This is a genomic window from Gangjinia marincola, assembly GCF_039523415.1.
Lineage (GTDB): Bacteria > Bacteroidota > Bacteroidia > Flavobacteriales > Flavobacteriaceae > Gangjinia > Gangjinia marincola.
In genome coordinates this window covers 207790-321747 of sequence record NZ_BAAAFG010000001.1, presented here as the reverse complement: position 1 = coordinate 321747, position 113958 = coordinate 207790, and the positions used below count along the sequence as shown (strand labels likewise).

At 37.8% G+C, this 113958-nt stretch carries 104 protein-coding genes and 2 pseudogenes (1 of these 106 only partly in view); 62 read left to right on the top strand and 44 right to left on the bottom strand.

Translation table 11 applies throughout. The features are described 5' to 3' along the window. Positions 1-11 precede the first annotated feature (11 nt). From ABD000_RS01515 to ABD000_RS01485, 7 genes are all read left to right on the top strand, one after another. On the top strand, positions 12-6350 hold the full coding sequence (locus ABD000_RS01515) for an HYR domain-containing protein (RefSeq protein WP_343762902.1): 6339 nt from the start codon (positions 12-14) through the stop codon (positions 6348-6350). Continuing rightward, on the top strand, positions 6350-7309 hold the full coding sequence (locus ABD000_RS01510) for a PorP/SprF family type IX secretion system membrane protein (RefSeq protein WP_343762900.1): 960 nt from the start codon (positions 6350-6352) through the stop codon (positions 7307-7309). The genes ABD000_RS01515 and ABD000_RS01510 overlap by 1 nt, the downstream gene beginning before the upstream one ends. A gap of 180 nt (positions 7310-7489) precedes the next feature. After that, on the top strand, positions 7490-8602 hold the full coding sequence (locus tag ABD000_RS01505; protein ID WP_343762898.1) for a helix-turn-helix domain-containing protein: 1113 nt from the start codon (positions 7490-7492) through the stop codon (positions 8600-8602). A gap of 80 nt (positions 8603-8682) precedes the next feature. Further along, positions 8683-9123, top strand: a complete 441-nt coding sequence (locus tag ABD000_RS01500; protein ID WP_343762896.1) for a BLUF domain-containing protein — start codon at positions 8683-8685, stop codon at positions 9121-9123. Positions 9124-9279: 156 nt separating this feature from the next. Beyond that, complete coding sequence (locus tag ABD000_RS01495; RefSeq protein ID WP_343762894.1) at positions 9280-9519, top strand: hypothetical protein; 240 nt, start codon at positions 9280-9282, stop codon at positions 9517-9519. Positions 9520-9561: 42 nt separating this feature from the next. Continuing rightward, positions 9562-10575, top strand: coding sequence for a UDP-glucose 4-epimerase GalE (galE, locus tag ABD000_RS01490; protein ID WP_343762892.1), 1014 nt, complete (start codon positions 9562-9564; stop codon positions 10573-10575). Between the two features lie 83 nt (positions 10576-10658). Then, on the top strand, positions 10659-12158 hold the full coding sequence (locus ABD000_RS01485) for a carboxypeptidase-like regulatory domain-containing protein (RefSeq protein WP_343762889.1): 1500 nt from the start codon (positions 10659-10661) through the stop codon (positions 12156-12158). A 158-nt stretch (positions 12159-12316) separates the two neighbouring features. Here the strand turns inward: ABD000_RS01485 and ABD000_RS01480 are convergent, their stop codons facing one another. Further along, on the bottom strand, positions 12317-12937 hold the full coding sequence (locus tag ABD000_RS01480) for a M15 family metallopeptidase (protein ID WP_425545340.1): 621 nt from the start codon (positions 12935-12937) through the stop codon (positions 12317-12319). Between the two features lie 61 nt (positions 12938-12998). Between ABD000_RS01480 and ABD000_RS01475 the strand changes: the two genes are divergently transcribed. The 3 genes from ABD000_RS01475 to ABD000_RS01465 all read left to right on the top strand — a co-directional run bounded on the left by ABD000_RS01475 (position 12999) and on the right by ABD000_RS01465 (position 15992). Then, positions 12999-13475 carry a DUF1572 domain-containing protein gene (locus ABD000_RS01475; RefSeq protein WP_343762882.1) on the top strand — a complete coding sequence of 159 codons (477 nt, stop codon included), beginning with the start codon at positions 12999-13001 and terminating at the stop codon, positions 13473-13475. Between the two features lie 135 nt (positions 13476-13610). Further along, positions 13611-14396, top strand: coding sequence for a DUF1206 domain-containing protein (locus ABD000_RS01470; protein ID WP_343762879.1), 786 nt, complete (start codon positions 13611-13613; stop codon positions 14394-14396). Between the two features lie 90 nt (positions 14397-14486). Next, positions 14487-15992 carry a DEAD/DEAH box helicase gene (locus ABD000_RS01465; RefSeq protein ID WP_343762877.1) on the top strand — a complete coding sequence of 502 codons (1506 nt, stop codon included), beginning with the start codon at positions 14487-14489 and terminating at the stop codon, positions 15990-15992. Here the strand turns inward: ABD000_RS01465 and ABD000_RS01460 are convergent. The 3 genes from ABD000_RS01460 to ABD000_RS01450 all read right to left on the bottom strand — a co-directional run bounded on the left by ABD000_RS01460 (position 15989) and on the right by ABD000_RS01450 (position 20018). Beyond that, positions 15989-18274 (bottom strand): transglycosylase domain-containing protein, encoded by a 2286-nt coding sequence (locus ABD000_RS01460; RefSeq protein ID WP_343762875.1) that lies wholly within the window; start codon positions 18272-18274, stop codon positions 15989-15991. The two genes, ABD000_RS01465 and ABD000_RS01460, sit on opposite strands and share 4 nt — an antisense overlap. Before the next feature lie 60 nt (positions 18275-18334). Continuing rightward, a complete protein-coding gene (locus tag ABD000_RS01455; protein WP_343762873.1) occupies positions 18335-18958 on the bottom strand; it encodes a short-chain dehydrogenase in 624 nt (207 codons plus the stop codon). Positions 18959-19127: 169 nt separating this feature from the next. Then, complete coding sequence (locus tag ABD000_RS01450; protein ID WP_343762871.1) at positions 19128-20018, bottom strand: T9SS type A sorting domain-containing protein; 891 nt, start codon at positions 20016-20018, stop codon at positions 19128-19130. A 176-nt stretch (positions 20019-20194) separates the two neighbouring features. Between ABD000_RS01450 and ABD000_RS01445 the strand changes: the two genes are divergently transcribed. Continuing rightward, entirely contained in the window at positions 20195-22672 is a 2478-nt protein-coding gene (locus tag ABD000_RS01445; protein WP_343762868.1) for a zinc-dependent metalloprotease, read from the top strand. A 62-nt stretch (positions 22673-22734) separates the two neighbouring features. Here the strand turns inward: ABD000_RS01445 and ABD000_RS01440 are convergent, their stop codons facing one another. Beyond that, positions 22735-24783, bottom strand: a complete 2049-nt coding sequence (locus ABD000_RS01440) for a T9SS type A sorting domain-containing protein (protein ID WP_343762866.1) — start codon at positions 24781-24783, stop codon at positions 22735-22737. 75 nt (positions 24784-24858) lie between these two features. Further along, positions 24859-25263, bottom strand: a complete 405-nt coding sequence (locus tag ABD000_RS01435; protein WP_343762864.1) for a DUF2452 domain-containing protein — start codon at positions 25261-25263, stop codon at positions 24859-24861. Between the two features lie 107 nt (positions 25264-25370). Here ABD000_RS01435 and ABD000_RS01430 point away from each other — a divergent pair, with 107 nt between their 5' ends. Next, the gene (locus ABD000_RS01430) at positions 25371-26564 is read left to right on the top strand and encodes a class I SAM-dependent rRNA methyltransferase (protein WP_343762861.1); all 1194 of its coding nucleotides are present in this window, start codon (positions 25371-25373) and stop codon (positions 26562-26564) included. Here ABD000_RS01430 and ABD000_RS01425 read toward each other — a convergent pair. From ABD000_RS01425 to ABD000_RS01400, 6 genes are all read right to left on the bottom strand, one after another. Further along, positions 26549-26989: a hypothetical protein gene (locus ABD000_RS01425; protein WP_343762857.1), complete on the bottom strand. Its 441-nt coding sequence runs from the start codon at positions 26987-26989 to the stop codon at positions 26549-26551. The genes ABD000_RS01430 and ABD000_RS01425 overlap by 16 nt on opposite strands. A 34-nt stretch (positions 26990-27023) precedes the next feature. Continuing rightward, a complete protein-coding gene (locus tag ABD000_RS01420) occupies positions 27024-27386 on the bottom strand; it encodes a hypothetical protein (RefSeq protein ID WP_343762854.1) in 363 nt (120 codons plus the stop codon). Between the two features lie 218 nt (positions 27387-27604). Next, positions 27605-28027 (bottom strand): hypothetical protein, encoded by a 423-nt coding sequence (locus ABD000_RS01415; protein WP_343762852.1) that lies wholly within the window; start codon positions 28025-28027, stop codon positions 27605-27607. Continuing rightward, positions 28005-28406: a DoxX family protein gene (locus ABD000_RS01410; protein WP_343762850.1), complete on the bottom strand. Its 402-nt coding sequence runs from the start codon at positions 28404-28406 to the stop codon at positions 28005-28007. Before ABD000_RS01410 ends, ABD000_RS01415 begins: the two co-directional genes overlap by 23 nt. After that, on the bottom strand, positions 28396-28785 hold the full coding sequence (locus ABD000_RS01405) for an alkyl hydroperoxide reductase (RefSeq protein ID WP_343762848.1): 390 nt from the start codon (positions 28783-28785) through the stop codon (positions 28396-28398). Before ABD000_RS01405 ends, ABD000_RS01410 begins: the two co-directional genes overlap by 11 nt. A gap of 120 nt (positions 28786-28905) precedes the next feature. Continuing rightward, positions 28906-30189, bottom strand: a complete 1284-nt coding sequence (locus tag ABD000_RS01400) for a carboxypeptidase-like regulatory domain-containing protein (protein ID WP_343762846.1) — start codon at positions 30187-30189, stop codon at positions 28906-28908. A 108-nt stretch (positions 30190-30297) separates the two neighbouring features. Between ABD000_RS01400 and ABD000_RS01395 the strand changes: the two genes are divergently transcribed. The 8 genes from ABD000_RS01395 (at position 30298) to ABD000_RS01360 (ending at position 37420) form a co-directional block, all read left to right on the top strand. After that, the gene (locus ABD000_RS01395) at positions 30298-32322 is read left to right on the top strand and encodes an ATP-binding protein (RefSeq protein ID WP_343762843.1); all 2025 of its coding nucleotides are present in this window, start codon (positions 30298-30300) and stop codon (positions 32320-32322) included. After that, positions 32319-32960: a response regulator transcription factor gene (locus ABD000_RS01390; protein WP_343762839.1), complete on the top strand. Its 642-nt coding sequence runs from the start codon at positions 32319-32321 to the stop codon at positions 32958-32960. The genes ABD000_RS01395 and ABD000_RS01390 overlap by 4 nt, the downstream gene beginning before the upstream one ends. A gap of 70 nt (positions 32961-33030) precedes the next feature. Continuing rightward, positions 33031-34014 (top strand): DUF3829 domain-containing protein, encoded by a 984-nt coding sequence (locus ABD000_RS01385; protein WP_343762835.1) that lies wholly within the window; start codon positions 33031-33033, stop codon positions 34012-34014. Between the two features lie 141 nt (positions 34015-34155). Continuing rightward, on the top strand, positions 34156-34572 hold the full coding sequence (locus ABD000_RS01380) for a hypothetical protein (protein ID WP_343762833.1): 417 nt from the start codon (positions 34156-34158) through the stop codon (positions 34570-34572). Between the two features lie 28 nt (positions 34573-34600). Next, a complete protein-coding gene (locus ABD000_RS01375; RefSeq protein ID WP_343762830.1) occupies positions 34601-34780 on the top strand; it encodes a hypothetical protein in 180 nt (59 codons plus the stop codon). Positions 34781-34851: 71 nt separating this feature from the next. Then, positions 34852-35478 (top strand): SIMPL domain-containing protein, encoded by a 627-nt coding sequence (locus ABD000_RS01370; protein ID WP_343762828.1) that lies wholly within the window; start codon positions 34852-34854, stop codon positions 35476-35478. Positions 35479-35504: 26 nt separating this feature from the next. Beyond that, positions 35505-36143, top strand: a complete 639-nt coding sequence (locus tag ABD000_RS01365) for an SIMPL domain-containing protein (protein WP_343762826.1) — start codon at positions 35505-35507, stop codon at positions 36141-36143. 824 nt (positions 36144-36967) lie between these two features. After that, entirely contained in the window at positions 36968-37420 is a 453-nt protein-coding gene (locus ABD000_RS01360) for a hypothetical protein (protein WP_343762824.1), read from the top strand. Here ABD000_RS01360 and ABD000_RS01355 read toward each other — a convergent pair. Next, entirely contained in the window at positions 37392-38003 is a 612-nt protein-coding gene (locus ABD000_RS01355; protein WP_343762821.1) for a pseudouridine synthase, read from the bottom strand. The genes ABD000_RS01360 and ABD000_RS01355 overlap by 29 nt on opposite strands. A gap of 159 nt (positions 38004-38162) precedes the next feature. Between ABD000_RS01355 and ABD000_RS01350 the strand changes: the two genes are divergently transcribed. Both ABD000_RS01350 and ABD000_RS01345 read left to right on the top strand, forming a co-directional pair. Beyond that, positions 38163-38312 carry a YqaE/Pmp3 family membrane protein gene (locus ABD000_RS01350; protein WP_343762819.1) on the top strand — a complete coding sequence of 50 codons (150 nt, stop codon included), beginning with the start codon at positions 38163-38165 and terminating at the stop codon, positions 38310-38312. Positions 38313-38355: 43 nt separating this feature from the next. Beyond that, positions 38356-38946: a hypothetical protein gene (locus tag ABD000_RS01345; protein WP_343762817.1), complete on the top strand. Its 591-nt coding sequence runs from the start codon at positions 38356-38358 to the stop codon at positions 38944-38946. Between the two features lie 88 nt (positions 38947-39034). On the opposite strand, the gene ABD000_RS01340 is transcribed toward ABD000_RS01345, so the two are convergent. After that, a complete protein-coding gene (locus ABD000_RS01340; protein WP_343762815.1) occupies positions 39035-39322 on the bottom strand; it encodes a hypothetical protein in 288 nt (95 codons plus the stop codon). A 166-nt stretch (positions 39323-39488) separates the two neighbouring features. On the opposite strand from ABD000_RS01340, the gene ABD000_RS01335 reads away from it, so the two are divergent. Next, positions 39489-40604, top strand: a complete 1116-nt coding sequence (locus ABD000_RS01335; RefSeq protein ID WP_343762813.1) for a DEAD/DEAH box helicase — start codon at positions 39489-39491, stop codon at positions 40602-40604. 145 nt (positions 40605-40749) lie between these two features. On the opposite strand, the gene ABD000_RS01330 is transcribed toward ABD000_RS01335, so the two are convergent. Further along, the gene (locus ABD000_RS01330; RefSeq protein ID WP_343762811.1) at positions 40750-41490 is read right to left on the bottom strand and encodes an SDR family oxidoreductase; all 741 of its coding nucleotides are present in this window, start codon (positions 41488-41490) and stop codon (positions 40750-40752) included. A gap of 189 nt (positions 41491-41679) precedes the next feature. On the opposite strand from ABD000_RS01330, the gene ABD000_RS01325 reads away from it, so the two are divergent. From ABD000_RS01325 to ABD000_RS01285, 9 genes and pseudogenes are all read left to right on the top strand, one after another. Continuing rightward, positions 41680-42948, top strand: coding sequence for a cation:proton antiporter (locus ABD000_RS01325; protein ID WP_343762809.1), 1269 nt, complete (start codon positions 41680-41682; stop codon positions 42946-42948). Positions 42949-43019: 71 nt separating this feature from the next. Then, positions 43020-43691 carry a ferredoxin reductase domain-containing protein gene (locus tag ABD000_RS01320; protein WP_343762807.1) on the top strand — a complete coding sequence of 224 codons (672 nt, stop codon included), beginning with the start codon at positions 43020-43022 and terminating at the stop codon, positions 43689-43691. Between the two features lie 363 nt (positions 43692-44054). Then, a pseudogene (locus tag ABD000_RS01315) lies at positions 44055-44237 on the top strand (helix-turn-helix domain-containing protein); the annotation flags it as partial. 39 nt (positions 44238-44276) lie between these two features. Next, the gene (locus tag ABD000_RS01310; protein WP_343762912.1) at positions 44277-44654 is read left to right on the top strand and encodes a LexA family protein; all 378 of its coding nucleotides are present in this window, start codon (positions 44277-44279) and stop codon (positions 44652-44654) included. Positions 44655-44667: 13 nt separating this feature from the next. Continuing rightward, positions 44668-45411, top strand: a complete 744-nt coding sequence (locus tag ABD000_RS01305) for a hypothetical protein (protein WP_343762805.1) — start codon at positions 44668-44670, stop codon at positions 45409-45411. Between the two features lie 118 nt (positions 45412-45529). Beyond that, positions 45530-47194, top strand: a complete 1665-nt coding sequence (locus tag ABD000_RS01300) for a hypothetical protein (protein WP_343762803.1) — start codon at positions 45530-45532, stop codon at positions 47192-47194. Between the two features lie 298 nt (positions 47195-47492). After that, positions 47493-47900, top strand: coding sequence for a type VI secretion system tube protein TssD (gene tssD / locus ABD000_RS01295; RefSeq protein ID WP_343762800.1), 408 nt, complete (start codon positions 47493-47495; stop codon positions 47898-47900). A 67-nt stretch (positions 47901-47967) separates the two neighbouring features. Continuing rightward, positions 47968-49122 carry a hypothetical protein gene (locus ABD000_RS01290; protein WP_343762796.1) on the top strand — a complete coding sequence of 385 codons (1155 nt, stop codon included), beginning with the start codon at positions 47968-47970 and terminating at the stop codon, positions 49120-49122. A 2-nt stretch (positions 49123-49124) separates the two neighbouring features. After that, entirely contained in the window at positions 49125-49481 is a 357-nt protein-coding gene (locus ABD000_RS01285) for a hypothetical protein (RefSeq protein WP_343762790.1), read from the top strand. Positions 49482-49719: 238 nt separating this feature from the next. Here the strand turns inward: ABD000_RS01285 and ABD000_RS01280 are convergent, their stop codons facing one another. Further along, a complete protein-coding gene (locus ABD000_RS01280) occupies positions 49720-50073 on the bottom strand; it encodes a DUF779 domain-containing protein (RefSeq protein ID WP_343762785.1) in 354 nt (117 codons plus the stop codon). After that, positions 50073-51596: an aldehyde dehydrogenase family protein gene (locus ABD000_RS01275; protein WP_343762781.1), complete on the bottom strand. Its 1524-nt coding sequence runs from the start codon at positions 51594-51596 to the stop codon at positions 50073-50075. The genes ABD000_RS01280 and ABD000_RS01275 overlap by 1 nt, the downstream gene beginning before the upstream one ends. Before the next feature lie 199 nt (positions 51597-51795). Here ABD000_RS01275 and ABD000_RS01270 point away from each other — a divergent pair, with 199 nt between their 5' ends. Then, on the top strand, positions 51796-52701 hold the full coding sequence (locus ABD000_RS01270; protein WP_343762777.1) for a helix-turn-helix transcriptional regulator: 906 nt from the start codon (positions 51796-51798) through the stop codon (positions 52699-52701). A gap of 379 nt (positions 52702-53080) precedes the next feature. Here the strand turns inward: ABD000_RS01270 and ABD000_RS01265 are convergent, their stop codons facing one another. Beyond that, on the bottom strand, positions 53081-54919 hold the full coding sequence (locus ABD000_RS01265) for a transthyretin-like family protein (RefSeq protein ID WP_343762774.1): 1839 nt from the start codon (positions 54917-54919) through the stop codon (positions 53081-53083). 423 nt (positions 54920-55342) lie between these two features. Further along, the gene (locus ABD000_RS01260) at positions 55343-56020 is read right to left on the bottom strand and encodes a type 1 glutamine amidotransferase domain-containing protein (protein WP_343762772.1); all 678 of its coding nucleotides are present in this window, start codon (positions 56018-56020) and stop codon (positions 55343-55345) included. Between the two features lie 348 nt (positions 56021-56368). Here ABD000_RS01260 and ABD000_RS01255 point away from each other — a divergent pair, with 348 nt between their 5' ends. The 7 genes from ABD000_RS01255 to ABD000_RS01225 all read left to right on the top strand — a co-directional run bounded on the left by ABD000_RS01255 (position 56369) and on the right by ABD000_RS01225 (position 67098). After that, on the top strand, positions 56369-56911 hold the full coding sequence (locus ABD000_RS01255; protein ID WP_343762768.1) for a DUF427 domain-containing protein: 543 nt from the start codon (positions 56369-56371) through the stop codon (positions 56909-56911). Positions 56912-56977: 66 nt separating this feature from the next. Next, a complete protein-coding gene (locus tag ABD000_RS01250) occupies positions 56978-57415 on the top strand; it encodes a very short patch repair endonuclease (RefSeq protein WP_343762764.1) in 438 nt (145 codons plus the stop codon). A gap of 52 nt (positions 57416-57467) precedes the next feature. Further along, positions 57468-58517, top strand: a complete 1050-nt coding sequence (gene dcm, locus ABD000_RS01245; protein WP_343762761.1) for a DNA (cytosine-5-)-methyltransferase — start codon at positions 57468-57470, stop codon at positions 58515-58517. A 6-nt stretch (positions 58518-58523) separates the two neighbouring features. Then, positions 58524-61133 (top strand): ATP-binding protein, encoded by a 2610-nt coding sequence (locus ABD000_RS01240; protein WP_343762759.1) that lies wholly within the window; start codon positions 58524-58526, stop codon positions 61131-61133. Between the two features lie 3 nt (positions 61134-61136). Then, a complete protein-coding gene (locus tag ABD000_RS01235) occupies positions 61137-62531 on the top strand; it encodes a hypothetical protein (protein WP_343762757.1) in 1395 nt (464 codons plus the stop codon). 603 nt (positions 62532-63134) lie between these two features. Further along, positions 63135-64799, top strand: coding sequence for a hypothetical protein (locus tag ABD000_RS01230; protein WP_343762755.1), 1665 nt, complete (start codon positions 63135-63137; stop codon positions 64797-64799). A gap of 817 nt (positions 64800-65616) precedes the next feature. Further along, positions 65617-67098 (top strand): T9SS type A sorting domain-containing protein, encoded by a 1482-nt coding sequence (locus ABD000_RS01225; RefSeq protein ID WP_343762753.1) that lies wholly within the window; start codon positions 65617-65619, stop codon positions 67096-67098. A gap of 59 nt (positions 67099-67157) precedes the next feature. Here the strand turns inward: ABD000_RS01225 and ABD000_RS01220 are convergent, their stop codons facing one another. Beyond that, positions 67158-67604, bottom strand: a complete 447-nt coding sequence (locus ABD000_RS01220) for an RES family NAD+ phosphorylase (protein ID WP_343762751.1) — start codon at positions 67602-67604, stop codon at positions 67158-67160. Then, positions 67604-68023 carry an antitoxin Xre/MbcA/ParS toxin-binding domain-containing protein gene (locus tag ABD000_RS01215; RefSeq protein ID WP_343762749.1) on the bottom strand — a complete coding sequence of 140 codons (420 nt, stop codon included), beginning with the start codon at positions 68021-68023 and terminating at the stop codon, positions 67604-67606. Before ABD000_RS01215 ends, ABD000_RS01220 begins: the two co-directional genes overlap by 1 nt. Before the next feature lie 280 nt (positions 68024-68303). On the opposite strand from ABD000_RS01215, the gene ABD000_RS01210 reads away from it, so the two are divergent. Continuing rightward, a complete protein-coding gene (locus ABD000_RS01210) occupies positions 68304-70637 on the top strand; it encodes a tetratricopeptide repeat protein (RefSeq protein ID WP_343762747.1) in 2334 nt (777 codons plus the stop codon). Between the two features lie 11 nt (positions 70638-70648). Here ABD000_RS01210 and ABD000_RS01205 read toward each other — a convergent pair whose 3' ends face one another. Then, positions 70649-71443, bottom strand: a complete 795-nt coding sequence (locus ABD000_RS01205) for a class I SAM-dependent methyltransferase (RefSeq protein ID WP_343762744.1) — start codon at positions 71441-71443, stop codon at positions 70649-70651. A gap of 402 nt (positions 71444-71845) precedes the next feature. Next, positions 71846-72196, bottom strand: a complete 351-nt coding sequence (locus ABD000_RS01200) for a toxin-antitoxin system YwqK family antitoxin (protein WP_343762742.1) — start codon at positions 72194-72196, stop codon at positions 71846-71848. 98 nt (positions 72197-72294) lie between these two features. On the opposite strand from ABD000_RS01200, the gene ABD000_RS01195 reads away from it, so the two are divergent. The 3 genes from ABD000_RS01195 (at position 72295) to ABD000_RS01185 (ending at position 75890) form a co-directional block, all read left to right on the top strand. Continuing rightward, positions 72295-73269: a sterol desaturase family protein gene (locus tag ABD000_RS01195; protein ID WP_343762740.1), complete on the top strand. Its 975-nt coding sequence runs from the start codon at positions 72295-72297 to the stop codon at positions 73267-73269. Between the two features lie 84 nt (positions 73270-73353). Then, the gene (locus ABD000_RS01190; RefSeq protein ID WP_343762738.1) at positions 73354-75048 is read left to right on the top strand and encodes a CotH kinase family protein; all 1695 of its coding nucleotides are present in this window, start codon (positions 73354-73356) and stop codon (positions 75046-75048) included. An 11-nt stretch (positions 75049-75059) separates the two neighbouring features. Then, positions 75060-75890: a type 1 glutamine amidotransferase domain-containing protein gene (locus ABD000_RS01185; RefSeq protein ID WP_343762736.1), complete on the top strand. Its 831-nt coding sequence runs from the start codon at positions 75060-75062 to the stop codon at positions 75888-75890. Here ABD000_RS01185 and ABD000_RS01180 read toward each other — a convergent pair. Next, the gene (locus ABD000_RS01180) at positions 75887-76327 is read right to left on the bottom strand and encodes a 3-oxoacyl-ACP synthase (RefSeq protein WP_343762734.1); all 441 of its coding nucleotides are present in this window, start codon (positions 76325-76327) and stop codon (positions 75887-75889) included. The two genes, ABD000_RS01185 and ABD000_RS01180, sit on opposite strands and share 4 nt — an antisense overlap. 85 nt (positions 76328-76412) lie before the next feature. Here ABD000_RS01180 and ABD000_RS01175 point away from each other — a divergent pair, with 85 nt between their 5' ends. Next, the gene (locus tag ABD000_RS01175; protein WP_343762732.1) at positions 76413-77486 is read left to right on the top strand and encodes an endonuclease/exonuclease/phosphatase family protein; all 1074 of its coding nucleotides are present in this window, start codon (positions 76413-76415) and stop codon (positions 77484-77486) included. A gap of 28 nt (positions 77487-77514) precedes the next feature. On the opposite strand, the gene ABD000_RS01170 is transcribed toward ABD000_RS01175, so the two are convergent. Then, positions 77515-78057, bottom strand: coding sequence for a DUF421 domain-containing protein (locus tag ABD000_RS01170; protein ID WP_343762730.1), 543 nt, complete (start codon positions 78055-78057; stop codon positions 77515-77517). Between the two features lie 83 nt (positions 78058-78140). Further along, a complete protein-coding gene (locus ABD000_RS01165) occupies positions 78141-78392 on the bottom strand; it encodes a hypothetical protein (protein ID WP_343762728.1) in 252 nt (83 codons plus the stop codon). 178 nt (positions 78393-78570) lie between these two features. Here ABD000_RS01165 and ABD000_RS01160 point away from each other — a divergent pair, with 178 nt between their 5' ends. The 3 genes from ABD000_RS01160 to ABD000_RS01150 all read left to right on the top strand — a co-directional run bounded on the left by ABD000_RS01160 (position 78571) and on the right by ABD000_RS01150 (position 81401). Further along, entirely contained in the window at positions 78571-79869 is a 1299-nt protein-coding gene (locus tag ABD000_RS01160; RefSeq protein WP_343762725.1) for a mechanosensitive ion channel family protein, read from the top strand. 95 nt (positions 79870-79964) lie between these two features. Then, the gene (locus ABD000_RS01155; RefSeq protein WP_343762723.1) at positions 79965-80558 is read left to right on the top strand and encodes a hypothetical protein; all 594 of its coding nucleotides are present in this window, start codon (positions 79965-79967) and stop codon (positions 80556-80558) included. A gap of 75 nt (positions 80559-80633) precedes the next feature. Further along, on the top strand, positions 80634-81401 hold the full coding sequence (locus ABD000_RS01150) for a M48 family metallopeptidase (protein ID WP_343762721.1): 768 nt from the start codon (positions 80634-80636) through the stop codon (positions 81399-81401). A 73-nt stretch (positions 81402-81474) separates the two neighbouring features. Here ABD000_RS01150 and ABD000_RS01145 read toward each other — a convergent pair whose 3' ends face one another. The 4 genes from ABD000_RS01145 to ABD000_RS01130 form a co-directional block, all read right to left on the bottom strand. Beyond that, a complete protein-coding gene (locus tag ABD000_RS01145) occupies positions 81475-81831 on the bottom strand; it encodes a hypothetical protein (RefSeq protein WP_343762719.1) in 357 nt (118 codons plus the stop codon). Next, positions 81828-82094, bottom strand: a complete 267-nt coding sequence (locus ABD000_RS01140) for a DUF1456 family protein (RefSeq protein WP_343762717.1) — start codon at positions 82092-82094, stop codon at positions 81828-81830. Before ABD000_RS01140 ends, ABD000_RS01145 begins: the two co-directional genes overlap by 4 nt. Before the next feature lie 254 nt (positions 82095-82348). Further along, positions 82349-82879 carry a 1-acyl-sn-glycerol-3-phosphate acyltransferase gene (locus ABD000_RS01135; protein ID WP_343762715.1) on the bottom strand — a complete coding sequence of 177 codons (531 nt, stop codon included), beginning with the start codon at positions 82877-82879 and terminating at the stop codon, positions 82349-82351. Then, a complete protein-coding gene (locus tag ABD000_RS01130; RefSeq protein ID WP_343762713.1) occupies positions 82876-84060 on the bottom strand; it encodes a proline dehydrogenase family protein in 1185 nt (394 codons plus the stop codon). The genes ABD000_RS01135 and ABD000_RS01130 overlap by 4 nt, the downstream gene beginning before the upstream one ends. An 87-nt stretch (positions 84061-84147) precedes the next feature. On the opposite strand from ABD000_RS01130, the gene aroB reads away from it, so the two are divergent. After that, positions 84148-85215, top strand: a complete 1068-nt coding sequence (gene aroB, locus ABD000_RS01125) for a 3-dehydroquinate synthase (RefSeq protein WP_343762711.1) — start codon at positions 84148-84150, stop codon at positions 85213-85215. On the opposite strand, the gene bcp is transcribed toward aroB, so the two are convergent. Beyond that, positions 85212-85664, bottom strand: coding sequence for a thioredoxin-dependent thiol peroxidase (bcp, locus tag ABD000_RS01120; protein ID WP_343762709.1), 453 nt, complete (start codon positions 85662-85664; stop codon positions 85212-85214). The two genes, aroB and bcp, sit on opposite strands and share 4 nt — an antisense overlap. A 40-nt stretch (positions 85665-85704) precedes the next feature. Here bcp and ABD000_RS01115 point away from each other — a divergent pair, with 40 nt between their 5' ends. Further along, on the top strand, positions 85705-86400 hold the full coding sequence (locus ABD000_RS01115; protein WP_343762707.1) for an endonuclease III domain-containing protein: 696 nt from the start codon (positions 85705-85707) through the stop codon (positions 86398-86400). 424 nt (positions 86401-86824) lie between these two features. On the opposite strand, the gene ABD000_RS01110 is transcribed toward ABD000_RS01115, so the two are convergent. Then, positions 86825-87415, bottom strand: coding sequence for an RNA polymerase sigma factor (locus tag ABD000_RS01110; RefSeq protein ID WP_343762704.1), 591 nt, complete (start codon positions 87413-87415; stop codon positions 86825-86827). 221 nt (positions 87416-87636) lie between these two features. On the opposite strand from ABD000_RS01110, the gene uvrA reads away from it, so the two are divergent. The 3 genes from uvrA to ABD000_RS01095 all read left to right on the top strand — a co-directional run bounded on the left by uvrA (position 87637) and on the right by ABD000_RS01095 (position 94183). Then, positions 87637-90423, top strand: a complete 2787-nt coding sequence (gene uvrA / locus ABD000_RS01105) for an excinuclease ABC subunit UvrA (RefSeq protein ID WP_343762702.1) — start codon at positions 87637-87639, stop codon at positions 90421-90423. A 441-nt stretch (positions 90424-90864) separates the two neighbouring features. Further along, positions 90865-92838, top strand: a complete 1974-nt coding sequence (locus ABD000_RS01100; protein ID WP_425545336.1) for an endonuclease — start codon at positions 90865-90867, stop codon at positions 92836-92838. A 199-nt stretch (positions 92839-93037) separates the two neighbouring features. After that, positions 93038-94183: a hypothetical protein gene (locus ABD000_RS01095; RefSeq protein WP_343762697.1), complete on the top strand. Its 1146-nt coding sequence runs from the start codon at positions 93038-93040 to the stop codon at positions 94181-94183. 63 nt (positions 94184-94246) lie between these two features. On the opposite strand, the gene ABD000_RS01090 is transcribed toward ABD000_RS01095, so the two are convergent. The 4 genes from ABD000_RS01090 to ABD000_RS01075 all read right to left on the bottom strand — a co-directional run bounded on the left by ABD000_RS01090 (position 94247) and on the right by ABD000_RS01075 (position 99780). Continuing rightward, positions 94247-95704: a lipopolysaccharide biosynthesis protein gene (locus ABD000_RS01090; protein ID WP_343762695.1), complete on the bottom strand. Its 1458-nt coding sequence runs from the start codon at positions 95702-95704 to the stop codon at positions 94247-94249. Between the two features lie 6 nt (positions 95705-95710). After that, positions 95711-97003, bottom strand: a complete 1293-nt coding sequence (locus tag ABD000_RS01085; protein WP_343762693.1) for a glycosyltransferase family protein — start codon at positions 97001-97003, stop codon at positions 95711-95713. A gap of 10 nt (positions 97004-97013) precedes the next feature. Continuing rightward, positions 97014-99446, bottom strand: coding sequence for a YfhO family protein (locus ABD000_RS01080; RefSeq protein WP_343762691.1), 2433 nt, complete (start codon positions 99444-99446; stop codon positions 97014-97016). A 64-nt stretch (positions 99447-99510) separates the two neighbouring features. Next, positions 99511-99780: a DUF4834 family protein gene (locus tag ABD000_RS01075; RefSeq protein WP_343762689.1), complete on the bottom strand. Its 270-nt coding sequence runs from the start codon at positions 99778-99780 to the stop codon at positions 99511-99513. A 149-nt stretch (positions 99781-99929) separates the two neighbouring features. Between ABD000_RS01075 and ABD000_RS01070 the strand changes: the two genes are divergently transcribed. The 4 genes from ABD000_RS01070 to ABD000_RS01055 all read left to right on the top strand — a co-directional run bounded on the left by ABD000_RS01070 (position 99930) and on the right by ABD000_RS01055 (position 103128). After that, positions 99930-100913 carry a transporter gene (locus tag ABD000_RS01070; RefSeq protein WP_343762687.1) on the top strand — a complete coding sequence of 328 codons (984 nt, stop codon included), beginning with the start codon at positions 99930-99932 and terminating at the stop codon, positions 100911-100913. 71 nt (positions 100914-100984) lie between these two features. Then, positions 100985-102184, top strand: coding sequence for an alanine dehydrogenase (locus ABD000_RS01065; protein ID WP_343762685.1), 1200 nt, complete (start codon positions 100985-100987; stop codon positions 102182-102184). Between the two features lies 1 nt (position 102185). After that, positions 102186-102563: a hypothetical protein gene (locus tag ABD000_RS01060; protein WP_343762683.1), complete on the top strand. Its 378-nt coding sequence runs from the start codon at positions 102186-102188 to the stop codon at positions 102561-102563. Positions 102564-102846: 283 nt separating this feature from the next. After that, positions 102847-103128, top strand: coding sequence for a hypothetical protein (locus ABD000_RS01055; protein WP_343762681.1), 282 nt, complete (start codon positions 102847-102849; stop codon positions 103126-103128). A gap of 3 nt (positions 103129-103131) precedes the next feature. On the opposite strand, the gene ABD000_RS01050 is transcribed toward ABD000_RS01055, so the two are convergent. The 3 genes from ABD000_RS01050 to ABD000_RS01040 form a co-directional block, all read right to left on the bottom strand. Beyond that, on the bottom strand, positions 103132-103650 hold the full coding sequence (locus ABD000_RS01050; RefSeq protein WP_343762679.1) for a DinB family protein: 519 nt from the start codon (positions 103648-103650) through the stop codon (positions 103132-103134). 103 nt (positions 103651-103753) lie between these two features. Next, entirely contained in the window at positions 103754-104233 is a 480-nt protein-coding gene (locus ABD000_RS01045) for an Lrp/AsnC family transcriptional regulator (RefSeq protein ID WP_343762677.1), read from the bottom strand. 75 nt (positions 104234-104308) lie between these two features. Beyond that, the gene (locus ABD000_RS01040) at positions 104309-105466 is read right to left on the bottom strand and encodes a M14 family zinc carboxypeptidase (RefSeq protein ID WP_343762675.1); all 1158 of its coding nucleotides are present in this window, start codon (positions 105464-105466) and stop codon (positions 104309-104311) included. Positions 105467-105747: 281 nt separating this feature from the next. Between ABD000_RS01040 and ABD000_RS01035 the strand changes: the two genes are divergently transcribed. The 5 genes and pseudogenes from ABD000_RS01035 to ABD000_RS01015 all read left to right on the top strand — a co-directional run bounded on the left by ABD000_RS01035 (position 105748) and on the right by ABD000_RS01015 (position 108908). Further along, complete coding sequence (locus ABD000_RS01035; protein ID WP_343762673.1) at positions 105748-106197, top strand: helix-turn-helix domain-containing protein; 450 nt, start codon at positions 105748-105750, stop codon at positions 106195-106197. A 77-nt stretch (positions 106198-106274) separates the two neighbouring features. After that, the gene (locus tag ABD000_RS01030; protein WP_343762671.1) at positions 106275-106610 is read left to right on the top strand and encodes a DNA topoisomerase IV; all 336 of its coding nucleotides are present in this window, start codon (positions 106275-106277) and stop codon (positions 106608-106610) included. Between the two features lie 103 nt (positions 106611-106713). Next, positions 106714-107478, top strand: coding sequence for a sugar-binding protein (locus tag ABD000_RS01025; RefSeq protein WP_343762669.1), 765 nt, complete (start codon positions 106714-106716; stop codon positions 107476-107478). Between the two features lie 69 nt (positions 107479-107547). Then, positions 107548-108581, top strand: a pseudogene (locus ABD000_RS01020) (glycosyl hydrolase 53 family protein); the annotation flags it as partial. Positions 108582-108584: 3 nt separating this feature from the next. Continuing rightward, entirely contained in the window at positions 108585-108908 is a 324-nt protein-coding gene (locus ABD000_RS01015; protein ID WP_425545339.1) for a T9SS type A sorting domain-containing protein, read from the top strand. Positions 108909-108917: 9 nt separating this feature from the next. On the opposite strand, the gene ABD000_RS01010 is transcribed toward ABD000_RS01015, so the two are convergent. From ABD000_RS01010 to ABD000_RS00990, 5 genes are all read right to left on the bottom strand, one after another. Beyond that, on the bottom strand, positions 108918-109577 hold the full coding sequence (locus tag ABD000_RS01010; RefSeq protein WP_343762663.1) for a DUF2461 domain-containing protein: 660 nt from the start codon (positions 109575-109577) through the stop codon (positions 108918-108920). A 147-nt stretch (positions 109578-109724) separates the two neighbouring features. Next, a complete protein-coding gene (locus ABD000_RS01005) occupies positions 109725-111536 on the bottom strand; it encodes a hypothetical protein (protein ID WP_343762661.1) in 1812 nt (603 codons plus the stop codon). A 325-nt stretch (positions 111537-111861) separates the two neighbouring features. Beyond that, on the bottom strand, positions 111862-112956 hold the full coding sequence (locus ABD000_RS01000) for a hypothetical protein (protein ID WP_343762659.1): 1095 nt from the start codon (positions 112954-112956) through the stop codon (positions 111862-111864). Positions 112957-113059: 103 nt separating this feature from the next. Continuing rightward, on the bottom strand, positions 113060-113398 hold the full coding sequence (locus ABD000_RS00995) for a hypothetical protein (protein ID WP_343762657.1): 339 nt from the start codon (positions 113396-113398) through the stop codon (positions 113060-113062). Between the two features lie 88 nt (positions 113399-113486). Next, on the bottom strand, positions 113487-113958 hold the 3' portion of the coding sequence (locus ABD000_RS00990) for a hypothetical protein (protein WP_343762655.1). Its footprint extends 98 nt past the window's final position; 472 of the gene's 570 nt are visible here — the last part of the coding sequence; the start codon falls outside the window, past its right edge; it ends in the stop codon at positions 113487-113489.

Here is a 113958-nt window from a genome sequence, read left to right as displayed (position 1 = left end):
GTGATGATTTGTTGGATTGTTATGATCTGGATAGTGATAATGATGGTTGTAGTGATGCCAATGAGGCCTATAGTGATCCCACTGCAGATGGTGGCGATGGCGGTGAGTACGGTACCGGAGTCCCTCCTGCAACAAATCCTGATGGGAGTGTCGTAGCAGCAAGTTATCCCGGTACGAATGCGATGGTGATAGATGCAAGTGTGTCAGGAACTTGTAATCCTGTATTTATTGATTTTGATACTGATCTTGTGCAGAACAGCGACGATATTGATGATGACAATGATGGGATATTCGATCTGGTAGAATGTGGAGATTCCAGGCGATGGAACACAGGAGGATCAACGAGTGGTACTGGTAATCAAACCGCTAATTTAAATTCTATCGTGAATAGTTCTACGATCATTGTTTCCACCTCTGGAGGTCAATTTGTCAATACAGGTAACGCAACGCTGATAGCATTCTCAGAAGGTACTGCAGGCAATGGATCTTATACGATCACCTTTGATAGTCCTGTGACAGATCCTAAAATATATATAAGAGATTTAGGACGCAGTGGTAATTCTAATTCGCGCTTAGGAAATTTTACGGTCGTATTAGAAAACGGAACAGTATTATCCAATGTAAATTTCAACATCTTGTCGAATACTGAGGACTACCCCGGGATAGGAGGAGACAATCCAGAGTTTATTGAGAAATTTAATTTAGGTGGAATTTATTACGTACAGGATCCTACAGATAATGGTAATGGTAGTGAAGCATTTGGACTTTTAGCTTTTCCTCAGTTGACTAACATAACTGATTTTAGCCTTGCTGTCCAGTCTATCACGTTTGACTACGAAGGAGTAGGATTAAATACAGCCTTTATAGGTTTTAAAGGGATTGTTGCTATCGATACCGATGGTGATGATTTATTAGATTGTTACGATCTGGATAGTGATGGGGATGGTTGTAGTGATGCCAATGAAGCTTATGATGATCCTACTGCTGATGGTGGAGATAATGGGTTCTACGGTACAGGTAATCCACCGGCGACAGAGGCAGATGGAAGTGTGACGGCTGCAATTCCTTATCCTACTCCCGCCGATGGAGATGGTAATGGTACGTTTGATTTTATTGAAGTAGGTATAGGTCCTACTATTGTAACTCAGCCTAGTAATGTAGTGATATGTTTAGGAGATACGGGGACCATATCAGTGGGTGCAAGTGGGAGTAATTTAAATTACCAATGGCAAGAAAGTACAGACGGCGGAGCTACATTTACCGATCTTTCCAATGGCGGATTTTACAATGGGGTTACTACAGCGATATTATCCCTATCTAATGTTGATCTTTCCATTACCGGTAATCAATATCAAGTTATTGTAAGCAATACAGCCTTTACCTGTGGAGATATCACTTCAACCGCTGTGCTACTCACTATTCCTGATGTTGAAGGAGTTTTTACAGGTACTAATCCAGTCACGTGCGGCGGTACCGAGGGATTCATCACTATCGCAGATTTACTACCTCTTGAAACTTATCAACTAAGTTACTTGGATGATGGCGTGCCTACAGGGCCTCTAAATGCCATTACAGATGGTAGCGGTATATATGTCATTCAAAATCTCGATGCAGGAGTATATAGTGATATAACCTTATCCTTAACAGGCTGTAGCAGTGTGCCACAAACGATCACGCTTACTGATCCTGCACCACCTAATGCTCCTGTAAGCGGTGGCGACCAGTCAGAGTGCGAACAAAATCCTATACAGACCCTTACAGCAACAGCTACTGCGCCCGCAGGAATCAATGTCGTTTGGTATGATGCGCCAACAGCCGGAAATGTGGTGACGAATCCTATATTGAATACAGTTGGGAATATCACATATTTTGCAGAGAGCTTTGACACAACCACACTTTGTGTAAGCACAGCGAGAACGGCAGTTACGTTAGAGATTATTGATCCAGGGGTACCTGTGATCTCGAGTTGTCCTACAAATATTACTCAATCTAATGATCCAGACGTATGTGAGGCTGCTGTAAACTGGACACCCCCTACCGCAACATCAAACTGTGGAGCAATTACAACCACCAGCACACACAATCCCGGAGATACTTTTGCAGTGGGCGTTACTACGATTATATACACCTTTACAGCGTTAGATGGATCAAGTGATACATGTAGTTTTGATGTAACGGTACTTGATGATGAAGATCCTACCATTACAGGTCCCGGGGATCAAACGCTTAGTAATGATGCCGGGGTGTGTAGTGCAGTGTTTACTTACACCATTACTACAGCAGATAACTGTGCAGGTGAAACTGTTGTGCAGACCGGCGGACTGGCTTCTGGCGCAGCATTTCCTGTCGGTACTACCACAAATACCTTTGAGGTTACTGATGCAGCAGGAAACAGTACTACTTACAGTTTTGATATAACGGTAACTGATAATGAAAACCCTACCGTTACTGGTCCCGGGGATCAAACTCTTAGTAATGATGCCGGAGTGTGTAGTGCAGTGTTTACCTACACCATCACTTCAGCAGATAACTGTACCGGTGAAACTGTAGTGCAGACGGGCGGACTAGCTTCTGGCGCTGCATTTCCTGTTGGTACTACCACAAACACCTTTGAGGTTACCGATACAGCAGGAAACACTTCTACCTACAGTTTTGATGTAACGGTAACAGATGATGAAGACACTACCATTACAGGTCCCGGGGATCAAACTCTTAGTAATGATGCCGGGGTGTGTAGTGCAGTGTTTACTTACACTATTACTACAGCAGATAACTGTGCAGGTGAAACTGTTGTGCAGACAGGTGGGCTAGCTTCTGGCGCAGCATTTCCTGTTGGTACTACCACAAATACCTTTGAGGTTACCGATACAGCAGGAAACACTTCTACCTACAGTTTTGATGTAACGGTAACAGATGATGAAGACCCTACCATTACAGGTCCCGGGGATCAAACTCTTAGTAATGATGCCGGGGTGTGTAGTGCAGTGTTTACTTACACCATAACTACAGCAGATAACTGTGCAGGCGAAACTGTTGTGCAGACCGGCGGACTAGCTTCTGGCGCAGCATTTCCTGTCGGTACTACCACAAATACCTTTGAGGTTACTGATGCAGCAGGAAACAGTGCTACTTACAGTTTTGATATAACGGTAACTGATGATGAAGCACCAAACCCAGATACAGTTAATTTGCCCGATGTAATAGGAGAATGCGATGTTACAGTGACAGCACCTTCGGCTACAGATAATTGTAATGGCACTATTACTGGTACTACGTCTGATCCTACTTTTTATACTGATCAAGGAGTTTATCAAATAACCTGGAGCTATAGTGATGGGAATGGCAATATCTCAACTCAAACACAAACCGTAATAGTAGATGATACCACCGCTCCCGTAGCAGATGTATCCACATTGCCTACAATTACAGAAGAATGTAACGCCACAGCAACCGCACCAACGGCAACTGATGCCTGTGAAGGAACCATTGTTGGAACAACATCTGATCCCACGACCTATGATGTTCAGGGAGTATATACAATTACTTGGTTTTATGATGACGGTAATGGTAATACCAGTAGTCAAAATCAAACGATAATTATCGATGATGGAATACCTGCGGTTTTTGACGAACCGGTATTACCTACAATTACTGTTGAGTGTAATGCCACGGTACCTTTTCCAACAGCTACGGATAATTGCGTTGGAGTAATAACGGGAACAACCAATGATCCCATTGTATATACAGATCAGGGGACATACACCATCACGTGGAGTTATGATGATGGAAATGGTAATATTCCAACGCAAACACAAACCATTATCGTTAATGATATCACGGCTCCTGTTCCTGATGTTCAAAATTTACCTGTCATCATCGGTACCTGTAATGTTCAAGTCACTACAATACCTACCGCTACAGATAACTGTACGGGAAGTATTACTGCAACCACAACAGATCCCCTGTTTTACGATCAAGTTGGAACTTATGTAATTACTTGGATGTATAACGACGGTAATGGTAATGATACCACGCAGCAGCAAACAGTAGAAGTGGAGGAGACTAACGTTATTACACCAACGGTTTTAAATCTCCCTGACTTAACAGGAGAGTGTTCGGTTTCTGTAACTCAATTACCAACGGCTCTGATTGGTTGTGAAGGAAATGAAATCATAGCAACAACCACAAACCCTACAAGCTACGATCAGCAAGGTACGTATACGATTGTTTGGACCTACAGTGATGGCGCAGGTAATAGCGTGAATCAAACCCAACAGGTATTTGTTGATGATGTAACCGCCCCACTACCTAACATTACCAATTTGCCTGAGGTGACAGCAGCTTGTTCGATAGAAATTACGGACTTCCCAACAGCTACCGATAATTGTGAGGGTCCAATTACCGCCACAACTACAGATCCAACGATGTACACCGCTATAGGAACGTACACTATTACCTGGGTTTATGATGATGGTAATGGTAACATAAGCAATCAAATCCAAACCGTTACAATCATTGATTCAACTGATATAATTCCATCTATAGATCCTTTGCCGGATATTTCTGGGGAATGTGACGTCTCGATTACTGACATTCCGACGGCCGTGGTAGGTTGTAGTGGTACAATAATTAATGCTACAACGACCGATCCTCTCAATTATGACATAATTGGTACCTATCTAATCACATGGGTTTATATTGATGGATCAGGCAATAATATTACTCAAACTCAAACTATTATTGTAGAGGATACTACAAGTCCAGTTCCAGATTTAACAACACTACCAACTGTCACGGCTGAATGCCAGGTTACCTTGAATCCGCCTACAGCAACAGATAACTGTGCGGGTGTCATTGTTGCAACAACTAGTGATCCAACTGTATATGATGAACAAGGCGAATATTTTGTTAATTGGATTTATACAGATAATGTTGGAAATACCAGCACTCAGACTCAAACTGTTATTGTAGATGATACACTCTCTCCTGTGGCAGATATCCCGGCACTTCCCACCATTGTAGGTGAGTGTAGTGTTACCATCACTCAATTCCCTACAGCAACAGATAATTGTGCGGGTAGTATTACAGCTACCACTCAAGATGCCGTAGCGTACGATCTTCCCGGCAGCTATGTCATTACCTGGGACTATGATGATGGTAATGGGAATGTATCTTCTCAAACTCAAAACGTTATCATTGAAGATACTATGGCTCCTGTACCGGATCTAGCGGTATTACCTGATGTAATTGTGGAATGTGTGGCTGTTTTGACAGAACCTACTGCTACTGATAATTGTGAAGGAGTTATTTTTGGATATACCTCAACACCACTCACCATTGATGTACAAGGTAATTATACCATAACATGGTTTTACGAAGACAGTAGTGGAAACATTAGTTTTCAAGAGCAACAAGTCATTGTAGAAGATACAGAACCTCCTGTTATTAGCTGTCCGGACGATATTGTTCTAGGCAGTATAGATGGCCAGCCTGTCGCAGTAGAAAATATCGATGTCACTGCAAATGATAATTGTGAAATCACACAAATTATATATGATCTCAGTGGAGCAACGACTGCTCAGAGTCCAGCTACAGGTATTAACTCTGCATCAGGAGAATTATTCAACATAGGAATTACTACAGTAATCTATCAGGTTATAGATATTGGAGGTAACGTAAGTACGTGTAGTTTTGATGTTGAAATATTTGCAGAGCCGGTAGATTTGGTATTTACGAAGACCGTAGATAATAATAATCCAGAGCGAGAAGAAATTATCACGTATACAATCACCGTTGAAAATAGTTCAGGGGGATTAGCTACAGGTATAGCGATCAACGATAATTTACCCTCAGGCTTATTATTTATATCGGCTGAAGCTAGTGTGGGTACTTACAGTAATCCTATCTGGAGTATAGATCAATTGTTCCCTGGAGAGTCTGCCAGTCTGGATATTCTTGTACAGGTTGATCCAGAATTTGAAGGGAGTGAAATCTTAAATCTTATTGACTACATTTTTAATGAACCAGATGCGAACAGCGATGGAGATGATCTAGAGGAGTTAGTCATTATAAGAGATCCGTTCTCAGAGTTGATTGCTAATACAATGACGCCTAATGGCGACGGTGCTAATGATACGTTCTATATAGAGGGAATTGAACAATATCCTGATAATAAACTAATGATCTTCAATAGATGGGGAAATAAAGTGTTTGAAACCAGAGGATATGCGAATGAATGGGGAGGTACTCACGACGGTAAACTTTTACCGGTAGCGACATACTACTATATCCTCGAATTAAATGATTTAAAAGATCGAACCTTTAGAGGTTCAATAACAATTATACGATAATGAGAAGAGCGTTTATTTTTTACGTAGTATTGATCGCTGTCGGAATTTGTTATGGACAGCAAAACCCTCAGTATACGCAATATCTGCAAAATCCCTTTGTGATTAACCCTGCTTTGACGGGATTAGAAGATTATATGGATATAAACGCGGGTTTTAGAAATCAATGGACCGGATTTGAAGGGGCTCCACGTAGTTATACCATAAGTGTGAATACACCGCTAATGTTATTACAAGGTCAACTCCCCGGGCGGTATGACCGGCATCGAACAGGATTGGGATTATTCGCCTATACGGACGAGACCGGACCAATAAGTCGAAGCGGTTTTTACGGGAGTTTTGGCTATCACCTGCGTATGAGTGATGACTGGCGGGTATCATTTGGAACTTTTATTGGAGCCACGCAGTTCAGGTTTGATGAATCGCAAGCCTTTTTAGTTCAAAACCCTAATGATGTATTAGTCAGGAACTTTAGTAACTTTCAATTCGACACGAGTATTGGAGTCTATTTTTACTCAGATTATTTATTTGGAGGTTTATCAGTTAATCAACTACTGGATAGAGAAATACCATTTGATATTACAAACAATATTTTAGAGCCTACGGGTAAAATTAACCGCAACTTTAACTTTTTGGCAGGAACTAGATTTAAAATTAATAAGGACTCAGAAATAGTCCCAAGTGTATTGATTAAATACGTGGATCCTGCACCATTACAGTGGGAGATCGGGGGCAAATATGTTTATGATAATCGTTTCTGGGCGGGAGCTTCTTATCGTAACGAAGAGTCGATTTACGCCTTAGTTGGATTTAGGTTTTGGGAAAAAGTATTGCTGAGTTACTCGTATGACTATATACTCAACGAATTACAAGCGGGGCAGTCTGGTAGTCACGAACTCATTTTAGGATATCGCTTGGATTTTGGTAACAAACCATGTCGATGTCCCAGATATAGTTTTTAATAAAAAAGGTTACATCAATTATTTTTCTTTCTTTAAATAGATTGATGTTCTAGCACAGAAAAAAAAAGATTTTAAGAAAATCTTTACATTTATAAATCAAGGATATCTAGTGAAAACAAAACTATTTCTCACATTCATAATTTCAATATATTAGGCAATTATTAAATTGAATTTTTTCGTTTGAATATAATTATCGGCTTAGGCATCTTTCAAGGGTTTGTTTTTTGTGTTTTATTGCTTTCCTATAAATCCAATCGGAATTTTATAGGATATTTTATCGCTGCACTAGTATTTTTTATTGCCATCGCTAATTTGCAGCCTTTTTTATTATCTATTGGAGTACTAAATGCTTATCCAAATTTAATCTACGCATTTTTACCATGGGAACTACTTTTTGCTCCTGTGCTGTTACTCTTTTACAAAGCTCATTTTATAGGGCAACAATTAAAGAGATATCAAATTTGGCTTTTGATTTCTCCTTTTGTTGGTTTGTCATTATTAAAGGTTTTAAGGATTATCTTTGGATGGAAGCCACAAAAGTTTCTGGACTGGTATGGCGGGTATTCATTTGATCATCTATCTACAGTAATGTTGTTTTCTTCAGTATTCACACAGAGTATATTACTTTATTTGTTAATCAACTCGTACAAGCGAGATAAAAATCTTAGCATAAATTACTTATCTAAAGAATACTTTAAGAGCCTAAAGGTAATTCTTCTTTTCCTGTTCTTTACAGGATTCTTTTGGATTGCGGCGCCTATTTTTGATTTTTTATATACCACTAGGATGGATCACTACATCCCGTTTTGGGTACTTTTATCTATATTCACTTATATACTGGCGTATTTAGGTTTGGGTCACCTCAAGCTTTCAGGACAGCGAAAAAATTTAAGGGGTGCACTACAACCGATGTCAAATACCGGTGTTGTACGCATTTCTGATTCTGATATCACGATCAAATTTAATCAATTGCTTACTGATCAGAAACTCTTTCTGGATCCTAAACTTTCATTGGAAAAACTCGCCTCAATGTTAACCATATCGCCGTCGTACTTATCAACTATGTTAAATAAAGATGGTAGTCTCAGTTTTAATGATGCGGTAAATTCATATCGAATTAGCTACGCAAAAGATATTTTGCTTGATTCTGAATTTGATCAATATACCGTTATTGCCATAGGTCTGGAGTCAGGCTTCAACAGTAAGTCTGCTTTCTACGCAGCATTTAAAAAATTCACAGGGATGTCTCCCAGCGAGTATCGTCGCAATAGCCTGCGTAAAAAAGCAGGATAGTTCTCCTATTTATTACAAAATCAAATATTCAGGACAGGCTTCCAGTCCGATAGATAGATATTTGACTATAAATTTTAGTCATGGGAGAACAGTATAGAATGATTAGCTATGTAAGTACACTTACCGGTGAAGTATCTATTGATGAAGTTAAAAATTTACTTTGCCAAACAGAATGTACCAACAACTCAATTGGTATAAAGGGAATGTTACTTTTTCATGAGGGACATTTTTTTCAGTACCTGTCTGGCGAAAAATCCACAGTATCAGACATATTTAATAAGATTACATGTGATCATAGACATCATGCTATCCAGATCATTACAGACAAAAGTTTGCTAAGAAATAAGAGGGAGGTAATTTATGGTGAAAATGAATATAAAGGTTTTATAAGTGGGGTACCTAATCGCTTCTGTGATCACGAATTAGAACGATATACTAAGCACTTAAAACGTGTTGATTTAAAAGCCTATCGTCTTTTGAGTTACATGATATATCAGTTTTACAGAAAAATAGCTGTCTAAATGAGATTAATATTTCTTGATTTCATCACTAAACAAGTAGCATGTAGTTTTACTATTTTTTCTGCGTATCTTAGAGTTTAATTTCACGAGTGAATAGGACAATACTTTCCTATGTTGTCAAGTTTAGCTAAGTCTATGTATAATTAAAATCTTCACATGTTGAATACTTCTCATAAACGCAATTGGTTAATCAAAGGAGGTTTGGGAACAGTTCTTTTAGGTTTCGGGATCTGTGCAATTGTTGAAATAGGTATTCTCAAATATAATGGTATGGAAACACTACAATGGGTAACATTAGGGACCTTAAGTTTAGTTGTTTTTATGGTAGGATTGTTCCTGCTGTTCGGATCTTTTCAGGAAAAAATCAGCTATTTAAAAAAGCAAGGCAAATTGTAACTCCTATATTTGTTTAAAATTATAACGCTTTCGCGGAAGGATATGAAGATACTAGTAACAGGAGGGTTAGGTTTTATAGGCTCCCATACAGCTGTTGCCCTGCAGCAAAAAGGATATGAAGTGGTAATTGTTGATGATTTATCTAATTCATCCATTGAAGTTTTAGATGGTATTACACAGATTACCGGTATTAAACCTGCATTTGAACAGCTTGATTTACGCAATGAGTCTTCTGTCAAAAATCTTTTTAACAGCCATAAGGATATTACGGGTGTAATCCATTTTGCAGCTTCAAAAGCAGTGGGTGAAAGTGTTGAGAATCCGCTGTTGTATTATGAAAATAACATCAATAGTTTAGTGTATCTCCTTAAAGAACTCACTAAGCATAATTGTAAACTCATTTTTAGTTCCTCTTGTACGGTTTATGGTCAGGCAGATGAGATGCCAATTTCAGAGGCTGCCCCTATAAAAAAAGCTGAATCTCCATATGGAAATACCAAGCAGATAGGGGAAGAGATCATAACTGATGTTTGCAAGGCTTATCCTGACTTTAAAGCTACGTTATTACGGTATTTTAATCCAATTGGAGCTCATGAAAGTGGTCTAATTGGAGAACTTCCAATTGGAGTTCCTCAAAACCTGGTCCCTTTTATTACGCAAACTGCAATCGGCAAACGAGAACAACTTTCGATTTTTGGGGGTGACTATCCTACTCAGGATGGCACTTGCATTCGTGATTACATTCATGTGGTTGATTTGGCTGAAGCCCACGTAGTAGCACTGGAGCAATTGTTTGATACCTCATATACGACTTCGCTTTCTATTTATAATCTTGGAACCGGCGCAGGAAATTCTGTTCTTGAGGTCGTTAAAACATTTGAAGAGGTAAGTGGTGTAGATCTTCCCTATGCCATTGTAGAAAGACGAACAGGGGATGTTATTCAGGCTTATGCAGATACTACTAAGGCCAGTAAGCAGCTGGGATGGAAGTCACGCTTTACGTTGGCTCAGGCCTTAGAAAGTGCCTGGAAATGGGAGCAAAAGCTGGCTGACTAAGATTTTATGAAAAAATCGTATGGTTGAGGCAACCTTTATGAAAAGAATTGCGTCTATATTGAAAAGAGATAATAAGACAACTCATGAAACGATTACTACTATTCTTCTTTATTGGTTCAATTTCTTTTATTGCATTTGGGCAAGATTCAATTGTAAGTGCTAAAGTCAGAGATTTAAAAACGAAAAAGCCCATTGCTTACGCGACCATCCAATTTGGAAAAAATAGCGGGACCATTACAAATAATGAAGGCTTATTTACCGTTGATACGTCCCGTATGAGTAATACTGATTCTATTGCAATTAGTAGTATTGGTTATGAAAATTATGTTTTCGCAAAAAATAAAGAGGTAGACTCCATTATTTTTCTGGTTCCTAAAGTAGAAGAATTAGATCAGGTGTTTTTGACCTCAAAAGAGCTTGATGTTGATGAGATCATTGACTTAGTTGAAGAAAATCTGGAAAAGAATTTTCCATCCGTCATAGCGAAAAGAAAAATGTTCATGCGCTCCTCTTCAACCAATCACGTGCAGGAGGTTACGTTTGATCTTCAAAATTCTACCATTCCTGAATTTACTAAACCATTTTTTGATAGTCTCTCTGGTATGGGAGAAGGATATTACTATAAATATGAAGATATCTTGGGAGAAGCTTTATTAAAAGGCGAACGTGCTAAGATAGACCCCATTAAAGCGACCTCTATTACAGATGAGAATGCTACAGATATATCAGAAGATCTAATTGAAGAGCTCAAAGAAATCATAAAAAAACGCACTAAGAAAGACAGCTACTATAAAATTAAGATGGGACTCATAGGATTTACCGTTGATAATGATGACTTCAAGTCTGATGATAGTTCAACCGGAGATTCATCACAAGGGGTTAAAATATCTATCAATGAGGAAGGTAGTGATATCTATATTAAAGATAGAGCTATAGATTTGAAAAATGCACTTAAGAGTAATTTTGCTTACGCTGAAAGTTTATTAAATGTAATTGAAGACAATAACAAGTACAAGTTTATAAAAGACGGAATTGTATCAGACGGAGAAATGATCCTTTATCGTATAAAGTTTGATTCAAAACGAAGATCAGGGTTTAAAGGAGAATTGTACGTCAATGTAGAGGACTTTGGAGTTGCCAGAATTGTATTTAAAAACAAAAGGAAACTGGAAGGTTTAAGCTTATTTGGTTTTGGCTACAAGAAATTTTTATACGCAGGAGAATGGGTTTATGAGAGATCAGCAACAGGTTATATTCCAAGTTTTATACGATTTGAGGAGGGAATGACGGCCTTTGTTGATCGAAATTTTAAGATAATAGAGAAGAATGACAATGTATCTGGAAGAAAACGTCAAAATAAAACTTCAGTAGATTTAACTGTGACTACATCAAGTACTGATGTTCATGAGATTCTATTTTACGATAATAAGACCATAACCGCCGAAGCCTTTGATGCGTTTAAAGTACAAGAAGTATATAAGCCTATCGTTCTTGATGCTTATGACGCTCAAATATGGTCTGGGTACTCCATAATTGAGCCTAATAGGGCATTTAAATCGTTTAGAGCGAATTCGGGGGAGTGATTTTTAATTGTAGTTTTCGTATTCAATCACAGTCTCCGGTATGCAATGGTAGTCTTTTTTAAATTCGATAATGAATTTAAGATTAACGATGAAGGATTTTTGATTTATGAGTGTATCGTACTTAAATAACAAACGAGAAATGACCAATAGCTAGGAAATCAATCGCAAAGCGGATCATCCATGACAGGATAGCGATAATTCTTCCGGTAGCTGTAATGCCACCATTCTGTTCTAATGGGTTGAAAACCGAATTTCTGCATTCCTTCGCGGAGTATCTTGCGGTTCTCTAAGACTTCTTTAGGTAAGCTCATATTATCCTGATGTGCTTCTCTTCCGAAGAAATCATAGTCTGTCCCCATATCAAGCATCTTTCCTGTTTCAAGATCCTCCAGGGTTAAATCGACCGCAGCGCCGCGATTATGCACAGATTTTTTAGTATATGGATTCGCCACATAGGTAGGATTGGGGTAAATTTTCCACATTTTTTTTTGAACAGACAATGGTCGATAACAGTCAAATAAACGAATTCGATAGCCCATCTCACAGAAATAAGTATTTGCTAAATCCAGTGATTTTGCTACTTCATCTTGGAGAAGACAGCGCTCACACTCATATACTGCCGTTTTTAAAAAATTATTGGTCGTAGCATACCGCACTTCGTAAGTAAAAGAAACAGATACATCCTTAAGATCCACTAATCCATCCTGATTAATTGTTTGATCAAGATTCTTTATGCTAATAAGCGTAAGAACCGGTAGGAGAAAGAATAATTTCCTCATCATGTTTCAAAGGTAATTGATATCTTGGTAATATAATTATCTTAACGGCTTCATAAAGTGTATGGAAACTTCAGCACAACTTGCACATCATTTAAAAACGGTCTTCTTTGGTGGTAATTGGACATCAGTTAACGTAAAAGATGTATTGTATCGTATTGATTATAAGGTGGCTACGTCAACACTTAACGGTATTCATTCCATTGCCACTTTGGTATATCATATCGGGTATTATGTAACGGCTATTCGCGGAGTTTTAGAGCGAAATGAATTAAACGCAAAAGATGAATTAAGCTTTGACTGTCCATTAATCGATAGTGAAAAGAGCTGGGAGGATTTGAAAAACAGTACGTTACTTCAAGTTGAGAAGTTATCAATTTTAATGGCTCAGTTCCCTTCTCATCGTCTATCAGAAGATTTTATCGATTCAAAATACGGTTCATACTACCGCAATTTCTTGGGTCTTATTGAGCATACTCATTACCATTTAGGACAAATTGTGTTGATAAAAAAATTGGTACAGCAAGTTGGTGAAGAATAGCATTATCATCTGATATTAGCATTTCTTAATTTTTTTAAACTTTAAATACGATCAGGTTAAAATTGAATTAAATGAAATAAACTTATGAAACTATAGCAGTTGTTGGATTATTTTTAGAAAAAACTAACAACAACCATGAAAGATTCTATTAAAAAAACAGCACGCGTAGGTTACGCAGCTAAAGGAACCGTATATGCTGTAACAGGTGTATTGGCATTACTTACTGCCCTGGATATGGGTGGTGATAAAGCCGGCAAGCTTAAAGTTATCGAATTTATTGAAAAACAGGAATTTGGATCTGTACTAATTGCTATTTTAGGTTTGGGACTAATTTGTTATGCTGTTTGGAGATTTATACAAAGCATTAGTGATCCTGAAAATATTGGAAGTGACGGTAAGGCTTATGCCAAGCGGTTTGGATTCTTTTTGAGCGGAGTATTTTATTTAGGCTTAGGCGGTTTAGCTGTTTATAAAGCGTTTTCAAGTACTTCTGGCGGAAGCGGCAGTGGAGGTTCCTCATTCGCTAACTCAGATTGGTTTGAATATGTGCTCATTGCAGCGGCGATTGGATTAGCGATTAAAAGTATTTTTCAATTCAAAAAGGCGTATACTCAGGATTTCTTAAAGAAATTTGATTATGAATCTATTTCTGAAGCGAAACGCCGAAAAGTTGTAAAAAATTCTGGGATCATGGGACACATCGCACGTGGTGTTGTTACCGGGATAATTGCCTTTTTCTTATACAAGGCATATTCAAATTCTGTTAATAGCACAGAAAAAATTGGTGGAACAGCCGAAGCATTCTCATTTATTCAAGAGCAGTCATACGGTAGCATCTTACTTGGTCTTACCGCAGCAGGCTTAATTTGCTATGGTATTTATATGTTTACACTCACAAAATACCGTCAATTTAGCGATTAAAATTTTTTCAAAAGAATTGTATGATTTCTATGGTAAACTCAAGTTAGGACGTATTTTTGCATTTTTAAAATCCTTTCGTAAACGACGTGCATGGCAGAACTCAAGGAGAAAAAGGTACTTTACGATTACCAACAACGTGATCTTGAAGCTATCTTTTCTAAAATCGAAGAAAAACAAACTGATTTCAATTTGCTTTACCAGTTACCAACAGGTGGAGGGAAAACAGTTGTTTTTTCTGAGATGGTTAGACGATACATCAAAGAGTACAATAAAAAAGTTGTCGTTCTTACTCATCGTATTGAGCTATGCAAGCAAACCTCTGCCGTATTAAATAATTTTAGAGTTAAAAATAAGATCATCAACAGTACGGTTAAAGAACTTGATGAACAAGATCAGGACGATTACGACTGTTTTGTTGCCATGGTTGAAACACTAAATAACCGTCTTAATGATGAGCAGGTAGAGTTGGACAATGTGGGATTAGTTATCATAGATGAAGCACATTATAATTCGTTTAATAAACTGTTTAAATATTTTGAGCACGCCTTTATTTTAGGAGTAACGGCGACTCCCTTAAGCTCTAATTTGGATCAACCTATGCGTCGTAATTACGACGATTTAATCGTGGGAGAATCTATTTCTTCACTGATTGAGAAAGGTTATTTAGCCAGAGCCAAAACCTTTAATTACGATGTAGGTTTGGGAACACTTAAAGTTGGACCTAACGGTGATTATACGGTAAGCTCATCAGATGACCTGTATACCAGCATGTCTATGCAAGAAAAATTGGTCAATGCCTATGAAGATCATTGTAAGGGAGCAAAAACGTTAATTTTTAATAATGGTATTGCAGCTTCATGGCACGTATTTGAATTATTCAAAGAAGCTGGCTATCCTATTCGCCATCTGGACAATACCCACAGCAAAGAACAGCGTAAGGAAATCTTATCCTGGTTCAAGCATACACCTGATGCGATATTAACTTCAGTAAGTATACTCACTACAGGCTTTGATGAACCTACAGTACGCAGCATTATTCTAAACCGTGCGACTCGTTCATTAACGCTTTATCACCAAATGATTGGCAGAGGATCAAGAAAACTTCCTAATAAGGATGAATTTACAGTCGTTGACTTGGGGAATAATATTGCACGTTTTGGACCATGGGAATCACCAATGAACTGGCCGTATATCTTTGCCTATCCTGACCAGTTCCTGGATAACATGATCACCGATGAGGATATTGAGCGTAATTTTATTTATAAAATGCCACCAGAACTCAGAGCTCAGTTTTCTAATACTGAAAACGTGGAATTTGACATGAAACGGGTGTACAAAAAAGTGATTGCCGAAGGCAAAAAAGCTAAAGCCGCACTCGACATATCTATAGCTCAGCATGCAAAAATGTGCGCTGAAAATAGTGAAGATGTTTTTGATGCCAGAATCTTAGCTAAAGAGCTTAAAGATGACATTGCAGAACGCGTTAGAAAGTATTCATATTGCATTATCAACAATACAAAAAACTATAAAACCTGGTTGTTTGAAGACTATAATCGTAAATTAAGACAGCGTATCAATGAGCTGTTTATGGATTAATCTTCTTCAGATTTCTTACCAAACAGCCCTAAGAAGCCTTTTTTCTTTTTCTTATATTTTTTAGTCTTTTCTGGATTTGTGAATAAACGCTTAAGTAGTCCATCACGCTTATCATCTGGACAGTCCACTAATTCCTGTTCTTTTTCAGTTAATTGCTCAAAGGGTACTTTAGTTAAGGAGCGATACTCTTTGCGTTGTGTAAGCTCTTTATAGGTTTCTCCAAATACGGGTAATGCCGCATAAGCTCCCTGACCAATAGCTGTTGAACTAAATCCAATCTCATAATTATCTAGGCCCACCCATGTTATTGCTACCAATTTTGGAGTAATTCCAACAAACCAGGCATCTTTGTTATTTTGCGTAGTACCTGTTTTTCCTGCAAGTGCATTGGTCAAATTGTAGGTTGTTCTCAATCGCTTTGCGGTTCCCTTGTTTACTGTTTCTTGTAACATGTCAATGATGACTTTTCGGGTTGTTTGAGAGATTACTTCTTCTTTAGTGGTCTTCGGTTTAAAATCTGCTAAGACAGTTCCATCACTTGTTTCTATTCGCACTATAAAATATGGTGTAGCAGGTTTTCCTTTGTTGATGTAAGTGCTGTAAGCTTTACTTAATTCCAGTATACCCAATTCTGCCGTTCCTAATGCCAGTGAAGAAACATTTGGCAGTGTACTTTCAATGCCCATAGCGTATGCCAGCTCTTGAACATTCTCAAGGCCTGTTTCTTTAAATACTTGAACAGCAACTGTATTCACCGATCTACTCAGCGCTTTTTTCATGGATATGTTGAGATAAGGATCTTTAGTCTCACTACTATTAGAAGGTACCCAGCCTTCTTCATACTCATATTTGCGTACAGGAAAATAACTACAGGGATCTATACCAGATTCTAATGCCGCAGTATAAACAATTGGTTTAAAGACTGATCCTACTTGACGCTTGCTTTGGGCAACATGATCATATTGAAAGGTTTCAAAGTTGACACCACCAATCCAGGTACGTACCGCTCCAAATTGATCTGTAATTAGCGTGCCACTGTGGAGTAATTTTGCCTGATCTACTATGCTATCAATAATGCTTGCTTCTTTCACCAAATCACCTTGATGAGAAAAAAGATTCATCAATCTTTTTTGCTGTAATGAATCCATGATTTCTGTATCATTCCATCCAGCATTCTTTAAGTTCTTATAAACTGCTGAGCGCTTAAGGATTTTCATTCTAAGCGCTTTATCTACAATCCAGGGAGCATTATTCCCATAGGCTTGTTCAAATTCTCCTTGAAGTTTTGCTAAATGATTCTTGGTAACATCTTCAGCAATACCTTGCATTGTTTTGTCTAGAGTGGTGTAAATCTTAAGACCGTCATGGTAAAGATTATATTCTTGATCTGTACTTTTTTCAATAGAGTCCAGAATTTTTATCGCTTTTAACCTGACCTGTTCTCTAAAGTACGCCGCGCTGGCTTGTTCATCTGTTAGGTGTTGGTAATCTAAGACTAAGGGCTGAAGCGAAGCTATTTTAGCGCGATCGGGGCTCAACGTACCATACGAGACCATTTGTTTCAAAACCGTGTTTCTACGTGCTTTGCTTTGAGCTGGGAAAAGCCTAGGGTTGTAATAGTAGTTTGCCTTAAGCGATCCGATAAGTGTAGCAGCTTCAGTCAAGTTTAAGTCTGAAACCTTTTTATTGAAAAATTTTCGGGAAGCACTGCCTATTCCGTACGTATTATCAGGGAAGGGAACTGTATTTAAGTATTTGGTTAAAATGTCTTCCTTAGAATACACCTCTTCCATGCGACGGGCAATAAATATTTCCCTAATCTTATTGACCACAATCCCAAAACGTCCAAAATCTTTTCGGCCATAAGCATTCTTAGCAAGTTGTTGAGTAATCGTGCTTCCGCCACCGGCCGATTTTTGTTGTAAAAGAATAGTTTTAAAAATAACCCGTAGTAAACTTTTCTCATCAACACCGTTATGCTCATAATAACGGGTGTCTTCTGTACTTACAAGCGCTTCAATGAGGTGTTTAGGCAGTTGATCATAGGTGATTGGTTCACGGTCAAAAACATATACTTTTCCTAGGACTTCCTTATTGCGATCAAAAATAATTGAAGCCTTACTTTGAGTGAGCGTAGCTAGTTGTTCTTTTGAGGGAAGTTTTCCCCATAATCCTACATAAATACTCCCTACGAATAAAAACAGGAGAAGAATTACACTTAAGAATAACTTTAAAAATAATTTAAACCAAGAGAAAGAGGCTGCCTTTTTCTTTTTTCGCATGTGTATACTTTAGCATTCAAACGAACTAAAACGACATATATTGAATAATCAAAGAAACTCCTACAATTGTGAAACAACTTTAAAAATAGCGATGGCATAGATATAATAGCGCACAAATCGAAGCAATCCAATGATCAGTAATTGTTTAAAACTAAACTTAATTAAACCTGCCGCTATACAAGAGATAGAAAAGGGAAGTGGCAATAGCGCACCTACAGCGATGAGAATAGCACCCCATTTTTTCATTTGGAGTATGTGCTTACGCATTCTTATTTCTAAATAATTATGAACACTGGGAATGCGATACAGACTGCGTCCTCCCCAGTATGAAATGATGCCTCCTATATAACTACTTAATGCCAATAAGCTTAGAAATAGTAAAGGACTTGAGGTATCTCTGGACCAGGCAATGAAGATTTCTGGCGGGATGAGACCCAAAAATGTCTCTGAGATAAAAGAAAATACCAAAACATCAATAGTTGACATTTCAGCATTGAGATAAGCTAAAATTTCTTTGACATCAATCACCCAGATATGTACCGCAGCTATAGCCCCAATAAATAAAAGAATGGGAAGTATAGATTTTTTTAAGCTGATAAACAAAAACTGGTAAAAGCCGGTATAGGTATAGTACTGATGTATTAATTTCCAGCGGGCTTTTTTTCGTTGTGCGGTTTGAGGCATATACTTAGAGAATTTGAGGGAGTACAAATATAGCGTGTATCAAGGCTTTACGCAATTTTAAAGGCGTTAATTAAACGTTATACCAGCTTGAAATCGTTTAAGTGAAAATAAAAAAGGTCAAGACGAAATCGCCTTGACCCTTAGGTCGCTAATGTATAGTTAGTTAGAATTAGCGCTTAATCAATTTTATGGTAGAAACTGCTCCTTGAGATTCAATTCTAGCAAGGTAAACTCCGCTGGTTAATCCATTGGCGTTAATCGATGTAGAAGTTGACGTAAGAACACGTTTTCCTAATAGGTTAAAAAGCTCAATTTTAGTAATCACCTCACCATTGCGTGGTTCAATATTCCACTGATCTGAAGATGGATTTGGAAATACTGAAAAAGTTACTTCTTCAAATCTTCCATTAGATAGAGCGGCTTGGTTAAAACTATAAGCACCAGTAACAATATTGAACTCAATATCATACGTTCCCGCTGGCACTTGGATATTAGCTCCATCTTGAGTAGCTGTACCACTAGGAAAATCTGATGCTCCCCAATTCACAGTCCAATCATAGTTTTGTCTAAATTTAGCTTCACCCCCAACAGATTCATAGGCTGTAAGTGTATAGTTCTCCCCATCAGCAGAACTCATTTCAACATCAATTTGTGGATCATCGTCATTAGGCCACCCATCTGCTGCTGTACCTACCATTCCAATAGTTACCGTTGGAGCTGTAAACGCATATTCCCCGGTATCAATATTGAAAGTAACGTCGTAGATACCTTCTGGCACCTGGATGTTTGCTCCGTCTTGAGTACCTGTACCAGTTGGAAAATCTGCAGAACCCCAGTTAACTGACCATGCGAAATCTTGTCTAAACTTTAATTCACCACCAGGTGAAACGAGTGAGTAGTAGGTGAAATTTACATTATCAACTGTCCCCATAACAATATCAGTCTGGTTGTTGTCATCTGGCCAACCGGCCGCTGCAGTACCCACCATCCCAATGGATTGAGCCTGTGTAGAAAAAATCCCGGCAGTAAGTGCCAAAACAATAAGTAATACTTTTTTCATAATGATTTATTTAAATTTTCGTCAATATAATTACCATTATTTAAACTTTTCTTAACGTATTATCACGAAAACGTTTGCGTGTTGATAAGTTTATACATCAAGTGTTTTAAGACAGCAAATAGCGTCCTGATTTAAGTTCTTAGGAAATATGTATTTTTAGCTAAAATATACGTTTTATGAATTTACGCTTATCACTACTACTAGCACTTTTAATGCTGTTAGTTCCAACGCAGGATTACGCACAGCGCAAGAAGAAAAATAAACGAAAGAATAATCAAACTTCAACCACCTCTAATGGTTTGAAACCCTACAGTGCGGTCATTACTGCCTCTGCCGAAACAGATGAGGGGCTTTTTAAAACGCATAAAGTCAAGGAGGCATATTATTTTGAATTACCAGACAGCTTACTCAATCGTGAAATGTTACTGGTGTCCAGAATTGCCAAGATCCCGGCAAACCTGGGCGGTGGCTATGTTAATGCAGGCTCAAAAACCAATGAACAGGTAGTTCATTGGGAGCGTTTTGACACCAAGATTTTACTGAGAGTAAAATCATATGCAGCTGTGGCAGATTCTACTTTAGCGATAAGTAAGTCTGTTGCAGTCAATAACTACGAACCTATTTTATATTCATTTGATATAAAGTCCATTTCACCGGGTGGAGATGGGTTAGTCATTGATGTCTCTAAGTTTTTCACCAGTGATGTCCCTGCAATCAGCGGACTCAATGCCGGACTACGAAAACGCTATAAAGTAAAACGACTTGATGCCAATAGAACCTTTATCAACTCAGTGAAGAGTTTTCCTCTAAACATAGAAGTAAAGCAAGAAGTAACTTTTGAAGCGGCAGAGCCACCATCTCAATCCAGAGCGGGAACGATTAGTCTTCAAATGAATCACTCCATGATCTTACTCCCTAAAAAGGCTATGCAACCCAGAATATTTGACCCTCGTGTTGGATTTTTCACTATTAGTCAAACAGATTACGGCAGTATGGCGCTTAAGTCTGATCAAAAAACGTACATCAGACGTTGGAATTTGATTCCCAAGGATGTTGAAGCTTATCAACGCGGTGAGTTAGTAGAGCCGGTTAAACCTATTGTCTATTATTTGGATGAAGGAACGCCAGAGTATTTAAGACCTTATATCAAACAAGGGATTGAAGATTGGCAAAAGGCCTTTGAAACTGCGGGGTTCAAAAATGCGATCATCGCTAAAGACCCCCCGACCAAAGAAGAGGATCCAGAGTTTAGTCCAGAGGACGTACGATATTCTGTGGTGCGTTATGTGGCTAGTACAACGCGAAATGCCGTTGGTCCCAGTGTGAGTGACCCGCGTAGTGGTGAAATAATCGAAAGTGATATAATTTGGTACCACAATCATTTAAGAAGTTATCGCAACCGCTATTTATTAGAAACCGGTGCTGCAAACCCTTCAGCGAGAACATTAAATACCAGTGAAGCCGAGATAGGGGAGATGATGCGAATGGTAATCGCGCATGAAGTAGGTCACGCACTTGGCTTTCCGCATAATATGGCGGCAAGCAATGCATATGACGTAGAATCCTATCGGGATAGTTCCTTTACGCAACAAAATGGTATCGCAGCCAGCATCATGGATTATGCACGTTACAATTATATAGCTCAGCCGGGTGATGAGAATATTCGGTTTATACGGCAATTAGGGCCGTACGATCATTATGCAGTGAACTGGGGATATCGTTATTTGCCTGAATTCGCTTCCGCGGAAGCAGAACAACAAACCTTAAACTCCTGGATTAAAGACAAAGAAGGCGATCCTAAGTATGTCTTTGGGAGGCAATCCAGCCGATTTGATCCTGCCTCCAAAACCGAAGATATCAGTAATAATTCTATCCAGGCAAGTACCTACGGGCTTAAGAACCTTAAACTAGTAGCAAAAAACCTTCCTGAATGGACCTCAGCCAAGACAAATGATTATCAAGACTTAGAAGAACTTTATGGTGAATTGTTGGGCGTATGGAGCAGGTATGTAGGTCACGTAGCGGCAAATATTGGAGGGGTACATGAAAACATTAAAATGCCTGATCAACCGGGAAAGGTCTATGAACATGTGGATGAAGCCACCCAAAAAGCATCCATGCAGTGGTTGGCTAAGAATGCGTTTAATACACCAGACTGGTTAGTAGACCCTCAAATCCTTCAAAACATCGATCATGCGGGGTATTTTGAACGGCTTAGACGAGTCCAGGCGCGTCATTTAAATAGTCTGTTAAGTTTTGATCGTATTGGCCGGCTTATTGATGCAGAAACGTTTAATGAAAATTACTATTCTGCCAGTGAGATGTTTCGGGACCTGAGATCAGCACTCTTTTTCGAACTAAAAAACAGAAGCAGCTCCAATATCTATCGACGTAATTTACAAAAGAGTTACGTAGAGCGCATGGAATATCTACTTACTGAACTTCCTTCAAATCGATCCTATAGCCGACCGGGATTTGAATCTGGTATTCAATATAATGTTAACACCAGTGATTTGAGATCGTTAGTTCGTGGAGAGCTAAAGAATTTACGCAATGACTTACAACTTGCGCGTGCTGTCGCAAGAAATACGGTGACGCGCTATCATTATGATGATTTAGCAGATCGAATCAAACAGATGCTTAATCCTAAGTAAGTGTAAAGCAAAAAAAATGCTGAATCGCAATATTCAGCATTTTTTTATTTGCTATCGTCCTATTATTCTACAACTAACTTGCGAGTAAATTGTTGTCCATTATGTGATAATCGTAATAAATAAACACCGCTAGAAAGTTGGCTTACTTGTATCGAAGCACCATCTACTAATGTTTTTACCACCTTTTTACCTAGTAAGTCAAAGATTTCAACCAAGATTGCTCCTGATTGATTGGTTTGAATTGTAAGTTCCTCTCGTTGTGAATCAATAGGATTAGGATATATAGAAAAAATGTTTTGATTAATGTCCAATATGTATAAGTTAGGTGAAAGACTTAAGCAAACTAAATCATCCTCGTTAAAATCAAAATTTCCCGGGACACTATCAGTGTCAAAAAATGGTGATGACATTATTTCAGCACAAGTTCCATAAGTTCCTGTCGTATTTACAGAGGTGGTAATCTCTATAGTGCTGGTTGCTCCAACACTAAAACCGGGTAATGTCCATATACCTGTTACGGGATCATAATCATTAGTACTACTATCAATAAAAGTTAGTCCGTTTGGTAGTTCATTGGCAACGGTAACTCCTGGTGAGAGATTATTGGGACCATTGTTTATAACACTAATTGTAAAAACGATATTTTCATTTGCTAAAGGAGTTTCATTGTCTACTTCAAAATTGAGTTCAAGATCAGCTACAGGAGTTACGTTGAAAGTGAAACAGACATCATCATCTTCATCACCATTTGAATCTCCGTTACCTGGGGTGCTGTCAAAATCAAATTGATCTGAGGCAATAACTTCGCCACAAATTTCATAATTTCCTGTCGCTGTAATTTCAACATCGTACTCCAAAACCAAAGATTCGCCAGATGCTATGGTCAAATCAGTCCAAGTAATTTCATTCGCTGTTAATATACCACCATTTGATATATTACTTATATTAGTATAACCATCTTCAAAAGTGCTAACAATATTTACCCCAGTAGCAGTATTAGGTCCGTTATTGACTATTGTAACCAATTTTGTGTTGAAATCCCCCGCTGATGTACTATTGCTTCCATCATTATCAATACTACCAGTGCTATTAATTGCAATTGCCAAATCAGCAACAGCTTCGATTACCGGATCTGTACAGTCATAATCATCTTCTGTATTATCCCCGTTGCCCGGTGTGCTATCAGGATCAAACTGACTTGAATTTATAATTTCTGCACAAATGCCATACTCATCACCAACCACAACACTAACGGAAAATTGAACTTGAATTTCTTCGGCATTTGATAAAGTGATGTTCGACCAAGTAATTGTGCTACCATTGAGTACTCCACCATCATTTACTGTATTTACTACATATCCATCTGGAATGACAGATTCTATGATTACATCGTTCACGCTATCAGGACCATCATTTGAAAGGGTGATGACAACTAAAACTTCATCATTGGCAGAAATACTTCCGCTTCCATCAATATCGTTAAATGTTTCATTTTCGATGCTAAGACTCAAATCAGCGGCATCAAAGAAAACAAAACTATTTACACTACCTGGTGTACCAAAGTCACCATCTCCATAGGTGTCTATAGCACTAGACCAGTATTGACCTTCATCATTAAGCGTAGCATCAATAATATTACTAGCTAGTTCAAGGCTCTTTCCGTTTTCATTGGGGAAATTCGAGGTATCATAAACAACCTGATCAATGATTACTCCATTAAATTCCAGATTAACACCATCACTAGAATTAGCAAAGGCTAGTGTATCATATTCATAATCCACAACAGTGATTCCACCGTTGGTGGCATTATCATCATTTGCTGCGAGTACAGCATAGGACTGCGGCTGAATGATTAGCGGTTGATTGATAATATGTCCGCCATTTTGTTGATCGCTATCGATCAATAAAAACCCTTGAAGATCAATTGGGCTGTTGGTTGTATTGAACAATTCCAGCCATTCGCCGTCGTTATCACTCACCTGCTGGGGTTTTTTCATGATTTCGGTAATGACCACATCACCGGGTTGAACTTGTGCGGTAAGGCAGGCGGTAAATAATCCTAATAAAAGGATAATACCTTTCTTTACCTGTGAAAAGTAGTTGTGTTTCATCGTATATGTAGATTTGTTGGAAGTTAAAAGTACAAAAAAATACGACAAACTAATACTTACGTTATTAAATTAAGGTTATGAAACCTTAGACCAGAGCTTTTCAGTAGTAAGGATAAATGAGCCCCGATGGGTAAAAGTGCACTCCTGTGGTAGTATAGGGGAAAGAAAAATGCTCCCGTCTTTTGCATCATACAAATGATAGGTTTCACCTACAATAGGCTCAAAAGAGAAATTAGCCTGATAAATTAATTGATTGTATTCAAACTCCTCCTGCATTTTCTCAAACTCGGCCTTAAGCTCAGTATATTTTGTATTAAAGTGATGATTCACTTTACTTACATTATTATTTTTCCAAAAACTAATGTCTGGAACAGTGATCTTTGGAGCCGAAACAGAGGAAGCGTAGGGGAGTAGACTGGCGTTGTATTTATCCTCCTTGTCGTCGTACACGACTGCATCTGGCTTTTTCTTTTTCGTCATAGCGCATCAAAAATAATTAAAACATCTTGCAGACACAGATCAGTTAACAAGGCTTTTTGATTTGATGAGGATATAAAGATTGTATTTTTGAATTAAATTAAATTCTTATGCAACAACAAATCGCGGTGCGACTCACTTCTAAAGCCGAACGTAGCGTCAAAAATGGGTATCCTTGGGTTTTTGAAGACGGAATTCAAAAAATAGCGTCTCATGCTGTTGCCGGAGATCTTGCGATTATATTTAGTCAAAAAAAAGATAAATTAATTGCTATTGGTCTAATGGATCCTGATTCGCCCATTAGAATTAAATTAATTCATGTGGGTACGGCAGTGAAAATAGATTCTGCATTTTTAACATCGCGAATTGAACAGGCCTATGCCTTGCGTTTACCACTGTTGAAGACGCCAACCAATGCGTATAGATTAATTTTTGGAGAACACGATTATTTTCCGGGTTTGATTGTAGATATTTACGATAAGGTTATGGTTGTCAAGCTTTATGCTGAAATATGGAAACCCTATCTGGCTCAATTATTTAACATTTTAGCTTCTTTATTTTCTCCACAGGCTATCGTGCTTCGGTTTAGCCGAAACCTTCATAAAAAGGGAGCTTATACGTCATATGTTGAAGGTCAAGTGGTTTATGGAACGCTCAAACATCCGATAGTTCTCTTTGAAGAACACGGCGTAAGATTTTCTGCTCATGTCATCAAAGGCCACAAAACCGGTTATTTTTTAGATCACAGGCACAACCGAAAAACTGTTGGAGAAATGGCTAAAGACAAAAGTGTTTTAGATGTGTTTAGTTACGCTGGCGGATTTTCGGTTCATGCATTAGCCGGTGGTGCGAAAAAGGTCACCAGCGTTGATATTAGCGCACAGGCATTAACATTAGCTAAAGAAAATGCCGAACTTAATTCGTATAATGGCAAGCATCTTATCTTGGCGGGAGATGCGTTTTCTATTTTGGAGGATTTAATTGCGCAAAAAAGAACGTACGATATTGTAATCATTGATCCGCCTACCTTTGCCAATAAACAATCTCACATTAGAAAAGCTTTATCAAGTTATATTAAGTTGGTTGAATTAGGTGTTAATTTGGTGAGCAAAAAAGGTATATTTATTATGGCTTCATGTTCTGCACGAGTTGAAGCTAAACTATTTTTTGACACGGTAGAAAGCACACTAGCTCAAACCGGTAGAACCTTTAGACATATCAAGAAAACCTATCACGATGTGGATCATCCTGTGGTTTTCAAAGATGGGGCATATCTAAAAACCGGCTATTATCGATTAGAATAAGATATTTTCTTAGTGGATTTTTTCTTCTTCTCTTTGACCCATTCAATAGCCGAAGTTAGATTATCAAAATGTTTGACTTTTCCGGCCATGAAAATTTTTTCTAATAAAAAGTTTTTGACGCTAATGCCATTGTACGAAATAATAGCTGTACACAAGACACCTTCACCATGTTCTTTATAGAATTTTAGCCAGTCTCTTGGAACTACGTTATACGAATTGATACGATTAGATATATAACCCACCCTAACGCTACCACCATAAAATTCATATACGTGATATAACAATTCTTCACCTGCAGCCCAGTCAAATTGTACACCCTCATGAACTTCAGAAACAATGAAATTTTTAAAGAAGTAATAGTCACCTGTTTTTAAACGAACATGGTGTAAAATCTTTTTTTTATAATGTGTATCACTTATTTTCAATGAGCTTTGGCAAATTTTACACGTCTAACGTACGCTAGGCATTAGTAGGATTTTCGACATTAAGTTTTTTATGTTGATATACGGTCCATTCTACTGCTTCCATAAGATGTGTGAAATGCCCCACTTTACCGCGAATAAAAATTTTTTCAACCAGGTAGTTTTTAATGCCAAGCCCAGAATAATTAACAAAGGCAGTAGAAACAACATTTTTACTAAATTCTCTAAATAGATTAAGCCAATCCCTGGGAATTGTAGAATATGAGTTAATGCGGTTGGTTATATATGAGATTTTGATATCAGAGCCGTAAAATTCACTGGCCTCATAGATCACTTTTTCGGCAAGTTCCCAAGAAAAAATCACACCCTCATAAACTTCGGCAACGATATATTTATCCATGAAGTAAAAGTTACCTTCAGGCATTGACAGCTTGTGTAATATATCATTTTTTAAAGTTGAATCTTCAACACGCATTGAATAAGTAGGATAGTACAGTCTAATATCGAATTTAGGTAGGGTATATACCAAGCACAATCGAACATTTTCGACGAAACAACTCTTTTTAACGACACTGGTGAGTTCTACAGAGTGAAAACGATACACATTATTGTATTCATTTAGTAAAGTCTATGGACCTGAATTAAGTGAAGGATAAATAATACGTTCCATAAAATCGTTCTGGACCAATTTATTGTAACCAACTTATTAGCAAAGGGTAATCCATGGGTTGAATGTTGAATTTTAGTATGTAGTGGAACAGCTTGTAAAAAGGTATTTAACCATACTAAGATAATTAATCCAGTATAGCTCAATGTAAAAGAATCTAAACTTTGGGATAAGAAATAGACCGCCATCGCTGCTTGACCCACCATGAGGGGTAACACTATATAGGTAATCCTTGGGGTATATACTTTATGCCAGCGGGCTAGATTTTCTTTGGCGTAAAATGTAAAGCCCGGATAGATGATAAGCTGCACTATCCAAATTAAAACAACTAGCCCAAAATCGAGTAACAAACTATACTGATGTACGTGGTACATGCCTTGTATTTGTTTTGAAGCCTAGTCGATACGCCCACCATATCAATAGGGGATGAATTAGTAATAAACGCACCCAACCAACCCATACCGGGATGCAATATGTATTAAAACATGGCTCTTTTCGAATAAACCAAATATGAGCAGGAATATATGCCAGTAATAATACTATAGCAAGTACTGCGGCGAATTTTCGGGTTTGTCTTGGCAAGATTAAAATAGAGATGATAATCTCTAAAAAACCACTGATAGAATTAATAATTGTTTTTGATGGGAAATAATCTGGTATCATGTCCATATACACTAAAGGAGCAAAAAAGTGGGTTATTCCGGCCACAAAGAAGAACAGAAAAAATAAGATTTTAGAGTAATTAAGCTTCATATAATTTCCAATTTGAGGTTGTATGTACGCGTTTAAGTATGATAAAGAAAGGGATCCACCAGATAAAATCGTTTGTAATCAAGGTATAGATAAATTCAAAAGGTACATCACCATTCAAATAGTTCATGATAAATCCCAGTGGGCCAAAAATCTTACCTAAAAAACCAACGGCTACAATCGGCCAATGCCTTATAGGATCATAAGACGCCCACCAGTATCCTAAGCCATAAACACCAATGACCATTCCCATACCTTGCCAAACCATAGGATGGTTGAGTGGCTCCATACCAACTAATTCAAAGAAATGATTGGGAAAGAGCACAACCCAAGCTCCCCATACAAGATTATAAATTGCTGCTGCACGTAATGTTACTTTCATACAGGATGCAAAATACTACGATCCAAACTAAGGTTTTCACAAATAGCTCTTAAATAAATAAAGCCAAAACACTCTAAATTAACAGAATGTTTTGGCTAGTAATTACTAGTAAAAAGTTGTTTAACTCCCAGTGCGTTTAAGTTGACGCCGAATTTTTTTAATGGCCGACTCAATCGATTTTTCGGGCTCAATAACATTGTATTCTCCCCAAAATTGTGGGTCGTTGAATCCTGAAGCAGCATCAGCTAAGATGGTACGTGACTTGAATTTTTTGTTTTTATTAAAGTCTGTGATATTTGCGATTGACTCAATATTTGTGATAACCATCTCACTACTCAAATAGTATTTACTATTAAAAAGTTTTCCTTTTTCCTTGATGGTTAGTCCCAAATCAACATTACTATAACTATAATACCATTTGCCATTTTCTTCTCTGTAATCCACTTGATAATTTGCCACAGTTGGAATCACAGTGAGCTTCCCTGGTTTTTTACGCACAAATAAATTACTAGCTTTCGTTTCATCTTCTAAATTGAGGCTATAAGACGCATTTGTTAAGGCTAAGGTATTTGGATTGATAAATAATTGACCGTAATAAAGGGGGAAATCTACCTCAGACTTTTGTTTAAAATCAACCACAACAACCTGAATGCCGTTAACCTCTGTAGTCTCTACTATTGAGAAATCGTAATTGTCGATTCCATCAGCACCCAGAAAATATTCAGGGTATTTCATCAAATCGATATAAAGTGCATTAAACGGTCCGCCTTGTAATTTTACTGCTACGGTATCAAGACGGGTATAATCTGTGCTTTTTCTGGACTTATAAAGTGATACAATATCTTTTCGGTTTGTTTCATAAGGTTCTTTTTTGATATTTACCACCGCTTCCGCCAGGGATACATTTCGGTTTCTCTTTTTAATCGACTCCCTGTAAAAAGCAGTCATTAGAGCCTGATCACCCAAATAATTTTCAGATTTATTATTAAAAACCTGTTCTACCAAACCACGGGCATCTTTGTATTGCGTCAAACTCACTGCATTAAGCTGTGTTGTGACCGGTGTGAGGAATAATGTATTTTCCTCAGGTTTTAGAGAGCTCAATTCAATCACCTTTGTGGCATATCCAAGATAAGATAGTTCAACCATTGTGGCAGCTATATTATCGGGGACTTTGAGTAAAAATTCGCCCTCGTTATTAGTAACTGTTGATAATTGAGTATTTACAATGGTTAGCGTGGCAGACACCAATGGTTTTTTCGTGTTCTGATCTAATAATTCACCTTTAAAAGAAGTGAAATTGTCACTGTTTTCCTGCTGCTGAAACGCGTGCAGCAATGCGGGCATACTTATCAAAAAAAGAAGTAGGAATCCCGTTTTGAGTGTTTGTAATTTAACTTGCATGATGTTATATATTATATTTTAAAAGTACGAATTTATCAGCTAAGTCTTTAAAATTTAACAGGCTATGCGTAAGTTTGATGTAGTAATGTATACATTAGGTCTCATAGAATGAAAAAATACCGCGTCATACTTCTTTTGTTTATTCTTGTAGTAGGGTGTACACCTGTTCTAGGTCAAAAAACCATATTCTCTAATTTCGCTGAGAGTCCGGCGAAAATTGATCAGGGTCTCTACCGGGCATTAAAGGATACTAAAGCTCCTTCACAACGTATTATTCTATTGGACTCAGTAGCGGAAATTTATGCAACCTACAGTAATCCAGATTCACTTAGAACTTATGCGCAAGAGATCATAAAAACCGCTCCTTTAACTTCAAAAACCACTTATTATTCGTCGATTGGAGCTTATTACTTGGGTAAGGCAAATCTCATTCATGGTCTACTTGATGAGGCAATTGGTCAACACATTACCGGTATTGAAATGCTTCAAGGTAACGCGAACGAAGAATTATTGACATTACATCAAATCGAAATAGCGACTATTTACATTGATCAAAAGAAATTAGGTAAAGCTAAAAAAATACTCCTGGCGATTAATAACAAGACCAAGTCATCAAGCGTAAAAAATCTTCTTGAAGTAACTAAAGGTGATCTGGCTTTCGCCGAAGGAGATCTCCCACGGGCAAAAAGTCATTATACGAGTGCATTAGAGTTAAGTTCACCAGATAAAAAGGTAAACTGGCACGCTAAGTTTGGACTGGTTAGAGTAATTAAGGATGAAATTAGCCTCGATGATCAGTTCAATAAATTGGCGCTCATTAAAGACGAGGTCTTAAAAAGGAACTATTTTGATCTTTATACAAGCGTAGTGCTTTCTATGGCAGATATTACAGAAGCTATGGATAGTCCAGAGGTGACCGCAATGATTTACAGTACCGCTTACAGCAATGCAATTTCATGGAATAGGTTACAAGTACAAAAAGAAATTATAGATGCCACCCGAAGATTCTACGAACGACAGGGAGATTTTGAAAATGCCTACGCTTTGATGACACATCTTAAAAGTGTTAGTAATCAAATTTTAACTCAGCAGAATTCAGCCCTGTTGAAAGATGTAGAGGTAAAGTATGAAACTAAGCAAAAGGAACAGGAAATTAGACAATTATTAGTTCAACAAGAAAATACATCTCTTGAACTAAAACAAAAGGCACAAGAAAATATACGTCTTGGCTTACAAAAAGAACTTGAAAATGAGCGTTCCAGAAATACAATTCTTGCGTTAGAAAATAATCAACGAAGAAAAGAGAACGAGATCTTAGCTTTACAAGAAAAAGAACTTAAACAAAAATCAGAAATTGAGCGACAAAAGACCACAAAGTTTTTTTTGTTAATCGGTGCATTGGTGGTTTTAATTCCATTCATCGCTCTTTTGATCGTATACTATCAAAAGCTTAATACGCAAATTGCTCTAAATAAGTCTCAGGAAGAAGTAAATGAACAAAAACTAAATAATGTCTTGCAAGACCAGGAACTTAAAACGATAAAAGCCTCTGTAGCAGGACAAAGAAAGGAACGAGAACGTATTGCGCAAGAATTACACGATAGTATTGGAGGGAATTTGGCTACGATTAAGTTACAACTGACTGGTGATGGGTATGAGACAAAAGATCTTTTATCGCAAATTGATCAAACTTACCATCAGGTAAGAGATATGTCTCATTCGCTGATCCCAAAGAATTTTGACGAAAATTCATTCATAAGTTTAATAGAGAACTATCTGGATCAATATCGCAAAAATACAAGCAAGGCGATTAACTTTAGTCCTCATCCTAAAGTTGGAATTGAACAAATATCTAAAGCTAAAAAAGTTGAGTTATTCAAGATTTTACAAGAGCTAATGACGAATGCGTTAAAACACTCTAAAGCATCACAAATTGATATTTATCTTAATAAATATAAGGATAGCGTAAACTTACTGTTTGAAGATAATGGTAATGGCTTTGTACAGACCACAGAATCATCTGGATTTGGTTTGCGCAGTATCCAACGAAGAATAGAAAAACTCCTTGGCGAGATAAATATCGATACCGCCCTTAATCGTGGAACCATTATAAATATTATTATACCTATATGACCAAAAATATAATTATTGCAGATGATCATAGCATGTTTCTGGAAGGGATGATAAGCATGTTTAAAGATGACAATGAGTATACTATCATTCTAGCAGCAAAAGATGGTTCAGAGGTGCTAAAGTATATTTCAAATAATCCAGAAGAAGTGATAGACTTGATTATTTCAGACATAAGTATGCCAGATATAGACGGAATTACACTTAATCAGCGTGTAAAAGAACGTCCACTTCCTCCAAAAGTGTTGATCGTAAGTATGCACGAAGACGCCAACATGATTGATCAATTAATGAAAGCTAATGTAGATGGTTACCTACCAAAAAACGCAGGCAAATTAGAATTATTAAAAGCCATTCGTCAAATTTTATCTGGTGAAAAATACTTTTCACAAAGTATTAAAGAAGCCTATCTAAATAGTGTTTTCAAACAGGATAAAGAAAGTATCGCGTCGCTTACAGCAAGAGAAAAAGAGGTTTTGACATTGATTGCTAAAGAGTTTACCACACAAGAAATTGCAGATCAGCTTTTTATCAGTAAGCATACCGTAGAGAGCTATCGCAAAAATTTATTGTCTAAGTTAAACGTTCGCAATCTCGCAGGGTTGACAAAGTATGCGATGAAATTAGGTCTTGTAAAATAACAATCTCACTGTTTTCAGGGGTGCGCTAAAAAGAAAATTCATCTAGTTTTGATCGTCTAAAATATTTGATATGTCAAAAAATAATATACTCTTCTATACTATTGGCTTAGTCTTACTTTTTTCATGTAAAGATAATTCACCAGAAAACGCTGTTGCTAATGCTAACGACCAAGAGTCAAGACAAGCGCTTATTAATAAGTATAACGTTTACGTAGATGCGCTAAACAGCGAATCTAAGGACGTAAGTCGTGTTTACAAGGAATATATGGAGTCTATTAATCCAGAAACTGGAGAACTATACCCCAAAACAGGATTTAGTGGTTCAATGAGTAGTTCAAAACCATATTCTTTAGAACAAATAGAAAAAATAGTGGACCAGGATCCTGACCTGGCTGAAACAGATGAACTTGCAAAGCAGTATATCAAAGAATTTGAAGAAGTAAGGGTTCTAATAGGAGACCTTAGTTCTTATTTTAAGACTAGAGAATATACTCAGGATAATTTTAAAATGTCTAAAGAAATGGCTCCTAAACTTATGGATGAATTCAATAGTTTTTTTAAAGTAGACTCTGCCTTTAACAGTAAGATCGTCGCTATGGATAAGGCGTTTAGAAAACAAGAAATGGAACGCTTTAAAGAAAATGGAGAAGAAATTCTCTATGCACATGCTATTTTATTACAGTCGCTTGAGGATCATATCCAATATATATCTAATTATACCTATAATAATTTTGATGAACTAGATCAGAAAGTATATGAAGATTTAACCAACGCAGTATCAAAAAAATATAAAGAATATAAAGAAAAAATAAAAGATGAAGAGGCCTTCAAAAAACAAATACCAAATTACTTTAGAGCACCTAGTTTTAGTCTTGAAGTTGAGAATTACATACAACTTGCCAGACGCGTAAATGATACTGCAAAAGATCAAGATAAGTTCGATAGAATGATTAAGTCAGTAGAATTTACTAACAATACTTTTGGCACACCTTCTCCAGAAGAACTGAACAAAATATATAGTAATATAATTCGCTCCTCTAATTTAATGCGATAAAGCGTACTTAATTTCTTTATTATCAGCATTAATAATCTTCTTCCCCCTGAATACAGGGGGATTTTTTTTACGGTTTCCAGTGTATTTATAACGTGGTAGCTGTTGCATCTTTGAATCATATTAATCAAAACTAATTATATCATGATTTGGGGAATTTCACTCATTTTTTTAAGCGTAGTAGCAGTACCATCATTATTGTTATCGCGCAAACCAGACGCAAAAGAACTTTTAGCAAAAGTAGAACCGTATCAAGGCTGGATCGGGATCGTATTTTTCTTTTGGGGCACCTGGGGAATCATTTCAGCTGTTTTAAATATTGATGTTCTTTCTATAGCTCCAATTTGGTGGGCAACCTGGGTTACCTCATGTGTAGTAATGGCAGCACTAGGATTTATGCTTGGCTATAGCCTACTCAACCAATGGTTTCTATCCAATAATGCGACTGCAAAATTAAAAGCAGATCAAATGCGCAGTGCAATTGCACCTAAACAAGGTAAACTAGGAATAGTGGGAATTATACTGGGTACCTGGGCCATCATCGCTAATATCATGTTTTAAATTAATGTTCATCTTAACATCTATCTTTATGAAACGTTTATCACAACTAATTCTTTGTGCTTTATCAATGACCATGTTCATCACATCTTGTAGAGAAGAGCCTAAAATTGACAGAAAAGTAAAAGAACCTCAGGAAGAAACAACTAAAAAAGCCGGGGACTCTTTGTCGTCAAGAGAATCAAACGCTACAAACAGAACTTTAAAATAATAATTTACATTTTTAAAATAATAATTAATTACTGTTCTTTGATCAAATAAGAACTAACTAAATATATCACCATGAAAAATTTTTGCTTCGTTTTACTCCTTTGTATAGGAGTTAGTGCTGGAACATTGGCACAAACAAATAATCAAAACACGATAAAAGTTTCAGCTAATATCGCATATACCCCAAAAATTGAATATTATACCACAATGGTAACGTTAGAATTGACACCCTCTACCTACAATGCCATACAAGAGTTTGATAATCTTGATGAATTAAAAGACTATTTCTTCAAAAAAATTACAGAAAAAGGACTTTCTAAAGATCAATTTACAGAATCTGAACTTGATTATTACGCAAAAACCGGTGGCTACAATCAGTATAAAGGAACCCTGTACGAGTTCAAAACCACTGATTTAAACGATTTCAAAATACTATATAAAAATACAGTCATGGGTGTACGATCAGATTATATTAGCACCCAACCGGATATGGATGATAAGATGTATCAAGAATTAACTAAACAAGCGTTGGAAGTAGCACGCGAGAAAGCAAGCCTAGCGGCAAAAAATATTAATAGAACAATAGGAAAGGTAGTCTCACTTGATATAAGTGCGTATGAGGATGCTTATCCAAGATCATATAATTACTATTCAAAAAAAGAAAGTTTTGGACTTACCGCAACTTTTGAATTAAAATAATGCAAACCATAATTAAAACGACTACCATGAAACGTAAAATCTTTTTCAGTTTTTTAACCGCAGCTATGTTGAGTTGTGTAATTACCGCTCAAAGTGTCTATAGTACTAAGGACATCATTGAAGTAAGCAGTAGAGTAGAATTTATGCCAACTATTGATTACTACACCGCAGATGTAGTTCTAGAGCTTAAAAACTCGACTTATTATAATGAGAATAGTGAGTATCGCACGATGGAAGAATTAACTAATCGCTTTTATGAAAAATTGAAAGAAGCTGGATTGAATAAAAACTTGCTTGTTGAAAATAAAACCAAATACAATGCAAAATGGAACAGTAGCGGGAGTTATGAAGGGACTCTTTTTGAATTTAAAACGAAAGACCGAAAAGTCCTGGATCAATTAATGGACATGCGATTAACAGGGTTAAAGCTTAATACCATTCAAATTGAGACTTCATTAAGCGAAGAACGTTATGCTGATTTAGTCCAGGAGGCATTGACTAAAGCTAAAAAACGTGCAGAAACCATTGCTAAAGCTATCGATAAAAAAGTGATTGGAATTAACGGTATTAATGTAGGGGATTACAATTATTATAGTGGGAAATCTTATTTAGATGCTGAGCGAAAAGAGTATTTCAACCTAAGAGCATTTTACAATATAGAGTAGGGTGTTAGCAGTCTTTTAATGCCTGGCTATTTGTTCCGCGAGATCATAATAGTCGGGCATATTCATTTCTACCCTAAGAACATCACATGAAATAAGCATTTCTCATTGTCATCTTAGTATCCATAAATGCTATGCGTCACGCTTAAAAGAGTCAGCAAGAGGTTGTAAAAGAATATTTCTACAATTTCGAGCATAAAAACTCAACCTATGCATTACAAGAACCTTACTGTATAAACACTAATGTAGCATAAGAAATATCTGACTTATCCTGAGTTTACATTTAAAATTCTTGAAAATAATGAGTCTATTACTACATTTTATAACCAAGAGCCGTTGACCATAAAAATGATGGGCAATTGTTTTATCCTCTTTAACTATATTTTCAAATTTGAAAACAACCCGTTAGGTTTAACTTTAAATCCAATATTCCGGATACGGCATGGTTGATATTTTCATTTACATTTTATAGCGATCTTGAGGAAGAGTTTACGAGACAACTAGGCTGTAATATCCATAAATTAGTAGGAAGGGCTAAATTGACCATACGAAAAAGCTGCTTTACGCAATGTAGATAAAAGGTTATCAGTAGCAAGTAAGATTTAGAATCAGCGGCCTTGGATCATTTATAGAGATCTGCTGAATCATTTCACTCATACATATTACTACATATGGCAGGTTAGAGCAGGTTAGAGAATATTAGTTAAATTTGTTCACCACTGGGAATATAGATATCTTTCATCAAGAACGTTAATTAGACATGGTATAGATTAGGGATATTCATCTCACTGCTACAAATAAACTCAACTCATAAACACAATAACGTTATGAAAAATTTTAAATCAAGTACAACCTTACTCCTAATCGTATTGATCTGTTTAGGATGCGTCGATGAGAAAAAACCGGAGAAAGACACTGCCGCTGAAAAAACTGAATCTTCACCCAATGAAATAAGCCAAATGCAACGTGTTGTGAATATTCACGATGAATTAATGCCTAAGATGGGATCAATTGGCATGTTATCTTCACAACTTAAAATGAAAGATTCTATTCAATACCAAGAGCAAATTGCTCAACTGGAATATTCTCATGATGCGATGATGGAATGGATGAAGGATTTTGGCACTAAGTTCAACAGTGATGAGATCATGAAAGGAGCAGAGCTCTCCCAGGAGAAGCAGGTGATGCTCGATATTGAAGAAGAAGAAGTTCTCGAACTTCAAATCTTAATGAATAGCAGCATTGAGGCTGCTAAAGAGAGCTTGAAGAAGGAGGAATAGCCTCAATCAAACGGCGTAGATCTTTTAGTGGCGTTACCTCACCGGGCAGCATCTGCTCTGTTTTTATTCGCCCAATGCGGGTTCGTACAAGTCGTAAAGTGGGAAAGCCAACAGCAGCGGTCATTTTGCGTACCTGTCTAAATTTGCCTTCGGTTAATGTTATGCATATCCAGCTGGTTGGTCCATGCCGCTCATCCCGCACACGCCGCGAACGTGGTGGGAATCGTGGAGAAGTTTCAGGTAAAACAGCATGACAAGGCTTTGTCACATAGGGAGCGCCTTCATGTGTAATCTCTACACCTTTACTTAATTGTGCAACAGCTTCCGAAGAAATAACTCCATCCACCTGCGCATAATACTCCTTTTCAATCTCGCTGCTATTGATATAATGGCTAAGCATCCCATCTGTGGTGAGGAGCAGTAATCCTTCTGAAGCTTCGTCTAAACGTCCCACACACATCGCACCCATAGGAAAATCGTATAAGGATGAAACCAGTTTTTTATTCTTTCGCTTGCGGCTGTTATTGATCAACTGACTTAAATATCCGTCTGGTTTATACAATTTAAAATGCTGATGATCCATTAGAGTAGGCGTAGTAATGATTTTAAGAAAGTTTAACAGGAATCACTTTATGTTAACGCGACCTTATAGTATCGCGTTAATCTGTTTGTAAATGTTGCTTTTCATAGATATAGTTACGTGTAATTTACGCAACTTGGTAAAAATCAAAAATAAATAGATATGTCATTAGTTACGATTATTTTAAACATATTATTACCACCCTTGGCCGTATTTATGAACCATGGAGTAGGCACAACGTTATTAATTAGTATTCTGCTTACGCTCTTAGCATGGATTCCCGGAATCATACACGCATTTTTAGTTAATTAACGGGTTTCAAAAAAGCCAAAGAACAACCTTAAAATCTTAGAATATGAAAAAAATACTTTTATCAATTGCTGTAGTCAGTATGATTATTAGCTGTAATGTAAAACAAACTGAAAGTGGCGAATTACCCGAAGTGGACATAGATGTGGATGCTGAAGCTGGTAATCTACCCGAATACGATGTGAACTGGGCCGATGTCAATGTTGGAACAAAAACCAAAATGGTGAAAGTGCCTAAAGTAGTGGTGGTCATGGAAGAAGAAGAGATTGAGGTACCTTATGTAGATGTGGACATGCCTAATGATATAGAGGGGTATGACATGGAGAAAAGTGAACGCAGTATCATTGTTGAAGCCGAAGTATCTGGGAAAGAACACAGTTTGGAAATACAGGAAATCAGAGCTACAAAAAATAATCTCTTCGTAATATCAACTTTGGAAGAGTTAGATACAGATTTGGGAGATAAAACCATGCGCGTACAGGATCAATTAGAGCTTAACGCACCAGACTTAAATGTAAAACATGTCATCGTTGGTACTCGCCCGGATCGTGTTTTTAATTCGCAACACATGTATGTATCCTCTATGGATAAATTAAACGACAAAATAAAAAATGCTAAAGTGATTTATAAAGATTAGATAGGTAGTACATTTAAATCACTTGAAAAGGTCAACCAGTTTTGGTTGACCTTTTTATTTTGATTAAATAATTTATAATTTGGTAAAATCAGGATGTTATCGTCCCGCTACCTTGTTCCAGATTCTCATTGTGTTCGCTGCCTTGACTATGTAACCTGTTTTCTTCGTCATTAATAGGATTCTTGGCAATAGGCTGCTGCTTAGAAGGCACATCTAAGGTTTCTCCTTCAAAATCAACCTTATTTTCGCGCTCTAGTAATTGGCGGTCATCCCCGTTATCTCTTCGAATGTGGTTCTGCTTTTCACCTAAGATTTTTTTGTCTTGTGCTGTGAATTCAGGATTATAGGGTAAATCATTGTTTTTCTTTGTGCTCATAACGTTTGTTTTTCTTCAATATAGTATACTGTGATTATATAGCCTTCGGCTTTAACCATCTATAACGTTGTGCTAACACTTTTTAAGAAGATCAACGGCTTATATCTGATCATGAGTGGCTAGGGTAGAAGGCTTTATTCATGTACCTTTGTCTTAAATTCATTACATGTCTACATTTAAAGCACTTGGTATTGCGCCGGGGTACATAAAATCATTACAGGAGTTAGGAATAGAAACACCCACAGCGATTCAATCCAAGGTGATCCCGGTATTGTTAGAAAAACAGACCGACTTAATTGGCCTGGCACAAACAGGAACAGGAAAAACCGCTGCTTTTGGGTTACCATTGCTTCACCATATAGATCCAGATGAACCTGTGATACAGGCATTAGTGCTTTCTCCCACGCGTGAATTAGCCCAGCAGATCAAAAAGCAACTCTTTAAATTCACTAAATACAATGACAAAAAGATTTTTGCAGAGGGTATTTACGGTGGTGAAAAAATTGATCGTCAAATAGAGAACCTAAAACGTACGACTCACATTGTCGTCGCGACTCCCGGAAGGTTAGTGGATCTTATCGAACAAGGTGTTGTAGATCTTTCTCATATTCGTACAGTAGTACTGGATGAAGCTGACGAAATGCTGAGCATGGGTTTTAAAGAGGAGCTCAACCGAATATTAAGATACACCTCCGGTAAGCGAAACACCTGGTTATTTTCTGCTACTATGCCGGGGGAGATTCAACAGATTGTTAAAAAGTACATGTCACCAAAGGCGATTCAAATCTCTGCGAATAAAGACAGTATCATCAATCGGAATATTACGCATCACTATGTCTTGACGCAAGTCAACGAAAAGATGAATGTATTGATGAATCTATTAGACCGAAGAAAAGATCAACGTGGAATCATTTTTTGCAGAACCAAGGCAACTACTCAAAATCTGGCCAATCAATTAAAGGATGAAGGATTTGCTGTTGAGGCTCTTGAAGGCGATATGAAACAAATCGACCGTGATAAGGCCATGCGTGCATTTAAGAAAGAACGCGTTCGTGTTTTGGTATCGACAGATGTTTCAGCCAGGGGGATAGATGTGAATGACTTAGGTTTTGTCCTTCATCATCAATTGCCCGAAAGTGTAGACTATTACACCCACCGTAGTGGTAGAACAGCACGTGCGGGTAAGAGTGGTCACAGTATTGCGTTGGTTACCCAGAATGAAATTCCGCGAATGCGAGAAATAGAAGAAAAGCTGGGGATTCGGTTTTCTAAAATTGGATAAGATTAGGACTCAGGAGTCAGGATTCAAGAGTCAATACTGTGAAATTGCACTTTCAGGGACGTATTCACTGTTTATTAAAATAACTGATGAAAAAGGAGCCTTTTTTCATGCCTTGCACGTGGCTCCTTTTGAATAATTAATCCGGTTATTTCTGTTCACTCGGCACGATATACACATCATTAATGTTGACGCGATCAGGTTGAGATAAAGCGTAATAGATTGCGTTAGCAATATCTTCAGACTCCAACGTGGTCATCGACATCATTTCTTGCATATTCTCCTTGATATCCTCATCGGTAATGGTTTCGGGTAGACTCGTATCTACTGCACCGGGTTCTATAGAAGTGACATTAATTCCATATTCTGGTGCCAGTTCCTGGCGCAGGCCTTCAGAAAACATTTTGACAGCAGATTTAGTTGCGCAGTATACAGCTCCACCGGGAAAATAGCGATGTGCTGCCATAGAGGATATATTGATGATGTGTCCGCCTTTATTTTTCTTTAACTCTGGTAACACCGCAGCAACACCATTCAATACGCCTTTAATATTGACATCTACCATTTGCATCCATTCGTCTGTCTTTAGTTTTTCAATAAAAGAAAGGGGCATCAATCCCGCATTATTAATTAAGACATCCACCTGTCCATACGTGTTAACCGCATAATCTACCGCTGTATCAAAATCTTCACGCTTGGTAACATCTCCTGAAGCGACAATAGCGTTCCCTCCGCTGGATGTGATCTTATCTTTTAGGTGTTCCAGCTTATCAGCACTACGTGCCATAAGCACGATATTAGCGCCGTGCTTTGCTAGTTTCAATGCTGTGGCCTCGCCGATTCCGCTAGAAGCCCCTGTAACGATAATAGTTTTGTTCTTTACGTCCATGTTTTTATTTCTAAAATAGCTACTATAAGAAAAACGGGCATCAACTTTTAAAATAGTTTAGGAGTTTGATAAGGGACTTTTAACAGAGGTATAGGCTGACATTGATTTCAGTCTACTAAAACTGCGATTGAGTAAAAAAATTTTTCATACAGAATCGCTGAATACTGTATTTTTGGAGAAAGTGTAGCTATGGATTATTATTTTATTATAAGTGGTTTGGTCTGTATCGCGGCTTTGTTCGGATACATAAATGCCAGATTCTTAAAATTGCCCATTACCATAGGATTAATGTTAATCACCATCGTTTATACGCTGGTAGTCCTTGGAATAAGTTTTTTTGACGATACCTTATTAAAAGCAGAAGCAGAACTCATCCAGCAGATTGATTTTGAAAAGGTATTGATGGATTATATGCTTAGCTTTTTGCTCTTTGCGGGGGCTCTGCACACTAATTTTCAGGAACTCAAACAACAACGCTGGCCTGTAATCGCCTTTGCGACCCTAGGGGTTATTACCTCTACCTTTTTGATTGGAACACTAACGTATTATTTACTTCCGCTTTTAGGACTGCCTACAGCGTATATCTATTGTTTACTTTTTGGAGCAATTATATCTCCCACTGATCCCATTGCAGTACTTGGGATTTTAAAGAAAGCGAATGCTCCAAAAAAGCTGGAGATTAAAATTGTTGGAGAATCGCTATTCAATGATGGTGTAGGAGTTGTACTATTCTTAACGATCTTTAAAATAGCTTCTATGGGTGCAGATGCAATGACTCCTGCAGATATAGCGATTCTATTTGGTCAGGAGGTTTTTGGTGGCATTGCTCTGGGAATTATATTGGGCTTAATTACTTACAAATTACTTAAAACCATTGATGACTTTAGTATTGAAGTAATTATTACACTTGCAGCGGTAATGATGGGGACAGTGATAGCGCAAAAACTACATTTATCAGCTCCATTAGCCATGGTTATGGCAGGCTTGCTCATAGGGCATGACCGCGTAAGAGGTTCGGCTATGTCTGAAATTACAGAACTCTACCTGGATAAGTTTTGGGAGTTAATTGATATCCTACTTAATGCAATTTTATTCGTGCTCATCGGGATGGAAATTCTGGTGCTTACGTATTCAACTTCGTATGTATTAGCCGGTCTCATTGCTATTCCGTTAGTTTTATTTTCACGTTATGCGGCTTTGTGGCTACCGGTTAAGCTCTTTGAACGCAAACTGGATTTTGTGCCAAATACCCACCTTATCCTGACCTGGGGCGGATTACGTGGAGGTATCTCTATCGCCTTGGCCTTAAGTCTGGCACCAGAGATGAACCGGGAGCTTTTTTTAGTGATGAGCTACATCGTGGTGGTCTTTTCAATTTTAGGACAAGGATTAACGATAGAGAAAGTCATCAGAAGATTTCTAGGCAAATCAGGTGAAAAGCAAACTCAAGTGTTATAGCACACATCATTAGTTTCATTCAGCACATTAAGGAAATATAATTGATCTATTTTAGATGAAATTTAATGAGTATGTCACACAAGGTTAAGATTCAATCGTTAGGATTCATCACACATGATGTCATTCAAGTTCAAACAGACAAGCCCGCAAACTATTCCTATACTCCGGGACAAGCTACAGAAGTTGCAATGGATTTGGAGGGTTGGCGAGATGAGAAGAGACCGTTCACGTTTACGAGTTTACCAGACGAAGGTTTTTTGCAGTTTACGATTAAAATCTATCCTGATCATGACGGGGTCACTGATCGTTTGCAGCGTTTAGAACCAGGAGCGAATCTATTACTCGAAGATCCTTGGGGAGCTATCTCATACCAGGGACCCGGCGTGTTTTTAGCCGGGGGTGCAGGAGTGACTCCATTTATTGCTATTTTCAAAGATTTAGCCCGAAAAGGACAGCTAGCCGAAAATATATTGCTCTTCGCCAACAAACGCGAAAAAGATATTATTATGGAATCTCAATTTGAGCAATGGCTGGGACAAGATTTTATCAATATTTTATCTGAAGAACGCAGCCCGAAGCACGCACAAGGGCACATAGACAAAGATTTTATCAAAGAACACACTACCCAAACAGATAAATACGTGTATTTATGTGGACCGCCACCTATGATGGACAGTGTACAAGCAGATCTTCATGCTCTTGGTATTGATCAAAATAAGATCGTGACAGAGGATCTTTCGTAGCCATACGATACGTATACATAAGCTTTTGATACTCCAAAGATGATTTCCCTCAAAACAGAGTAGTTACAGCAGAGCATTTTAGATTAGTATCACTAAGAACGGCTACTATATAGCGACTACTCTTCAGGACTATACTAATGTTCGTAGTTGGAGTTAGCGCCTTCGGACAATCAAAAGACCCCTTTATTTTGATGTATATTGGAGAGAAACTAATGCACAACATTCATCATTTTCAGTCGGACTATAAGCAGAGAACCTCTTGATAATACCTACTCTCCTGCTTTATTAAGATATATTTTTATATCATAATATGATATATTTAAATATTATGTTATATCTTTAGTAGGACAAAACCGGTAATCGATGAACCGCATTAAAGAAATATTAGAGCATAAAGGAATTAAGCAAACCTGGCTGGCCAATAACCTTAAAAAGAGCTATAACATGGTCAATGGATATGTTCAAAACAGGAGACAACCCAGTTTGGAAATGCTATATGAAATTAGTGCGCTCCTCAGTGTTGATGTTCGGGATCTTTTAATATCAAATCAGTCTGGTCATTCTTTACCACAGCCTGTTGATACCTTGAATATACCCTGGTTAGGCACAGTTTCGTGCGGGCAACCTCTTTTTGCTGAGGAAAACATTAAAGCTTTTGTCCCGGTATCAAAAAAACTCATGTCACCTTCGCATACGTATTTTTTACTTACTGCTCACGGGGATTCCATGGATCAAAAAGGAATTCACGATGGTGATCTGATTTTACTGCAGCAAAAACAAACTGCCGAAAGCGGTGAGCTCATTCTAGCGCTTATCAACGACGAGGCTTCCATCAAGGAATATGCGAAACACGATCAAACCGTAATACTATATCCCCGTTCTACCAATCCCGTTCACCAACCCATCATCCTGACCAATGATTTAAAAATACAGGGAGTCGTCCAACAAGTGATTCCCTTATAAACGATGATACGGTATGGAATGTTGTGACAAAACCTTAGTTGCGCGGCTCATCTACCTGGATGAAGAAATTCATCTGTTAAAGACTACGTATGCTAAACGCTATGAGTCTTTTATAGAAGCTCAGCAGCTTAAGTACAGAGCATTGGTTGAAGAGGTAGAAGATTTGTTACCGGGTAAGATAACACAGGAACTCAGTGAAGCTTTTACTAAAAAGAAAAACGAAGAAGTACAATTAAATGTTACGCTACAAAGACGCTTTAACGTAGGGATCAGCATTATGACGGGGATAAGTTTTTTACCGGTGGTGGTATCGGTTTTCTTTGCCGTACAAGGCGTTTCATTTGATGAAATCATGCTGCGACTGCCCCAGTTAGCGATTATGATGATCCCTATGTATTTACCCATTTTATGGTATACGTATGCTACAAATAAGAAGATTAATATATCTAAACGACTTATAGAAGAGTATACACACAAAGAAACTCTGGGTAAAACGTACGAAGGTTTTTCAACTCATGTGAACCGTTTTGTGCCTTCGGCGGAAAATGAAAAGCTGCGTTTAAAGTTATTAGATAGCCTATTAGAAGCTTCTTCTGATAATCCCGGTAAGTTCGTTACCAATTTTAATAAAGCAGATCATCCAATTGCCGAGGCTCTAGCCCAAACCGAAAAGCTGAGCCAACAGCTTAAAACACTTTCTGAAACTCCGGGATTAGAACATATTGCAGCTGTTTTTAAGCGAAAAAAGGAGAAATGAAATAGTGATGTAAACCCAAGATAATACAGTTGAGCTATCCCGATATACACTTCAGTATACTTTATTCCTATTAGAAAGGAAGTAATGCGTTTATTTGAACTCAAACTAAACCATAATCATGAGATCATTCCTTTCTATAGCGACAACGTTTATTCTTTTTTTTCTGTTTTCAGTTTCGGGTAATGCACAGGATTTATCTGTACTACAATGGCAAGAAGACCTTGACTATCTGCAAAAAACAGTTCATGACAAACATCATTTTCTGTTTAAAAAAATTTCAAAAGTAGCTTGGGACAATGCAGTCGATTCGCTAAAAAGCAATATCCCTAATTTACAACCTCATGAAATCAAAGTCAGTTTTGCGCGTTTGGTCGCTATGTTCGAATATGGACATACTCAAATACCTTACACAAAAGTGGCAGAGGAGGGTGTTCTGCCTGTAAATCTTTATCATTTTAGCGACGGAATTTATGTCGAAGGGGTACACAAAAATTACCGGCAACTTTTAGGTGCCAGATTGATTAACATAGGAGGGATGCCTGTCAAAGAAGCCTTACAAAAAATAAAATCTGTTGTGCCGGCGGAAAATGACAGTTATTTTAAGGCCTACGGCCTTGATTTTTTAACCATACCTGCAGTGCTTCATGCACAGGGTGTGATCCCTAATCAGCAGGATAGTGTTAGCCTAACAGTCAAAAAAGGCGGAAAGACAACAACTATCAACGTAGAAAAGATTCCTATGGAAGAGCTATCTAAAGATTATGGATTCACCACTTCTACCAACGATTGGCTGGGCTCAAGAGATGAAACAGAAACTCCGCTTTACCTCAAAAAACTAACAGAACGACTTTATTATTTTGAGTACCTGCCATCATCAAACACGATGTATGTTCGGCAAAGTTCGGTTTTCAATGATGAGAAAGAACCATTACAAGATTTTTATAAACGTCTTTTTAAGGCCGTTGATTCTCTTAATATCGACAAACTGGTATATGACGTTAGACTTAACGGTGGAGGGAATAATTATAATAATAAGGCGCTTATAAAAGCAATTATGTCACGACCCAGGGTAAACCAACCGGGACACTTGTTTTATTTGATTGGTAGAAGAACGTTTTCAGCAGCACAAAACCTTACCAATGAAATAAAAAACTATACTGAGGCAATCATAGTGGGAGAACCTACAGCAGAAAACATTAATTTTTTCGGGGATGCTAAACGTTTGACCTTACCAAATTCAAAGATTAATGTGTACTTATCTTTCGCGTGGTGGCAGGATATGCCACAATGGGAAAATCAGGATGCAACTATTCCTCATCTGGCTGCAGAAATTTCATTTAACGACTATGTAACCAATAGAGATCCTGTTTTGGAAACCGCAATAAACTACACAGAGGGTGCTTTTGTTTTAGATCCTATGAAGCACTTAACCCAACTTTTTACAGCAGGTAAACTGGATCAATTAGTAGTGGATGCCAAAAGAATTGTGAAAGATCCAGCCTACAAGTACAACGATTTTGAAGACGAATTTAGCAAAACGGCATATAGATTATTTCAATCAGGAGATCGTGAGACAGGATTGATTATTTATGGATTTGTAGCAGAGGTTTTTCCTCAATCACAAGCAGCATGGAATAACTTAGCTTCGGCGTTTGAACAAATTGAGCAGTATGAAAAAGCCATAAAAGCCTATGAAAAAGCGGTTAATATTGATACCATAAGCCGCATCGGTAAAAATGCTGCTCAAAAAATAATAAAACTAAAAGAGATTAATAAGCCTTAGATTGAGCTGTACGACCTTTGAATAATTAGGTCAATGATACTAGTAAAAATAATAGTTTTCGCCTGCGGCGGAAGGAATAGCACACAGAACGAGAATTTCACCTTTGATGCGCAATGATCACTTGGGTTTATCACCCTAAGATGATGTACTCTAACGAAGCTTTTTACAGCGGGCTATGATTTTTTAGGGTGTATGTTACATCAAGGTATTTATTTACTACATTTAATTACCCAAACCAGATGGTTGGACCAAACACCATCAATCCAGAGCTTCAAAAACCTAACTAATACTTGCATGTATGGTAAAAGCAAAACTACTCATAGATACAAAAGAAGTAAATGTCTTGTGGTATAAAGTTGGTTTTAATCAGACAACTGATCGCACGGGAAGACCTTCTCAACAACCCATATTCAAGGGATTGCAGGTAGTGATTGAAAGTCAAAAGGATATTGACCTTGCTGACTGGTCCTTTGCAGCAGATCAAACCAAGCAATTAGAACTACACATTTATCCAGTGCTTATGGGAGGTAAAACACGTAAGATTTATTTCTACGATTGTCATTTGGTGGATTGGAAAACGCATTTTTCGGCTTCGGGGAGTAAAAAACCCATGAGTGAAAGCCTTCAGATTAGTGCCGGTGGCTTAAAAGACTCAAACTCCATGGTTGAGTATTCTAATTATTGGCGGGAAACGTATCAAAATTAAAGTGTTGAAAAATCACAGGAGGAATCAAAGAAGAAAACGATTAAAATAAAAACGAAAATCTCATAATATGCCATCATTTATACCTTTGGGAATACCCGATTTCAATGGAAATATTGAGCGGGATTTTTTTCAGTTCAGTTATGATATTGAAGATAATTACGCTGAGGAATTAATTATTCAAATTAGAGATGGTAATAAGGTTTGGTTTGAAGAAAAAATTACTGATCCTTCAAAGCTATCTCAAGGAGAACATTTTTGGAAATGGGATGGTTTTGATAGTGACGGGATATTAGATACCGCCAAATTAACTAACGCGAGCAGTTTAAATTTTTATGCGACGGTCAAAGACAGTGATGGAAATGTAGATAGAAGTAGTACCGATTTCAAAGCCAATTACGAGGAAGTTGATTGGGTTGATGTCAAAATTAATAGAAATTCTAAACGAATTGATGTTTCGCTTCGCGTTAATCTCAAAGACGGAGGTGCAAATGGAACAGAATGTAAAGAGCAGCTGGTAGCGCCAGATCCAATAATCCTTAGGGATTGTCCGTGGGATAAAATTCCCGCTAAAGACCTGATTAATGGTAAACCTCCTCTAAAAGAACCAAACAGAAGCTTTACTGAATTAGAAAATTTAGCTTTAGATGGATTGAGCTATCATTGGGGAAGAAATAAAAATCACACCGAGGCAAAAAATGTAGTCATAGGAGAGGATATTTATGAAGTTTTTATTAATGCCGTCAATACAAAGAAGAATGCAATGGATGATGTAAGTTTAATTTTCAATACAAATAATAATTGGATGCGCTCTGGAAATCCAGGTACGGTTGATGATCCAATTTCCTTTATAGGAAACATAGTCTCCAGAGAAGCTATTTGTTACAATGTCGGTTATATCTATGAGTATTTTTTTAAAGATAGTTGGGATTATCAAAATAATATTTCTGAAGATATAGAATTTAAATATACATCCTCTCACGAGATAGGACATACCATTTTAAAAGCATATGGAGGTACATTTTATAGCTATGGCCATAAAGGTAGCGTTAATACGGTCACTCAATCAGAGAATTCAAATGCAAAGAAATACCCCGTAAAGGGTGAGATAGATATAATGCCATATTATAAAAATACAGTTCCTCAAAACGAGTATAAGAGGTTTTGTGCAGCAGAAAAGGATGTATTGGGTTTAATTTGGTTGACTAAGCTTGAATTGAATTAAATATGAAATACCTATTGTTAATAGTATTCAGTTTTATGATTTATACTTGTTCTCCTAAAAAGGTAAAGTATTTTCACGGATATGTTTATTCAGAAAATTACATTCCACTAGAAGGATTAAAAATTACAAACCAATATGACCTCAGTATAGGGACATATACGGATGAAAAGGGATATTTCAGAATAACTAAGGGTGATAATTTTAAAGGTCGTTTTCTGTATGTTTATTTGGACGCAAATAAAATTGATTCAATACAAGTTTCGGGAGTTCAAGGCGGTGAGAAAATCAACTATAGTTTTGTAAATGGCAGAATGGACACGCTATTTATTAAAATACCGAATAAAGATCCGGAGAAATAATCCTACTGGTGACGCGATTAGCAAAGAAATCAACAACATTCCACCAAAGATTAATTTCCCAAACCTAAGATTCCGGTAGCGTACATCTACCAATTTTCAGAATAGGAGAGAAGCATATTTGATCAAATGCTTTCTTATACCTCTGTATAAGATATCTACTTAACCATTAAAAGTTACCTAGGCTCAATTTGAAATCGATCTTCCTAATGTAGATTCTGTGGTTAGGCCTACATAGCTATTAATTGAGCTGCTTGAGTTCTTCCGGTGTTAGCATACATGATTTAACAATAAAGCGCAGGCCTAGCGGAATTTCTAATGAAAAACTAGCGCCGCGTCCTTCAACAACATCTATGGTGAGGTGCGTGTGTTTCCAATACTCAAATTGATCTTGAGACATATAAAAAGGGCACTCTTCAATATGCCCCAACAGCACATCAGTTTCATTGAGAAAAAGTTCGCCTTCTTCAAAACACATAGGCGCAGATCCATCACAGCAACCACCGCTTTGATGAAAAACCAATGAGCCGTACTGTTGCTTAAGCGACTGTACGACTTCACCGGCTTTAGTTGTAATGTTTACACGACTTGCCATTAAAAGAATCCTAAGGCTTTCTTATCGTGAGAGATCAGCATATTCTTAGTCTGGCGATAATGATCTAACATCATCTTGTGATTTTCACGACCAATTCCAGATTTTTTATATCCTCCAAAAGGAGCATGAGCAGGATAGAGGTGATAGCAGTTTACCCAAACACGACCAGCCTGTACGGCACGTGATATTTGATACGATTGATGCGTGTCACGGGTCCATACCCCGGCTCCAAGTCCGTAGAGCGTATCATTCGCAATTTCTATGGCTTCGGCTTCATCTTTAAAGGTGGTCACGCAGGCTACAGGTCCAAAAATTTCTTCTTGAAAAACGCGCATTTTGTTATTTCCTTTGAGTAGCGTTGGTTCAATATAATATCCTCCTTCAAGCCCTTCATTATAGGCTGCTTTACCACCCGTAAGTACTTCGCAACCTTCTTCCTTTCCTATATCAATATAGTTTAAGATCTTTTCGTATTGATCATTAGAAGCTTGTGCACCCATCATGGTATTCGGGTCAAGAGGATGTCCTAATTTAATGGCTTTTACACGCTCAATAATGCGCTCAATGAATTTGTCATAAATACTTTCTTGTATCAAAATACGTGAAGGGCAGGTACAAACTTCACCTTGATTAAGGGCGAACATCGCAGCACCTTCAAGACACTTATCAAAGAATTCATCATCTGCGTTCATAATGCTTTCAAAGAAAATATTGGGTGACTTTCCGCCTAATTCCAGCGTAACAGGAATAATATTTTTAGAAGCATATTGCATAATTAATTGACCCGTTGTGGTTTCACCCGTAAAGGCAATTTTATTAATGCGTGAACTTGACGCTAAGGGCTTACCGGCTTCGATGCCAAAGCCATTAACTACATTAAGTACTCCCGCAGGTAGAATCCCTTCAATTAGCTCCATAAGAATCATAATGCCTACAGGAGTTTGCTCAGCAGGTTTGATCACCACGCAATTTCCTGTAGCCAGCGCCGGAGCTAATTTCCAGGTAGCCATAAGAATAGGGAAATTCCACGGAATGATCTGACCGACCACACCCAGGGGTTCTTTTACGTTCATAGAAATGGTATTCGCATCCAGTTCGCTAACAGAGCCTTCTTCGGCACGAATGACTCCGGCGAAATACCTAAAGTGATCTATGGCTAAAGGAAGATCTGCTGCCATTGTTTCCCTAAGTGCTTTACCATTATCCCAGGTTTCGGCACGGGCAAGAGCTTCAAGATTTTGCTCCATGACGTCGGCAATTTTGATCAACATGTTACTTCGTTCTGTAGCCGAAGAATTATTCCACTGGGGAGCTGCCGCCCAGGCTGCGTCTAAGGCCAGTTCAATATCTTCTGCTGTAGAACGGGCTACTTTGGTGAAGCTATTACCGTCAACCGGTGAAATATTATCAAAATACTGTCCTTGAACGGGTGCGGTCCATTTTCCGCCTATAAAATTATCGTACTGATTTTTAAATGTGGGCTTCGTGTACGTCTTGGCCGTTGTAGTTTGTGAGGTACTCATAACTGTATTATTTATAGATTAAACATTTGCATAGCTGCAAGTTAAGATGCACAGAGGGTAGAATAGGTGTAGGATTCTATCAATAAGGTGTACAATCCTATTTTTTTTACTGTATCCGTAAAATTTTGCGTATATTTTGATTGAAATAGCAGTTTTTGTTTAAAAAATATAGGATATCTCCAAACAAAATAAAATTGATATGCACCTTTCTCAACATTTTTATGAGCAGCGAAAAGTCACTCAACTCGTAGAAAATCAAACCTCTTATACGTTAGATGATACGGCTATGCATGTGTTTGAAACGCATCAAGCAGCTGCTCAAGTAGAATTGCAATTTTCTACGCCAGTGCTGGCTAGCATGTTTAAGGGTAAAAAAGTGATGCACCTACGTGATCAACAATCCTTTGATTTTTTACCGGGTGAATCCTTGATCTTACCCGCTGGAGAAGTCATGTGTATTGACTTTCCTAATGCTACATTAAGCGATCCTACACAATGTTTAGCGATGGAAATTTCTGAAGATCGCATACAAAGCGTAGTCCAGCATATGAATGAACGCATGACTAAAACTGACGGAAGAGAATGGAATGTCATGGACTATAACTTTCATTTTACCAATGATGAGGGTATTTATCAAATCTTACAACGATTGGTCTATTTATTTACTGAAAATCATCCTGCAAAAGATCTGTTTGTTTCAAACATGGTACAGGAACTGATCATACGCATTTTACAGGCTAATAGTCGTAAAGCCTACCAAAAACTAGCCTTAGAAAAATCTTCATCTCAACGTTTTACACATGTCATCCAATACATCAAAAAACATCTCTCAAGAACCATAAGCATCAAAGAGCTTAGTGATCAGGCCTGTATGAGTGAATCTAATTTTTATAAGGTATTTAAACAGGAAATGGGGTTATCCCCCGTGGACTTTATCAATCAGGAACGTATTAACAAGGCCGTCGATTTACTAAAAGGCCGAGAGGCTAATCTCACCGAAATATTTATGGCCTGCGGCTTTAGTAGCCGTTCTTATTTTAATCGCGTATTTAAGCGTTATTATGATCTTAGTCCGGGTGATTTTAGGCAGCAGTTTGTAGCGTAAAGGTTAGAAGCATTTATAGGATTTAAATTAAGTGAACGAATACCTGTTAATTATCATATCTGCCCTTCCAGCCTAACTAAAAAATTGGGATCGGAATAATTTCCCATTTGTCACCCTGAGTACTTCGGCAAAGCTCAGTACAGGTTTTGTCGAAGGGGTCATTCGTGAACTTAACTGCCCACATACACAAACAGAAACCGTAATCCAGGTGAACCTATTCTTATAAAAACGTATATACCAACTATTCGGCTTTGTTATAAGCAGAGTAGTTGCATTGAGCAAAAACCCAAAAACGGTGAAATCTACCTCGATTTCACCGTTTTTCAGCCTAACTCATTTCCGTACTAGTGGCGCGTATCCATCCGCCAGAAACTACGCTTTAGATATCGTAGAAAAATGAAATCTTTGGCTCTTCATTCCCAACGGCATTTATTCCATTGTGTAATCTTCGGCGAACAAATAACGTGAGATCGTACGTACATCGTACTAAATCATTCGGACTCGCATTAATGGGTAATCCATTATTATTGCTTGCGTTTGTAGTGTCATTCGTATTAGCAGAAAGTGTCAAAAAGCCGTCCGTCAAATTCTTATTGACAGAGTTACTGTTATTTTTCACCCTCAAACTGGCAGACCTTAACAGGGGATGATGCAAGGTATATTTTGCATTAATATCTCCACTGATTGGACTACAATCTCCTAAGAGCTCTAACTGATCTATAGAAAGCTTAATAAAAGAAGGATCATTGTTCATCACCACGCTGTTTAAGGTTTTTCCGCTACCGGGAATCGTATTAAAATTTAGCGCAGGTTTATCAACAACCTCTCTAATCTCAAAACGAATCGCAAATTTCTCAATGTTAATCTTACTGGCTTCAGGAAATACTTCTCCGGCGTTTACGAGATTACCGGGAAGGTTTGCTTCGTTAGTCAGTGCGCCTGTATTCAAAGACAACAGGTCATCACTATCAATAAAAACATAATTGCTGAGTGCTCCCAGGCTGTTGGTAGTAAGTGCTCTGTTGATGGCAGAATTGATATCAAACCAACCTTCTGCATCAAAATCCTCTTGTGCACTCACCACATTATATACCTCAAATGGAAACGCTTTCTGCCGTAGCTTACCCACCGTAGAAGACCTAAATAAACCGGGTGTTACTCCAACAATTTGATCAAAAGATGCGTCAGCAGGTGCCGCGCTTCCATTAGGTGTGGTCGTTTCACTGATTAAAAATCTATACTCAATCGCATTTCCGGCAGCTGTTTTCGGGGGAGCCTGACCCGTTAACGCAATACTGCCTGTAAGCCCGAATTTTTCAGCCCCTGCATATCCTTCTGCGTCAAAATCTGAAGTATTAAATGCACGTCCGATTCCCGTCCAGGCGCTGGGGAATGCATCATTCCCATTGGGATCTACAATAATCCGATCGGTACACAGCAATACGCTTAAGCAATTCGACACGTTTTCTCTGCGATTATCTGCAGTTTCATCAATAAAATTGATATCGCCACTGTATGCCTTAAAATAAACATCGGGTCCACTTTTAAAGCTCAGGGGGAGACCTTTATCTGTTTCAACATTAATCCAGGGAGAGAGAAAGGTCTTTTTAAAATCCTGTGAGGTATACTCAATCGTAAAGAAACCATCGGCATTCGTGACGGCGGTTCCCAGAATATCATCCGTCAAAAAATCGGCATCCATGGCCTCAACGGTAGCGTTAACCACCGCTTGTTCGGTCTGGCAATTACGCACATACCCGCAAATCACCCAGGCGTCAAAATACTGCGCTCTAATGGCACACCAAAATTTATTTGGGATGCAGTAATTATAGGTAAAAACACCATCATCGTCATAGCCGGGCTTAATGGTCGTAAGGTGCAGTTGCACCGGTCCCGGTTCAGGTTGAACATCAGGGAGGTTCTGTAAAGACTTCACCACCACATCAATATCAAAATAGGACTGGGCGTGCTCTTCATCCAGTTCAAAGCTATAGTTACCCTCATCATCTGTGGTGGTGGAATAGCGTAAGAGTTTTTCCCGTTGTGTAGCTTCCTTTTCACTCACCACATGAAACGTACTTTTCTCATTGGTGTCGTGTAACACGTCCAGCTGGTCATCGTGCAGGGGTAAATACAAGTGTACATCTGCACGTACAAGGTTCTCACTATGCTCTTCACATAGCATTCCACATAAATTTCCATTAATCATTCGTTTCATAGTATTCAATTTATACGTTGGTTTACTCTCTTCATGGATTTTCAACTTCCTCCCATACCGGTATATGTATTTATGTGATTGAAGGACAGGAGTTAACACCTAAAAGAACTTTTAACGTATGTATTTTTGGTAATGCAACTCAAACCTGAAACCTGGCTAGGGTATTTTTTCGCTTGCAGCGGAAGAGGAGGAGCAAACAAGTGAAAGAGACGACCTTTAAAATATCTTATCCTGGCCTCTCACTTACGATGGATTTGGTCAAGTTCCCGAAGCATACCAACATAAAGATCAATCTTATATCGAGATCAGCCTGAAACGAATGATGTGCAAAGGACTCATACCAAAGAAAAAAGGCTGAAGAATGGGACTCCCTTCTTCAGCCTTTGACTATGAATTGATTGTTAGATAATTATAACATATCAACTATTTTGTTGCTTCATACAATTTCTCGGCAACCAATTTAGACGAAGCCGGATTTTGCCCTGTAATCAAGAGACCATCTTGCACCACGTGCTCTTCCCAATCATTGGCTTTAGTGTAATGTCCGCCATTTTCTTTGAGCATATCCTCTACTAAAAAGGGCACCACATCTTTAAGCTGTACCGCTTCCTCTTCACTATTGGTAAAGCCGGTCACCTTTTTTCCTTGCACCAGGGGAGCGCCGTCTGCTGCGGTTACATGTTTAAGTGCAGCCGGGGCGTGACACACAAAAGCCACGGGTTTATCTTGCGCATAAAAGGTTTCAATCAATTTGATTGAGGTGGCGTCTGTCGCTAAATCCCAGAGTGGACCGTGACCACCTGGGTAAAACACGGCGTCAAAGTCGGCGGGATTAACTTCACTCAGTTTTTTAGTGGTGTTGATGCGCTCCTGGGCTTCGGGGTCGTTATTAAAACGTTGGGTATCTTTAGTAGAAGCATCTTCTGTCGTACTGCTGGGATCGATGGGTGCTTTTCCGCCTTTTGGAGTAGCTAAGGTAATGTTTACACCTTTGTCTTTTAGGGTGTAGTAGGGCCCGGCAAATTCTTCTACCCAAAACCCGGTTTTCTTCCCGGTATCGCCTAATTTATCGTGAGAGGTTAATACAAATAATACGTCCATGTTTTTCTATTTTAGTTTGTTCAAGATTATGCTGCAAGATGACGGAAACTTACGCACTGATCAAGTTTTTAACGAAGGCTTAGTGCTGTTTTATTGCAGGTTTAACGCTTGAGTTGGATGTTGAAACGAATTATTTTTTCGCCTGCGGCGGAAGGGTAAGAGTACGCCAAGATAATATCTGTACCATAGGAGGCCGGACTTCTACACATAAATCAGTACATTGTAATTGGGATAACATTATTCAGGCGGTTAATGCAGTTTATGCTCACCAACCCGAAGCATTTGCCTTAAGCAAAACGTACTCCTGAAGGATGCAAATAACGTATACAAGAAAAACACGAAAACACGATGACAGATTGGTTAAAAAGAGCCCGCGAAAGCTGGGGATATAATGGGAGTGAGCGACCACCTTTTGCCGTAGTGCCAAAAGAAGGTGAGAGGTCAGTCTGGGATTTTCCCAGACCGCCAGCCATTGAACCCGTCCCTCAATCAGTAATTGTGCGCCATGATAGGATAGACATTGCCCATACCAAAGCTGCACTACGCGTACTGGAAACCGCCAGTCCGCCGACCTATTATATTCCGCCGACAGATATCGACATGAGCCAACTCGTAAAATTACCCGGAAAAACCAGTATGTGCGAATGGAAAGGTACGGCGACCTATTGGGCATTAAAATCCATGGGCAACCACCCCATTGCCTGGTCGTATCCTAAGCCGTATCCTGAGTTTCAAGAATTACAGGATTATTTGGCCTTTTATCCCCAGCCGCTGGAGTGTTATGTAGATGGCGTAACCGTCACCGCCCAGCCGGGTGCCTTTTATGCAGGTTGGATCACGCCAGATTTGGTGGGACCCTTTAAGGGTGAACCCGGTACTGGGCATTGGTGAGAAATACTTAGCGATAAGAGAGGATTAGTAGGGATACTTTTTAGTAGTAGGTAGTATCTTTGTGATATGGGAGATGTTCATTCCAAAGAAGTAAGAAGCTACAATATGAGTCAGATTAAGGGTTCTAATACAAAACCTGAAATGTTGGTACGCAGATTCTTACATTCAAACGGATTTCGATATAAGCTTCATGATAAAAAATTACCTGGAAAACCAGATATAGTTCTTCCAAAATATAAAACCATAATTGAAGTTCAAGGTTGTTTTTGGCATGGACATGAAAATTGTAAATATTATAAACTTCCTAAAAGCAATAAAAAATTTTGGGAAAATAAAATTGATAAAAATATTGATAGGGATAAACAGAGTAAAAAGAAAATATTGGAATTAGGTTGGAATCTAATTATCGTATGGGAATGTGATCTCAAAAAGGATAAAATAGAATCTACTTTTAAAGACATAACAACTAGATTAATATCAAATTATCATTTAATAACATCTTGATAATTTTATAAAAGAATATTTTTGAGAATAGTAATTTCGTTAAATTCGTCATATGGAGTTTATAGATTTATACGCAGGAATAGGGGGAATAAGATTTGCTTTTGAAGCTAATGGGCACGAATGTGTATTTTCATCTGAATGGGATAAATATTCTCAAATTACCTACAATGCCTTTCATGGAGAAGTTCCGTTTGGTGATATACATGAGATTCAAGATATTGAAAATCAAATACCAGATCATGACCTACTTACTGCTGGATTCCCATGCCAACCCTTTTCATTAGCAGGAGTTTCAAAAAAAAATAGCTTAGGAAGACTGCACGGATTTGACGATGCAACTCAGGGAACAGAGTTTTTTAAGGTAAAAGAAATACTGCGAATAAAGCAACCAGCAACCTTCCTACTGGAAAATGTAAAAAACCTAAAAAGTCATGACAAGGGTAAGACCTTCACGACCATTTGTAAATCATTGACTGAAATAGGATATACTTTTGAAACAAGAATTATTGATGCAGCTCATTGGGTTCCACAACATAGAGAGCGAATTTATATAATTGGTTTTAGAAACGATTTAAATGTTACTTCAGAACAGATTAAGTCAATATTTCCTAGTCTGCCTGAACAAAGAATTTACGAGTTAGGCGAAATCATTATTCCCGAAGCGAAAATAAGGGAACTCCATGGTGACAGATATACCTTGGGTCGTGGCACATGGAATGCTCTACAAAGACATAGAGCAAGACACCAAGGTCTTGGTAACGGATTTGGTTTCAATATGAATCAAATGCCTTTTGCTAATAATGTTACAAGAACTATGTCTGCCCGTTATTATAAAGATGGAGCAGAAATTCTTTTACAGCAGGAAGGTGAAATACCCAGAAGGATAACACCTTTAGAAGCTTGTATGCTCCAAGGATTCCCCGAAGATTGTTATCGATTTTTTAACGGAGAAGTTGAACAACCCGTTTCTGATGCTCAGGCTTATAAACAATTTGGAAATTCAGTAGCAGTACCTGTTTTAAATGCAATTGCCCGCAACATGACTGACTTCATCGAGGATAAGGGTTTATTAATTAATCAAGAGGAAATAGCTGTCAATTAGATTTAAATGAAGGATTTTCAAGAGAAAATTAAATTAATTAAGGATTCTGGAGAGGCCTTTTTAAAAATTGTTTCGGCAAATGATGCAGGTGCAACTGGAGCACACCAATCAGGAATATACATTCCTAAGGGTTCAATTTCCTTTTTCGAATTTAAAGGTATTCGTGGTGAGAACAATGAAAAATTAATAAGACTTAAATGGCTAGATAAAGGTTTAGAACTCGAAAGTCGAATAATCTATTATGGAAAAGCTAAAAATGAATATCGAATCACAAGACTTGGTGTAACATTGAAGCCCGAATCCCTAGTACTCTTTACAAAGGTTGACAATGACAATTTTGAAGCTTTTACAATTGCTAAAAATGAATCTGAAGATTTTCTTAGCAATTTGAATCTTAGTAAAGAAGATTTAGGCAAAGGCTTAGTTTATAGAAATGATTCTACATCGATTAAACACATTGCTAATTTCAAGTCGAGAGCAAGATTACTGCCTCAATTAGGGGACATGCTAATTAAAAGTGACGATGTTGCCTTTTTAGAAATTCTTAAAAATTCTTATGATGCCAATGCTACGGATGTAACCGTTCTAATGGATAATATTGATAGTCCTGAAAATGGAATTATCCTAATAGAGGACAATGGTTTTGGAATGGACATTGATATAATTTTGGACGTATGGTTAGAGCTGGGAAGTGATTTTAAGAAAAGGCGCGCAACAAACTACCAGTTAAATTTTGATGAGCCAAAACCAAAGAGAATTCCCATTGGAGAAAAAGGAATCGGACGATTAGGAGTACATAAGCTTGGAAACAAAATCGAACTTATAAGTAAGAAAAAAGACAAAAACGAAGTCCATGTAAATATTAATTGGGAAGAATTTGATGAAAGTAATACCAAGAAAAAAAAGTATATCGAGGATATTGATATTACTGTTGTAGAGAAAACGGAGCCAGAGCATTTTATTAAAGACGGTGCTGAAGGTACTTTTATCTGTATTAGTAGTCTAAAGTCAGTTTGGACTAGGGGAAAGGCTAGAGATATTCAGAGGTCAATTACTTCAATTTCCCCGCCATTTAGAGGAACAAGCGAGGATTTTAAAGTTGAGTTCAAAATATTGGACAAACCAGGTTGGCTAGAAGATATCATAACTTGGGATGAAATAAAGAATTTCGCACTTTACAAATTTGATGCTGTGATTTCCAAGAATTCAATTGATATGTTTAATTATGAATTTCGCCCATATCCTACATTTGATAAAGCTAAAAAGAGAAAAAGAAGCTTTGATATAAAAAATTCTAGTATAAATCAAGATGAGCTAATTCTCAGTCATCATACATTGAAAAGAAGAGATGAATTTAACAATAAGGTTTCCTTTAGTGTGTCTCCAGACAAAATTGGAAAAATTCGAATTGAGGGATTCGTATTTGATTTAGAAAGTTATGTCCTAAAAGAGGTTTTTGATAAAAAAGGACTAAAAGAATATTTAAAATCAAATTCTGGAGTAAAGGTTTTTAGGGATGGCCTCAGAGTTTACAATTATGGTGAACCAGATAATGATTGGCTAGATTTGAACCTAAAAAGAGTCAATAGTCCAGGTGAAAAAATTAGTAATAATATTATTGTTTGTGGAGTTTTTCTTGATAGGGAAACTAGCTATGGTTTGGAAGAAAAAACTAATAGAGAGGGCTTTATTGAAAACAGCAATTTCTACGACTTCAGGGATGCTGTTGCCCATACTATTGAAATCGTAGAATTACTTAGAAAATTCGACAAGAAAATTTTAAGAGACTTTTATGGGCCAACCAAGAAAAGTGAACCCGTTTTATCTTCTATTGCAAAACTACAAGCTATTGTAAATTATAAGGTAAAGGATTCGAATGTAGCAAATGAAATAAATTCTCATTTAGCTGAAATAGAAAACAGCTATAAATTAATGCACGATAGGCTTATTAAAACCTCAAGTGCAGGTCTTGGCTTAGGCATTGTACTGCATGAAGTTGAGAAAGTTTTAAAAGAACTACTTGAAATAGTAACTAATGATCCCAATACCATAAAGAATGTTCTCAGTCTTGTAAAAAGATTATCTAAATTAATTAAGGGTTATTCTGAAATGTTTGGCAAATCTATTACTCAAGAAGTAGCCGTAAGCGAATTGATTGAAGATGCTTTATTTTCGATAGAATTTAGATTGAGAAAACATGAAGTGAATATAACTAAGGCTTATCTCAAAAAACCGGATTTAGTTCTGAAAGTATCCAAAGGTCTTATAGAGGGAATTATTATTAACCTTATTGACAATTCCATTTATTGGTTGAATGTTGCTTATGAGGAGCATAAATCAATATCAGAAAAACTAATATACATTGACGCTGTTGAAAATGAAAACACTGTTGAAATATTAATAGCCGATAATGGAACTGGATTTTTGATTCCCACAGACCAAGCTATTGAACCCATGGAGACCGGAAAAAAAGTTGGTTTAGGTTTAGGTTTGAATATTGCCCATGAAATTATGCTTACACAAAAAGGCAGCTTAACTTTTCCCAATTTTTCTGATTACTCCTTACCTGAAGAATTTAAAAAAGGAGCTCTAGTATCTTTACTTTTCACTAAATAAAATATGATAGATAAGTATTTTTCCACAGGTAATGTATATGTCATTGATGACCAGCTAACCGAAGCAACACCTATTATTAAGTCCCTTTATTCTCATCAAATACCTCATATTTATTTAGATGGTAGTTCGAAAAGTTTACCAAAGGAAAGTAGACAAGTACGTCTGATATTTCTAGACTTAAATTTGAAACCAACTCTCAATCCCAAAGATAAAAAGTCATTTAAGAACATTCATGCTGGAATATTAAATAAGTTACTTGCCAACAATTCTAGTAGCTATCTAATTCTAGTATGGAGTAAACAGGAAGACACCTTTTTAAATGACTTTAAGGAGATTTTTAATGACTCGACTAATGAATACAAACTAAACCAGAGACCGCCATTAGAAATAATTTCTTTAGAGAAGAAAGATTTTTTTGAGACAATTAGTGGAGCAGACGGAATTACTCATAATTGGAAAAATGGACAAGAAAAAGCCCTATTAGAATTGATTACCTCTAAGTTGACGCAAAACGAGGCGTTTAAAATATTATCAGCTTGGGAAAATCTTATCAGTAAATCTGGTAGTAAAACCGTTGACTATTTATTCGATTTAGTTAGTGGGGAAACTCCCGCAAATAAAAACTCAAAGCTAGATAGTATTATAACTAGTCTTTCAATTTCTTTTCTTGGTTTCGAAAATTTTAATAAACTAAATGACCAGAAGAAAACGGACGCATTTATGTTAGCCCTAAGTGAATTAATTGATGATGAAATAGACAAAGAAATTATTGTCAATACTCAACCTGAATTCAAAAACTGGTTACCGACGAAAAGATTAAGCTCAACTGATAAAGGTAGATTAAATTCCAAACTTTTAACTTCAATAGAAGTCGGAAACAATCACTTAACTGGTTCCATTTATAAAGCTAATAAGGGAGCGCATAATTATAAAAAACTATTAACCGATTGTATCGACTTAGGTAGATCATTATCAAAAAAGGAAGCGACGAAGAAAAAAGACTCAAAAAGTTCAGAAGTACGAAAAGATATTGCTAATCTAATTTTTAAAGACTCCTCTAAGTTTATACCATTAGAGTTAAACATCACACCATTATGCGACGTAGCTCAAAACAAGGAAGAATATTACCGTATGGTGCCTGGTTTTCTCATTGATAAGAAGAGTAGGGAATATTTATTTGAAAAAACGGACAGAAATTATTTTTCTGCTTTATTGTATTCTGAGGTTAGTTTAAATGAGTGTCATTTGGTTTTAGATTATAGGTATTTCCATTCCGTTACAAAAGCCGAAATTAATAAAATGAGAAAACTCTGTTGCTTGAGAAAAAGCTTTGTGGATGAAATACAATCAAAACTAGCAAACCATGTTAGTAGACTGGGGTTGTTGTATTTACCATAGTTTTTTGGCCTAAGAGAATTTTGGTAAAACAATCCACCTTCGCTAAAAAAGCTTTGGCGTAAACGCTAAGTGAGTGGATCTTTAAATTTTGGGAGTTCATGAATTTTCTAAAGTCTGATTGCTAAATTTTTGTGTTATTCCTTTGAGCTGCTGAGATATTGCAAAAAAATCTTGCGTATATTTCTTTACTACTGGCTATAGTAGAGTCTGGGGTTTAGACTATCTAATTAAAGCCCTACTGGCAAAATCAACCATTTAGTTTTACGTTCAATCAATTTCTAGGATTGGCTTTAGTAATTGAGAATGAGTCAAGAGCTTTCTATTTAATTCCCGCGAAAATATTGTCAAAACCCAGATAAAAAAGACTTCTTTGAGAATGACATTTCTATAATGCCGCACTTAAGTAATTGGGAAATAAAGATTTTCATATCGGGAATTTCTAAGCTTATTAAATATTAAGTCGGTAATTTTTTAGTTTAACAAATACCCATTAAGAGGTATTAAAATAACTTAAAAAGTTTATTACTTTTAAATTAATTATTAACCAACAAATTAATTATGAAGTATTTACATATTGTTGTTATCCTTTTATATTCAATCACTATGTCATCACAAATAGACTATACTATTGATGCAAAAAAAGATTTAGCTGAACAATACAAAAAACTGAAAGAAAACTTAGAAGAACTAAATACAGCTCAAGATTCCCTCAGAAAACTTACAGATATTTTATCACCTAATGTGATATCATTCTATGAAGAAGTCTTGGAACAAAAAAAAATAGTAGACTCATTATATAAAAATGCTGAAACTGCAATATCTTTTTATATAACAAAAGCAGTAAAACGAGAAGTTGTGGAAAGTGTAATTACATTACCTGAAAATTATCTAATCGGAGTAAGTCAGATTGAAGAAGAGGAAGAGGAAGAGGAAGAGGAAGAGGAAGAGGAAAAAGAACAGGAAGAGGAAACTTACATTTTATTCGATAAAAGAAAGATTATTTCAAAACAAAAAATTCTTGAAGACGAGACAGCAAATAAAGTCTTTAATACTATTCTTAATGAAGAATCAAAAACTTATTTTGGAGATTTTTGGTTTCCTAAAGATAAAGAAGAGATTTTTGTTGTAAAAAAATGCGAAGATAATGATTCAAAATATACAAAACTACCGAAATATAGGGCTCTCTATTTTGATAAAATGCTTTTAGATATGTACGAAGGTAATGTTCGTGATATAAGGGTTTTCCTAAAGGATGAAAAAGGAAAAACTCATATATTTGAGAATACCTTATCTATATCCTTACTTAATTTCAATGATTTATCAGAGCGAAATTTTCTTAAAAATTCAGCAGAAAAAACATCGGTTGATAATACAGAATACTCGTGTTACCGATTAAAAGTTGTAGATGTTTTAAGATACATTACTAGTGAAGAGGGGAATTTTGTGCCCAATGATGCGTCATTCTCATTTCCGCTTGTAGATGACGAGGGTAATAAAACTAATGTAAATGCATCTAATCGATACGAGTTACGACAATCAACTAGTCTCAATAACGTTATTGACCTCAGGGCATATACCGATTTATTAGGTTTATCTGGAGAGACACCTAATGGAATCGCTCAATTCGAAGGTCAAGCCGATTTTTTTATTTTACCCTTTGGAACTTTTTCAGATCAACCAAACCTATATGCATTTAAAAAAATTAAACCTTATTTGCAATATGCACGTCTGGATGAAGAGAATGAATTTTTACAAACTAAAATGGTAAATGATACACTAACCCTATCTGAGCCAATAGACCATATCCAGCAATCCTTTTTAGATGCAGGGATGCGTTTAGATTTGATTACCTATAATCCAGGCAAAAACTTTCCTTTTGAAATTATTCTGAATACTGTAATACGTTATCAACTTTCTAAAGTTAATAATGATTCACAATCATATACTTATAAAACTCTTGGAGCTGGTGCTGGACTAGCTTTTGAATTTAAAAGGCTAAAGAACTTTGAACTCAATCTACTTTCAGAGTTGGCCAATTATCATCAAGGTCCCTACAATAACATACCCGAATTTAATGACCCAGAATCTTTCTTGGTTTTTAGAAATGAGTTTGAGGTATCATATTTCCCATCAAAAAAACAAAACAATGCTATTTTCCTACGTATGCGAGTATATAATAATCAAAATGCCGATGAGGGTGCTAACTTCTTTCAGTTTCAATTTGGATATAAGTTTATGATTGGTGCAGGTAAAATTAGAGTACAATAAATCAGTAAAATCTCGAGAATTCGCCAGATATAAAATTTCTAGCTCACTGCATAATTTAAGAAATTAAGCAGCAAAACGGCTTTAAAATAAGTGTAAGAAATTTATCTAGTGAATTACCGTTCCAACAAAATTCACGGATACTAGCCGTAAATTCACGTTGACACGAGTGAAAGAAATTGATCCTGTGAATCAATTTCTTTTATCTGTGAGATGATGCGGCTGCAAGTGATATAATCCGCCAAATGGTGGAGGTTATATCTGATCGTATATTTAATAGCTTGATCATTGAGTTTGTTAATTGTAATACAGATATCTAGCCGTAAATTAGCGCAGTGTCGGTTTTTAATATTTTATAATACTAGCTGCAAGCGATATAATCCGCCAAATGGCGGAGGTTATATCTGATCGTATATCTAATAGCTTGATTATTCAGTTTGCTAACTGTAATACAGATCTCTAGTCGTAAAAATTACAGAGAGGTGATTATTGAGAATTTAGAATACTAGTCGTAAATTCACTTTGATATAATATCTGTCGATATAATCCGCCAAATGGCGGAGGTTATATCTGATATTATATCAAATAGCGCATAAATGCGCTATACGTTAATTTACTGTGTGATTTGAACCATAATTTATATTATGTAAAATAGAATATTTTGTTATGCGTTTATGCTTCGTCAAATCCTACTCCGCCTTAGAACTGTAAAAACTCTTCCATACGTCCTATAGGAATATGGATAACGATTACTGATACTCTTTAAGGTTAACCTTCAGCATAAAAATTTCATTAAGAGATAAACTCAACACTCTACACCATGAAAAAAATTTTACGCGTTTTATGTTTATGCTTAACTTTTACTGCAGCTGCACAAGATTTTGAACTAGACCTTAATTTTGGAAACGATTCTGGTTCCGGTTACCTTGGCGTTCATGATGGTACAACCGATTTTTTTAGAAAAGTTATCGCTAGTAATGATGACCTGCTATACTACGTTGGCTACGTAGTTGATCCTACAGAAATCGCTGTGTACAGTACCCTTAGCGACGGTACTCCTAATCCCGCATTTGGTGATTCACCTTTAAAACGTTTTGCAGTAAGCGGGCCCAATGGAGAATCCACCAATGTACTTGGCGAATGGATTGCATTGCAAGACGATAAACTAATTATAGGTGCACGCATTATTGTGGGTGATGCTAATGTTACGGGCATTGCTCTTATTCGTCTTAATCTTGATGGAACCTTGGACAATTCGTTTGGAACCAATGGATCTTATCTGTACGCTCCAACCGGGATTGATACCTTTTTTGGTACGTTAGAAGTAACTGCCAGCGGCGAAATATTCATCGGGGGACGCTATCGTGTGGGCAATAACAGCAATCATGAGTATATGGTTCAAAAACTAACTCCTAACGGTGTTCCGGATTCCGGCTTTGCAGATAATGGTGTATTGATTTTTGACAGCTTTGAATTTTCCCGATGGATATCTGCTATTCATGTATTAGATAACGGTCAAATTATGCTGGCAGGAACCGATCAGGATGAACAACTCTTCTTGCTCAATGCCGATGGCACCTTTGATGGCACGTTTGGAAACAGCGGAGTCATTTCTACACAGATTTTTGCTGATCTCAAAGACATTGAACAGTTTGGGGATTCCTTTTTTGCGATTGGAACTACCCGAAATACCATCGAACCGGTTATATTCAAATTCACCACTACCGGCATGGACCTTACATTTGGTACAGATGGCGTAGCGACATCTACAGTTACCGGATTTATGGAAGATGCTTTTATAGACGATAATGGTACTGCCTATTTCACCAGCAATCTCGGTGGATTTTATCGCGTATTTAAAACTGAAACTGCTAATGGATTTGTTCCGTTTGAAGCAGGAAATTTTGAGCTCTTTGAAAATGCATTTAATATTAGTGTACTCTATGGAATTACTCAACTAAGCGATGAAACTATTATCGGTGCCGGAATAGGGCTCAACCTTGTTGCTGATAATACCGGAAACGATATGTACGCCATTAAACTTACCCACTCCACCCTATCTGCGCCTGATTTTGAAGCCGCTGACATTACGATTTATCCCAATCCTGTGCATGATCTCTTACAGTTTGATCGCGCCATTAGTGGTGAGGTGAGAATATATTCCATACTAGGAGAAGAAGTATTTTCACGAGAAGTGGTTCAGGCTAAAACCCTTGATGTAGCTGCACTTTCTGCCGGGATTTACTTATTACATTTACGTGTGTATGGAAAACGCATCACAAAAAAAATGGTAAAGAAATAGACATGTACATTTTCTTTTCAGTATAAATCAAAATAGCCTGATCATCGGGCTATTTTTTTTCATAACAACCTGCTGTCCCACACAAATGGTTCTGCGTTAGTAATCCTGACCTTTTCATAGTCCGCATGCGTAGTGTTGATCACATAATTAAATTCCCCGGGGATCAATACTGAAGGTACTTTTAGGATTAGACTGGTTTTAGCCTGATACCATGCACTGCCCAAACGCTGTAGTACGTTATAGTTTTTAAAATGTTTCCACTCCTTGGGTAATTCTGCTGAAATGTCCAGGTAGTGTGAATCATCATCTGGTAATGAAATGGTGAGTAAATAATGATCCAGCGCTGCCATCAACGCATTGCGATGCGCAACCATCTCCAGCGTACACAACGCCCTACTTTGCGAGGCGTAGATTACATATTCATTTTCTCTGTTCCACCGGTTTGGTACTCCCGAAGCACTGAGCGAAGCGTGATATTTCTTACGTACAATCCTAAATACCTGCATTACACATTATCCCCGTATTCCATGGCAGTCAATCGATGGTCCACAAATCGTATTCCGCTAATGGTGCGTAAAAACTCCAAGGGTTTTTTGCGATCAAAAAATACATTAGGAGCCGTTAACCAGGTATGAAAAACTTTAGCATCACCAAATACCGTTGTACCCTTTTTGATCAGCGATAACAACAACAGGATGTGCTCTTTGGTATCAATTTTGACCTTGGTCGCATCCTTCGTGTAAACGGTGAAGGTCTTAGGGGTAATTCCCAGTATATGAGCAAGTTCACGTACATTAATCGTACTGAGCACTTTTAAGGCTTCTACATGACGTGCGGTAAACTCTTCTCCTTCCAAATAACTAATGATCCAAGTGGGATCAGCTTCTTCGGGAATTAGTTGTATGATACTTGCCTGTGCAGTCATTGATATATTTTTACGTATTTATAAATGTAAAATTACGTAATTTATGTCGATCACACAATTCCTTCAGCCTATAATTCCTTTATTAGCCATCAAGGCTTCTAAAAGTGCTTTTTTTAGCACATCCTATTTTTTCAAGTTTCGTAAACATATATTCATCTTCCAATTACTTGATCAACGTTCTACAAACTCCTTTTTTTTACCTGAAACAGCTTCTTAATTAAATCATAACATTAACTATTTTAATCCCTACTTCTCTGCTATATTTGTGTTTTTAGATTGTATGACTCAAGCTTCTGATAAATCCATCTTTCAAACCTTATGGGATCGTAAAGTTCCCCAATACCTGGGAACCTATTTTGCGATCGGATTCGGTTTGTTACAGTTTTTAGAATTCCTGGTGCAGCGTTATGAACTTAGCGGCTCCTGGATCGACAAATATTTACTGGTCTGGTTAGCGCTGGTACCCGCAATAGCCATATTGAGCTACTACGGGCATCGCTTAAAAGAGAATGCTAAAAAGTTTCGCTTTCCCAAAGCTCTTGTGATCATTAATTTTGTGATTGCTTTTCTCTTTGGCGGACTCCTATTCAACGGCGACATCAAAGCGCAACAAGAACCTGCGCTGGTTGAAATAGCCGATGAAGATGGAAAAATTGTCAAGGCCGTAGTGCCTCAATTAAGTAAAATAAAGAAGATTGCCATCTTTCAGTTTAAAAATGAAACCGGTAAAGATGAGTTAGATTGGTACGGTCCTGCTTTTTCAAGTTTACTACACAACACCCTGCGCCAACGCCCTGAGGTATATTCACTTTCTGCCTATTATCTCAATCATTTTCATGAGCGTTTAGGTCTCCCCTCTTTTGAGACTCCGGCACACGGGATGAAAATGGAAATAGCCAACAAAGCGCGTAGTGAATATTTCACGTCCTTAATGTATAGCATCACCAACGATATCATACAGGTAAAAGGAAATTTACATCGCGCCAAAGACGGTAAAAAAATTCTGGCGCTAGAAGCAAAAAATAAAAGCCTCTATGCGGTTGTTGATCAATTGAGTGAGCAAATCAATCAATTTTTATTTAAGGGAAAAGCTACGCCAGATGGTCTTGTGATCATGCCTTCTTCTGCCTTGCTTACATCCAATATAGAAGCACTCAAATACCATTCACAATCCTTGATTAAATTTGGTAAAAATCCCAGCGCGCTTATTGAAGTTCTTGCGCTGGAGCAAAAGGCATTAGACATTGATCCAACCTGTGCTGCCTGCCAGTACAATAAGGCAGATAAGCTCTACGGGATGGGTAAAAATGAAGAAGCTAAGGATGCTGCCAGACTAGCTATTAAATATGGAAAAGCCTTGCCTAAGCGGTTTCAGTTTTATCCCAAGGAGATGTATTATTCTATCACCGACAATATAGAGGGATATTTTAAATTGTTGGAAATGCAACGTAAAATGTTTCCGTATGAATATAGACCCTACGAAAAACTGCTGACTAAATACCGCGCTGATTATGGGATTGATTCGGCTAAAGTATTAATTCAAGAGGCGATTGATAACGGCAATGTAGAACGAGGTTTGTTGGCAATGCACGACTTGCAGGTCGAAAACGAAGAATACGATGCAGCGCTTAAAACCCTAGAGAACCATAAAGCAAAATTCCCAGATCGGGATCAGGATAAGTTAAAATGGGTCACACTTTATGAATTACAGGGTGATTTTAAGGCGGCTAAAGCCATTTTACTTGAAGAAGAAGCATTGGATCCACTTGATGCCTCCATTCAAAATAGATTGGTGGTCCTGGATTTTAGAGAGCAAAAATTTGATGCGGTCGATGAACGCCTGGAACGCGGCCTGCGACAAGCCTCTACCTTAACCGATACAGTTACCGTTTTATGGACAAAAGCTTCTTTTGAACAAGCCCGGGGTCAAGTGAACCAGGCCCTTAGTACGCTCAAAAACTATGAAGTTAGAGTTGGGAAGATGTCACCTTACAACAGGGTGATTTCTTCTACCTTTTTTACTAAAGCGTTGATGTATTTATCGATTAGTGACGTCTCCAGTGTGAATCAATTATTAGAAGAGATAAACACCTATTCGCCAGAGTTTCAAACGGTATATCAATGTCAGACCGATATTCTTGCCGTTCAAAAAGAGTACAAAACACTCTCTACGGCAGATGAGCTCATGAAAAATTGTAGGGATGAATACGCTAAACGCGGAACAGGAACGGCTGAATTTTTAGATCTGGTTGTGGCGTATAAGAAAGAAGACTATGCAACAGCCATTAATATCTTACGAAAAGAAAACGATAAACTGGAAAAACTTGTTGGCCGGGATCCCTATTTTCTATCCAGTATTTATAATCGCGGAGGTGATTTTGAAAAGGCGATAGAAATTGTACAAAAAGAGATTGATCGAAAAACCTATGATCCTATGCTCTATTATCAAATGGCGTTTTTACTTCAAAATGATGATCGGGAGCAGGCTAAAAAGTATTTAGATATCGCCATGACGTATTGGAAAAATGCAGATCAGGACTACGTTCCCTATATGAAGGCGAAACGTTTGCGTTCTACCTTAAATGAGGTCAAAACAGAGTCGATCAGCCTGTAGTTACTCCTGGCTTAATTGTAGTTTTCCTCTTTTACAAACACCATACAATGTTGCCAGGGCAGATTCCCTATGTTTTCTTTTAAGGTAAATCCGGCAGCGGTTAATTCTTTGACGGCCTGAGCTTCGCTCATTTTGTGAATGGTTTTGATGGGAATGCCGGCATCTTCTTTTCTATATTCAATGAGGTATACTTCACCATCAGGACGCAAGGCGGTATAAATGCTTTGCATGATTTCCTTCGGAAAGCTGAACTCGTGATACACATCAACCAATAATACCTTATCGATCGTATTTGCAGGAAGTTGCACACTTTTTTCAGTTCCCTTGATTAAGGTAACATTAGCAATGCCCAGCTCCTTTTTCTTTTTGCGCATCGCCTGAAGCATTTCTTCCTGGATATCTACGGCATAGACCTGTCCATTATCCTTCAGAGCCTCTCCTGAGCGCAGCTTAGGGGACATCTTAAATACATGATAACCTGATCCCGCGCCTATATCGGCGATGGTGTCTCCCGGCTGAATGTTCATGTTTTTCAACAGTTTCGAAGTTTGTTCTTCTTTTTCACGTTCAGGTCGCTCCAGCCAATTGATACCTTGATATCCCATCACGTGGGCAATTTGGCGCCCCATGTACCACTTCCCTATTCCGTTAGGGTCACCAGATTTGTAGATATAGGGATCGTCTGTTCGTGTAGAGTCGGTAGAAGCGTTGTTTCCGGCTTCCGGTGTACTCCGCTGTTGACTTTGACAGCCGGTGAACGAAAGCAGTAGGTAGATTAGGAGAAGGTATGGATAGCGTGATAGCATAATTATGGGATTGAATGTACAGACTATTATCAAGGTACGAATATTATTTAAGTACACCCTGAATATAATAGTCATTTCGACAGAGTCCCGACATATCGGGACGACGAGAAATCTGCCGAGTAAAATCTGTACTATTAAACCTTAAGATTTCTCACGCTCAGTGCCTTTAGTTCGAAATGACACACGGGATCGTCATTTCGACGGAGTCCCGAAGTATCCGGACGACGAGAAATCTGCTTCATTGAAGTTTTTAAGTCAATTTTAAACTGCGACCTTAAGATTTCTCACGCTCAGTGCCTTCGGTTCGAAATGACACACGGGATCGTTATTTCGACAGCGTCCCGACGTATCGGGACGACGAGAAATCTTCCTATTAAGACTAAGACCTTAGAATTAAAAAGCTTAGTGAGTTTCGGTATGATTCACACTCCCGTCTTCATTGTAATACGTCCACTCTCCCACTTTTATTTTCCAGTGTTTGTACTTTCCCTCTGCTTTTTTATTTCCATTTAAATAATACAAGACATACGGACCCTCAACGCGATTATCTACATACGTACCTACTTCTTTCAATTCACCTGAATCATAATAGTTCACCCATTTACCATTACCCACTCCATTTGTATATTCCTGTATAGATAGGTAGTTTCCATTACTGTATTTACCATAAAGAACGCCTGTAAAGGGTATTTTGCTCCCTTTTTCATAGTAAACTCTACCCACTCTATAAGAAGTGGTGTAGGTATCATTCATAGATACCATTTCTTGTTTGAGCGTATCAATTTGAGAATGACGTCTTAAAATAAAACCTTAGATTATATAAGATTTATGTATTCATTTAAGTTTATTTTATGATTAATTTCTCTATTGTGATAGACGGAAGCGCATATGTAGTATCTTTACATCAAAAATTCGCTATCAACTCAAGGAAAATAACCCTAGATGAGCTTTTAGAGCTTGATTTCAATACTATTATTTGGATCGCTGCGCCAGTCATGTTTGCACTGGTGGCACTGGAGTATTACCTTTCTTATAGAAAAAACAGAAAGCTTTACGCAGGGAAGGACTTCTTGGCATCTGCTGCCATTGGTTTTGGTAACCTCTTCGTCAATGCACTGACCAAAGTTGGTATTTTCTACATTGTCGTCATTTGCTACAATCTTACACCCTGGACCATTCCTCACGTTTGGTGGTCGTATATCGTTTGCTTTTTAACGCTAGACTTTGCGCGCTACTGGGCACATCGTATTGCGCATGAACAACGCTTTTGGTGGTCTACTCATGTAGTTCATCACAGTTCTACATACTACAATTTTTCCACTTCGTTTAGGTTATCCTGGGTTCAGAATTTGAAATTGATCTTTTTTCTACCGGTAATCATGTTGAGTTTTGATCCTATGGTTTTTATCATCGTTCATCAAATTGAGATTTTGTATCAATTTTGGATTCATACAGAGTTGATTAGAAAACTCCCTAAGCCCATTGAATATATTTTTGTTACTCCGTCGCACCACAGGGTTCACCATGCAGTAAATAAAAATTATATTGATAAGAACTATGGATCGACCTTAATAATTTGGGATCGCATGTTTGGCACCTTTCAAGAGGAAAAAGAACAGGCGATTTATGGAATTACAAAACCTATCAATTCCTATAATCCCATCATCCTGGTATTTCATGCTTGGGGCGATTTGATTGGGGATGTTCGAAAACGACCTAAAAAATTCTTTCAAATCTTATTTGGTAGTCCTACTTCCTGGGAGCGTGAACAGGTCAAGAAAAAAAAGATGGCTACTCCTATTACGGCAGCGGAAAAAGCTGCCTGATCCAGTCCTTTTATTTTTGTATATTGTCTTGTACCATTATAACAGTGGTGTAAACCATTAACACGCTGTTTTAAATAGTTTATTATGCGTTATCTTTACTTCATTATCTCATTTTGTGTATTCGTATTTACAGCAAACGCACAATCAACCTATACCCTTCAAATTGAATCTGGCCGTTATCAAATCGATCAAGAAAAGCAACTTATTGTATGCAACATTGATTTATCCGTTATTCCAGATCTCACAGGATTTGATGCGGTAAACCTTGATTTGGATCAAGTATATACCTTAAATACTACCCCGTCTAATTTTACTACTCAGCAAGCCTACTCAGTTTCCCTAAACGATATAGATTATGCCTTGTATTTTTCTTCAGTTCCTTTAATTCATATTACCAGTGATGAGGAGATTATTGACGATCCAAAAGTTCCGGCGATGTTCACCTATGCAGATGATCAACAATTGGTCACCTCTATTACCGGGATCGAACTGCGCGGTGGCTTTTCTCAAACGTTTCCAAAGAAAACCTATGACTTAGAGTTCTGGGAAGATATGAGCGGCGATGATAGTAAGGACATGCAGTTTGGAAATCTAAGAGAGGATGATGATTGGATTCTCGATGCCATCTACAATGAACCACTGCGATTTAGAGCATACAGCACCCATAAATTATGGTTGGAAATCCACACCCCTCATTATAGTGACGAAGAAGATGAGGCAAAAGCCGGAGCTGATGTGATGTACGCTGAGCTCTTTTTAAATAATTCTTACATAGGCCTTTACATGCTGTCAGAACAAGTGGATCGCAAACAGCTTAAACTTAAAAAATACAACGACGATGATGGTATACGTGGAGAGCTCTATAAAGGAGAAAGCTGGCAAACAGGCAACACGCTTTTTTACGGTTTACCCGCCTACGATAATACGAGTGACCTGTGGGGAGGCTATGAGTTAAAAACGCCAGATCCGGATGATTTTATTGACTGGTCAAACCTCTACAATTTCACCGATTTTGTAATGAATAGTACAGATGTAGATTTCTATGCTCAGCTACCTGATCAATTGCACATTGAGAATGCAATTGACTATTTTATTTTCCTCAATTTGCTACGCGCAACCGACAATACCGGAAAAAACCTTTATACAGGTCGATATAAACAAGATTACCCGTATTTCTTTGCGCCTTGGGACTTAGATGGTGTCTTAGGAACCATCTACGATGGCTCAAATGAGAATATTACCGATGATATCTTAACCAATGGTCTTTTTGATCGAATGATTGTTGATGCCCAAAATCCTGTTTTTGCACTCATGGCTGCTGATCGTTGGAACGAATTACGCCAGGATATTCTTAGCGATGCATCTCTTGATGCCCGATTTAATACTTTCTTTGACGTACTTATTAATGAGAAACTATACGAACGAGAAGCACTTGCTTGGCAAAACTATCCGTACGATCAAGCCACGAAGAATTATATGGAGCAGTGGATCACCACAAGATTAAGTTTCTTAGACGATTATTTTGGTGCTATTCTTAGTACTCCTTCATTTGATCTTGATCAAATTGCAATATATCCAAATCCTGCTGTAAATTTACTCACAATAACATCAAGCGATGCTATTGGCAGTCCTTATGTTATTTATTCCATGCAAGGAAATCGAATTATGAGTGGCAATATCACTAGCATGGATCATCAAATTTCTACTGCCTTATTGGCCTCAGGACTGTATGTCATTACAATTGGAGAAAATAGCTTGAAGTTTCAAGTAACAAAATAGATTTTAGAATTATGCCGTTCCTTTTATCGCTTACGCGGAAGCTACCCCTACTTATTCTACTTAGTTTGGTTCTATTGAGCTGCAAGGATTCCGCTGAAAATAAGCAGCAAAAAAGCACAAATGCTGAAACTGAATCACAGGAGAATCCATTACGCGTTCTCATTGTACTTACTTCTCAAAAAACTATTGGTGACGCCGATATGGAAACCGGTTTTTGGCTGGAAGAATTTGCTTCTCCTTACTACACAATGCTGGATCAAGGGATAGAACTCGAAATCGCAACACCTATAGGTGGTAAGGCTCCTATTGATCCTAGAAGTATGGAAGATGGCGCCCTAACCACTGCTGCAAAACGTTATCTCAGCGACACCCAAGCTCAACAACGTGTAGCCACCACCCGAAAACTCTCTACCATTGACGCCTCAAACTTTGACGGAATTTTTAATCCCGGAGGCCACGGTCCTATGTGGGATCTGGCAGAAAGTGAAGTCTCTGCTGCATTAATCGAAGATTTTTATAGAGACGATAAACCTATTGGCATGGTATGTCATGCACCTGCAGCCTTGAAAGGTGCCGTTGCTCCAAATGGTGATCCACTGATAAAGGGTAAAAAAGTCACCGGTTTTACTAATGACGAAGAAAAAGCAGTTAATCTGGCCGATAAAGTGCCATTCTTACTGGAAACCATGCTTAAAGAGAAAGGCGCCGACTTTAGCAAAGCTCCTAACTTTAACGTACATGTGGTGGAAGATGATGTACTTGTGACGGGTCAAAATCCGGCATCAGCAGAAAAAGCAGCAGAATTGTTTATGGAGAAGCTTCACGAGAACGAAAACAACTAGTGGATTTCTTGAATGGTATGCGTTTTACCATTGATTACAAATGACGCCCCTACACCTTTTCCCATCATCGCTTGGGCGACAGGGGTTGCCATAGAAATACAATAGACAGGTTGATTATTTAGCACTGTTTTTCCGGCAGAGACCGCAATAAAACAGATCATTCCGCTAGTTACTACCAGACTGCCTAATGAAACTACAGATGTTTTAGATAAATTTACTTTCTGAAGGATTCGTTGCATTTTTTCGGCTTCAGCCAGATAATTTCCCAATTTTTCTCGCTCTAGTTGCATCATCGCTCTTCCGGTTTCATGCTTGTCTCCAGCACTACTCTTTGTTTCTGCAGTGATATCCAGTTGGATATCTTTCATTTGATGCGAAATACCTTGGATACGCTTCTTTACATAGTTATCACAAAAATTTAATACTTCTTTTTTCATATCATAGATCACCTCTCAATTATTGATTCAAAATTATACTTCAGTATTTTAACATGCTTCCAAAACTAACTGTATTTTAGCAGATATGAAATTACGATCTGTTTTATACATTTTTGGCTTAATTGTCATCGCCTTTACGCTTTTTCCTTTGATTCCCGCGAGTCATTGGTCTATTAGAGCGTTTGATTTCCCGCAATTGCAAATCACCGGATTGACACTTCTCGCACTTATTTTGTTTTTTCTTCGCTTTGATATCTCTAAGAAAAAAGATATCGTATTTGTAGCAGCGCTTGGAGCATGTTTTATTTATCAAGGCACCAGGATATTTCCTTATACTCCCTTGGCTGCTTTTGAGACCTTACCTTCTTCTAAAAATGATGCGCCGTCACTGCGCATTTATACCGCCAATGTACTTCAAAAAAACAGTGATTATTCTACACTCATCGATCAGATCAACGCATTGAAGCCTGATCTTGTTGTCCTCACCGAAACAAACAAGGTTTGGCTTGAAAAAGTTCAGCCCCACGTGACAGAATATTTGTATCGAGAAGAAATCCCCATGGACAATACCTATGGAATGCTGCTCTATTCTAAGAAGAAATTGATTGATTCCAGTGTAAAATTCTTGATAGAGGATACGATTCCATCCATTCATACAAAGCTACTGATTACACCACAGGATACCATCCAGCTTTACGCTATTCATCCTGCGCCACCACTCCCCTTTCATAATCCATTATCTGTAGATCGCGATGCGGAGATGATGAAAGTGGCTAAACTTGCTAACAAATCACCCCTCCCTGTCATCACCCTTGGGGATTTTAATGACGTAGCATGGTCAGAAACTACAGAATTATTCCAAGAAGTGAGTGGTTTATTGGACATGCGAATAGGTCGCGGACTCTATAACACCTATGATGCAGATAATTTTTTGTTTAGATGGCCGCTGGATCATATTTTCACATCGGCCTCCTTTAGAGCAAAAAAGATGAGTCGTGAAGAACACATCGGCTCTGATCACTTTCCGTTGTATGTAGAGCTTACCTATGAGCCAGAAGCTAAGGCAACTCAAGAAAAAAAGCGTCCAACGAAAAAAGAGACAGAACAAGCACAAGAACAACTTAAAGAAGAAAATAAAGCTGATCAGCAAGGTAATTAAAACTTGAGCGGTATCTACACTGGGCGTTTTACAGGTCTGCCAGCAAAAAATCTTCTACTTCTACATCATCATCTTTAGTATGCAATACACTAACATCTCCTGTGGTTTCCAATACCATGGCTCTTACTTGAGATAATTCTAACACATTAGCTTCACGTAATTTACCACGTATTTCATCAATAGTTACTTTACACTGCTCAATATTCTCTTTGAGTAATTCACCATTACGCATCAAAAGTACAGGCTTGTTGTCCAGAACTTTTTGTGCGGTATTGCTTTTATACTGTATATACGTTATGAGATAATTAAACAAATAAAGTAAGCCAATAATAACGATCCCAATCAGTATTTTAGGATCACCTGTTCCTATGGCCATCGCAAAAATGTTACCAATGGCTATTGTATTGATAAAGTCGAAGCCCGTCATTTTGCTAAAGCTTTTTAATCCAAAAATTCGGGTAAATGCGATCAATGCGATATACATTATGATAGCTCCCAAGAATACGGCAGTCATCATGTCTACAGTGAAATCGTTAGTAAAATGTTTCCAGTCTATCATGGTTGTTGTCATTAAGATTAGGTATAAATGAAAAAGCCTCAAACACACTAACTAAGTGTTGCCTGAGGCTACTATTTATTGTAAAAATTAATATCTTAAGAATCAGACTGCTCTCCACCTGGAGTTTGCTCAATCCGTTCTCTAAATTTATCCATCTTCTCTGCGATCTCTTTGCGTTCTTCTTTACTCAACGAGTCATCATCGCTACTCGTTAGTTTTAATTCACCGGCTTCTTCATCCTTAATTTCCAAGGATCTATCTGGGCTTCCATAGCCAAAATTTGACGATCTACGGTAGCGATCTTGAAAACTGGCTTTCGTTTTTGTCATTCCCCCTGTATTTTCCATAACGTTATTTTTTTCAAATGTACAGGTAGAATAAAAAGCTGTGTGATAATGAAATGCCAAATTTTGAATGAATGAGCGTTAAATATCTCAAAATTTTATTTGGAAACAACATTACCAAAGGCTTAAGTAAGCCTAAAAAATCTTTGAGAACAATTTGGGTTGGCTTACTTTCGCAGTAATGGATATAGACTATAACCTGTACGCTCAAAAACTTACGCAATACCTTAGTGAGATTGGATTAGATTCTACTCTGGCAAAGTACATCAACCTTATAGTCCTGGCTATAGGATGTTTTATCGCAGTCTATATTTTGGATTGGATCATCTGGAAAATATTGCGATTATTTTCAGCTTGGTTTGCTAAACGTTCAAAAACTACCTTTGATGATATCCTGATAAAAAATCGCGTTCCTCGAAAACTAGCCCACATCCTCCCTATTCTTATATTTATTGGTCTTCTTCCCTATATCTTTATCGATTTTCCCTGGTTAGAAACGCAGGCATCAAAAGGTGGACAAATTGTTTTTGTAGTATTAATTTTATTGATCGTTAGAGCAACTTTTCATACACTCCGTGATTATTTTAAGACGCTTCCCAGATTTCAGGATAAGCCAATTGACAGTTACACACAGGTCATGATGATTTTTGTTTGGTTAGTTGGTCTTATGTTAGTCTTTGCTATTATAACGGGTAGCAGTGTATGGAAATTTATGACCGGTCTTGGTGCAGCCTCTGCAATTATCATTTTGATCTTTAAGGATACCATATTAGGATTCGTCGCCAGCATACAGGTATCCATCAATGATATTGTACGTATTGGAGATTGGATCACTTTTGAAAACTATGGTGCAGATGGTGATGTAATTGAGATTAATTTAGCTACGGTACGAGTACAAAATTTTGATCTTACTTACACCACAATCCCAACCTACGCCTTAATAAGTGATAGCTTTAAGAATTGGCGTGGAATGCAAGAAAGTGATGGTAGAAGGATAAAGCGATCTATTTATATCCAGATGGATAGTGTACGCTTTTTAACCGAAAACGAAGTAAATCGTTTAATGAATATAGCATTAATCAAAGATTATTTAGTTACACGAAAAACAAAAATCGATCAGCATAATGCCGATAATGATGTTGATAAATCGCTATTGATCAATGGCCGGAATCTTACAAACTTAGGGATTTTTAGAAAATATATTGAGGCATATTTAAAGCAGCATCCACCAGTCAATAAAGACATGATGTTGATGTCAAGACAACTTCAGCCTACAACACAAGGTATTCCATTAGAAATTTATTGCTTTAGCAAAGACAAGCGATGGGAAAACTACGAATATATTATGGCGAATATCTTTGACCATTTAATCGCTGCTATTCCTACCTTCAACTTACGTTTGTTTGAGCTGCCTAATCACCATTCGTTTGAAACACAAGAGGATTTAAATAATAGTATACCACTCAAACCTTCAAATTAATGTTGACTGGGTGTTAACCTGTTCAGTCGTTTCTCATTAAGAGTTATCGTGTGAAAAGCATTAGCTATTCCGTAGAAAACATCAAAATCTTACCTATGAAACGCATAACAACACTAATTCTTATAAGCTTAGTAAGCATCTCCATTTTCTCGTGCAGCAAAGACGATGATGATAATACTAGTAATGATCCAGAGGAAATCGCTTTTGAGGATTTGTCCTATATTCAGGGTGATGAAGGCAGCCGTATAGAAGTATTTACCACTGGCGGTAAATCCAGTTCTAGTGAAACAGGAGTAGTCTATACCGGTCAAAATATTCTGGGATGGGATGGCGGACAATTACTAAATCTGAACTACTGGAAGCAGCTACGAATTCTAAATACAGATTTTGAAACCTTACACATCCGTATGAATATTCCTTCAGGTCAAGACTTTGTTGAAGCAGCGGTAAATACGCACGGGCTTCACGGGTCCACATTACTTTTACAGGACACCCAGTTTTTAGATGATGTTATTGTTGAAATGTATACTAACAAAGGCGGAATTAAACAATTTTTCGGGGAGTTGACGCTTAGACGCAATGTCGAATACCTAGGTGATGTTCTTGATTTGGTAGGATCTTATGAAATCATACGTGACAATCAAACTATAAAAGGATTATTTTGGAAAAAAGAAGTAGCGAATTGGTAGCGAATACTAAATACATATTGTAATGGTTTTAAATAGTTTAGTTAGTTTTGTTGAAACACTAAACATTATTAAATCATGATCAAAAAAATAACACTAGTAGTTCTTTTAATGGCTACGGTTGCGTCTAATGCGCAATTCAAAAAATTAACCAAAGCGCAAAACGTTAAAGCTGCCAAAAAAGCCGTAAAAGCCGCAACACTAACAGATGAAGAAATACAGACATTATCCTTACAATCTGTAGAATGGATGGACACAAATAATCCTGTAGCAGGTGAAAACGACCCGTACGCTATGCGATTAAATGCTCTTATAAAAGATCACTTCAATGAAGATGGGCTTACATTAAATTACAAGGTATATAACGTCGTCGATATTAATGCGTTTGCTACCCCAGATGGAAGCATTAGAATTATGGCAGGACTTATGGATCTTATGACAGATAATGAGCTGTTGAGCGTCATTGGTCACGAAATAGGACATGTAAAACTAGGCCACTCCAAGAAACGTTATCAATCTGCTTACGCTATTTCTGCGGGTAAAGATGTAGCGCAAGCCAATACCGGCGTAGGTCAAGTTTTAGCTGATGATGAAATTGGAGGATTTGTTGAGAACTTACTTAATGCACAGTTTTCACAATCAAATGAATCTGCTTCAGATGAATATGGGTTTGATTTCTTGGTTGACCATGACTATAATTATCATGCCATGACCGGTGCTTTTGAAAAACTGGCAGCATTAAGTGCTGATGGTGGAAAAAGTTCAATGATGTCCTCTCATCCAGGAGCAGCTAAAAGAGCAACACGTGCCAAGGAATGGGCAGAAAAGCAAGACGCTAAGGAATAGAGTGATAATTTTTAAAACTTGAGCCCGTAACCAAACCAAATGTGTTACGGGCTTTTTAATTGATATAGGTGATTTACTGATTTTTACGTGCCTTTCTATTCTCAATAAAACTACGAATAAACGTAATCATAGCAATTGCTGTAAATAAGAGCATGACTGATACGCGAAGTGCCGCGGTAAAATCATCCCGTTCTAAAGCACCAAGTAGCGGCATCATCAATCTTACGATCATTAGAAATGTTAATAATACGGCTATATGGGCAATTACCGGATTTTGATTCTTCACTCCTTTATTCAGTATTAAAAGAACAATTCCTACTCCTACGGGGATTAAGGCTGTCATAGAAGGTGTTGCAGAAGAAAAGTACCCTGCACATCCAAGAATGATGAGCACTACTGCGTTGATAAAACTAGCGGCATAAGGCTTCATGACTTGTTTTTTAGAGGATTATCCTTTTCGTTTTTAGGCTTCATGGGTCCGCGTAAGTGAATGACCAAACCGTTTAAAAAATTACGCAAGAATTGATCTCCGCATTCCATAAACTTAGGATGATTTTCATTTCTAAACAATGCATTTATTTCACTTTTGGTTGCTTTAAAATCTACTAGTGCTAAAATTGCTACGATATCATCATCGCGAAATTTATGTGCGACACGTAATTTTTTCATGATATCATTATTGGTTAATGCCATATAATTTAGTTTAAAATTTCCCTTCGACAAAGTCTGTACTGAGCTTAGCCGAAGTACTCAGGGTGACAGGTTTCAAGTTCTAGATTTTTATATTTGAGCCTTATGCATTCTTGGATAAGTATGCCTTTTTTTAATAATTACTAAATTAATGCTATTCTCTAAAATTAAATCCCAACAACCAGACGACTAAAAGCTCACGGCTAAAAACTAATAACTAATAACTCTTAACCCATAACTCACCAACTCACCAACTCCTACAGATCTGCTTTACCTTTTGCACCCAGAAAATAGGTTTTAATTTTCGGAAAGTCTGCTGCAATATCACCCGTGGTCATCATAGGTTCAGAAAAACTGATTTTCTTTTCTCCCCAGTCAATACGACAAAGCACAAGCGGTATTTGTGCCGTATGAGCAATGTAGTAAAAACCGGTTTTCCATTTTTCTACGGCTTTTCGGGTACCTTCAGGAGCGATAGCAAGTCTAAAAAGCTTCTGCTGACCAAAAATTTTCGCAATACGCTCTACTCTATTGTCTCCCATGCTACGGTCAATGGCCACACCACCCATCCATCTAAAATAGATTCCGAAAGGAAATACAAATAACTCTTTCTTGGCAACAAAGTTGGTCTCTAAATCGATCATTTTCCGCATCAGCGCAAGAACTACAAAATCCCAGTAACTGGTATGAGGTGCACCGGCAATAACGCACTTAGGAGTATTCAAAGGAAATGGCGTCACGCTCCAACCCAACCATCGTGTATATATCACTCGCGCTAACCATCTCATTGAGTTTTTTTTTGTTTTCTACGCTTCTTTTCTTTCAGCAACAGACTGAGTTCTCTTCCGGTTTGCCCTTTGACAGAGGTATTTTCCTGAGCTCTTCTTATCAAATAAGGAATCACATCCTTCACCGGACCAAAAGGCACTAATTTAGCGGCGTTGTACCCAGCTTGTGCTAAATTATAGCTCATGTGTTCACTCATCCCGTACAGCTGCCCAAACCAGATACGATCGTCATTTTTAGCAAGTTTGGCCTCATTCATTAAGTCCATGGCCAGATACGCACTTTCTTCATTATGAGATCCTACAAATAAGTGGATGTCCCCAATGTGTTGAATGATATAGGCCATCACCTGATTAAACATCTGGTCACTTGCCTGTTTGCTCTCGCAAATAGGTGTTTTATATCCTTTTTCTTCGGCGCGTTCATTTTCCTTTTCCATATACGCTCCACGTACAATCTTAGCACCAACGATAAAGCCTTTTTCCTTAGCAATACGGTGTAGATTTTTGATATAGGCTAATCGATCCCAACGATAGCACTGCACAGTATTATAAATAATAGCTTTCTCCTTATTATAGCGCTCCATCATTTCATGCACCAGCTCATCTGCCGCATCTTGCATCCAGCTTTCTTCCCCGTCTACCAACAAACGTACATCGTGATCATGAGCTGCTTTGCAAACCCGATCAACCCGTTCTCTTATACGCTGCCATTCTTGTTGTTCTTGCGGACTTAAATGTTCTCGTTCTGAAACTTTTTGCCAAATGGCAAATCGACCAATACCGGTAGGTTTAAATACTGCAAAGGGTAATTCTTCATTTTGAGCAGCGAGTTCAACCAGTTCAATTTTTTTAGCTGCTGTAGCTTCAAATTCTTTCTCGGTCGCCTTTCCTTCGACACTATAATCCAGTATGCTGTAAAGATCTTCGGTATGCATACGCTTGACTGTGAGTATGCATTCATCTGTGGACGTTCCTCCGCAAAATTGATTGAAAATTGTTTTTTTAATGAGTCCCTCTACAGGTAAGTGAAGTTTTAAAGAAGCCATAGTGAGCGAGGTTCCAATGTTCACCATCCAGGGACGACCAATCGTTCTAAAAATAAATATAGCTCTGTCAAGCTCAGCATCGCTTTTGAGTACGAATGCTGTTTTAGTATTTTCGAAAATTTTAGGGGTATTCATTCAAGAATCAATAATGAAACAAATATAAATCATGAAAAGATTATAATTCCATTATTTGACTTAATTTCGATCCTTAATTTAATTGTAATGCAATCATTTAATTCGGCAGGAAGTCGCGTTTGTTTTAACGAACAGGGATACAAGGATTTAAATCATTTTTTAAGCGGTCAGGATTATTCAAAAATTTTTATTCTAGTCGATAGCAACACCCATGAGTTTTGTTTAGCAACATTTTTACAGGAGCTTGAAACAGAATTGATCATAGAAATTATAGAAATTGAGCCTGGTGAGGAACAAAAAACGATTGAGACCTGCAGCGGAGTATGGAATGCCTTATCAGAGCTGGAAGCAGACCGCAAGGCGCTCATGATTAATCTAGGTGGAGGCATGGTCACTGACTTAGGAGGATTTGTAGCCCTCACGTATAAACGCGGGATCGATTATATCAATGTACCAACCTCCCTATTAGCTATGGTAGACGCCTCTGTGGGCGGAAAAACAGGTGTGGATTTAGGAAAATTAAAAAATCAAATCGGGGTGATTCAAGCAGGAAAAATGGTATTGATAGACACGACCTTCTTAGCAACCCTGCCACACAATGAATTATTAAGCGGTCTGGCGGAAGTACTAAAACATGGATTGATACGGGATCGTGACTATTGGAATAAAACCATTACTACTGAAGCCTTTGATAATGATGTTTTAAACGAATTAATCTACAAATCCGTTCAAATTAAACATACTGTAGTAACGGAAGATCCCGAAGAACGCGGACTGCGAAAAATTCTCAATTTTGGACATACACTGGGGCATGCGATAGAATCTTATTTTTTACAGCACCCCTATAAAGAACATTTACTCCATGGAGAAGCCATTGCTATTGGGATGGTACTGGAATGCTATTTATCGACTCAAATTCTGGGCTTTTCAAAAGAAGACTTAGATAAAATCAAGTATGAGATGTCACGACGCTTTGCCAAAGTCGAAATCGAACAAGAAGAAATTGCCAGTATAATTGAGCTCATGAAGTTTGATAAGAAAAACTCTCATGGCAACATCAACTTTGTGCTCCTAAAAGAAATCGGCCACCCGGAGGTAGATCACCAGGTAGCCGAAGAGTTGATTTATAAGGCCTTTGACTATTACGCTGCTTAATCTAAAATCTGCGCTGCGTGATCTTTAGTTTTTACTTTGGTAATCACCTCTTGGATTTTACCCTCTTCATTAATAATAAAGGTGGTACGATTGATACCTTCGTATTCTTTTCCCATGAATTTTTTAGGTCCCCATACACCAAATGCGTTAACAACAGACTTATCCTCATCTGCCAGTAAAGGATAGGGTAATTCGTATTTATCTTGAAACTTCTTCTGTTTTTTTTCTGGATCAGCAGAAACTCCAAGGATTTCATATCCCTGCTTTTGTAGTTCGCTGTAATTGTCTTTTAGGTTACAGGCTTCGGCCGTACAGCCGGGTGTATCTGCTTTTGGATAAAAAAACATGACCAATTTCTTCCCTTTGAAATCTGAAAGTGAATGTGTATTTCCATCCTGATCTTTTGCGGTGAATTGCGGTGCAGGATCTCCTGTTTGTAAAGTTGTCATAGCGTTTAGGTTTCGTTATTTTTGTTTAAAAGTAGCCAGAATGACTAAAAAAGAGAAGGTAGAATTCGTTATAAATACGTTAAATGAGCTCTACCCAAGTATTCCTATCCCGTTAGACCATAAAGATTCTTATACCTTATTGGTTGCGGTGCTACTTTCTGCTCAAAGTACTGATGTTCGTGTGAATCAGATTACTCCGTTATTGTTTGAACGCGCAGACAATCCCTATGATATGATGCGATTATCAGTCGAAGAGATAAGGGATATCATCAAACCGGTAGGACTTAGTCCCATGAAAGCAAAAGGAATTCATGGTTTATCCAGAATGATTGTAGAACAACATAACGGCGAAGTGCCCGCAAGTTTTGAGGCCTTGGAGCAAATGCCCGCTGTAGGTCATAAAACGGCTAGTGTGGTGATGTCACAAGCCTTTGGCGTGCCTGCATTTCCTGTAGACACCCACATTCATCGATTGATGTACCGGTGGAACCTTTCTAATGGTAAAAACGTAGTTCAAACCGAAAAAGATGCCAAACGTATTTTCCCTAGAGAGCGGTGGAATGACCTGCATCTTCAAATTATATGGTATGGCAGAGATTACTCCCCTGCCCGTGGTTGGGATTTAGAAAAAGACATTATAACTAAAACTATCGGCAGAAAAACCGTACTGAAAGAGTATGAAAAGATGAAGATGAAGTCGAAGGCAAAGTCTAAAGCTACCCGCAAGAATAAGTAATTCTTGTCATTCCCGCGCAGGCGGGAATCTCTTAAAATTTTTAGTCTGGTATGTTGAGATACCTGCCTTCGCAGGTATGACATACGAAACATCACTTATGCTGAAGTCTCTTACTACAATAGCAATTAAAAAGCCCCTCCTTTGGAGGGGTTTGGGGAGGAACAAAAAAAGATCCGTGGCTAGCGGATCTTTCTTCATAACAAAACCAAAATTTAGTTTAATACCGTTTCAAATTGAAACGTTTCATAATCGTTTACAACCAATGCTTTAGAGTAACTTAATAAAAAAGCAATAGTTTCTTTTTTAGGGTGTGGTACTTCCAAATTATTTTTCGGAGGTTCGTTTAGGTAAAGTTTTGACATGCGTGAATTAGGTTTAAATTCCTAAAGATAACGCTAACAAAATCTACTTAGTATATCCCCGGTTAATTTGTTAACACAATATTGTGCTTCTCAATTACTTTTCTTAAATTAATCAGAGCGTAACGCATTCTTCCCAATGCCGTATTTATGCTTACGTCAGTTTGAAAAGCAATCTCCTTAAAACTCATATCCTTGTAGATACGCATCACTAAGACTTCGCGTTGATCATCTGGTAATTCTTCAATCAACTCTCTTACGTCGTGTTCTATTTGATCCTTAATGATTTGTTTTTCAGCATTAAGTGATCCATCATTCAATACAGAAAAAATATTGAAATCACCGTTACCTTCAAACTTAGGCATGCGATTATTTTTTCTAAAATGATCAATGACGAGATTGTGGGCAATACGCATCACCCAAGGCAAAAACTTACCCTCTTCATTATATTTTCCTCGCTTGAGTGTCTTAATTACTTTGACAAAGGTGTCTTGAAAGACATCTTCGGTTATGTCACGATCAAACACTTTAGAATAAATAAAGCTATAAACACGTTGTTTATGTCTGGTAATTAATGTGGATAAAGAATATTCATCTCCTGCTATGTAAGCACTTACCAGATCAGCGTCTGATAGCGCGGTATATTTAATTTTCATCACCTTTAATTTAGTTAGCCCAAAGAGGGCTTGTTCATCTATTGTACTAAAAGTAAAGGTGTGCTATAAGCAGGTCTTTAAGAATTTAAGCGGTAAATATAACACGTTAAGAATCAATTACACAAGATTTTCGTGCAGTTTTTAACATTTTAATAGTTAAATGTCCTCTTTTGTACGCTGGCAGGAATGGTTATCTTTGCTACTTACGCCTCGCAAAAGCTATGAGTCAAGATATTGCTACAGTCAATCCAAAAGAAAATATAATCATTAAAGGTGCTAAACTGCACAACCTCAAGAATATTGATGTGGTGATACCGCGCAATAAGCTGGTAGTTGTAACAGGTCTTTCGGGATCCGGGAAATCCAGTTTGGCGTTTGACACACTATATGCAGAGGGCCAGCGCAGGTATGTTGAGAGCCTTTCCTCCTATGCCCGCCAGTTTTTAGGCAGATTAGACAAACCAAAGGTGGATTACATTAAAGGAATCGCTCCAGCCATTGCCATAGAACAAAAGGTAAACTCAACCAATCCGCGTTCCACTGTGGGTACTTCTACAGAGATTTATGATTACCTAAAATTACTTTTTGCACGCATTGGTCGAACGTTTTCTCCCGTTTCTGGAGATGAAGTAAAGAAAGATTCCGTTAGTGACGTACTCAACTACCTTAAAACGTTTGACCAAGGAGAAAAATTACTTTTGCTCGCTCCATTTATTATTGAGAAAGGAAGAACTGCTGAAGAGAAAGCTAAGGTGTTACTTCAACAAGGCTACAGTCGCATCAAAAGTGACGATAAAGTAATACGGATTGACGAGGCTTCTGCTGAAGATTTCAAGGCTAAAAAACTCTATTTAGTCGTTGATCGTATCATTACTCAAAAAGACGAAGACTTCTTCAATCGGCTGGCAGATGCTGCTGAAACAGCTTTCTTTGAAGGAAAAGGTCGGCTAATTATCGAGAAAATGGCTGATGGCACTCACAAAAGCTTCAGTAATACGTTTGAATTGGATGGAATCACTTTTTTAGAACCCAACGTCCATCTTTTTAGTTTTAATAATCCGTATGGTGCCTGTCCAAAATGCGAAGGATACGGCGATGTAATTGGAATTGATAAAGATCTGGTAGTTCCCAATACGTCACTTTCAGTATATGAAGGTGCTGTTTTTCCGTGGAAGGGTGATAGTATGAGTTGGTACAAAGATCAGTTGGTCAATAGCTCCCACAAGTTTGATTTTCCTATCCACAAACCTTTCTATAAACTTTCAGCAGAAGAAAAGGAACTCATTTGGACAGGTAATGCATATTTTACGGGACTTCATGATTTTTTCAAAGAACTGGAAGCCAAAGCCTATAAAATTCAGAATAGGGTAATGCTGTCGCGCTATCGCGGAAAAACAACCTGTGAGGTGTGCCATGGTAAACGACTTCGACCTGAAGCTACCTACGTAAAAATAAACGGGAAACACATTACAGACCTGGTAGAACTTCCATTAAATGAAGTAAGTGCATTTTTTAATGAGTTAACGCTTAATGAATACGATACGAATGTAGCCAAACGGCTTTTAAAAGAAATTACCAGTAGACTGAGTTTTTTATCTAAAGTAGGTCTTGATTACCTCACCCTTAACCGTAAGTCTAACACATTATCTGGTGGTGAATCCCAACGTATCAATCTGGCAACTTCTCTTGGAAGCAGTTTAGTAGGATCAATGTATATTCTGGATGAACCCAGCATTGGATTACATCCTAAAGATACTGAACGTCTTATCGAAGTACTCAAAACATTACGTGATTTAGGAAATACGGTGATCGTGGTTGAACATGATGAGGATATCATGAAAGCAGCTGATGAGATCATAGACATTGGACCAAAAGCAGGCACACACGGCGGTGAAGTAGTTGCAACAGGCACATTTAAAGAGATCCTAAAAGCCAATTCGCTCACTGCAGCTTACCTTAATCATAGCAAAGAAATTACGGTTCCTGTAAAACGCAGGACATCTAAAAACTATATTGATATTAAAGGAGCCAGAGAAAATAATCTACAAGACATTGATGTACGATTTCCATTGAAGATTTTTACCGCAGTGACCGGCGTTTCAGGAAGTGGAAAAAGTACATTAATCAAAAAAATTCTATACCCTGCTATTCTTAAGCAAATTGGTGGTTATGGGTCGAAAGCAGGTGAGTTTACTGGAATAGATGGAAAATTTGGCGCACTAAAAACGGTTGAATTCGTTGATCAAAATCCCATAGGGAGATCATCGCGCTCTAATCCGGTAACCTATATTAAAGCCTACGATGACATTCGTAATCTCTTTGCTAATCAAAAGCTTGCAAAAATCAGAAACTATAAAGCTAAGCACTTTAGTTTTAATGTAGATGGCGGACGTTGTGAAGTTTGCCAAGGGGATGGTGAAGTGACCATTGAAATGCAATTCATGGCAGATGTACATTTAGAATGTGATACCTGCAAAGGTAAACGCTTTAAGAAAGAGATTTTGGAGGTGCAGTTCGCAGATCATTCTATTTATGATATTTTGAGCCTAACGATTGATGATGCCATCACATTATTTAGTGATCAGGGGATAGATAAAATTGTACGTAAACTAAAACCACTTCAGGATGTGGGGCTGGGATATGTCACCTTAGGGCAGAGTTCCTCTACCTTATCTGGCGGTGAAGCACAGCGTATTAAACTAGCTTCGTTCTTGGTGAAGGGAAATACAAAAGACAAAGCCCTATTTATTTTTGATGAGCCGACTACAGGATTACACTTTCACGATATCAATAAATTATTGGATTCCTTTAACGCCTTAATTGAAAAAGGACACACGGTAATCGTTATTGAACACAATATGGATTTAGTCAAATGCGCAGATCATGTGATCGATTTGGGTCCCGGTGGGGGAAACAATGGCGGTCAATTAGTCGCAAGCGGTACACCTGAAGAAATAGCTAGCGTAAAAGCTTCAGTCACGGCACCTTTTCTAAAAGAGAAATTGTAGTATTCTCCCTTTTTTAAATGGAATGATTTTCAGCTTTATGCTAAGGTTATTGTAAGGTCATTTTTACATAAAATACAGCTGCAACTTCCTCAGTTTTTCTAAAATCATATCACTAAACTTAACAATCATAGTGTCTAACCAGATATGTTAGTTCAAAATTATTTTGGCACGAATTTGGCTAAAATGAGGATGTGCGAAACCATGGGCCTATTTATGTTGTTTAGTTCCGGATTATAAATAAAAAATTGGCACGGTAGTTGGATAATACAAAACAAGAAATAAAATAATGTCGTTAAGACATTAATTCATAAATAGTTTTTTGGTTGGTTAGTTGGAAAACCTCGAAGTGCTTTATCGCCTTCGGGGTTTTCTTTTGTACCTATACCATAACGTATAATCAAAGAACTTTAACGCTTAGCGTGTTCAAAAATGAGTCGTTAAATGCTATTTTTGCCGAAAATTTTAGAACCTATGCGTAAGTTGCTTGCTTTGATCCTTTTTCCGACCATTATATTTGGTCAGGATGTTCTTATCAATGAATTAGATGCAGATACTCCCGGGATTGACAATCAGGAATTCTTAGAATTACGCACTATAACGCCTAATTCCTCTCTTGATGGATATATTGTAGTATTTTTCAATGGGTCAAATTCTGGAGGCGACAGCAGTTATTTTACTATTGATTTAAACGGATTTCAAACTGATATCAACGGACTATTTTTAATAGGAAGTACATCTGTTATTCCATTTCCACAATTTCTAATTGCGGAAAATACCATTCAAAATGGAGCTGATGCTGTCGCAATTTATCAAGCGCCAATAAGTGACTTTCCTGAAGGTACGCTAGCCACCACAACTAATTTAGTCGATGCGCTTGTTTATGATACCAGTGACGCTGACGATACAGAACTTTTGGCGTTATTGGGAGAAACCACGCAAATAAATGAAGGATCGTCTAACAATACTAATTCCATCCAGCGTGCAGATGATGGCTCTTATTTTACAGACACTCCTACTCCGCGTCAACTTAATCAGGGTGGAGGAATTACCTTAAACGGCATTACCATTACTCCTTCTCTCACTCAAGTGGATGAAGGTGCCTCTTTTACCATAAATTTTGTAATCGATGAAGCGCCTGATCAAGATCTTACGTATTCTATCACGCTGGATAATAACACTTTTGATGCAAATGATTTCACGGGAGCAACCACCCTAACGATTGCGCAAGGCGAGACCGAAACGTCGACAACTATATTTCTCGTTGATGACGCTCTGGATGAAGGAGATGAAGTCCTACGCATCAAATTTGAAAATTTGAATGAGCCAATCATTGCCAATAATAATTTCATAGATGTTCGGATAGTTGATAATGATTTTACCACAGCCAATTTTGGAACACCTCTCTCCCCTACTTATGGTAATGTGTTTAGCACACAACCCGCAGGTTACTATGATAGTTTAGATGGATTAGCAGATATAGCCCTAGCCGCAGCAATTCAAGCGATTATTGCCGAAGAAGGGGTTGTACGTGCTCAAACTTATGCCGATGTCATTGATATCCTTAAAGAGGCAGATCAAAATCCATTAAATAGCAATCAGGTGTGGTTGGTATATACTGAAACGGCTAAGGCAAAGCTGGACTTTCAAACCACATCAGATAACACCGGTACCTGGAACCGTGAGCATACGTATCCCCGTTCCCGCGGAGGATTTTTTAGCATTGAAGAGGATGATTTCAATGACGGAATAAATGTTTTTTGGAATACCACCGCAGATTCTCTTCGTCATGGAAACTCTGATGCACATGCGCTACGTGCAGCAGATGCAGGCGAAAACAGCAGCAGAGGGAATCAGCACTACGGGCAATACAACGGTCCTAACGGTAATGCCGGCAGCTTTAAAGGAGATGTTGCCCGTGCTGTATTGTATATGGAATTGCGGTACAATGATCTTAGTGTAGTAAACGGATTTCCCGACATTACCGGCCAACTGGGAGATTTAGCGACTTTGTTAGATTGGCATCGTAATGACCCGCCAGATGACTATGAGATAAACCGAAATAACATCGTTTATCAATGGCAATTTAACCGTAATCCATTGATTGATCAGCCTGATTTAGTGGAATACATCTGGGGAGATAATATAGGAGACACTTGGAATCAGCCATTGAGTGTGAATCAGAACATGTTGTCTTCAGTACGCTTTTATCCCAATCCTGCGGCAGAACAGCTTATATTCACAGGGCTTTCTGCTAAGACGCAAGTTTTAATATATAGTATTGATGGTAAATTAGTGCGCAATGATTACGTTGAGAATCAGACTCCTCTGCAGCTTAACTTAGAGAAAGGAGTATATTTTATTCAACTGAACACCGATGAAAATCGTCCAGTCAATCTTCCCTTGATTATAAAATAGAGCTGTATACTTATATTATTGATCCTATATAAAATTACTCTCAGACGATCAAAAATTTAGTTGTTTTCTAGTTTTGAAAGTAATGCTATTAAAATTTAGATAAATAAATTGTTGATTTTCAATTAATTATATTTTTGGCACGAAGCTTGGTTTTCATTAGTCAAACAATACTCAAACGTTTGAGTTAAACTTTAGACTTATGAAAAAAATGATGTACTTAGCAATGGCCCTTCTGATAGGATGGTCAGCTTCAGCTTCAAGCAACGCATCTGTAGAAGATGTGTTCCACAACAGGATTAATAGATTCGGAAATAACTTCACCTTTGTTGAAGGTGGGATAGAATTTTCGGTATATCCAGATGGACAATTTGATTTTGTCGTACTCAGCGCAGTTTCTGGAGTTAACTTTAACGTGAATACCAATAATGTAAACTTCAGCTTTAATGCAGGATACGATTACGGTCCATTTATACAATATGATGACTTTGGTGCCGTAATACAAATTGAAGAAACCCCTGTATTCTATGATTATTACGGTAGAGTTATTCAAGTAGGTAATGTATCCATTAACTATTTCAATGGTCGATTAAGAAATATTGGCGGCTTGCGAATATATTATAACAGATTTGGTGGATTTAGTCACTATAGAGGTTTTATCAATGTATTTAACAGAAGGTACGTATACAGACCATGGCATAACTTTTATGTTCAACCTTTACCACAGTACTGTGTTGTCTATAATAATCCATACAGAACCTATTACAGACCGCACCGTGTAGCGTATAGTGTACACCAAAACTTTTACAGAACGAACAGAAATAATTACCGTAGAAGTTTTTATAGACCAGGAGCACGCGTAACTCAGTACAACCGTGGTACAAGAACAAAAGTAAAGCGTGATTTGGCTAAAACCCGCACAAGAGCTGCGGTTGCAACAACAAGAAATCGTTCTAATGCGACCAAAAGCAGAAATACTGCAACGGCTAGCAAGAGAACTAACGCTACACAACAACGTAGAACTAACGTGACACAAACGTCAACCGCTAGTAGAAAAAATAACACCACAAATGCTCGTTCTTCTAAATCAAGAGAAGTGGTAGCTAAAAATAAAACTCAAGCAAGAAATTCGCAGGTTCGTGCTGCTAAAAGCACATCGCGTAAAGTAGCACAGCGTAGTGTTAAACCTACAACTAGGGCGACGTCAAGCCAACGTAAAACGGTTAAACCCAGAACTACGGTAAGGCGAAACTCAGGGACGAAAAAGGCTACAGCTTCTAAATCCCGAAGCACGAAAAGGTCTTCTTCTTCTTCTACCCGAAGCAGATCAGCAAGAACAAGGAGCTAATGAATTTTATTCATAAGTTTAAGGGAAAATCCTCCGCACGTATTGACACTACCGCGGGGGATTTTATTTTTTAGTCCACAAAGAATTGATCACCTCATTAATTTCAGTTGAAAGTCTTAGGCGATAAATGATCAGGGTATACGATATTCCCAGCAGGACGCTTTTTAACACAATATTTAATAGTGGATGATACATAAAACTCCAACCTAAAAATAAGCCTGAAAATAAGCCAATCACTACGAGACTCCATCCTGTTTTATACGTAAACGGATGCATTTTGAATTTTTTATAGACAAAGATCAATTTGACGGTGTTATACAAAAAAATGGCTAAAAAGGTAGCCAAAGCAGCTCCCATAATTCCAAATTGCGGAATAAAAAGTATATTTAATATAAAAGCTACTAGTGCCAGCACCACGCCAAAAAGCAACACCATCCTGTAATAATCAGAATTAAATAAAATGCTATTGTTATTTCCTAAAATACTATCATACAACTTTATGGCACCCAGCAAAATGATTATTCCCAATACGAGTTCATACTCTGGCGGGATGAGCTGATATAACTGCTCTACATTGCAAATTATCAGAAGGAAAACCAGTCCGCTAATGATTAATAAATTAATAGAACTCTGATGATATAATTTGGCCAAGGTGGTTGTATCCTTTTGGTGCAGCAACTGTGCTGTTAATGGATAGGTAATTTGATGCATGGCTCTGGAAGGTACAGCAATGACAGAAGCGATGTATACCATAATCCCATAAACAGCTACCTCGCCTACGGGCAAATAATGTTTGATCATTACCTTATCCAAGTCCAGTAAAATTACCGCAACAGATCCCGCTAATAAAATCAAAATGGAGTATTTAGCAATAGGAATCCAATTTGAAGGTAAGCTTAGACGAATTACAGGCTTTCGTGTTTGTAGTGCGTAACCTGCCATAAAGAGCATACGTAAGCTGTAAACCACAGTTAATCCATAGATAAACGTTGTTTTTTCAATAAGGTTAAAATATACCAATACCAGCAAAAATGTAGCTCCTACCCGATGAAAGATTTCTTTCATAAAGTTACCAAAGACACTTTTCAACTCCACTTTTACCCACGCATAAAACACTTCAAAATAGGTCATTGCAAAGGCAATTACAAAAATTGTCCATACGTAAGGACGCACAAAAGCATCTCCCTCATTAAAATACGTTAGGAGTTTATCATAAAGAAATACACCAAAAAAACCGCAGAAAAAACTAATTCCCAATGGTAATAAGAGCATATACGTTAAAAATCGGTCTTTTTGATCTCTATCCTGATATCCTGCATAAAATTTGACTAGTGTATTATGAACACCAAAGGCAAGTACAGGCCAGATAAGATTCGCAGCAGAAAGTACATAGGAAACTACCCCGTAATAAGGCTTTGTCAAAAAGTAGGTGTAGAGAAATAATGCGTTCACCGCTCCTATTCCAAACCCGGCGTAGGTGATGATTATGTTCCTAAATGATTGTTTCAATACAATTCCCATAAACAACTATTGATCAACGTATTGAAAGATTATTTTACTCAATGCTTCTGTCAGGGATTTGCGATGATATTTTAAGGTGCTTTTAGAATGACTTATGAGTTTTTGTTGTTGGTATAACTTAAAATAATCTAATAAAGATTTTTTCAATACATCATAATCCTGATAGTCTAAAACGCTTCCGGATTGAGTTTCGTCTATAATGTGTTGAACATCCCAAACTTTAGGTCCAATCGCTAGAATTGGTCTTTTTGCCGCGATATATTCAAATAGTTTTCCCGGGATGATGGCGCGAGTTGCTTTAGTATCGGCTTCTATGAGCAGTAATACTTGTGCGCTTTGTTGCACAGTTAAAGCCTCTTTGTGGGATATATATCCATCAAGTTTAAGGTAGGGATTTAATTGATATTCTTCTATTACATTTAAAACTTCCTGGCTGACTTTACCGGCCATTCGCAGCTGAAAAGCTTCCGCGAAAGCGGGATTATCTTTTATCAACTCTCTCAACACTTTCCACAACACAGTTGGATTTCGGTTCGAAAGTAGCGAACCGATATGAACCAGACTAAATTTTGAATCCAGGTTCACACCGGGATCAGCCTCTTTCTCGTAGCCATTGGTAATCAATGCAACTGGTTGAAGTGTTTTTTGCTGAAACTCACGTTGCGTAGAAAAACTGGTCGTGATGATATGATGTGCCGATTGAAGGACTTCTTTTTCAAGATTGAGGTGCCTTTTCTTTGCCTGCGGAAGCAATTTTAATTCGCTATGATAGCTTATGGCAGTCCAGGGGTCCCTGAAGTCTGCAATCCAATTCACGTTCAAGTGCTTTTTTAACTGAAGCCCAATGAGGTGTAAACTATGGGGCGGACCTGTCGTAATGATGCTTTCTATCTTATGTTGAACCAGATACTGACTTAAGAATTTCACTGAAGGCGCTACCCACGCTTTTCGGGCGTCTGGGATGAAAAAGTTCCCTCTAATAAATAACAGAGATTTTTGCAGAAGCGACTGCTTCTCCTGTTTTGGGATGATTCCGCTACTGATCGTTTTCGCATCTTTTTGTGAAAACAGTGCTGCTTTTCTATAAGGCTCTTTGATCGGTTCTTTAATGACTTCAATACCTTTAGGAACTTCATTAATCAGTTGATCGTCTACAATAGGATAAGAAGGATTCTGCGGTGTATAAATGATTGGAGTGATTCCAAATTGAGGTAAATAGCTTGCAAATTTTAGCCATCGCTGAACTCCGGGCCCACCTGCAGGTGGCCAATAATACGTGATGATCAAGACCTTTTGCATACCGCTTAACTTAATCTGCCTTGTTTGACCTTGAGCGTAGGCTCATTCCCGTCGCTCCTAACAGGAATAGGATAAACAGTATTGAACTTGCTAAGGTAATCATGCTTCCGGTTTCAATGACAGTAGGTTCAAATGTAAAGCGTATGGTATGCTCGCCTTCCGGGATTTCCATTCCGCGAAGCGCATAATTTACTTTGACATAATCTGCTGACGTATCATCGATATAGGCATTCCATCCCAGGGGATAGTAGATTTCAGAAAATACGGCAAATTGCTTACTATTCACTTTTGCCTGGTATACCAATTCATTTTCTTTATGTGAAATAAGCCTGAGGGTTGAAGTTGAATCTGCTTTAAATGTTTTAGAAGATAATTCATCTGCAAATTCTTGTTGGATAACAGCAACATTCTTAGTATCTAACCCTTTTAAAGCCAGCATCTCCTCATTGGCATTTGCCACCACCTTAAGTTCATCAACGAACCAGGCATTGCCATTGGCAAAAGGATTACGCTGAGCAAAAACTTGATTATTATTGTTGATGATGGTGTATTTAACATTAAGCATATTGAGAACACCCTGATCCTGATTGAGCAGATAAAAATCATACAAATCATCAATGTATCCGGGTCTGGCCGCAGTATATCCACCAATAGAATGGTGAAAATAAGAAGCCCTGCCGTTAAAGACTCCGCTGCCAATGTCAAACACTCTAAAATGAGTAGTATCTTTTTTAATTTGCTGATCGGCAGCATTCATGGAGAAAGGTTTGTCCATTTTACGGGCAGCTACAAAATCATCATTATTCACATAACGCCTATCCACAGCAATTAAATCAAAAGCAATAGTTACTGCTAATCCCAGAATTGTTAGCGTTTTTGAAAGTTTATTCGATATAAATGCCCAGACCAATGCTGCACAAACCAGTACAATTATCAAGGAACGCAGCGTATCAGCATTAAAAAGCGCTTTACGATCTTGTCGTAGCGCATCCACAAAATCTACTCCCAGATTTTCAATGTACATGGCATCCCCAGGTGCTGCAAAATCGAATAATGCAGATTTGAAAAACAAGAAAATCAATGCTAATCCTCCCGTAATTCCCATAGACCAGTACAGCGCCTTTTTCTTCTGCTCCTCATCGATCATTCTATTAAATAAGTGGTGTAGCCCAACAACAGCTAAAATTGGGACAGCAAGTTCAATGATGACCTGTATAGAAGTTACCGCTCTAAATTTATCGTAAAAGGGAACGTAATTAATAAAAAATCGTGTGAGTGACTCAAAATTACTTCCATAAGAAAGTAATAAGGCTAACACACTGCTTCCAACGATCCACCACTTAAGTCGCCCTTTAATGAGGTACAATGCGAACACAAATAGAAAAATTACTGAAGCACCTATATATGCCGGAGCAGATACTCCGGGTTGATCTCCCCAATACGTTGGAGCCGCACGTGTAAATTCTCTGGCTTGTACAGGTGATGCCCCCAAATTGAGGATAGCTTTGCCTGTCGCAGAATCTTCACCCACATCTTCTACACTCCCGCCACCCATAAATCGTGGGATAAACAGATTGAATGTTTCTGCCCAGCCGTAACTGTACGCAGTGATGTAGTCAAAATCCAGTCCGCCGGTAGCTTCCTTCTCGGTACCATCTGGATTGATGGTAAGGTTTGATCCTCCTCTGCTGCTATACGGAGTATATTCATAGGTTGCCAAATAATTAGTGGCATTAAGGGCAAAAGCTAATAATACCGCGCCAATCATTACTCCCAGGCTTTTGAAATAATGCGGTAGAATACCCTTTTTAATGGCATCAATAAAATAGGCAATACCTAAAATAACCACCATTAACGCAAGGTAATATGTCATTTGCGGGTGATTAGCGTTGAGCTCTAATCCCATTGCTAAAGCCAGCAACAGGAATCCCCATAAGTAGCTTTGCTTAAATGTGAGTATGATGCCTGCCAGTACTAATGGCATATAGGCAATAGCATGTGCCTTAGCATTATGACCAACACCCAAAATAATAATCAAATAGGTAGAAAAGCCGAATGCCAGCGCTCCCAATGCGGCTAATCTGTAATCAACCTTTAGTACAAGTAAAAGAATATAAATGCCTATAAAATAAAGGAATAGATAATCTGCGGGACGAGGTAAAAAACGTATTAATTTGTCGAACTTCTTAATATAGTGATGTGGATAACGTGCTCCTAACTGGTAGGTAGGCATTCCGCCAAAAACCGCATCAGTCCAATAAGGCTCTTCGTTATATATATCTCTAAAATCGTTCTGTTGCTTTGCCTCACCAACATACTGTACAATATCATTTTGAAAGATCTTTTTACCGCTCAATACAGGATTGAAATACGCTAAGGCGACAATTACAAAACCTAGGGTGACAAGAATATGAGGAAGAAACTTTTTTAAATCGAAGTTCATTTTCTGGCATTAAAGAAGCCGGAAAATTAAGGAATTATTTTAAGATAAGGTGAGGAATAAGGGCTTATTCTACTTCTTCGTAATCGACGTACTCCCCTACTTTAGTTGATGTTTTTGGGTATTTGCTTTTGCGGGTTTTTTTAATGACGGTAATATCGCCTTCCTCCTTGGTTTGAGTATACGTTTGGGTGCGTTCTCTAAATTTACGCTCAAAGTGTTCACCGGCCTTTTTAGCACCATAGCGCATTAGCCTGGGACCAAACAATCTCAAAATAAATTTTACTGCATAATAAATGAGTAAAAATGTAAGTAGGGTTATAAGCAACTTTTGCATAACACAAAGATAAACAGGACTTAAACGAGATCCTTACTTTGGATTACTAAAAAAAGAATAATTTTTTCGGGCATTTTTGCATTATTTAAAGAATTACTTTTACACTAAACGCTTAATATTACGTTACTTTGTTAACATAACCTTATTTCATGCGAACACTATTCTTATACTCGTTGCTATGTTTGTTTTTTGGAACGGCTTCAGTCACAGCACAATATACAGAAACCATTAACTCCAATCGCCCAGGTCAGTCACAAGGAGCGTTTTCAGTTGGAACGGGAGTACTTCAGTTTGAAACAGGCTTATCCTACGGTCAGGACAAACATGATCTTTTAAATTATGATGAAAACAGATTTGGTGCAGATTATGCCATACGCTACGGCTTTTGGAAAGAGCAACTTGAGGTAAGTGTGATAGGATCATTTCTTACAGCGAATAGAGCTTTTGACAACCTCCCTGATGATAGTAGATTCACCAATTTTGACGCAAATACTGTTGGTGCAAAGTATTTACTATACGACCCGTATAAATATGACGACGGAGTGGATATTAGAAGCTGGAAAAAAACCCACAGTTTCAGCTGGGATAAACTCATCCCTGCGATTTCGATTTATGCCGGAGCAAATATTCTATTTGGGGATAATTCTTTTGTTCCCGAAGATTCGACCCCTGTAAGTCCTAAAGTAGCTGTAATTACACAAAATAATTTTCCCGGGGGTTGGGTGCTGGTCACCAATCTTATTGGCGATCGAATATTTATGACTGAGCAACCCGCTTATACCTTTATTGGAACACTTACGCATTCCTTTCACCCAAATTGGGCTGCCTTTGTAGAAGGACAAGTTTTATACAGTGATTTTTATAGTGACGATATCGTTCGTGCCGGTGGAGCATATTTATTTTCAGATAATTTTCAATTGGATGTCAGCGGACTCTATAACTTTAGAGATACACCCAAACGTTGGGAAGTAAACCTTGGAATCTCCTACCGTTATGATATGCATAAAAAGGATGAAATGATTGAGGATACGCAGCGCGGAAGCAAGAAAAAGAAGAAAAAGAAGAAAAAAGACGATAACGAAATTGACTTAGAAGATGGTGGTGATAATGGCGGTGATAATGAAAATCAATAGCGTATCCATTTGCGCATTGATCTATTACTAAAGTTATGCTAACTTAGCAACGCATTTCACACCAACCGACCATGACAGAACCAATTACCCCCTTTAGCAAATCAGAATTGCTTCCGCAGGAAGAAATGCTCGAGGTATCAAAAGCTAAAGGTGAACTTTTCATTGGAATCCCAAAAGAAACTTCGTACCAGGAGAAACGCGTTTGCTTAACACCAGATGCCGTTGCAGCCATGACAGCCCACGGTCATCGCGTTATTATTGAGTCTAAAGCTGGAAAGGGAGCACGATTTAGTGATCGGGATTATAGCGAAGCCGGCGCAGAAGTTACCAGCGATACCAAAAAAGTATTTTCTTGCCCCATGATCTTAAAAGTGGAGCCACCCTCTATGGAGGAGCTGGAGATGATCAATCCACAAACAATACTGATTTCGGCTATTCAACTTAAAACGCAATCAAAAGAGTATTTCCAAAAATTAGCCGAAAAACGCATCACCGCACTCGCCTTTGAGTTTATACGAGACGAAGAAGGCTCTTATCCTGCCGTTAGAGCGCTGAGTGAAATTGCAGGCACGGCATCTATTTTAATTGCGTCAGAACTACTTTCAAACATCACAACAGGTAACGGACTCATGTTTGGGAACATTAGTGGTGTGCCACCGCTAGAAGTTGTCATCATAGGTGCAGGAACCGTGGGCGAATTTGCCGCACGATCGGCTATTGGACTGGGAGCTAATGTAAAAATCTTTGACAATTCCTTGTCTAAGCTTAGAAACATTCAGACCAATGTAGGGAGAACACTTTACACCTCCACTATGCAGCCTAAATATCTACTCAAAGCCCTTAAACGCTGTGATGTGGCTATTGGTGCCGTACGTGGTAAAAACAGAGCGCCCATCCTGGTAACCGAGGATATGGTTGAGCAAATGAAAAATGGCGCCGTTGTCATTGATGTTAGCATTGACATGGGAGGATGTTTTGAGACCAGTGAAATCACAACGCACGATCATCCTACCTTTACAAAAAGTGGAGTCGTTCACTATTGTGTTCCTAATATCCCGTCACGCTATGCACGTACTTCTTCCATCTCTGTGAGTAATATCTTCACTCCCTACCTATTACATATTGCAGAGGAAGGTGGCTTGGAAAATGTCCTTAGATTTGATAAAGTTTTACGAAATGGATTGTACTTTTACCACGGCATTTTAACGAATAAATCTATTGCCGATTGGTTTGATCTCTCACACAGAGATATCAACTTGTTGATCTTTTAGCATGACACTTAAACAACGATTCGGGTTTTATTTAGGAGGTTTTGGCATCGGAATTATTGTACTTATTTTCTTTTTAAGCGGAAAAAAAACACGTTGTGACTATTTTCCTAACGATAGAGTGCTTCATAATATTCGCACAAAAGAACGCAGCTACAGTGAAGCAGCGCTGCAATTCATTCAACGTAACGAATTAGATACTGCACGGGTATCCACATTACTCTACACCGGAAGCGTAGATTTTAGCCAAAGTGATACTAAATTAGACTCCTGCAAGCGTTATCATATTACTGGAGAATTAGAAGAAAACGATTATTATCTCGTGGTTGAAAATTGTTCTGTTGATGCCACCGTACTCGAGGTAGGTAAGTCAAAGGATTAGCTCTTTCTGTCAGCCGTAATAGGCCCTTACTACTATCTAGTATTATGATCCTAACAATGATATTCTTTCTTTTACGGCGCGTTGTTCAATAGCAATAGCTTCGCTTGAAATTAGAATGATTTTGGCGAATGCACGATATCCATAAAATAGATCATTCACCCGTACTCTTTTCTGTACCAATAGAATTTACATAGGTTAAAAATGTGATATGAGGTCAACGTATTATTTTTTTGTTTAACTTTAGGGAGCCTTTGCAAATCGTTTCATTAAATCTCAGCAAGTTATGAATCGTGTTATTGTAGATTACAAAAAACTAACGCCGCAGATGCTTTCTTTTTTAGTTGAGAAGTATCCTGATGGTTATGGAGATAAGGATATTATCTCATTCAAAAATCATCACAATGAGCTCATAGAAGCCGTTCAACTGGAAACACCTTCTTGTGTGTATTTAGTAAGGGTGAGCAAGCATTTAGCCAGTGCCATTGAAACTTATGGTTTAGATGATGATGTAGATGAAAACTATGACACCAGGGTTGAACTGCCTGAAGATGTGGAAGAGGAATAATCCTTACAAGTAACGTTCTTTTATGATGCCATGGTGATGACGTTCATGACCTGAAATTATAAAAGGGACTGCTCTTACAGAAAGTGGGCCTCCACTTACCGTTCCTATTTGTTGTAAAGCACTGTTATCTAAATTTCTAAATAGATGTAAAGTTGACTCTCTAACAGCTGTATATTCTCTCCCCAAACTATCTGCTGTTCTATCCTTAGCAGTTGCTATCGCAGCATAGTCGTTCTGTTCGAACCCAGGCAAAGGTTGTTTTTCAGCCCTGGCGAGACATAGTGCGCGATAAGTAAAAATGCGTTCAGTATCAATGATATGCAAGATCAACTGTGCGATCGTCCATTTCTTTGCCGCGTAAGCAAAGGATAGTTCATCCTGTGTTAATTTCGCAATAAAATTAACCAGTTCAACTTTTCCTTTTTCCAATGCTTCAATGCCGTTAGTATCAGCATTAGAAAGGATATAAGGAGAATAGTATGAATGGTATTCGGCTGTGGGGAGTTGTTTGGCTGTAATCATATCTTAAAAACTATTCTTTAAAGCACAAGGCGTCTTTACCAGATAAAGACGCCTTGATGTTTGAGCATTTTTTTAAAGCTAAGGAGATATAGCCCTCTAAGCATTATAACTGATTGAAGATATCATGCATCAATCGTTTCTTATCATTGATGCTCTCCTCTAAGGATATCATGGTTTCAGTTCTGGAAACCCCTTCAATATCATCAATTCTAAAAATAATTTCTTTGGCGTGCTGGGTATCTTTTGCTCTTACTTTACAAAAGATATTAAACTTACCGGTAGTGATGTGCGCAACGGTAACAAATGGGATAGCATTCAAACGCTCTATTACAAATTTAGTTTGACTGGTATTTTGTAAATACACCCCAACATAGGCAATAAAAGAATATCCCAGCTTTCTATAATCCAATGTTAACGAAGAGCCAATGATAATCCCAGCCTCCTCCATTTTCTTTACACGAACATGAACAGTTCCTGCCGAGATTAATAATTTTTTGGCAATATCAGTGAAAGGGGTACGCGTATTCTCGATGAGCATGTCGAGTATTTGATGATCAATCTCATCCAGCTTAAATTTAGCCATAGTAAGGTTTTCGGTTATTAAACAAAATGCAAAAATAACACATTATCATTACTAATTTATCAAAGTAAATGGAATTTAGCCTATTTTAATTGATAAAAATGACTGATTTAACATTATTTCATCAACTATAACGTTTTCGTTAAAATCTGGCGATCCATTAATGGCAATCTTTTGTTTAACCGCATCTATTTCACGGTGTCCATTAAAATTTGATAAGTCACCTACATACGTGACGGTAGGTTTAAAATCAACGCTGCCGTTGATAAGCTGTTCTTTGTACTGAATGCCCACATCTTTTAGTACACCATCCACGTTGGCTTTCCTGATTAGAATGTCCACAAATAACTTTTTATTTTGCGGAATCGCGTCATACGCTACAACAGTATATTGTTCAAAATCGCCACTACTAATACTTTTTAATAGCTGAAGCAAACTTCCAAAGATCAACTTTCGTGTTTTTTCACGGGCATAATCGATGTGACCGGCTTCAAAAAGAATTGTAGGTACGCCGGAAGCCTGAAAATAATCCCCGGTACAGTTGATATTAAAGGTGTCATCGTACGTTCCTACTTGTCCCGGAATAAGCTTTTGTAAAAAAACGTTCATGCTGCAAATCAGCTGCATGGCGGTTTTACGATGCGCCGGAACACTCAAGGCAATATCTGCTGCAGGCGCTAAAAATGAAACAGCAGCCGACTTTCCTGTGTTTCCTACGCTAAAAATGGAACGCTGATCGTGTAAGTTAAGACAGTAATGCGGGGTAAAAGAGTTAAAAACGGCATGTAACGCCTTAGATTCCGGCTGACTCAATTCTGTTGCATCCCGATTTAAGTCGACCTCATTTGCATTTTCTCGGGTGTATGCCGTAGATCCGTCTGGATTGAGCATGGGGATGAAGGCAAAAGAGTATGCCGACAGTATTTTTTCTCTTATCGATTGGTCAATGATATTGATAAAGTTTAAAAAGTCCACTACTGCTTTAGTGGTTGTCGATTCATTCCCGTGCATTTGAGACCAGCCCAGAATTTTTATTTTTCCATTTCCAAATCTGACTAAGTTGATAGGTCGATCTTCTACAGAAAATCCGATTTCTGTAATAGTAAAAAGATTAGGACTTAAGGTATCAAGGAACTCTGTCAAGCTTGAATAAGGGATATAGCGACCTGTAATCTTCTTGTATTTAAAGCGATCATATTGGTTAAATAACTCTGTGGTAAAATCTACTTCTCTCATAACGTTTACAAAAGTAAACAATGCTTTTGTTACAATTGTAAACATATGTTGAAAGAGTATTTGTTACAATTAGTAAACGATTTGGCTTTCTGATGAAAGATCTCCTGATAAAATTACATTGTTTTTCTATAGTATTATTTATATAATTTAAATTCAAGTACTTAAACTATACCAAATGAACTTATGATTTAATTTAATTTGCATGCAGGAGGCCTTGAAAATGCTTTTAAAATTAATTTGTTTACATTTGTATATCTTGAAATACCTAAAATTCGTTTACAATGGTAAACAGCGAAAAATTTGCGGCACGGCTGGAAGAAATCTTCAGTTTTTATGAATTGAACGCCTCTTCTTTTTCTGATAAAATTGAGGTGGGTCGATCTTCTATTTCGCACATTATTAGCGGGAGAAATAAACCCAGTTTAGATTTTATTATGAAAGTGGTCGAGACATTCCCTGAGGTCGATCTGTATTGGTTGCTTAATGGAAAGGGTAGTTTTCCTAAGTCGGGCTCCTCTTCTACTGCTTCGGGAGTGCAGCAGACTATATCCAGTTCTTCGACAGTTTCAGAAAATACCCCGGCGCAAAAAGAAACCCTTGTGTCAAACCCTAACGTTGAATCTGTACAAACTGCTTCAACTCATCTGCAGCAGCTTCCCCGAAAGGGAAAAACGATTGAAAAAATTATTGTGCTTTATACCGATGGATCTTTTGATTCATTTGAGAATTAATCAAGATAAATGTGCCTAATAATTGGTATTTTGCAGCTTGTATGAAGTACCTGTTAGTAATCGTAATGTTTGTGTTGATGTCAAGCTGCTACCAAGCCGAACGTAACTGCGAGGCGTTTAAAACCGGAACCTTTGAGTTTACTACTTATCTTGAGGGCGAGATGCAAACCACAGTGTTTAAGCGCACAGATTCTTTAAGTATTGAGACGTTTAAGGGTAAAAGTGATACCGCAAGCATTCGCTGGATTAATCCCTGTGAATTTATCTTAACTGATTTGACTCCAAAAAATTCTGCTGAAGAAAAACCGCTCCACTTTAAGATTCTTACAACCTCCAATAGTCAGTATACCTTTGAGTACGCGCTGGTAGGTGCAACGAATAAACAACGGGGTACCGCGACAAAGGTGAAGTAACTGTATTTGTAAAGTAATACGCTGAGAGCGTTTTTTAGTGATGATAATACAACGGCAAACATTAACACAGATGACAATGAGTTTTTAACTTCTTAATAAGCAAATGACACTATTTAAATCATTTTTTAAGTATGGACTGTTGCTGTGTTTGTCTGGTTTAATATCAGAAGCATATTATGCTCAATCTAAACCAACAAAGTCAAACCCTCACATCACAAAGGTGGTTAGAGCATCTACTGCTCCCGTAATAGATGGAGAAGCGAACGATGCAGCCTGGCAGAACGCTACAGAATATCAATTGGACCAACGCTGGCTGGGTGAGCCCTATACTCCGCAAGATTTTAAAGGCACGTTTAAACTCACCTGGACGTCCCGGGGACTGTATCTTTTAGCTACGATAACTGACGATGTACTGCTGGACACACATAAAGATCCGCTGGAATTGTACTGGGATGACGACTGCTTGGAGATTTTTGTTGATGAGGATAACAGCGGCGGTAATCATCAATACAACCATAACGCTTTTGCCTATCATATCGCGCTGGATGGGAATATTGCTGACATGGATACCGATCAACAAGCGCATTTATTTAATGACGATCTTAAAAGCGTGCGAATTACAACAGGGAATACAAGCATATGGGAAGTCTTTATTCCTTTGTTTAAAGATGATTTTGACATAACTAAAGAGAATAAGCAAACCACACTTCAAAAAGGACAATATATTGGCTTTGCATTGGCCTATTGTGATAATGATTACAGTGCAGAACGCGAAAACTTTATAGGTTCTGTTCCTGTGGAAGGCGAAGATAAAAACAGAGGCTGGATAGATGCCTCAATTTTTGGGACGTTATTACTGGTAGAATGAATGACTGTGCTGAAATATCCAACAGAGTATACAGCCTTAATCTAAGATCATAATTATATGCTCTAAACCATGAGAAAGTTGATTTTTTTGGTTGGTTTTTACGCGACAATCCTGAGCCATGGACAATGCTTCACCACCGGTGCAGATCTTTCATATGTCAATCAGATACAAGCTAATGGTGGTGAATATCGGGATGCACACGGAATTGAAATAGATCCATACACTTATTTCGCTGATCGCGGAGCGAATATGATTCGATTACGGCTCTTTCACTCTCCTGAAACCATTCTTGACAGCTGTGGTGAGCCGATTACAGCTTCTTCGCTCACTGATGTGTTAGACGCTGCTGCCCAGGTCAAAGCACTGGGAATGGCGTTGAATTTATCAATCCATTACAGTGATTACTTTGCAGATCCCGGCAAACAGCTACAACCGCAGGCCTGGAACGGATTGACTCAATCTGAAGTAATAGATGCTCTTGAAACCTATACCATAAACGTTATCAATGCCTTACATGATCAAAATACACTCCCCGATATTATAAGCGTGGGTAATGAAACTACGTTTGGATTTATTGACTCCACCACAGAGACGAATGGTTTCTCTTGGCCAGAGGATGCTGAAAAGTTCAATACTGCCTTGAACGCTATTGATGCCTTTAATACAATGCACGGAACTTCTATTAAAAAAGCACTTCATTTTACAGAATCCACTGCTCAGTTTACGGCGGAGCTTTTTTCTGATCAGGGAATTACAAACTATGATATGATTGGATTGTCGTATTACCCATTTTTTTCACCGCAGATCGACCTACAAGAGCTTGGTGTACTCATTGATGATCTTATAAATACATATGATAAAGAGGTGATGATCTTTGAAACAGGATTTGCCTGGACGACAGATTTTGATGATGATTATGGTAATTTTATTTCAGGGAATGGTGATGTACTCACCTATCCTACTTCGGCTCAAGTCAATTGGATTATTTAAATGATTTATCTCAACTTGTTTATGATCAAGGAGGTAGCGGAGTCATTTATTGGGAGCCTGCCTGGATATCCTCTGCGATGTGCGATCAATGGGGACAAGGATCATCCTATGAAAATGTGAGTTTGTTTGATTTTAACAATAGTAATCAAGCTCTGACTGCATTTGAGTTCTTCGAGTTTTGCAACAATCTTGAGGTAAATGCTTTTTCTTCGGACGAATTTGCAGTGTATCCAAATCCCAGTAAGGCAGAATGGACAATTTCAACCAGTACGGTAGCAGATCGTATCATAATTTATGATGTGAAGGGAAAACTAATTCTTTCCATTCTACCCTCTTCAACATTTGAAGCGATAGATAACCAAAATCTATCTAGGGGGCTCTACCTCGCGCGCATAACTCTGGGTATAAAGCAATATACTTTTCACTTGATTAAACAATAATCTTCGTGTCTATTCATTCATGGCTTTCGTCAAGAAATCATTGAGTGGTTTCATTTTTAGATACGCCTCTTCTACCCGATCGATAAACTGATCATCGGTAATTTCATCTTCGGTTAATTTTTTCATCACCGTAAAGTTTTTTCTTCGTAAAAGTTCGATGTGTTCGTGATCCTTAGCATAATTCTGAGGTGCAGTTTTAAGCTTTTTCTCATCGGGTGTTAATCCGCCAAAATACTCCTGAATATCTTCGGACTCAATAATCGCTTGAAGCTCCTCCCCGTTTTGATCAATGGCTTTTCTAACCTTATCTAAGGTTTCTTTTTCAGGGTTATGCATTCCGCCACCAATAAACGAACTCTGCGGTCCTACCGAAATATAGATGGCTCCCTGTTTCTTCACCGAGGTCGGTTCACACCCAAAATGATCTTTGTAGGTAGGTTTTTCGGGATGATAGAGTAAATTGTTATTGATGCGTTCGTTGGCTTCTTTGGGATCAATTTGCTCAAACTGAGGATCGTGTTGTCCCAATCGCTTTAGGATTTTCTCAATCTCAACTAACCAGCGCTCTTTAGCGGTTTCATAGCGATCTCGATGCGCATCCATCCATTCTTTGGTATTGTTGTTTTGTAAATCACGCAGAAACCTGAAGATATATTCTTTTTTTACCATTTTTGATTTTAATATACCGCTTAGGCAACTGAATTTAAAATCTGGTGAATGGTTTTAGGACGAGTTTAATAGGATGTGTTAATGGATTTGAAAATTGGATATGTACTATCTCATACGCACAGTGATGGAAAATACGTTTTGCTGTTGTTAAAAAATCACTTTTTTCGAAAGCTGTTTACCTGTAGAAGTACTTACCTGGATTATTAAAAATTGGTTTGCAGGAGTTATTCCTAGGTCAATACGTTCTTGGTTTTCAATGTGTCTGTTTAGAAGTGTTCTCCCAGTGATGTCATAAATTAATATGTCATCCACATGAGTATTATTAAAATCCACACACAATTTATCTTTTGACCTGTACACCATCCAATCATTGCTAGTTTGAACGTCCTGTACACCTAGTGGATCACATCCTGTTGTGATATCATCTGGAGTATTGCATCCGGGTAAATTACCAGAAATATTGGTATTTCCACCGCTATCGATGTGTGCACATAAATTAGACAAACTACAGAAACTTAAACTTGGATTGTCCACTAAAATGAGAAATTCTATAGAATCTGGATCAATGTTTTGCAATCCATCTAACGAGGTAAGAGCTCCACAAACATCGACTGCAAGATTCGCCATTCCTGAATTTTGTTCTGTCCCAATAGCACCTAAATTTTGTAATGCTGTGACGTCGTCTAAAGAAGGGTTTGTCGTGATGACTAAATCATTTCCTACTTGCGCTACCCCATTTAGTCCGGTCAAGTTTTCTAAGCTTGAGTTATTGAATAAAATAAGAGAATTTTCAATCAAGGCTAGATTTTGTAATCCATCTAGGCTGATCAGCTGGTTATTATCTCGAATTGAGACATCTCCACTTACTGAAGATAAATTTGACAAACCACTTAGATCGATGAGAGCATCATTATTTTCAATAATTAAATTCGTGAAGACACCCACTGGATCATTATCTATACTTTGCAAATCCCATACTCCATCAATAGTAGTTAGACTATCATTATTCTTAATTTCAAGATTACCGCCGGGTAGCACATCTATATTACTCAATCCACTTACAGAGGTAAGATTTGCATTTGTTGAAATGACTAATGAAGCAAATTCACCGTAGGTATTTATATTAATAAGTCCGTCAAGATTTTGCAAAGAAAAATTATTAAATATATTGATACTAAATATCTCTGTGATGCCTAATAAACCATCAATATTTAAGACACTCTCGTTGTTGCTAAGTTGTAAGGCTAAAAGAGCAGTTAAAGAAGATAAATCGTCTAGATGAATTAATGCGTCATTATCATCTATCGTGAGCAGAGTTAATGATTCAATATTGTCAAAACCGTTTAGAGAGATTAAATTATCATTTCGCTTAATAAGCACCCTGCCTGGTATCACGGTAAGTCCTTCAAAACCTGATAGATCTGTGAGTAGATCGTTATTTTCTATTTGAATAACCAATGGATCTGAGTCATTTAAGCTGCTGGCTTGAATAGTACTTAGGTTGGTTAGACCAGCGGTGTTTTCTAAAGCTGCGTTATTGATAATACTCAACGATCCCGGTAACTGTTCACCGGCTACCACTCTCCCGGTTAATGAAGCAAGTCCAGTCAATCCGTCTAAATTTTGCAAGGACGAATTTTGGTTAATCTGCAGATTACCTACACTTTGAATATTCTCTAGACCTGATAAATTGGTTAAATTTGGATTATTTATAATTCGCAAGGGATATTCAAGAATTTCTTCTATTTGACTTAAGGACGTAAGGTCTGTGATATCAGCACCAGCGATTAAAATCTCATTTTCAAATACATTACATGCTGCATATTGGGTAGGGAAAGCATCCACGTCAGCTTGTGAGTCTAAGACAATCAATGTTCCTACCGTAGGACATTGCGCTAACAATAAATAAGAGTTGAACGTAAGAAAAATTAAAAAGGTGATGAGCGTAGAAAATTTCATATGATATAAGTGTTGTTATCCTTTTATGACCACACATGAATAAAGTTAACATCGCTACGGAGAAAAAATTAGCTATGTTAAACTTCCACTCTTACTAATCGATTAGGACCTTATGCTTCGCTAAGCATTTTTTTTGGTCCAACGTGTAGCGTAATTTAACAGATCAAACCATCTCTCCCGCTTCTATTTTTGGGAATAGTAATACTCACTAAAATTTAGCGGAACTGCTGCGCAAAATCAGCCTTCAATAAAATTTACCGCAACAGTGCAACAACTGCGGAGCGGGTTTTAATAAAGTTGATCAATCCCCCGCTATCATATTCAATTATTTTTGGTAATATCCTATCACCTGCTCCGCCAGCGCTCTGTACTCATTTTCGTTTGATAACATAGCCATGTAGAAAAAGGCTTTGATGGATTTAATGACATCAACCTGCTTTTCGTTACCCAAAAACTCTTCTCCGCCGGGATACACCCGGGTATTCCCTTCTGTAGTAATTTCCCCGGTCGGTAATATGCGTGAGCTTTGCCATTGAGCGGCACAGCTTGCAATGTCCTGCAAACGGTTTTTTAATTCCTGGTCTTCTCCTGCGGGTATGATTGTGAAAAGCTCCAAGCCAAGTTTAATTGCCACACCATTATAGCTGGAATCCCAGCCACCGCCTTCAATAAAATAACCGCTGACTTCATCGTGTTGATCCAGTGCAGCATTAGCAAAAGTAATCCCAATTTCTTTTGCCTCCTGGTCGTTTAGGTAATTCCCCAGGCTGTAAAAAGCAATGGCATTAAACAATAAACGGTTGGGTGCCTGTGCATCTACTTCATTTAATACGCTGACCGAAGTTTTTAAGTAATTCAGCATAAGCTGAATATTGGGGTGTAATGCATTGATTTCATTTCTGATTATCAGAGTTGACTCCGCATGGCTGTACCAATCTGAATGTGATAAACTCATTAGACTTATTCCCAAACTATAGGCAAAAAATGCGGTACCACTGGCTAAATCAGCCTCACTGGGAGGTTGATCATCGTACTGTTGTAAAAGATCATTTGGTGGAACGAATTGGAAATCTCCTGCCGTACGTTGATATGAAAAGGCATACTGGAGCGTTTTGAGGTACTCCGTCAACGCTTCATTACGCCGAGTTCTAATCGCATAATCCGTCAGTCGTGTGCTATGCAACTGAAACCGAACGTGAATATATCCTGCTTTATTTCTGCCTAAGGCTCTGTGTTCATCGGGAAGTTCTACTAATGCAGTAAGTACATCCAGCGGAATATCCTGAACCAGATCATTATAGGTTGCCTGTTGATTAAGTGTAGCCGCTGTACAGGCATCAACTTCTTGCCTTGCCTGGGTTTGATCGCAAGAAGAAAATATAAAGAAGGGCAAGAATACAAACGCAAGATGTAGCTTCATACAGCCTAGATAGATACTATTTAGACCCAAGTATTGCCAAAAGGTTTAAATTTATTGAAGGCTGATAGTGCAGTAGTTTAAAAGTTAACGAAAAAAACTAGTTTTATTTGCGCCGTATCATGTATAAGTTGAACGCTTTTGTCTGGTTCATTTGTTGATACCAAAAAAGGATCGGAATAGTTGCACTTATTGTTGAAATTGCGCCATAAATTTTCCATAACATGACGGTTGCAATAATTCCTATTCCCAATCCAACAAGAAGCAATGCTTTATTTGGTTCTGCCTTCACATCATTGACATGTTTCTTTTCCATACTTCCACAGTTTTGACAATTTACATTGAACTCATCTCCTTTTTCCATTTGCAATTCTGGCCTAGTCGCGGCATTAGACTTTACTATAATGTCTTTTTTACACGATTTACAATACGTTACTAATTTCATAGTTTCAGTCGGTTTGTTTGAGGTTTCTAAAATAATTATTTAACACTATCAATAGTAGAGGTCGCTTAGTTCTTGCAAATCCAAAAAATTACCTCCATTTCTTGGGTTGAAAACTAACTCCAACAGCAAATGCGCCCACATACTGTTTTACTTTAGGTTGAAAGAAATACGCAAACCCAATATCTACATTGTGTGCTTTTCCAAGCTCTAGTCCAAATGAAAATGGAATATGATATAAAAAACCATTACCTTTTATATCATAGAATACGGTTGAAGTTTCGAACTTACCTATTGAAGTCCCAACACCTAATTCTACGTAGGGTGCTACATAAGGAATTGGAGCTCTAAGTCTAAGCTTACCTCCTGTAAGAAACGCTTTTGATTCTGCCTTTTCATCAGTGGGGTTTCCGTCAAGATCGGTTCCATCAGAATTCGTCCAAATGACACCTGCATAGGGCCTTATTTCTATCCAAGATAGAACTTTTAATACTAATTCTCCTTGCACAAATAGACCATTATCCGCTACCTCGTCTGCACTATCATAGGGAACACTTAATCCT

Excerpts from the sequence above, each read along its gene's own strand:
- ABD000_RS01460 (WP_343762875.1), bottom strand. The coding sequence starts at position 18,274 with ATGCGAAAAAAGAAAAAGGCAGCCTCTTTCTCTTGGTTTAAATTATTT.
- tssD (WP_343762800.1), top strand. The coding sequence starts at position 47,493 with ATGGTAAAAGCAAAACTACTCATAGATACAAAAGAAGTAAATGTCTTG.
- ABD000_RS01290 (WP_343762796.1), top strand. The coding sequence starts at position 47,968 with ATGCCATCATTTATACCTTTGGGAATACCCGATTTCAATGGAAATATT.
- ABD000_RS01405 (WP_343762848.1), bottom strand. The coding sequence starts at position 28,785 with ATGAAAGTAACATTACGTGCAGCAGCAATTTATAATCTTGTATGGGGA.
- ABD000_RS01385 (WP_343762835.1), top strand. The coding sequence starts at position 33,031 with ATGTCAAAAAATAATATACTCTTCTATACTATTGGCTTAGTCTTACTT.
- ABD000_RS01500 (WP_343762896.1), top strand. The coding sequence starts at position 8,683 with ATGGGAGAACAGTATAGAATGATTAGCTATGTAAGTACACTTACCGGT.
- ABD000_RS01005 (WP_343762661.1), bottom strand. The coding sequence starts at position 111,536 with ATGAAATTTTCTACGCTCATCACCTTTTTAATTTTTCTTACGTTCAAC.
- ABD000_RS01215 (WP_343762749.1), bottom strand. The coding sequence starts at position 68,023 with ATGACTGCACAGGCAAGTATCATACAACTAATTCCCGAAGAAGCTGAT.
- ABD000_RS01330 (WP_343762811.1), bottom strand. The coding sequence starts at position 41,490 with ATGGACGTAAAGAACAAAACTATTATCGTTACAGGGGCTTCTAGCGGA.
- ABD000_RS01450 (WP_343762871.1), bottom strand. The coding sequence starts at position 20,018 with ATGAAAAAAGTATTACTTATTGTTTTGGCACTTACTGCCGGGATTTTT.
- ABD000_RS01355 (WP_343762821.1), bottom strand. The coding sequence starts at position 38,003 with ATGGATCATCAGCATTTTAAATTGTATAAACCAGACGGATATTTAAGT.
- ABD000_RS01135 (WP_343762715.1), bottom strand. The coding sequence starts at position 82,879 with ATGAGATGGTTAGCGCGAGTGATATATACACGATGGTTGGGTTGGAGC.
- ABD000_RS01340 (WP_343762815.1), bottom strand. The coding sequence starts at position 39,322 with ATGAGCACAAAGAAAAACAATGATTTACCCTATAATCCTGAATTCACA.
- ABD000_RS01060 (WP_343762683.1), top strand. The coding sequence starts at position 102,186 with ATGACACTTAAACAACGATTCGGGTTTTATTTAGGAGGTTTTGGCATC.
- ABD000_RS01025 (WP_343762669.1), top strand. The coding sequence starts at position 106,714 with ATGACACTATTTAAATCATTTTTTAAGTATGGACTGTTGCTGTGTTTG.
- ABD000_RS01325 (WP_343762809.1), top strand. The coding sequence starts at position 41,680 with ATGGATTATTATTTTATTATAAGTGGTTTGGTCTGTATCGCGGCTTTG.
- ABD000_RS01000 (WP_343762659.1), bottom strand. The coding sequence starts at position 112,956 with ATGAAGCTACATCTTGCGTTTGTATTCTTGCCCTTCTTTATATTTTCT.
- uvrA (WP_343762702.1), top strand. The coding sequence starts at position 87,637 with ATGAGTCAAGATATTGCTACAGTCAATCCAAAAGAAAATATAATCATT.
- ABD000_RS01255 (WP_343762768.1), top strand. The coding sequence starts at position 56,369 with ATGACAGATTGGTTAAAAAGAGCCCGCGAAAGCTGGGGATATAATGGG.
- ABD000_RS01300 (WP_343762803.1), top strand. The coding sequence starts at position 45,530 with ATGAGATCATTCCTTTCTATAGCGACAACGTTTATTCTTTTTTTTCTG.
- ABD000_RS01165 (WP_343762728.1), bottom strand. The coding sequence starts at position 78,392 with ATGGAAAATACAGGGGGAATGACAAAAACGAAAGCCAGTTTTCAAGAT.
- ABD000_RS01365 (WP_343762826.1), top strand. The coding sequence starts at position 35,505 with ATGAAACGTAAAATCTTTTTCAGTTTTTTAACCGCAGCTATGTTGAGT.
- ABD000_RS01200 (WP_343762742.1), bottom strand. The coding sequence starts at position 72,196 with ATGAATGATACCTACACCACTTCTTATAGAGTGGGTAGAGTTTACTAT.
- ABD000_RS01380 (WP_343762833.1), top strand. The coding sequence starts at position 34,156 with ATGATTTGGGGAATTTCACTCATTTTTTTAAGCGTAGTAGCAGTACCA.
- ABD000_RS01035 (WP_343762673.1), top strand. The coding sequence starts at position 105,748 with ATGGTAAACAGCGAAAAATTTGCGGCACGGCTGGAAGAAATCTTCAGT.
- bcp (WP_343762709.1), bottom strand. The coding sequence starts at position 85,664 with ATGACAACTTTACAAACAGGAGATCCTGCACCGCAATTCACCGCAAAA.
- ABD000_RS01065 (WP_343762685.1), top strand. The coding sequence starts at position 100,985 with ATGACAGAACCAATTACCCCCTTTAGCAAATCAGAATTGCTTCCGCAG.
- ABD000_RS01410 (WP_343762850.1), bottom strand. The coding sequence starts at position 28,406 with ATGAAGCTTAATTACTCTAAAATCTTATTTTTTCTGTTCTTCTTTGTG.
- ABD000_RS01085 (WP_343762693.1), bottom strand. The coding sequence starts at position 97,003 with ATGCAAAAGGTCTTGATCATCACGTATTATTGGCCACCTGCAGGTGGG.
- ABD000_RS01400 (WP_343762846.1), bottom strand. The coding sequence starts at position 30,189 with ATGCAAGTTAAATTACAAACACTCAAAACGGGATTCCTACTTCTTTTT.
- ABD000_RS01390 (WP_343762839.1), top strand. The coding sequence starts at position 32,319 with ATGACCAAAAATATAATTATTGCAGATGATCATAGCATGTTTCTGGAA.
- ABD000_RS01320 (WP_343762807.1), top strand. The coding sequence starts at position 43,020 with ATGTCACACAAGGTTAAGATTCAATCGTTAGGATTCATCACACATGAT.
- ABD000_RS01465 (WP_343762877.1), top strand. The coding sequence starts at position 14,487 with ATGGCAGAACTCAAGGAGAAAAAGGTACTTTACGATTACCAACAACGT.
- ABD000_RS01030 (WP_343762671.1), top strand. The coding sequence starts at position 106,275 with ATGTCAAGCTGCTACCAAGCCGAACGTAACTGCGAGGCGTTTAAAACC.
- ABD000_RS01265 (WP_343762774.1), bottom strand. The coding sequence starts at position 54,919 with ATGAAACGAATGATTAATGGAAATTTATGTGGAATGCTATGTGAAGAG.
- ABD000_RS01210 (WP_343762747.1), top strand. The coding sequence starts at position 68,304 with ATGACTCAAGCTTCTGATAAATCCATCTTTCAAACCTTATGGGATCGT.
- ABD000_RS01195 (WP_343762740.1), top strand. The coding sequence starts at position 72,295 with ATGATTAATTTCTCTATTGTGATAGACGGAAGCGCATATGTAGTATCT.
- ABD000_RS01350 (WP_343762819.1), top strand. The coding sequence starts at position 38,163 with ATGTCATTAGTTACGATTATTTTAAACATATTATTACCACCCTTGGCC.
- ABD000_RS01205 (WP_343762744.1), bottom strand. The coding sequence starts at position 71,443 with ATGCTATCACGCTATCCATACCTTCTCCTAATCTACCTACTGCTTTCG.
- ABD000_RS01305 (WP_343762805.1), top strand. The coding sequence starts at position 44,668 with ATGGAATGTTGTGACAAAACCTTAGTTGCGCGGCTCATCTACCTGGAT.
- ABD000_RS01430 (WP_343762861.1), top strand. The coding sequence starts at position 25,371 with ATGCAACAACAAATCGCGGTGCGACTCACTTCTAAAGCCGAACGTAGC.
- ABD000_RS01435 (WP_343762864.1), bottom strand. The coding sequence starts at position 25,263 with ATGACGAAAAAGAAAAAGCCAGATGCAGTCGTGTACGACGACAAGGAG.
- ABD000_RS01250 (WP_343762764.1), top strand. The coding sequence starts at position 56,978 with ATGGGAGATGTTCATTCCAAAGAAGTAAGAAGCTACAATATGAGTCAG.
- ABD000_RS01075 (WP_343762689.1), bottom strand. The coding sequence starts at position 99,780 with ATGCAAAAGTTGCTTATAACCCTACTTACATTTTTACTCATTTATTAT.
- ABD000_RS01055 (WP_343762681.1), top strand. The coding sequence starts at position 102,847 with ATGAATCGTGTTATTGTAGATTACAAAAAACTAACGCCGCAGATGCTT.
- ABD000_RS01185 (WP_343762736.1), top strand. The coding sequence starts at position 75,060 with ATGCCGTTCCTTTTATCGCTTACGCGGAAGCTACCCCTACTTATTCTA.
- ABD000_RS01080 (WP_343762691.1), bottom strand. The coding sequence starts at position 99,446 with ATGAACTTCGATTTAAAAAAGTTTCTTCCTCATATTCTTGTCACCCTA.
- ABD000_RS01130 (WP_343762713.1), bottom strand. The coding sequence starts at position 84,060 with ATGAATACCCCTAAAATTTTCGAAAATACTAAAACAGCATTCGTACTC.
- galE (WP_343762892.1), top strand. The coding sequence starts at position 9,562 with ATGAAGATACTAGTAACAGGAGGGTTAGGTTTTATAGGCTCCCATACA.
- ABD000_RS01375 (WP_343762830.1), top strand. The coding sequence starts at position 34,601 with ATGAAACGTTTATCACAACTAATTCTTTGTGCTTTATCAATGACCATG.
- ABD000_RS01160 (WP_343762725.1), top strand. The coding sequence starts at position 78,571 with ATGGATATAGACTATAACCTGTACGCTCAAAAACTTACGCAATACCTT.
- ABD000_RS00995 (WP_343762657.1), bottom strand. The coding sequence starts at position 113,398 with ATGAAATTAGTAACGTATTGTAAATCGTGTAAAAAAGACATTATAGTA.
- ABD000_RS01175 (WP_343762732.1), top strand. The coding sequence starts at position 76,413 with ATGAAATTACGATCTGTTTTATACATTTTTGGCTTAATTGTCATCGCC.
- ABD000_RS01260 (WP_343762772.1), bottom strand. The coding sequence starts at position 56,020 with ATGGACGTATTATTTGTATTAACCTCTCACGATAAATTAGGCGATACC.
- ABD000_RS01145 (WP_343762719.1), bottom strand. The coding sequence starts at position 81,831 with ATGAAGCCTTATGCCGCTAGTTTTATCAACGCAGTAGTGCTCATCATT.
- ABD000_RS01270 (WP_343762777.1), top strand. The coding sequence starts at position 51,796 with ATGCACCTTTCTCAACATTTTTATGAGCAGCGAAAAGTCACTCAACTC.
- ABD000_RS01510 (WP_343762900.1), top strand. The coding sequence starts at position 6,350 with ATGAGAAGAGCGTTTATTTTTTACGTAGTATTGATCGCTGTCGGAATT.
- ABD000_RS01230 (WP_343762755.1), top strand. The coding sequence starts at position 63,135 with ATGTCATCACAAATAGACTATACTATTGATGCAAAAAAAGATTTAGCT.
- ABD000_RS01275 (WP_343762781.1), bottom strand. The coding sequence starts at position 51,596 with ATGAGTACCTCACAAACTACAACGGCCAAGACGTACACGAAGCCCACA.
- ABD000_RS01095 (WP_343762697.1), top strand. The coding sequence starts at position 93,038 with ATGAAAAAAATGATGTACTTAGCAATGGCCCTTCTGATAGGATGGTCA.
- ABD000_RS01100 (WP_425545336.1), top strand. The coding sequence starts at position 90,865 with ATGCTATTTTTGCCGAAAATTTTAGAACCTATGCGTAAGTTGCTTGCT.
- ABD000_RS01285 (WP_343762790.1), top strand. The coding sequence starts at position 49,125 with ATGAAATACCTATTGTTAATAGTATTCAGTTTTATGATTTATACTTGT.
- ABD000_RS01070 (WP_343762687.1), top strand. The coding sequence starts at position 99,930 with ATGCGAACACTATTCTTATACTCGTTGCTATGTTTGTTTTTTGGAACG.
- ABD000_RS01045 (WP_343762677.1), bottom strand. The coding sequence starts at position 104,233 with ATGGCTAAATTTAAGCTGGATGAGATTGATCATCAAATACTCGACATG.
- ABD000_RS01225 (WP_343762753.1), top strand. The coding sequence starts at position 65,617 with ATGAAAAAAATTTTACGCGTTTTATGTTTATGCTTAACTTTTACTGCA.
- ABD000_RS01440 (WP_343762866.1), bottom strand. The coding sequence starts at position 24,783 with ATGAAACACAACTACTTTTCACAGGTAAAGAAAGGTATTATCCTTTTA.
- ABD000_RS01495 (WP_343762894.1), top strand. The coding sequence starts at position 9,280 with ATGTTGAATACTTCTCATAAACGCAATTGGTTAATCAAAGGAGGTTTG.
- ABD000_RS01420 (WP_343762854.1), bottom strand. The coding sequence starts at position 27,386 with ATGGATAAATATATCGTTGCCGAAGTTTATGAGGGTGTGATTTTTTCT.
- ABD000_RS01475 (WP_343762882.1), top strand. The coding sequence starts at position 12,999 with ATGGAAACTTCAGCACAACTTGCACATCATTTAAAAACGGTCTTCTTT.
- dcm (WP_343762761.1), top strand. The coding sequence starts at position 57,468 with ATGGAGTTTATAGATTTATACGCAGGAATAGGGGGAATAAGATTTGCT.
- ABD000_RS01155 (WP_343762723.1), top strand. The coding sequence starts at position 79,965 with ATGAAACGCATAACAACACTAATTCTTATAAGCTTAGTAAGCATCTCC.
- ABD000_RS01415 (WP_343762852.1), bottom strand. The coding sequence starts at position 28,027 with ATGTACCACGTACATCAGTATAGTTTGTTACTCGATTTTGGGCTAGTT.
- ABD000_RS01190 (WP_343762738.1), top strand. The coding sequence starts at position 73,354 with ATGCGTTATCTTTACTTCATTATCTCATTTTGTGTATTCGTATTTACA.
- ABD000_RS01140 (WP_343762717.1), bottom strand. The coding sequence starts at position 82,094 with ATGGCATTAACCAATAATGATATCATGAAAAAATTACGTGTCGCACAT.
- ABD000_RS01040 (WP_343762675.1), bottom strand. The coding sequence starts at position 105,466 with ATGAGAGAAGTAGATTTTACCACAGAGTTATTTAACCAATATGATCGC.
- ABD000_RS01445 (WP_343762868.1), top strand. The coding sequence starts at position 20,195 with ATGAATTTACGCTTATCACTACTACTAGCACTTTTAATGCTGTTAGTT.
- ABD000_RS01360 (WP_343762824.1), top strand. The coding sequence starts at position 36,968 with ATGAAAAATTTTAAATCAAGTACAACCTTACTCCTAATCGTATTGATC.
- ABD000_RS01240 (WP_343762759.1), top strand. The coding sequence starts at position 58,524 with ATGAAGGATTTTCAAGAGAAAATTAAATTAATTAAGGATTCTGGAGAG.
- ABD000_RS01010 (WP_343762663.1), bottom strand. The coding sequence starts at position 109,577 with ATGGTAAAAAAAGAATATATCTTCAGGTTTCTGCGTGATTTACAAAAC.
- ABD000_RS01050 (WP_343762679.1), bottom strand. The coding sequence starts at position 103,650 with ATGATTACAGCCAAACAACTCCCCACAGCCGAATACCATTCATACTAT.
- ABD000_RS01455 (WP_343762873.1), bottom strand. The coding sequence starts at position 18,958 with ATGCCTCAAACCGCACAACGAAAAAAAGCCCGCTGGAAATTAATACAT.
- ABD000_RS01110 (WP_343762704.1), bottom strand. The coding sequence starts at position 87,415 with ATGAAAATTAAATATACCGCGCTATCAGACGCTGATCTGGTAAGTGCT.
- ABD000_RS01335 (WP_343762813.1), top strand. The coding sequence starts at position 39,489 with ATGTCTACATTTAAAGCACTTGGTATTGCGCCGGGGTACATAAAATCA.
- ABD000_RS01470 (WP_343762879.1), top strand. The coding sequence starts at position 13,611 with ATGAAAGATTCTATTAAAAAAACAGCACGCGTAGGTTACGCAGCTAAA.
- aroB (WP_343762711.1), top strand. The coding sequence starts at position 84,148 with ATGCAATCATTTAATTCGGCAGGAAGTCGCGTTTGTTTTAACGAACAG.
- ABD000_RS01090 (WP_343762695.1), bottom strand. The coding sequence starts at position 95,704 with ATGGGAATTGTATTGAAACAATCATTTAGGAACATAATCATCACCTAC.
- ABD000_RS01150 (WP_343762721.1), top strand. The coding sequence starts at position 80,634 with ATGATCAAAAAAATAACACTAGTAGTTCTTTTAATGGCTACGGTTGCG.
- ABD000_RS01480 (WP_425545340.1), bottom strand. The coding sequence starts at position 12,937 with ATGAGGAAATTATTCTTTCTCCTACCGGTTCTTACGCTTATTAGCATA.
- ABD000_RS01180 (WP_343762734.1), bottom strand. The coding sequence starts at position 76,327 with ATGAAAAAAGAAGTATTAAATTTTTGTGATAACTATGTAAAGAAGCGT.
- ABD000_RS01370 (WP_343762828.1), top strand. The coding sequence starts at position 34,852 with ATGAAAAATTTTTGCTTCGTTTTACTCCTTTGTATAGGAGTTAGTGCT.
- ABD000_RS01115 (WP_343762707.1), top strand. The coding sequence starts at position 85,705 with ATGACTAAAAAAGAGAAGGTAGAATTCGTTATAAATACGTTAAATGAG.
- ABD000_RS01280 (WP_343762785.1), bottom strand. The coding sequence starts at position 50,073 with ATGGCAAGTCGTGTAAACATTACAACTAAAGCCGGTGAAGTCGTACAG.
- ABD000_RS01345 (WP_343762817.1), top strand. The coding sequence starts at position 38,356 with ATGAAAAAAATACTTTTATCAATTGCTGTAGTCAGTATGATTATTAGC.
- ABD000_RS01485 (WP_343762889.1), top strand. The coding sequence starts at position 10,659 with ATGAAACGATTACTACTATTCTTCTTTATTGGTTCAATTTCTTTTATT.
- ABD000_RS01235 (WP_343762757.1), top strand. The coding sequence starts at position 61,137 with ATGATAGATAAGTATTTTTCCACAGGTAATGTATATGTCATTGATGAC.
- ABD000_RS01220 (WP_343762751.1), bottom strand. The coding sequence starts at position 67,604 with ATGCAGGTATTTAGGATTGTACGTAAGAAATATCACGCTTCGCTCAGT.
- ABD000_RS01395 (WP_343762843.1), top strand. The coding sequence starts at position 30,298 with ATGAAAAAATACCGCGTCATACTTCTTTTGTTTATTCTTGTAGTAGGG.
- ABD000_RS01170 (WP_343762730.1), bottom strand. The coding sequence starts at position 78,057 with ATGACAACAACCATGATAGACTGGAAACATTTTACTAACGATTTCACT.